The organism is Pannonibacter phragmitetus DSM 14782 (assembly GCF_000382365.1).
GTDB classification, from domain to species: domain Bacteria; phylum Pseudomonadota; class Alphaproteobacteria; order Rhizobiales; family Stappiaceae; genus Pannonibacter; species Pannonibacter phragmitetus.
The window spans coordinates 1-115,343 of record NZ_KB908219.1 but is presented as its reverse complement, the minus strand read 5'-3'; the positions used below and the strand labels follow the sequence as shown (position 1 = coordinate 115,343).

General features: G+C 63.0%; 100 protein-coding genes, 1 tRNA gene, 1 other RNA gene, 1 pseudogene and 1 riboswitch (1 of these 104 running past the window's edge). Of the genes and pseudogenes, 48 read left to right on the top strand and 55 right to left on the bottom strand.

Annotated elements, in window-relative coordinates; all coding sequences use genetic code 11:
- The 7 genes from H163_RS0110515 to H163_RS0110485 all read left to right on the top strand — a co-directional run.
- Positions 1-781, top strand: the 3' portion of a protein-coding gene (locus tag H163_RS0110515; RefSeq protein WP_019964541.1) for an AAA family ATPase. 65 nt of this gene lie to the left of the window's left edge; only the last 781 of its 846 coding nucleotides appear in the window; the start codon falls outside the window, past its left edge; it ends in the stop codon at positions 779-781.
- 1 nt (position 782) lies between these two features.
- Complete coding sequence (locus H163_RS22640; RefSeq protein WP_019964540.1) at positions 783-1,355, top strand: hypothetical protein; 573 nt, start codon at positions 783-785, stop codon at positions 1,353-1,355.
- 88 nt (positions 1,356-1,443) lie between these two features.
- Positions 1,444-1,962, top strand: a complete 519-nt coding sequence (locus tag H163_RS0110505; protein WP_019964539.1) for a SixA phosphatase family protein — start codon at positions 1,444-1,446, stop codon at positions 1,960-1,962.
- 69 nt (positions 1,963-2,031) lie between these two features.
- Positions 2,032-3,555, top strand: a complete 1,524-nt coding sequence (locus tag H163_RS0110500) for a YcjX family GTP-binding protein (protein ID WP_019964538.1) — start codon at positions 2,032-2,034, stop codon at positions 3,553-3,555.
- Entirely contained in the window at positions 3,552-4,589 is a 1,038-nt protein-coding gene (locus H163_RS0110495) for a YcjF family protein (protein WP_019964537.1), read from the top strand. Before H163_RS0110500 ends, H163_RS0110495 begins: the two co-directional genes overlap by 4 nt.
- Before the next feature lie 115 nt (positions 4,590-4,704).
- Positions 4,705-5,802, top strand: coding sequence for a polyphosphate kinase 2 (ppk2, locus tag H163_RS0110490; RefSeq protein WP_019964536.1), 1,098 nt, complete (start codon positions 4,705-4,707; stop codon positions 5,800-5,802).
- 53 nt (positions 5,803-5,855) lie between these two features.
- Positions 5,856-7,031 carry a vWA domain-containing protein gene (locus tag H163_RS0110485; protein WP_019964535.1) on the top strand — a complete coding sequence of 392 codons (1,176 nt, stop codon included), beginning with the start codon at positions 5,856-5,858 and terminating at the stop codon, positions 7,029-7,031.
- A 47-nt stretch (positions 7,032-7,078) separates the two neighbouring features.
- Here the strand turns inward: H163_RS0110485 and H163_RS0110480 are convergent, their stop codons facing one another.
- Complete coding sequence (locus H163_RS0110480) at positions 7,079-7,510, bottom strand: universal stress protein (RefSeq protein ID WP_019964534.1); 432 nt, start codon at positions 7,508-7,510, stop codon at positions 7,079-7,081.
- A gap of 272 nt (positions 7,511-7,782) precedes the next feature.
- On the opposite strand from H163_RS0110480, the gene H163_RS0110470 reads away from it, so the two are divergent.
- Positions 7,783-9,006 (top strand): MFS transporter, encoded by a 1,224-nt coding sequence (locus H163_RS0110470; protein WP_019964532.1) that lies wholly within the window; start codon positions 7,783-7,785, stop codon positions 9,004-9,006.
- Positions 9,007-9,358: 352 nt separating this feature from the next.
- Here H163_RS0110470 and H163_RS0110465 read toward each other — a convergent pair whose 3' ends face one another.
- Together H163_RS0110465 and H163_RS0110460 are read right to left on the bottom strand one after the other, a co-directional pair.
- Positions 9,359-9,679, bottom strand: a complete 321-nt coding sequence (locus H163_RS0110465; RefSeq protein ID WP_026355705.1) for a 2Fe-2S iron-sulfur cluster-binding protein — start codon at positions 9,677-9,679, stop codon at positions 9,359-9,361.
- Positions 9,680-9,776: 97 nt separating this feature from the next.
- A complete protein-coding gene (locus H163_RS0110460; RefSeq protein WP_197717685.1) occupies positions 9,777-10,139 on the bottom strand; it encodes an Hpt domain-containing protein in 363 nt (120 codons plus the stop codon).
- Positions 10,140-10,998: 859 nt separating this feature from the next.
- Between H163_RS0110460 and H163_RS0110455 the strand changes: the two genes are divergently transcribed.
- On the top strand, positions 10,999-16,689 hold the full coding sequence (locus H163_RS0110455) for an apolipoprotein A-IV repeat region-like domain-containing protein (protein ID WP_019964529.1): 5,691 nt from the start codon (positions 10,999-11,001) through the stop codon (positions 16,687-16,689).
- A 349-nt stretch (positions 16,690-17,038) separates the two neighbouring features.
- A complete protein-coding gene (locus H163_RS0110450) occupies positions 17,039-17,623 on the top strand; it encodes a hypothetical protein (protein WP_147290434.1) in 585 nt (194 codons plus the stop codon).
- Between the two features lie 225 nt (positions 17,624-17,848).
- Here H163_RS0110450 and H163_RS0110445 read toward each other — a convergent pair whose 3' ends face one another.
- The 5 genes from H163_RS0110445 to H163_RS0110425 all read right to left on the bottom strand — a co-directional run bounded on the left by H163_RS0110445 (position 17,849) and on the right by H163_RS0110425 (position 24,395).
- Positions 17,849-19,036 carry an IS256 family transposase gene (locus tag H163_RS0110445; RefSeq protein WP_115336596.1) on the bottom strand — a complete coding sequence of 396 codons (1,188 nt, stop codon included), beginning with the start codon at positions 19,034-19,036 and terminating at the stop codon, positions 17,849-17,851.
- Between the two features lie 1,008 nt (positions 19,037-20,044).
- On the bottom strand, positions 20,045-20,659 hold the full coding sequence (locus H163_RS0110440) for an ABC-type transport auxiliary lipoprotein family protein (protein ID WP_040678634.1): 615 nt from the start codon (positions 20,657-20,659) through the stop codon (positions 20,045-20,047).
- Positions 20,660-20,774: 115 nt separating this feature from the next.
- Positions 20,775-22,427 carry an MlaD family protein gene (locus tag H163_RS0110435; protein WP_019964525.1) on the bottom strand — a complete coding sequence of 551 codons (1,653 nt, stop codon included), beginning with the start codon at positions 22,425-22,427 and terminating at the stop codon, positions 20,775-20,777.
- Between the two features lie 10 nt (positions 22,428-22,437).
- On the bottom strand, positions 22,438-23,238 hold the full coding sequence (locus H163_RS0110430; protein ID WP_040678631.1) for an ABC transporter ATP-binding protein: 801 nt from the start codon (positions 23,236-23,238) through the stop codon (positions 22,438-22,440).
- A gap of 8 nt (positions 23,239-23,246) precedes the next feature.
- Entirely contained in the window at positions 23,247-24,395 is a 1,149-nt protein-coding gene (locus H163_RS0110425; protein ID WP_026355704.1) for an ABC transporter permease, read from the bottom strand.
- A 110-nt stretch (positions 24,396-24,505) separates the two neighbouring features.
- Here H163_RS0110425 and dgcN point away from each other — a divergent pair, with 110 nt between their 5' ends.
- Positions 24,506-25,519 (top strand): N-acetyltransferase DgcN, encoded by a 1,014-nt coding sequence (dgcN, locus tag H163_RS0110420; protein ID WP_019964522.1) that lies wholly within the window; start codon positions 24,506-24,508, stop codon positions 25,517-25,519.
- A 3-nt stretch (positions 25,520-25,522) separates the two neighbouring features.
- Positions 25,523-26,512, top strand: coding sequence for an N-acetyl-D-Glu racemase DgcA (gene dgcA, locus H163_RS0110415; protein WP_019964521.1), 990 nt, complete (start codon positions 25,523-25,525; stop codon positions 26,510-26,512).
- 124 nt (positions 26,513-26,636) lie between these two features.
- Here the strand turns inward: dgcA and H163_RS0110410 are convergent, their stop codons facing one another.
- Positions 26,637-27,809 carry an MFS transporter gene (locus tag H163_RS0110410; RefSeq protein ID WP_081626009.1) on the bottom strand — a complete coding sequence of 391 codons (1,173 nt, stop codon included), beginning with the start codon at positions 27,807-27,809 and terminating at the stop codon, positions 26,637-26,639.
- A 127-nt stretch (positions 27,810-27,936) separates the two neighbouring features.
- Between H163_RS0110410 and H163_RS0110405 the strand changes: the two genes are divergently transcribed.
- The gene (locus H163_RS0110405) at positions 27,937-29,091 is read left to right on the top strand and encodes a protein phosphatase CheZ (RefSeq protein WP_019964519.1); all 1,155 of its coding nucleotides are present in this window, start codon (positions 27,937-27,939) and stop codon (positions 29,089-29,091) included.
- 325 nt (positions 29,092-29,416) lie between these two features.
- Entirely contained in the window at positions 29,417-30,808 is a 1,392-nt protein-coding gene (locus H163_RS0110400; protein ID WP_019964518.1) for an NAD-dependent succinate-semialdehyde dehydrogenase, read from the top strand.
- Between the two features lie 76 nt (positions 30,809-30,884).
- Here the strand turns inward: H163_RS0110400 and H163_RS0110395 are convergent, their stop codons facing one another.
- From H163_RS0110395 to thiM, 7 genes are all read right to left on the bottom strand, one after another.
- A complete protein-coding gene (locus H163_RS0110395) occupies positions 30,885-31,862 on the bottom strand; it encodes a threonine ammonia-lyase (protein WP_019964517.1) in 978 nt (325 codons plus the stop codon).
- Between the two features lie 99 nt (positions 31,863-31,961).
- The gene (locus tag H163_RS0110390; RefSeq protein WP_019964516.1) at positions 31,962-33,002 is read right to left on the bottom strand and encodes a glycosyltransferase family 4 protein; all 1,041 of its coding nucleotides are present in this window, start codon (positions 33,000-33,002) and stop codon (positions 31,962-31,964) included.
- Positions 32,999-33,802 carry a UDP-2,3-diacylglucosamine diphosphatase gene (locus tag H163_RS0110385; protein ID WP_019964515.1) on the bottom strand — a complete coding sequence of 268 codons (804 nt, stop codon included), beginning with the start codon at positions 33,800-33,802 and terminating at the stop codon, positions 32,999-33,001. Before H163_RS0110385 ends, H163_RS0110390 begins: the two co-directional genes overlap by 4 nt.
- Before the next feature lie 237 nt (positions 33,803-34,039).
- Positions 34,040-35,284 carry an OmpP1/FadL family transporter gene (locus H163_RS0110380; protein WP_019964514.1) on the bottom strand — a complete coding sequence of 415 codons (1,245 nt, stop codon included), beginning with the start codon at positions 35,282-35,284 and terminating at the stop codon, positions 34,040-34,042.
- 532 nt (positions 35,285-35,816) lie between these two features.
- Positions 35,817-36,926 (bottom strand): TRAP transporter substrate-binding protein, encoded by a 1,110-nt coding sequence (locus H163_RS0110375; RefSeq protein ID WP_019964513.1) that lies wholly within the window; start codon positions 36,924-36,926, stop codon positions 35,817-35,819.
- Positions 36,916-37,734 carry a bifunctional hydroxymethylpyrimidine kinase/phosphomethylpyrimidine kinase gene (gene thiD, locus H163_RS0110370; protein WP_019964512.1) on the bottom strand — a complete coding sequence of 273 codons (819 nt, stop codon included), beginning with the start codon at positions 37,732-37,734 and terminating at the stop codon, positions 36,916-36,918. Before thiD ends, H163_RS0110375 begins: the two co-directional genes overlap by 11 nt.
- Positions 37,735-37,764: 30 nt before the next feature.
- Positions 37,765-38,568, bottom strand: a complete 804-nt coding sequence (gene thiM, locus H163_RS0110365) for a hydroxyethylthiazole kinase (RefSeq protein ID WP_081626008.1) — start codon at positions 38,566-38,568, stop codon at positions 37,765-37,767.
- Positions 38,560-38,669: riboswitch (TPP riboswitch) on the bottom strand. Its footprint overlaps the gene before it by 9 nt.
- A gap of 124 nt (positions 38,670-38,793) precedes the next feature.
- Between thiM and H163_RS0110360 the strand changes: the two genes are divergently transcribed.
- The gene (locus H163_RS0110360) at positions 38,794-39,030 is read left to right on the top strand and encodes an Lrp/AsnC ligand binding domain-containing protein (protein WP_019964510.1); all 237 of its coding nucleotides are present in this window, start codon (positions 38,794-38,796) and stop codon (positions 39,028-39,030) included.
- A gap of 51 nt (positions 39,031-39,081) precedes the next feature.
- On the opposite strand, the gene H163_RS0110355 is transcribed toward H163_RS0110360, so the two are convergent.
- From H163_RS0110355 to H163_RS0110345, 3 genes are all read right to left on the bottom strand, one after another.
- Positions 39,082-40,128, bottom strand: coding sequence for a DMT family transporter (locus H163_RS0110355; RefSeq protein ID WP_019964509.1), 1,047 nt, complete (start codon positions 40,126-40,128; stop codon positions 39,082-39,084).
- Between the two features lie 270 nt (positions 40,129-40,398).
- Positions 40,399-42,702: a xanthine dehydrogenase family protein molybdopterin-binding subunit gene (locus tag H163_RS0110350; protein WP_019964508.1), complete on the bottom strand. Its 2,304-nt coding sequence runs from the start codon at positions 42,700-42,702 to the stop codon at positions 40,399-40,401.
- A gap of 223 nt (positions 42,703-42,925) precedes the next feature.
- Positions 42,926-44,599, bottom strand: coding sequence for a long-chain-fatty-acid--CoA ligase (locus tag H163_RS0110345; protein ID WP_019964507.1), 1,674 nt, complete (start codon positions 44,597-44,599; stop codon positions 42,926-42,928).
- A 525-nt stretch (positions 44,600-45,124) separates the two neighbouring features.
- On the opposite strand from H163_RS0110345, the gene H163_RS0110340 reads away from it, so the two are divergent.
- From H163_RS0110340 to H163_RS0110305, 8 genes are all read left to right on the top strand, one after another.
- The gene (locus H163_RS0110340; RefSeq protein ID WP_019964506.1) at positions 45,125-46,396 is read left to right on the top strand and encodes an ROK family transcriptional regulator; all 1,272 of its coding nucleotides are present in this window, start codon (positions 45,125-45,127) and stop codon (positions 46,394-46,396) included.
- A gap of 73 nt (positions 46,397-46,469) precedes the next feature.
- Positions 46,470-47,489 (top strand): sugar ABC transporter substrate-binding protein, encoded by a 1,020-nt coding sequence (locus tag H163_RS0110335; RefSeq protein ID WP_019964505.1) that lies wholly within the window; start codon positions 46,470-46,472, stop codon positions 47,487-47,489.
- A 132-nt stretch (positions 47,490-47,621) separates the two neighbouring features.
- Complete coding sequence (locus H163_RS0110330; RefSeq protein ID WP_040678621.1) at positions 47,622-48,692, top strand: ABC transporter permease; 1,071 nt, start codon at positions 47,622-47,624, stop codon at positions 48,690-48,692.
- The gene (locus H163_RS0110325; RefSeq protein WP_019964503.1) at positions 48,689-49,465 is read left to right on the top strand and encodes an ATP-binding cassette domain-containing protein; all 777 of its coding nucleotides are present in this window, start codon (positions 48,689-48,691) and stop codon (positions 49,463-49,465) included. Before H163_RS0110330 ends, H163_RS0110325 begins: the two co-directional genes overlap by 4 nt.
- A 162-nt stretch (positions 49,466-49,627) precedes the next feature.
- Positions 49,628-51,100, top strand: coding sequence for a glucose-6-phosphate dehydrogenase (gene zwf, locus H163_RS0110320; RefSeq protein WP_019964502.1), 1,473 nt, complete (start codon positions 49,628-49,630; stop codon positions 51,098-51,100).
- Between the two features lie 192 nt (positions 51,101-51,292).
- Positions 51,293-53,113: a phosphogluconate dehydratase gene (gene edd, locus H163_RS0110315; RefSeq protein ID WP_019964501.1), complete on the top strand. Its 1,821-nt coding sequence runs from the start codon at positions 51,293-51,295 to the stop codon at positions 53,111-53,113.
- Between the two features lie 27 nt (positions 53,114-53,140).
- Complete coding sequence (locus H163_RS0110310; protein ID WP_019964500.1) at positions 53,141-53,779, top strand: 2-dehydro-3-deoxy-phosphogluconate aldolase; 639 nt, start codon at positions 53,141-53,143, stop codon at positions 53,777-53,779.
- 189 nt (positions 53,780-53,968) lie between these two features.
- Positions 53,969-54,919 (top strand): calcium/sodium antiporter, encoded by a 951-nt coding sequence (locus H163_RS0110305; protein WP_040678586.1) that lies wholly within the window; start codon positions 53,969-53,971, stop codon positions 54,917-54,919.
- A 33-nt stretch (positions 54,920-54,952) separates the two neighbouring features.
- Here H163_RS0110305 and H163_RS0110300 read toward each other — a convergent pair whose 3' ends face one another.
- On the bottom strand, positions 54,953-55,360 hold the full coding sequence (locus tag H163_RS0110300; protein ID WP_026355700.1) for a rhodanese-like domain-containing protein: 408 nt from the start codon (positions 55,358-55,360) through the stop codon (positions 54,953-54,955).
- Positions 55,361-55,566: 206 nt separating this feature from the next.
- On the opposite strand from H163_RS0110300, the gene pgi reads away from it, so the two are divergent.
- The 3 genes from pgi to H163_RS0110285 all read left to right on the top strand — a co-directional run bounded on the left by pgi (position 55,567) and on the right by H163_RS0110285 (position 57,995).
- Positions 55,567-57,192, top strand: a complete 1,626-nt coding sequence (gene pgi, locus H163_RS0110295) for a glucose-6-phosphate isomerase (RefSeq protein WP_019964497.1) — start codon at positions 55,567-55,569, stop codon at positions 57,190-57,192.
- A gap of 172 nt (positions 57,193-57,364) precedes the next feature.
- Entirely contained in the window at positions 57,365-57,634 is a 270-nt protein-coding gene (locus tag H163_RS0110290) for a glycine zipper domain-containing protein (RefSeq protein WP_019964496.1), read from the top strand.
- 76 nt (positions 57,635-57,710) lie between these two features.
- Positions 57,711-57,995, top strand: coding sequence for a hypothetical protein (locus H163_RS0110285; protein ID WP_019964495.1), 285 nt, complete (start codon positions 57,711-57,713; stop codon positions 57,993-57,995).
- 66 nt (positions 57,996-58,061) lie between these two features.
- Here the strand turns inward: H163_RS0110285 and ald are convergent, their stop codons facing one another.
- On the bottom strand, positions 58,062-59,180 hold the full coding sequence (gene ald / locus H163_RS0110280; protein WP_019964494.1) for an alanine dehydrogenase: 1,119 nt from the start codon (positions 59,178-59,180) through the stop codon (positions 58,062-58,064).
- Between the two features lie 144 nt (positions 59,181-59,324).
- Between ald and H163_RS0110275 the strand changes: the two genes are divergently transcribed.
- Both H163_RS0110275 and H163_RS0110270 read left to right on the top strand, forming a co-directional pair.
- Positions 59,325-59,807 (top strand): Lrp/AsnC family transcriptional regulator, encoded by a 483-nt coding sequence (locus tag H163_RS0110275; RefSeq protein WP_026355699.1) that lies wholly within the window; start codon positions 59,325-59,327, stop codon positions 59,805-59,807.
- A gap of 78 nt (positions 59,808-59,885) precedes the next feature.
- Positions 59,886-60,767: an SMP-30/gluconolactonase/LRE family protein gene (locus H163_RS0110270; protein ID WP_026355698.1), complete on the top strand. Its 882-nt coding sequence runs from the start codon at positions 59,886-59,888 to the stop codon at positions 60,765-60,767.
- 3 nt (positions 60,768-60,770) lie between these two features.
- On the opposite strand, the gene trhO is transcribed toward H163_RS0110270, so the two are convergent.
- The 13 genes from trhO to H163_RS0110205 form a co-directional block, all read right to left on the bottom strand.
- On the bottom strand, positions 60,771-61,559 hold the full coding sequence (trhO, locus tag H163_RS22635) for an oxygen-dependent tRNA uridine(34) hydroxylase TrhO (protein ID WP_019964491.1): 789 nt from the start codon (positions 61,557-61,559) through the stop codon (positions 60,771-60,773).
- A gap of 160 nt (positions 61,560-61,719) precedes the next feature.
- A complete protein-coding gene (locus H163_RS0110260) occupies positions 61,720-62,049 on the bottom strand; it encodes a RebB family R body protein (RefSeq protein ID WP_019964490.1) in 330 nt (109 codons plus the stop codon).
- A gap of 143 nt (positions 62,050-62,192) precedes the next feature.
- The gene (locus H163_RS23675) at positions 62,193-62,522 is read right to left on the bottom strand and encodes a RebB family R body protein (RefSeq protein ID WP_019964489.1); all 330 of its coding nucleotides are present in this window, start codon (positions 62,520-62,522) and stop codon (positions 62,193-62,195) included.
- Positions 62,523-62,688: 166 nt separating this feature from the next.
- Positions 62,689-63,021 (bottom strand): RebB family R body protein, encoded by a 333-nt coding sequence (locus H163_RS0110250; protein ID WP_019964488.1) that lies wholly within the window; start codon positions 63,019-63,021, stop codon positions 62,689-62,691.
- Positions 63,022-63,200: 179 nt separating this feature from the next.
- Positions 63,201-63,521, bottom strand: a complete 321-nt coding sequence (locus H163_RS0110245) for a RebB family R body protein (protein WP_026355697.1) — start codon at positions 63,519-63,521, stop codon at positions 63,201-63,203.
- 181 nt (positions 63,522-63,702) lie between these two features.
- Complete coding sequence (locus H163_RS0110240; RefSeq protein ID WP_019964486.1) at positions 63,703-64,608, bottom strand: hypothetical protein; 906 nt, start codon at positions 64,606-64,608, stop codon at positions 63,703-63,705.
- Entirely contained in the window at positions 64,577-65,005 is a 429-nt protein-coding gene (locus H163_RS0110235) for a hypothetical protein (RefSeq protein ID WP_019964485.1), read from the bottom strand. Before H163_RS0110235 ends, H163_RS0110240 begins: the two co-directional genes overlap by 32 nt.
- A gap of 89 nt (positions 65,006-65,094) precedes the next feature.
- Positions 65,095-66,057 (bottom strand): hypothetical protein, encoded by a 963-nt coding sequence (locus tag H163_RS23670; RefSeq protein ID WP_019964484.1) that lies wholly within the window; start codon positions 66,055-66,057, stop codon positions 65,095-65,097.
- Positions 66,058-66,142: 85 nt separating this feature from the next.
- Positions 66,143-66,370 (bottom strand): RebB family R body protein, encoded by a 228-nt coding sequence (locus tag H163_RS0110225; RefSeq protein ID WP_019964483.1) that lies wholly within the window; start codon positions 66,368-66,370, stop codon positions 66,143-66,145.
- Positions 66,371-66,418: 48 nt separating this feature from the next.
- On the bottom strand, positions 66,419-67,030 hold the full coding sequence (locus tag H163_RS22620; RefSeq protein WP_081626003.1) for an RNA polymerase sigma factor: 612 nt from the start codon (positions 67,028-67,030) through the stop codon (positions 66,419-66,421).
- Positions 67,031-67,475: 445 nt separating this feature from the next.
- Complete coding sequence (locus H163_RS0110215; RefSeq protein WP_019964481.1) at positions 67,476-68,459, bottom strand: hypothetical protein; 984 nt, start codon at positions 68,457-68,459, stop codon at positions 67,476-67,478.
- 138 nt (positions 68,460-68,597) lie between these two features.
- Positions 68,598-69,554 carry a hypothetical protein gene (locus tag H163_RS0110210; RefSeq protein ID WP_026355696.1) on the bottom strand — a complete coding sequence of 319 codons (957 nt, stop codon included), beginning with the start codon at positions 69,552-69,554 and terminating at the stop codon, positions 68,598-68,600.
- A 180-nt stretch (positions 69,555-69,734) separates the two neighbouring features.
- A tRNA-Lys gene (locus H163_RS0110205) sits at positions 69,735-69,810 on the bottom strand.
- Between the two features lie 559 nt (positions 69,811-70,369).
- On the opposite strand from H163_RS0110205, the gene H163_RS0110195 reads away from it, so the two are divergent.
- The 4 genes from H163_RS0110195 (at position 70,370) to H163_RS0110180 (ending at position 75,213) form a co-directional block, all read left to right on the top strand.
- Entirely contained in the window at positions 70,370-72,145 is a 1,776-nt protein-coding gene (locus H163_RS0110195; protein WP_019964479.1) for an acetolactate synthase 3 large subunit, read from the top strand.
- A 14-nt stretch (positions 72,146-72,159) separates the two neighbouring features.
- A complete protein-coding gene (ilvN, locus tag H163_RS0110190) occupies positions 72,160-72,732 on the top strand; it encodes an acetolactate synthase small subunit (RefSeq protein WP_019964478.1) in 573 nt (190 codons plus the stop codon).
- Between the two features lie 159 nt (positions 72,733-72,891).
- Positions 72,892-74,136 carry a phosphoglycerate dehydrogenase gene (gene serA, locus H163_RS0110185; RefSeq protein ID WP_019964477.1) on the top strand — a complete coding sequence of 415 codons (1,245 nt, stop codon included), beginning with the start codon at positions 72,892-72,894 and terminating at the stop codon, positions 74,134-74,136.
- A gap of 330 nt (positions 74,137-74,466) precedes the next feature.
- Complete coding sequence (locus H163_RS0110180) at positions 74,467-75,213, top strand: pyridoxine 5'-phosphate synthase (protein ID WP_019964476.1); 747 nt, start codon at positions 74,467-74,469, stop codon at positions 75,211-75,213.
- A gap of 58 nt (positions 75,214-75,271) precedes the next feature.
- Here the strand turns inward: H163_RS0110180 and H163_RS0110175 are convergent, their stop codons facing one another.
- The 3 genes from H163_RS0110175 to H163_RS0110165 all read right to left on the bottom strand — a co-directional run bounded on the left by H163_RS0110175 (position 75,272) and on the right by H163_RS0110165 (position 77,149).
- On the bottom strand, positions 75,272-76,012 hold the full coding sequence (locus tag H163_RS0110175; protein WP_019964475.1) for a carbonic anhydrase: 741 nt from the start codon (positions 76,010-76,012) through the stop codon (positions 75,272-75,274).
- A gap of 193 nt (positions 76,013-76,205) precedes the next feature.
- Positions 76,206-76,586, bottom strand: a complete 381-nt coding sequence (locus tag H163_RS0110170) for a DUF4087 domain-containing protein (protein WP_040678585.1) — start codon at positions 76,584-76,586, stop codon at positions 76,206-76,208.
- A gap of 125 nt (positions 76,587-76,711) precedes the next feature.
- A complete protein-coding gene (locus H163_RS0110165) occupies positions 76,712-77,149 on the bottom strand; it encodes a hypothetical protein (protein WP_019964473.1) in 438 nt (145 codons plus the stop codon).
- A gap of 201 nt (positions 77,150-77,350) precedes the next feature.
- On the opposite strand from H163_RS0110165, the gene H163_RS0110160 reads away from it, so the two are divergent.
- The 3 genes from H163_RS0110160 (at position 77,351) to ilvC (ending at position 81,146) form a co-directional block, all read left to right on the top strand.
- Complete coding sequence (locus H163_RS0110160; RefSeq protein ID WP_051105363.1) at positions 77,351-79,270, top strand: potassium transporter Kup; 1,920 nt, start codon at positions 77,351-77,353, stop codon at positions 79,268-79,270.
- 137 nt (positions 79,271-79,407) lie between these two features.
- Positions 79,408-80,049 (top strand): TetR/AcrR family transcriptional regulator, encoded by a 642-nt coding sequence (locus H163_RS0110155; protein WP_019964471.1) that lies wholly within the window; start codon positions 79,408-79,410, stop codon positions 80,047-80,049.
- A 77-nt stretch (positions 80,050-80,126) separates the two neighbouring features.
- Positions 80,127-81,146: a ketol-acid reductoisomerase gene (ilvC, locus tag H163_RS0110150; protein ID WP_019964470.1), complete on the top strand. Its 1,020-nt coding sequence runs from the start codon at positions 80,127-80,129 to the stop codon at positions 81,144-81,146.
- 353 nt (positions 81,147-81,499) lie between these two features.
- On the opposite strand, the gene H163_RS0110145 is transcribed toward ilvC, so the two are convergent.
- The 3 genes from H163_RS0110145 to H163_RS0110135 are packed head-to-tail and all read right to left on the bottom strand — an operon-like array spanning position 81,500 to position 84,171.
- On the bottom strand, positions 81,500-82,456 hold the full coding sequence (locus H163_RS0110145; RefSeq protein ID WP_244296137.1) for a D-alanyl-D-alanine carboxypeptidase family protein: 957 nt from the start codon (positions 82,454-82,456) through the stop codon (positions 81,500-81,502).
- 30 nt (positions 82,457-82,486) lie between these two features.
- Complete coding sequence (locus H163_RS0110140; RefSeq protein WP_019964468.1) at positions 82,487-83,248, bottom strand: ABC transporter permease; 762 nt, start codon at positions 83,246-83,248, stop codon at positions 82,487-82,489.
- Positions 83,245-84,171, bottom strand: a complete 927-nt coding sequence (locus H163_RS0110135; protein WP_019964467.1) for an ABC transporter ATP-binding protein — start codon at positions 84,169-84,171, stop codon at positions 83,245-83,247. Before H163_RS0110135 ends, H163_RS0110140 begins: the two co-directional genes overlap by 4 nt.
- Before the next feature lie 216 nt (positions 84,172-84,387).
- Between H163_RS0110135 and H163_RS0110130 the strand changes: the two genes are divergently transcribed.
- From H163_RS0110130 to H163_RS0110105, 5 genes are all read left to right on the top strand, one after another.
- Positions 84,388-85,293, top strand: a complete 906-nt coding sequence (locus H163_RS0110130) for a pirin family protein (protein ID WP_019964466.1) — start codon at positions 84,388-84,390, stop codon at positions 85,291-85,293.
- A 105-nt stretch (positions 85,294-85,398) separates the two neighbouring features.
- A complete protein-coding gene (locus H163_RS0110125) occupies positions 85,399-86,562 on the top strand; it encodes a GNAT family N-acetyltransferase (protein WP_019964465.1) in 1,164 nt (387 codons plus the stop codon).
- Between the two features lie 120 nt (positions 86,563-86,682).
- Positions 86,683-87,594 (top strand): PhzF family phenazine biosynthesis protein, encoded by a 912-nt coding sequence (locus H163_RS0110120; RefSeq protein ID WP_019964464.1) that lies wholly within the window; start codon positions 86,683-86,685, stop codon positions 87,592-87,594.
- A gap of 350 nt (positions 87,595-87,944) precedes the next feature.
- The gene (locus tag H163_RS0110110; protein ID WP_019964462.1) at positions 87,945-89,501 is read left to right on the top strand and encodes a 2-isopropylmalate synthase; all 1,557 of its coding nucleotides are present in this window, start codon (positions 87,945-87,947) and stop codon (positions 89,499-89,501) included.
- Positions 89,502-89,668: 167 nt separating this feature from the next.
- The gene (locus tag H163_RS0110105; protein ID WP_019964461.1) at positions 89,669-90,013 is read left to right on the top strand and encodes an antibiotic biosynthesis monooxygenase family protein; all 345 of its coding nucleotides are present in this window, start codon (positions 89,669-89,671) and stop codon (positions 90,011-90,013) included.
- Positions 90,014-90,017: 4 nt separating this feature from the next.
- Here H163_RS0110105 and H163_RS0110100 read toward each other — a convergent pair whose 3' ends face one another.
- Together H163_RS0110100 and miaA are read right to left on the bottom strand one after the other, a co-directional pair.
- A complete protein-coding gene (locus H163_RS0110100; RefSeq protein WP_026355692.1) occupies positions 90,018-90,566 on the bottom strand; it encodes a GNAT family N-acetyltransferase in 549 nt (182 codons plus the stop codon).
- Between the two features lie 114 nt (positions 90,567-90,680).
- Positions 90,681-91,619, bottom strand: a complete 939-nt coding sequence (gene miaA, locus H163_RS22615; protein WP_019964459.1) for a tRNA (adenosine(37)-N6)-dimethylallyltransferase MiaA — start codon at positions 91,617-91,619, stop codon at positions 90,681-90,683.
- A gap of 37 nt (positions 91,620-91,656) precedes the next feature.
- Between miaA and serB the strand changes: the two genes are divergently transcribed.
- Positions 91,657-92,550: a phosphoserine phosphatase SerB gene (gene serB / locus H163_RS0110090; protein ID WP_019964458.1), complete on the top strand. Its 894-nt coding sequence runs from the start codon at positions 91,657-91,659 to the stop codon at positions 92,548-92,550.
- 12 nt (positions 92,551-92,562) lie between these two features.
- Here serB and H163_RS23665 read toward each other — a convergent pair whose 3' ends face one another.
- The 9 genes from H163_RS23665 to H163_RS0110045 form a co-directional block, all read right to left on the bottom strand.
- Entirely contained in the window at positions 92,563-95,454 is a 2,892-nt protein-coding gene (locus H163_RS23665; RefSeq protein ID WP_160118267.1) for a putative bifunctional diguanylate cyclase/phosphodiesterase, read from the bottom strand.
- A 435-nt stretch (positions 95,455-95,889) separates the two neighbouring features.
- The gene (locus H163_RS0110080) at positions 95,890-97,401 is read right to left on the bottom strand and encodes a DegQ family serine endoprotease (RefSeq protein WP_019964456.1); all 1,512 of its coding nucleotides are present in this window, start codon (positions 97,399-97,401) and stop codon (positions 95,890-95,892) included.
- A 136-nt stretch (positions 97,402-97,537) separates the two neighbouring features.
- Entirely contained in the window at positions 97,538-97,723 is a 186-nt protein-coding gene (locus tag H163_RS0110075; RefSeq protein WP_019964455.1) for a DUF2065 domain-containing protein, read from the bottom strand.
- Positions 97,720-98,661, bottom strand: a complete 942-nt coding sequence (hflC, locus tag H163_RS0110070) for a protease modulator HflC (RefSeq protein WP_019964454.1) — start codon at positions 98,659-98,661, stop codon at positions 97,720-97,722. The genes H163_RS0110075 and hflC overlap by 4 nt, the downstream gene beginning before the upstream one ends.
- Positions 98,661-99,860, bottom strand: coding sequence for an FtsH protease activity modulator HflK (hflK, locus tag H163_RS0110065; RefSeq protein ID WP_019964453.1), 1,200 nt, complete (start codon positions 99,858-99,860; stop codon positions 98,661-98,663). The genes hflC and hflK overlap by 1 nt, the downstream gene beginning before the upstream one ends.
- A gap of 201 nt (positions 99,861-100,061) precedes the next feature.
- Positions 100,062-100,550, bottom strand: coding sequence for a GNAT family N-acetyltransferase (locus H163_RS0110060; protein WP_019964452.1), 489 nt, complete (start codon positions 100,548-100,550; stop codon positions 100,062-100,064).
- Positions 100,547-101,083: a dihydrofolate reductase gene (locus tag H163_RS0110055; RefSeq protein ID WP_019964451.1), complete on the bottom strand. Its 537-nt coding sequence runs from the start codon at positions 101,081-101,083 to the stop codon at positions 100,547-100,549. The genes H163_RS0110060 and H163_RS0110055 overlap by 4 nt, the downstream gene beginning before the upstream one ends.
- Before the next feature lie 4 nt (positions 101,084-101,087).
- Entirely contained in the window at positions 101,088-102,098 is a 1,011-nt protein-coding gene (glpQ, locus tag H163_RS0110050; protein WP_019964450.1) for a glycerophosphodiester phosphodiesterase, read from the bottom strand.
- A gap of 49 nt (positions 102,099-102,147) precedes the next feature.
- The gene (locus H163_RS0110045; RefSeq protein ID WP_019964449.1) at positions 102,148-102,942 is read right to left on the bottom strand and encodes a thymidylate synthase; all 795 of its coding nucleotides are present in this window, start codon (positions 102,940-102,942) and stop codon (positions 102,148-102,150) included.
- 123 nt (positions 102,943-103,065) lie between these two features.
- Here H163_RS0110045 and ssrA point away from each other — a divergent pair.
- The 4 genes from ssrA to H163_RS0110030 all read left to right on the top strand — a co-directional run bounded on the left by ssrA (position 103,066) and on the right by H163_RS0110030 (position 104,834).
- Positions 103,066-103,422: a transfer-messenger RNA gene (gene ssrA / locus H163_RS23970) on the top strand.
- A gap of 277 nt (positions 103,423-103,699) precedes the next feature.
- Positions 103,700-104,308 (top strand): SspB family protein, encoded by a 609-nt coding sequence (locus H163_RS0110040; RefSeq protein WP_019964448.1) that lies wholly within the window; start codon positions 103,700-103,702, stop codon positions 104,306-104,308.
- Positions 104,309-104,385: 77 nt separating this feature from the next.
- Positions 104,386-104,613: a DUF4169 family protein gene (locus H163_RS0110035; protein WP_019964447.1), complete on the top strand. Its 228-nt coding sequence runs from the start codon at positions 104,386-104,388 to the stop codon at positions 104,611-104,613.
- Complete coding sequence (locus H163_RS0110030; RefSeq protein ID WP_019964446.1) at positions 104,610-104,834, top strand: ribbon-helix-helix domain-containing protein; 225 nt, start codon at positions 104,610-104,612, stop codon at positions 104,832-104,834. The genes H163_RS0110035 and H163_RS0110030 overlap by 4 nt, the downstream gene beginning before the upstream one ends.
- 234 nt (positions 104,835-105,068) lie before the next feature.
- On the opposite strand, the gene H163_RS25000 is transcribed toward H163_RS0110030, so the two are convergent.
- From H163_RS25000 to H163_RS0110020, 3 genes and pseudogenes are all read right to left on the bottom strand, one after another.
- The gene (locus H163_RS25000) at positions 105,069-106,514 is read right to left on the bottom strand and encodes an AsmA family protein (protein ID WP_486644324.1); all 1,446 of its coding nucleotides are present in this window, start codon (positions 106,512-106,514) and stop codon (positions 105,069-105,071) included.
- Between the two features lie 1,839 nt (positions 106,515-108,353).
- Positions 108,354-109,016, bottom strand: a pseudogene (locus tag H163_RS24995) (AsmA family protein); the annotation flags it as partial.
- Positions 109,017-109,046: 30 nt separating this feature from the next.
- Positions 109,047-110,459 carry an FAD-binding oxidoreductase gene (locus H163_RS0110020; RefSeq protein ID WP_019964444.1) on the bottom strand — a complete coding sequence of 471 codons (1,413 nt, stop codon included), beginning with the start codon at positions 110,457-110,459 and terminating at the stop codon, positions 109,047-109,049.
- Positions 110,460-110,707: 248 nt separating this feature from the next.
- Between H163_RS0110020 and H163_RS0110015 the strand changes: the two genes are divergently transcribed.
- Positions 110,708-112,372: a chloride channel protein gene (locus H163_RS0110015; RefSeq protein WP_019964443.1), complete on the top strand. Its 1,665-nt coding sequence runs from the start codon at positions 110,708-110,710 to the stop codon at positions 112,370-112,372.
- Positions 112,373-112,653: 281 nt separating this feature from the next.
- Here H163_RS0110015 and H163_RS0110010 read toward each other — a convergent pair whose 3' ends face one another.
- Positions 112,654-114,468 carry an aminopeptidase P family protein gene (locus H163_RS0110010; RefSeq protein WP_019964442.1) on the bottom strand — a complete coding sequence of 605 codons (1,815 nt, stop codon included), beginning with the start codon at positions 114,466-114,468 and terminating at the stop codon, positions 112,654-112,656.
- A gap of 234 nt (positions 114,469-114,702) precedes the next feature.
- Here H163_RS0110010 and H163_RS0110005 point away from each other — a divergent pair, with 234 nt between their 5' ends.
- Both H163_RS0110005 and H163_RS24375 read left to right on the top strand, forming a co-directional pair.
- Positions 114,703-114,924: a hypothetical protein gene (locus H163_RS0110005; RefSeq protein ID WP_040678584.1), complete on the top strand. Its 222-nt coding sequence runs from the start codon at positions 114,703-114,705 to the stop codon at positions 114,922-114,924.
- 247 nt (positions 114,925-115,171) lie between these two features.
- Positions 115,172-115,343, top strand: a 172-nt coding sequence (locus H163_RS24375) for a transposase (protein WP_040678582.1), incomplete at its 3' end; no start/stop codon positions are given.

The following is a 115,343-nucleotide window of genomic DNA, read 5'->3' as shown; positions in this document are numbered from 1 at the left end:
CGTTGCGCTGGAACGCCCGCTTCTTGTGAAGGGGGAGCCGGGCACGGGCAAAACCGTGCTCGCCCATGAAGTGGCCAGGGCTCTTGGTGCGCCTCTTCTGGAATGGCACGTCAAGTCCACCACCAAGGCGCAGCAGGGCCTTTATGAATATGACGCCGTCTCCCGCCTGCGCGACAGCCAGCTGGGCGATGAGCGGGTGCGCGACATCCGCAACTACATCGGCAAGGGCAAGCTCTGGGAAGCCTTCGAAAGCCCGGTGAAGCCCGTGCTGCTGATCGACGAGATCGACAAGGCCGACATCGAGTTCCCCAATGACCTGTTGCAGGAACTCGACCGGATGGAGTTCTTCGTCTACGAGACCGGCGAAATGGTGAAGGCCCGCCAGCGGCCCGTGGTGATCATCACCTCCAACAACGAGAAGGATCTGCCGGACGCCTTCCTGCGCCGCTGTTTCTTCCACTACATCCGCTTCCCGGACCGGGAGACCATGGCGGAAATCGTTGCCGTGCATTTTCCCGGCCTCAAGGACAAGCTGCTGCGCGAGGCGCTGAACCTGTTCTATGACATCCGCGACGTGGCGGGCCTGAAGAAGAAGCCCTCAACCTCGGAGTTGATCGACTGGATCAAACTGCTGCTCAATGAGGATATCGACGCTGACGCGTTGCGCGAACGCGATCCGCGCAAGCTTGTCCCGCCGCTGCATGGCGCCCTACTCAAGAACGAGCAGGACGTGCATCTGTTCGAGCGGCTGGCCTTCATGGCCCGGCGGGAGCAACGCTGAGATGGCCTTCCGGGCGGCTTTTGCGGGCTGGCGCCGTGTTGCGGCAATTTCTGCCGCGCTGGTTTTTGCCTGCGCCGCCCTGCCTGCATCTGCCCAGACCGCGGCACCATCCGTGCAGAACGAATACGAGGCCGGGTGGATCAACGACGCGCAGGGCATGCGCCATTTCACCGGTTTCCGGTGCCCCAACGAAGTGGGCGGGCTGACCCGGTCGAAGGTGATGCCCACCGTCAACAACCGTGTCGCCAGCTGCATCTATGTTGACGAAACGGGCGGCATTCAGGTTGTGGTCAGCGCCTTTCAGCAAGGTATGGCGCGGCGGGAGGCAGGCAAGTTCAAGACCGGGTATCAGGCAGCAGGCTACAAGGAGCTTGCACTCTCCGGCATTGCCGCCAGCGGCATCACCTTCACCACGGGCGGCGGCGAGGGCCGGATGCTGTGCGAGACCCTGTGGCCCATGTCCGGCAAGAGTGCCGACTACACCGTCTGGATCCATTATTCCCTGCCCTTCCACGAACAAGCCGTCGAGCCAGCCTTCAACGCGGTGGTGGAGATGCTGAAGGCACAGAACTGATTTCCTACGTGGAACCACAGGGTTGCCTTGCCAGAGGACGCTGCACCCCTCAGGATGGCCGCGACAAACGCCAACCGGAGACACGCCCTTGCCGCGACTGCTGCTTCTGCGCCATGCCAAATCCGACTGGAACACGCCTGGGCTTCATGATCATGACCGCCCGCTCAATGCGCGGGGCGAGGATGCCGCACGGCGGATGGCGCGATGGATTGCGGAGGAAGGCCTCAAGCCGGATCTGATCCTCTGCTCCACCGCCCTGCGCACCCGCATGACGCTGGCCGCGCTCCTGCCCGTGTTGGGCGGAGAGACGGAGATCCGCCTGACGCGGCGCATCTATGAGGAAGGTGAAAGCGACTACATCAGCTTCCTGCGAGAGGAAGGCGGCGAGGCGCAAACCCTGATGCTGATCGCCCACAATCCGGCCACACATGACACGGCCTGCGAGCTGGCCATTCCCGGCTCCGGCGTTGGCTGGGCGGCGCTGGAAACCAAGTACCCGACCGGTGCCCTAGCGGTGCTGGAAAGCCCTGCCGCCTCCTGGTCTGGCCTGCTGCCGCTGAGTTGCACGCTGCAGCATTTCATCCAGCCGCGCCTTCTGCCGGAGTGACCCGCTCTCGGGCACATTTGCGCAAGGGCTCCGGCCTTCCCATATGAAGGCCGGAGACACAGGACAGACATGAAACTCTCTTCCCTTGCCGATGAGGCGCTTCTGGCGCTGGAGAACCTTGCCGAGAGCGCATCCGGTCTTGGCGTGCCCACCTTGCGGCTGGGCGTCACCGGCCTTGCGAGGGCCGGCAAGACCGTGTTCATCACCGCCCTCGTCCATAATCTGCTGCATGGCGGGCGCCTGCCGCTGTTCGATGCTGCTGCCGGGCGGCGCATCACCCGCGTGTCGCTGCAGCCGCAGCCGGACGATGCCGTGCCGCGCTTCGACTATGAGGCGCATGTGGACGCACTGGTGAAGGAGCGGATCTGGCCCCAGTCCACCCGGCAGGTGTCGGAGCTGCGCCTCACCATCGAATATGAATCAGCCTCCTTCCTCACCCGCAAGCTCGGGCGCGGCAAGCTGCATCTCGACATCATCGACTATCCCGGCGAATGGCTGCTGGACCTGCCGCTGCTGGCGAAGGACTACCGTCAGTTCAGTGCCGAAGCGATGACGCTGGCCCGCTCGCCCGCGCGTGCGTCCGTGGCAACGCCTTACCTCTGCGAGCTTGCCCGGCATGACCCGGCAGCCCCTGAAAGCGAAACCGATGCGCGGGCGCTGGCCAGGGCCTTTACCGCCTATCTCGCCGGCTGCAGGGCTGAGGAGCACGCTCTCTCCATGCTGCCGCCGGGCCGGTTCCTGATGCCGGGCGATCTTGACGGCTCGCCCGCCCTCACCTTCGCCCCGCTGGCCCTGCCGGAGAGCGGCGCAGCACCGGCAGGCTCGCTCTGGGCCATGATGGAACGCCGCTACGAGGCCTACCGCAAGCATGTGGTGCGGCCCTTCTTCCGCGAGCACTTCGCCCGGCTCGACCGGCAGATCGTGCTGGTGGATGCGCTGCAGGCACTTAATGCGGGGCCTGAGGCCCTGCGCGATCTGGAGACGGCACTGGGGCAGGTCCTCACCTCCTTCCGCCCCGGCAAGGCAAGCTGGCTGGCCTCGATCCTGACCCGCCGGATCGACCGCATCCTCTTTGCCGCCACCAAGGCCGACCACCTGCACCGGGACGATCACGACCGGCTGGAAGCCATCCTGAAACGGCTGGTGACGCGGGGCATCGAGCATGCCGAATTCAGCGGCGCCGGGGTGGATGTGCTGGCACTCGCCGCCGTCCGTGCCACCCGCGAGGCCACCGTGCGCCATGCAGGCGAAGAGCTTCCGGCCATCCTCGGCACCCCGCTTCCGGGCGAGCGCGTCAACGGTGACACCTTCGATGGAAAAACCGAAATCGCCATGTTTCCCGGTGACTTACCATCAGATCCGGAATCACTTTTCCAATCGCTTGAATCAAAATCTGCGCGAGTTCAGAGCCTTGAATCTGAATCAGAACGTGAAGCACATGCACGTCATGAATCTTCGCATGAAGACGGCCTGCGCTTTGTGCGCTTCCGCCCGCCGCATCTGGAGCGGACTGCCGAAGGGCTGACACTGTCCCTGCCCCACATCCGGCTCGACCGGGCGCTCAACTTCCTGATCGGAGACCGCATCGCATGAGCGAGGAGACCCGCAAGCCCCGCCGCCCCACGGCCTTCCGCCTTGATGACGAGCGGGTGCGCTTTGACGATGGCTCGCTCGGCGCGCCCTTGCGCAACGAGGCCCGCATCGTACCCAGCGGCAACCCGGAAGAAGACATCCTGCTGCCCGCCGAACCGCGCTCCGCCCCCTTGCGCTTTGGCCGCTGGCTGGCAGGCGGCCTCCTCGGCCTTGCCATGCTGGCCCTCGGCCTCTCGGTGGATGCCCTGATCCGTGATCTTTTTGCCCGCACCGACTGGCTGGGCTGGATGGGCCTTGCCCTTACCGCGCTGGCTGTTCTCGCTTTCCTCGGACTGGCGGTAAGGGAGGTCATCGGCCTGATGCGCCTGTCCCGCATCACCCACTTGCGGCAGGCGCTGGCCGATGCAGCAGAGGCCGATGACGCCAAGGCCGCCCGCGCCGCGCTGACGGATCTGATCGAACTCTACAAGGATAGGCCGGAGACAGCCCGTGGCCGCGCTGCGTTGAAGGCGCATATGGCCGAAGTCATCGACGGGCGCGATCTGGTGGTGCTGGCCGAACGGGAGATCCTTGCCCCGCTGGATGCCGCCGCCCGGCGCATCGTCAGCGACAGCGCCAAGCGCGTCTCCGTCATCACCGCAGTCAGCCCGCGTGCTGCGCTCGATCTCGTCGTGGTGCTGTCGGAAAACATCCGCATCATCCGCCGCCTCTCCGCGCTTTATGGCGGACGGCCCGGCACCGCCGGCTTCCTGCGCCTTGCCCGTCAGGTGGGCACGCATCTGGCCGTCACCGGCGGCATGGCGGCGGGCGACAGCCTCGTCTCGCAGGTGCTGGGCCATGGCCTTGCCGCCAAACTCTCGGCACGGCTGGGCGAAGGCGTCATCAACGGCCTGCTGACAGCCCGCATCGGCGTTGCGGCAACGGATGTTTGCCGCCCCGCCCCCTTCATCGGCCAGCGCGGCCCGCGCATTTCGGATTTCCTGTCCGAACTGACCCGCAGCAGCGCGGAGGTGAAGGACGGCAAGGCGGAATGACCGGTTTGGCATCCGGCTCCTCAACGGCCTTGCACTTTTGCCTTGATCCCGGTCAAGGCAGCACTTGATGTTTCTGTTAGCCTGCTTCGGTTGAAATGGCTGAGGAGGCAAGCCCATGGACGATCGCACTGTAACCCGCAAGCCGCGCGGCACCCGCACCGCGCCCGCTGCGGATGCAGTTCTCCCGGTGACGGCAGAGAGCACTGAGGCAGCACCTGTGCCCGTTGCAGAGTTGCCGGCAGAGACGCTTGCTGCACCGCAGCAGGAGACAGAACTTGCCGCAGCACCGGAAGCGGCCCCTGAACCAGCCGTTGCCCCGGTTCCCTCCAAGCCGCGCAAGACGCTGGCCGAACTGCGCCATGACCCGGCGGCGATCCACGAGCTGTTTGAAAGCGGCACCTACCCTTACGCCAGCCCCATGCGCCGGGAGCCCTATGAACAGCGCAAGGCAAAGCTTCAGGCCGAACTGCTGAAGGCGCAGCGCTGGATCAAGGAAACCGGCCAGCGTGTGGTCATCCTGTTTGAGGGCCGCGACGCTGCAGGCAAAGGCGGCACGATCAAGCGCTTCATGGAGCATCTAAACCCGCGCGGTGCCACCGTCGTTGCCCTGCAGAAGCCGACCGAGCAGGAGGCCTCGCAGTGGTATTTCCAGCGCTACATCAATCACCTGCCCTCCGGCGGTGAAATGGTTCTGTTCGACCGCTCCTGGTACAACCGGGCGGGCGTGGAACGCGTCATGGGCTTTTGCAGCGCCAGCCAGTATCTGGAATTCATGCGCCAGTGCCCGGAAATCGAGCGCATGATGGTGCGCGACGGCATCCACCTGTTCAAATACTGGTTCTCCGTCAGCCGCGAAGAGCAGCGCCGCCGCTTCATGGAGCGCCAGACCGACCCGCTGAAGCAGTGGAAGCTGTCGCCCATCGACATTGCCTCGCTGGACAAGTGGGACGACTACACCGAGGCGAAGGAGGCGATGTTCTTCTACACCGACACCGCCGATGCGCCCTGGACCATCGTCAAGTCCGACGACAAGAAGCGCGCCCGGCTGAACTGCATGGAGCACTTTCTCAATTCCCTGCCCTATCCGGACAAGGATACCCATCTCGTCGGCGAACCTGACCCGCTGATCGTCGGGGCGGCCCACCACGTCATCCGCCACGACACCCATGTGCTTGGCAAGACGCTGCATCCGGAAATGAAGCCTGGCGGATGACCGGTTCCAAAAGCAATCTCGACAGGCGTGATGGACGGGCCTAACGTCTGGCCATGTTCATCACGTTCTTCTCAGAGCTGAAAAGCGCCGGGGTGCCGGTTTCCTTGCGGGAATATCTCGACCTGATGCGCGCGCTGGAGCTGGATCTGGCCGGGCGGCGGGTCGAGGATTTCTATTATCTCGCCCGCGCCGCGCTGGTGAAGGACGAGAGCAACCTCGATCGCTTCGACCGGATCTTCTCGCAGGTTTTCAAGGGCCTCGATCTCCTCTCCGACGCCCCGCAGGCGGACATCCCCGAGGAGTGGCTGCGCAAGCTCGCCGAAAAGCACCTCACCGAAGAGGAAAAGGCGCTGATCGAAAGCCTCGGCGGCTTCGACAAGCTGATGGAGACGCTGAAGCAGCGGCTCGAAGAGCAGAAGGAGCGCCATCAGGGCGGCAGCAAGTGGATCGGCACGGCCGGCACCTCCCCTTTCGGCGCCTATGGCTACAACCCGGAAGGCATCCGCATCGGCCAGGCAGAAAGCCGCCACCGGCGGGCCGTCAAGGTCTGGGACAAGCGCGAATTCAAGGACCTCGACGATACGGTTGAACTGGGCACCCGCAACATCAAGGTGGCGCTAAAGCGCCTGCGCCGCTTCGCCCGCACGGGTGCAGCTGACGAGCTGGATCTCGACGGCACCGTCCGCGCTACCGCCCACAAGGGCCTGCTCGACGTGAAGATGCGGCCCGAACGGCGCAACGCGGTGAAGGTGCTGCTGTTCTTCGACATCGGCGGGTCTATGGACGACCACATCCGCATCTGCGAGGAGCTGTTTTCCGCAGCCCGGTCAGAATTCAAGGTGATGGAGCATTTCTACTTCCACAATTGCCTCTACGAGCATGTGTGGAAGGAGAACCGCCGCCGCCATTCCGAGCGCATGGCCACCATGGACGTGCTGCACAAGTACCCGGCGGACTACAAGGTGGTCTTCGTCGGCGATGCCTCGATGAGCCCCTATGAAATCGCTTACCCGGGCGGTTCAGTCGAGCACTGGAATGAGGAAGCGGGCGCTGTCTGGATGCAGCGGATCACCAGCCTCTACAGCCGTGCGGCATGGCTCAACCCGGTGCCGGAAGCACATTGGGACTACACCCATTCCATCCGCATGATGCGTGAGTTGATGGGCGGGCGCATGTATCCCATGACCCTCGAAGGCCTTACGGATGCCATGCGCGATCTGGCGCGGTAAGGGCGCTTTCCGGCAGACCCGGAAAACGCCCGATCACGGCTGAAACCTCACTTCTCCGGACGCAGCACCAGCACCGAGCAGGGGGCGTGCCGGACAACGTGGGCGGCGTTGGAGCCGATGAGATAGGTGGCAAGGCCCGGGCGGTGGGATTCCATCACGATGAGGCCTGCCTTGATGAAGCGCGCTTCTTCGATGATCTCATGATAGACGCTGCCGCTGCGCACCACGCCCGAGACGCGCCCGTCCGCCAGTCCCATGCCCTTTGCGAGGTCTTCCAGCATGGCACGGGTTTCGCCCATGGCCTTGCTTTCGAAATCTTCCGGCAGGTAGCTGGCGATGAACCCCTGCGTCTGCGCCAGAACCGCGACGAGACGGACCTTGCTGCCATAGTCATTGGCAAAGCGTGCCGCAGCCTCCAGGGCCGGGGCGGAAAACTTCGGTTCAGCCGGATCCACCGGGACCAGAATGGTGTCGAACATGGCACGTCTCCTCTTTGCATATCATTGAGCCAAGAGAAGCTTGCCTCCCGGCTCGACTTCCTGCGTTGAGAAAGATCAAGAATTTTTGCGGCTTTTCGATGAAATCCTGCCGGCTGGCGGCAAAACCGGGCAAGCGGGCTCATTTTGCCGAATACATGGTTCCAGCCTTTGCTGACCTTGCGCAGAAGCGCCGGATCTGTGCCTTGTAAGAACCACTGCCCCGCCGCTGAAGACGGGCGCAAGATATCCTTCCCCTTCTGGCATGACCGATCATGAGCTTCTTCACGAAAACCGCAGACCCGATGACCGCAACCGGCTGGCGCTCGCCGCTGCTGCTGCTGATGCTCATGGCCGGGGCGATGCAGCTGTCCTTTGCCGGATGGTGGAACCTAGTCAACAATTTCGCCGTGCACGAGCTGGAATTCACCGGCCGCGAGATCGGCATCCAGCAGTCGATCCGCGAGATCCCGGGTTTCCTGGCCTTCACCGCCGTCTATCTGCTGCTGGTGATGCGCGAACAGACGCTGGCCTATGTCTCCCTCGCCTTCCTCGGGCTCGGCGTCGCGGCCACCGGCTACTTCCCCTCAGCCATGGGATTCTACCTGACAACCTTCATCATGTCGGTGGGCTTTCATTATTATGAGACCATGGCCCAGTCCCTGTCGCTGCAATGGCTGCCCAAGGCGACGGCGGCAGCGGGCATGGGCAAGATCCTGGCTGTGGGCGCCTTCGCGCAGTTGATCGCCTATTCGCTGATCCTCGTGGGCTGGAAGGCGTTTGATCTCAGCTTCACCACCGTCTTTCTCATCTCAGGCCTCACCACCTTCGTGGCTCTGGCCGCACTGCTCATCATCTTCCCGCGTTTCCGCGAAGGTGTGCCGCAGCACAAGAAGCTGGTGCTGCGCAAGCGCTACTGGCTCTACTACGCCCTCACCTTCATGGCCGGTGCACGGCGGCAGATCTTCACCGTCTTTGCCGGTTTCCTGATGGTCGAGCGCTTCGGCTATGACGTGCATGAGGTGGCCGGTCTTTTCCTGATCAACGGCCTGATCAACATGCTGATTGCCCCGAAGATCGGATCGATGATCGTGCGCATCGGCGAGCGCCGGTCGCTGGCCATCGAATATTCCGGCCTGTTCTGCGTCTTCGTGGGCTATGCCTTCGTCACCAATGCCCATGCGGCTGCGGCGCTTTATGTGATCGACCACATGTTCTTCGCTATCGCCATTGCCATGCGCACCTATTTCCAGAAGATCGCCGACCCGGCCGACATCGCCCCCACTGCAGGCGTAGCCTTCACCATCAACCACATTGCCGCGGTTTTCATTCCGGTGGTCTTCGGCCTGCTCTGGCTGGTGTCTCCGGCGGCGGTGTTTCTGGCGGGCGCTGCCATGGCGCTCACCAGCCTCGCCCTCTCCCGCCTCATTCCGCTCAACCCGGATGCCGGCAACGAGGTCGACCTCCCCTGGCGTCGCACGCTCCGCCCGGCGGAGTGAGGGCTGCTTGAGGCTGGGAGTTGGTCAGGCAGCAGCACTTCGGGTACACGGCCAGCCAAACCCACCGCGCCGCCCCGGCCTTGAGCCGGGGCCCCAACTCGGCAAACTATCTGAACCGGCAGCGCTCTGCGTCCATCACAGGCCCCGGCACAAGGCCGGGGCGGCGCGGAGAATGACGCAGATCCATAAACAAAACGGCAGGCCTCAGGCCTGCCGCTGCATTTCACTCTCCGGGCAGGCCTCAGGCCTGCCGCTGCATTTCACTCTCCGGGCAGGCCTCAGGCCTGCCGCTGCATTTCACTCTCCGGGCAGGCCTCAGGCCTGCCGCTGCATTTCACTCTCCGGGCAGGCCTCAGGCCTGCCGCTCCGGCACATGCACCACAATGCCGTCCAGCTCATCGCTCATCTTGATCTGGCAGGACAGGCGCGAGTTGGGCTTCACGTCATAGGCGAAATCCAGCATGTCCTCTTCCATCGGGTCCGGGGAACCGGCGCGGGCGGACCACTCCTCGTCCACATAGACATGGCACGTGGCACAGGCGCAGGCGCCGCCGCATTCGGCCTCGATGCCGGGGACCATGTGCTTGATGGCACTTTCCATGACGGTGGCGCCGCTTGAGGCCTCCACATCATGGCGGGCACCGTCAGCGGTGATGAATGTGATTTTCGGCATGATGATCGCGTCCATCCTGCGGGGGGAAGATTGATCCACACGACATAAAGGTTCGGACGCAAAGGTCAAGAACCGCGCACGCGGCAAAAGAGCAGGATCAGCCCTCGATCAGTTCGCGGATGAAATCATTCGTCTCGCCCACGAGGCTGACGAGCGTCAGGAAGGCAGGGGAACTGCCCTCCCGCAGTTCCTCTTCCACCGTGTCGCAGACATCGGCAAGGCGCAGCGCCCCGATGCCGCGCGCCGAACCCTTGAGGCTGTGCACCAGATCGGCCTGGTGCTGGCGGTCATCGGCGGCGGAGAGTTCGCTGATCAGCGTCTTCGAGCGGGCAAGGAAAAGCTTGAGAACCTCCTGCTGGAGTTCCCGGTTGCCAAGGGTGTTCGTTGCAAGCTGCGCAAGATCGATCGGGGCATGCCCCCCGTGACGGACAAAGCGGTCCGTGCTGCCCTTGCTGGCCATATTCGCCATCCCAGCCACCCCGTTACTCATGAACACAGGCCGGGGCTCGACCCGGCTTCCTCAGGTTTTGTTACCCGAATGAATGCCCGCCTGTCCGCAAAGGTGAGGTTAAGATCCCCAGCTCAAACCGTTGCCAATCCGCCTCTCCGAGCAACAAAGTGAATCTTTGGTTAACGCGCATAAAGGAATTTTAGATATTCGCGCAGGCAAGCCTCTTCCACCCTGCCCTTCGCACACGCAGCTGACGCGAAATGGCAGGCGCTGCCGCCCTGCAGGGGCTATTTTCCGGAAGCGGCAAGGACGGCCTTGCGTCCCGCCTCCGTCAGGCGGCAGACGAGCCAGTCGGGCTTGATTGGGTTGGAAAACCAAGGCTCTGCCCAGCCTGCAGCCATGCAGGCGCGGATTGTGGCAGGGGGAATTGAGCGGCCCTCATCGTCAAAAAGTGGAAGTTTTCCACCGGCCTGCGCCAAGCCTCTGGCAAGCCACTTGAGCTGCGCCGCAGAGGGCTTTTTCGCACAAGCTGCCTCAGGTCCGGCACTGTCTGCAGGCCCGCCTGAGGACGATCTTACGTTGCGTTGACTCATGGCTTCACCACCTCCGGCAGGCTGACTCACAATGGCGTTTCTTGTTCCTTAACGCAGATTGTGCCATTACGTTGTCTGATGCGGCAAGATGGGGAAAAGGCCGCCTGACTCAGCGTCAGGCAGCCGATGCGGCGGCACCCTGTCCTGTCATGTCCAAGCGGCGGACGGTTTCTGCGTCAGAATCGAGGCGGAGGCAGACCCGGAACGGCGCGGGAAAAAGTGCTCGGTGGCTCAGGCCTCCGATTTGTAATGAGTTCGGATGTGAGGCGATCCAGATGGCAAATCCCCCGAAGGTGAAAGACCCGGCGGAAGCGGCACTGTCGGCAGTTGAAGAGGCGCTGAAGCTCGACTTCGGCGGCCCCGCAACGGCAGCGGGCAGCGAAGACGGGGCCCGTGCGGCCCTTGGCGAAGCGGCACGCGCGGAAAGACCGGGCAGCGGATCTGCCGATGCAGCAGACAGCACGGCGTCCAGCGAAGGGCGCCGGGGCCGGGGACGCGGCGGACGCCCGCCTGCGGCCAATGACGACCGCCGCACCATCGGCAACCTGATATTCGCCCTGCAGCGCCGGCCCTCGGCTGCCCCCTTCTGGGTGGCGCTGGTGCTGAGCGTGGTCTGGGGCGCCATCGGTTCGATCCTCACCATCTCCAGCTTCGGCACGCAGATCGAAGCCCTGTCCAGCGGCGCGGGCCTTTCCGCAGCCCCCGGCCTGGTGCTTGCCGGCGTTGCCATCGCCGTACCGGTCCTGTTCTTCTGGGTCATGGCCATGATGATCTGGCGTGCGCAGGAAATGCGCATCGTCGCCCGTGGCATGACGGAAGTGGCCCTGCGCCTCGCAGAGCCGGAAGACATGGCCAAGGAATCGGTTCTGTCCGTCGGTCAGGCCATCCGCCGCGAAGTCGCTGCGATGGGCGACGGCATCGAGCGGGCCATTGCCCGCGCCAGCGAGCTGGAAGTCCTCGTCCATAACGAAGTCTCCTCGCTCGAGCGCTCCTACAACGACAATGAGCTGAAGATCCGCGCCCTCATCGAGGAACTGGTCAGCCAGCGCGAGGCCATCCTCGCCAATGCCGACCGGGTGCGCGATTCCATTTCCGGCGCTCACGAGAGCTTTGCCGGCCAGCTGTCCGCCACATCGGAAGAAATCGCCCGCACCGTCGAGACGGCCACCTCCCGTCTGGTTGGTGCCGTGGAAGACCGCATCAATGAGCTGACCAGCTCCGTCGACAGCCGCATCGACGCGCTCAGCTCCTCGCTCAATGCCTCCGGTTCCGAACTGGTCGACGCCCTCACCGACCGCGCCGGCGACTATGTGGCCCGCCTCACTTCTTCTGGCAGCGAACTGGTCGACAACCTGTCGCGCACCGGCAACGACATGTGGGAAACGCTGACCACCCGCGGCAAGGAGGTCAACGACCGCTTCGCCGAGACGGCCAGCACCTTCGTCGAGACGCTGGATGTGCGCGGCGGCGAAATCACCACCACCCTCACCCTGCGCACGCAGGAATTCACCGAGGCGCTGGAGCGTACCGGCTCGTCCGTTGGCGAGACGATTGCCCTGCGTGGTGACGAGATCAACGCAACCCTGTCCCTCACCTCGGGCCGCCTGATCGACACCATCTCCGCCCGCACCGACGAGCTGATCACCACTGTCGACACCCGCGTGTCGCAGCTGGATGCTTCGCTCAGCGACACCGGCGAGCGCGTAGTCAGCAGCATCACCGAGCGTGGCCAGGCTGTTACCGACGCCATCTCCTTCAAGGGCGCCGAGATCGTCGAAACCCTCGCAGAGCGCAGCTCCGAGGTTGCCGAGATCCTGCGCGGCACCGGCGAGTCCATCGTTGTGGACCTGTCCCTGCGCGGCGGCGAAATCGCCTCCAAGCTGGATGCAACATCCTCCAGCCTCGCCGAGACCATCACCGGCCGCGGCGGCGATCTGGCGGACCGCCTGGGCTCCATAAGCGAGCGCATCGAGACGGCCATCACCGTGCATGGTGCCGAACTCGACACCCGTCTTGGCGCGCGCGGCACCGAAATGGCCCTGCTCATCGAGAGTCAGACCATCGGCTTCCGCGAGACGCTGCAGGCAGCATCCTCCGAAATCTCCAGCTCGCTCGGCCAGCGCACCACGGAGCTCGCCCAGAAGCTGGCCGAAACCGGCACCGAACTTGCCCGCCTCATCGGCACCCGTGGCGAGCGCGTCAGCGCCGACATCGGCTCCGTCGGCGACCGCATTGCCGAGACCATGGAACTGCGCGGCCAGGCCCTGCAGGAAGGTCTTGCGACCCACCTCACCGAGCTGGAAAAGATCGTCACCGAGCGCGGTTCGCAGCTGGTCGAAAGCTTCGACAGCCGTTCCACCGTGCTGGCCCAGACGCTCGACAGCCGTCTGGAAACCCTCGACCAGACCTTCGAGCACCGCGTTGGCGGGCTCGATCTGGCACTCGACAGCCGCATCAGCCGCATCGACCAGACCTTCGATGCACGCATCGGCGGGCTGGAGACAACGCTCAGCGACAACATCAACCGCTTTGACCAGACCTTCGAAGCCCGGGCCAGCAGCCTTGACGCTGCCCTCGACAGCCGCCTTGGCCGTCTGGACCAGACCTTCGACAGCCGCATCACCACGCTGGACACGGCGCTGGGTGACAGCATCACCCGTCTGGACCAGACCTTCGAAATCCGCGCCAGCGGCCTTGATGCCTCGCTCGACAGCCGCATCAACAGCCTGGATCTGACGCTGGAGCAGCGCACGGCTGCCTTCGAGGCGGCGCTGGAAACCCGCACAGTCATGCTGTCCGATGCGATCAGCACCCGCACGGAACTGCTCAGCGAAACGCTGGAACAGAAGTCGCGCACCATTGCCGACGTTCTGGCCGACCGCTCCGACGCAATCACCTTCGAGCTGGCACGGCGTGTGGAAACAGCCGGCGAATCCCTCGCCGACAAGGCCGACACCGTGGGCCGCCTCATCGGCGAGCGCGTGGATCAGGCCGCCGAATCCATCTCCGAGAAGGCCGAGCATCTTGCCCAGAGCATGATTGCCGGCACCGAGCGGATCGACCAGACCCTCGACAGCCGTGCCCGCCAGATCAGCGAAACCCTGATTGCCCGCACCCGCGAAATCGCCAAGGCCTTCGTCGATGGCCAGACCGAGATGGCGCAGGCACTCGACAGCCGTCTGGACGAGGCAGGCTCCGTCCTGGCCCGCCAGAGCGCGGAACTGACCGAGTCCCTCTCCGAGCGGATTGCGGAAATCAACGTGTCGCTGGGCGCCAAGGTCTTCGAAGTGGCCGAAACCCTCGACAGCCGCGCCAGCCAGCTGGAAACGGTGCTCACCGACCGCCTGTCCTCCATCACCGGCACCCTGTCGTCGGAGACCGAGCGCGCCCGTGTGGTTCTGACCGAAGCCATGCAGGATGCCACCTCGACGCTGAGCGGCGAGAGCACCCGTGTCCGCGAGATGGTGCTCGACGCCGTCACGCAGGCCGCTTCCGCCCTCTCCGAAGAGCGCAGCCGCACGGTCGAGACGGTCAGCACGACCTTCTCCGACGTCACCGGCAAGCTGTCCGGTGAAGGCGACCGCCTGCGCCAGCTGGTTCTGGGCGCCGTGGGCGAAGCACGCGGCGTGCTGGTGGGCGAAAGCCAGCGGGCCGCCGAAACCGTTACCAGCGCCATGGCACTGGCCACCGGTTCGCTGTCGGGCGAAGGCGAGCGCATCCGCGACATGGTTCTGACCGCAGTTGGCGAAGTGCGCGGCGTGCTGGAAGGCGAAAGCCAGAAGGCAGCCGAGAGCGTCACCGGCGCCATGACCGTTGCCACCGGCTCCCTCTCCGGCGAAGGCGAGCGCATCCGCAACATGGTGCTCAGCGCTGTTGCAGAAGCGGCCCGTTCCATGGCCGTGGAAAGCGAGAAGGCGCGCACGCTCTACGTCAGCACGCTGGCCGAGTTCTCAGGTTCGCTCACCGGCGAAAGCGACAAGGTGCGCGGCGATCTCGCCCGCACGATTGCGGAAATCTCCGGCAACCTCAACGCCGAGAGCGAGCATGCCCGCGTCACCCTCACCCGCACCGTGGAAGAGATGCGCAATCTCATCTCCGGCGAGGCGGATTCGGTGCGCAACCGCGTCAGCGGCGCCGTGCAGCAGGCCGCCGAACTGCTGTCGCAGCGCGGCCACGCCGTTGCACAGGAAATGCTCGAAAAGGCCGCAGCTCTCAACGAGGCCTTCTCCTCGCAGAGCGCCGAGTTCACCAAGCTGGTGGGCGAAGACGGCAACCAGCTGGTTGCTGCCATCGAAACCCGTGCCAATGAACTCACCGGCCGTGTGTCCGAGATCCACCGTGCCATCCTTGACGCCATCTCCGTCAAGGGCCGCGACGTCACCGAGAGCTTCGCACAGCGCGGCCTCGAGGCGACACGTTCGCTGGTGGAAGCAGGCGACCGCATCATCAACGGCCTCGACGAGCGTAGCAACCGTGCCGTCAACGTGCTGGAAGAGACCAAGCTGCGCCTGGAAGCCGACGTGTCGGCCATCCTGGACCGCCTGGACACCTCGAACAGCACGCTGCATCAGGTGATGACCGATGCCGGCCAGAACCTGTCGGATGTGGAAACGAACCTGGCCCGCCGGGCCAGCGAGTTCCGCTCCGCCGTGGACCGTGCCGTCGCAGAAACCAGCGCCTCCACCGGCCTCATCGATGGTCAGGTCGGCGCGCTGCGGGATATCTCGACCACGGTTCTGGCTGACATCAAGGCCCTGTCGACCCGCTTCGACCAGCAGAGCCAGGATCTCATCAGCGCGGCCCGTCACCTGGAGGAGACGAACCGTCTGGTCGAGGGCCGCGTGGCCGAGCGCAAGACCGCCATTGAACAGGTGGCCGACACGCTGCTGGCAAAGACCGAAACGGTCGACACGCTGATGCGCACCTTCACAAGCACGCTGACGGAAACACTGGACTCGGCCGATGACCGGGCCCGCGAAGCCGCCACCATGCTCTCGGCCGCTGCCGAAGCCGCCTCGCGTCAGGTGGCTGAGCAGTTCGAATCCATGCGCCTTACCGCAGGCATGGAAGGCCAGCGCGCCCGCGATGCCATCCGCGCCGTGCAGGACGAGATCATGAAGGAAATGAGCCGCACCGTGACGGAAGCGCAGGAGCGGTTCGGCGAAGCGGCAACCCGCATGCGGGACGTTGCCCGCGAGGTGCACCGCGAGCTGGAGGCCACCCGCAAGGAGCTGAAGCAGGGCGTTCTCAACCTGCCGGAAGAGGCAGAAGAATCCTCTGCTGCCCTGCGCAAGGTCGTCAACGAGCAGATCCGCGCGCTCAGCGAGCTGTCGGACATCGTTGCCCGCCAGTCCAATGCGCTGGACATCTCCCGCCCGCAGGAGCGTGCCGTTGCAGCCAGCGCAGCCCCGGCTGCCAGCTACAGCGCCCCGAGCCGTCCGGCTGCCCCTGCCCCGCGCAGCGAGCCGGAACCGCGGCCTGCCGCAACCCGCCGCCCGGCAGCAGCCCCTGCTCCCGAGCAGGCGCCGGAAGCCGGAAGCGGCAAGGGCTGGGTGAGCGATCTGCTGCGCCGCGCCTCGCGCGATGAAGACACCAGCGGCAAGGCAACCCGCACGCCGCTGCACATGGTCGAAAGCCTGAACTCGCTGTCCATGGACATCGCCCGGGCCATCGACCATGAGACCTTCATCGACCTGTGGGACCGCTACAAGCGCGGCGAGCGGCATGTGTTCACGCGCCGTCTCTACACGCTGCAGGGTCAGCAGACCTTCGACGAGATCCGCCAGAAATACGGCCGCGATCCGGAATTCCGCACCGCGGTTGACCGGTACATCGCCGATTTCGAGCAGCTTCTCACCCAGGTCTCGCGCAATGACCGTGACAACATGCTGGGTCAGACCTACCTGACCTCGGACACGGGCAAGGTCTACACCATGCTGGCCCACGCCAGCGGCCGTCTGGACTGAACCAGTCTGACGTGAAACAAGAAAAGCCCGCCGGAGCGATCTCCAGCCCCTAACCTAAGTGTGGTTGCAAGTAAGATGGCTCCGGCGTTTAGCGAAGCAGACCTTCGCGCCAGTTAGGCTCGTAAACTCTTCCCAGCTCAACGGGACGTTCAATCAGTCTGCGGCGAAGGTCTGCTTGGAGCCCAAGGTGTCAGATGCTGCGGCAAGAATGAACGTCGGCTTTCTTGAGTATGATCAGAATTCAGAGCTGCTCTGAAATTTCATTGTACGAAGAAATACGACGATGCAACTTGCTCACCTGCGTCGAGCCTTAGGTGACGGCCACATGGGCTCAGGGTAGAGTGAACTCATGAAATGCAATCAATGTGAACGGCCAGCGCTCTACAGATACGATAATGGGCTGCACCTGTGCCTGTCCTGCAATGCGATCCTGCAAGAAAACAACTACCGTAGCTTCCTGATGAACGCTGCCATGATGAATAACGCTATGGATCAAATGGACATGGTGACCGGCATTCCTCTAGGACGCGGTAGAATCCCAGTTAGCGCACTGGCCCAAGCAATGAGCCGCCCCATGACAAACAACCATATCACCATCTCAAATTCATCCGTAGGCGTCCTAAACACTGGCGATCTTGCGAAGATCAACGCTGTAATAACAATCACAGAAGGCAGTGATGCGGAAGAGCTGGGACATACCATCAAAGACTTCGCGCAAGCAGTGGTCGATTCCAATGAAATCACGAAAAAAGAAAAGCACGAAGTAGGCGAGCTGCTCGGAACCCTGTCCGAACAGATCGCCGGGAAGCGCTCGAAGCCCGTAATTGGAAGCGTTCTCAAAGGAATCGAGGAACGGGTGAAATCCGTAAATGTGCTGTGGAGCTTCGCTGAGAAAATCGGGAAGCTGCTAGCCGACCTTGGGATCGTAGTCTAACGCTCTGGCTCGCGGCCCCTGTCATGGAAGCCCCTTTAGGTGGCACTGAGACTTCTCCTTGCGCTCGGCCCACAATTCCCTCTCCTTGGCCCGTAAAAGGACTATCTCTATTTATTTCACCTCCAGCACTTTGTGGATGCTGACATTGGCACAACTGCGTCGAACTACTGCTCCGTACGCTTTACCGCGGTTCGGTAGTGTCAAATATCTTTCGCACTTTCGTTTTCAGGCGACGGCTCCGTGGGTTTGATGTTGCTCCTGGTAGAGCGGTGCCATGCTCATGTATTTGCGGGCGGACCATTTTCCGGCCGCGATATGCCTGAGCCTGGCCGCTGCCAGGTTCAGGCATGATTGGCCGTCTGGGAACGCCCCCACCACCCGGGTCCGCCGCCGGATTTCCTTCATGATCCGCTCCAGAGGATTGTTGGTCCTGATCTTGCGCCAATGGCTGTCCGGAAAGCCGTAATAGGTCAGCGTCTCTGCGATGCTGTCTTCAATGAGATCTGCCGCCCTGGTCAGGCGCTGCGCCCGCAGATCCGCGATCACCGCTTCAGCCTTTTCCTGAGCCGCCTTGCGGTTCTCCTGGGCATGGATCGCCTTCAGCATGTGGGTGACCTCCCGTATCTTGGTGGAGGGCACATGGCTGAACACATTGCGGTAGAAGTGAACCATGCAGCGCTGCCACTGCGCATCCGGCAGGTAATCGGCGATGCTCTCCACAAGCCCCCGGCAGGCGTCGGAGATGATCAGCTTCACGCCCTTCAAACCCCGGTCAACCAGGTGCCGCAGAAAGTTCGACCAGCCGGACTTGTCTTCCTTGGCGCCTTCGCAGATCCCCAGGATCTCCCGGTATCCTTCGGAATTCACTGCACTGGCCACAAGCAAAGAGACATTCCTCACTTCTCCGGCCCAGGTGCGCTTCATCACGATCCCGTCCAGATAAAGATAGGGATGCTCGCCCTCAATCGGCCGGTGCCGCCATTCCTCGATCTTGGCGTAGATCTTCTTGTTCAGGTTCGAGACCGTGCCGGGCGAAACCCGCGTGCCCCAAAGCGCCTCGGTGATGTCCTCCACCCGGCGGACCGAAACGCCGGCCAGATACATCTCAATCAGGGCTTCCTCGACGCTGCTTTCCCGGCGCTGGTAGCGCTCAATGATTGCCGTCTCGAACGTCTGGCGCCGCAGCTTCGGCATCTTCAGCTTCACTTCGCCCGCCTTGGTGTGAAGGGACCGCTCATAGCTGCCCGCACGCGTGTCCTGACGCCCCTCGCTGCGCTCGTAGCGGCCAGCTCCGCAAAGACGGTCTGCCTCCGCGTCCAGCATCGCGTTCAACGCCTCTTCGACAGTGCCGCGCACCATCTCTCCCAGATGGTCCTTGATCCGGGCTTCATCGATCCGGATAACGTTGCTCATCTCTTTGCCGTTGTCGTCATCAGTCATGCCATGCTCCCTTCAATCAGAATAAAGGGAACCGTCTCAACCTCAAAATGTGCGAAAGATTTTGTACGTTATCCGCGGTTCGTTCACGTCGCGACGAATTCCCAGTTCGCGTACAACGAGCGGCGGCTTTCAGGACAAGGTCGAGCACTGGTGAATGACCAATTTACGGGCGCGAAGCGTGCGATTTATGTTAATACCAGCGCAAGGTCGTAGAAGGCACAGATTCTTACTTGTTTCAGGTTTTTGCAGCATGTCTGAACCCCGAAAACCCCGCCGGACCAAGGGGATCGACTTAATTCCGTACTATACGCCCCCATTTAGGTTAGGGGCAGGAGAGCGATCCGGCAGGCTTTTTGGTGCTTGTGGCGGCTGGTCCCTGCCCTCCGCCATCCGGTTCATGGACACGCTTGTTACCCGTGTTTGTTTCGGGAAACCGACTCGAAGCATCCGGGATACTGCCAGAATCGCAAGGCCGGTGACCGGACCAACAGGCAGGAAATCCCTGACAGGTCCCGGCACAAGGCCGGGACGGCGCGGTGGGGATGTTCAGGCAGTGCCCGGTCACTTCGGGTAGAGTGGCCGGAATTTCCTGCGATAGGAGATAAGCTCTCTCCGCCGTCCCGGCCTTGTGCCGGGACCTGTGAGGCGGGCACTGCTTCCTGCTCTTGCCACAACCTTTGAGCCAAGGTCTACTCGTTCGCAGAGCGGTGAGGTTGAGGTACGGCGCAAAGGCTTGCTGCGGCCGGGAGCCTGCCGCCCGGCAACAGACAATTTCATCTTCTCTGCAAACGAGCAGGCCCGGCTCACGCTGCGCTTGGCCCGGGTGATTTCAGACCAAGGCTCTGAGATGCTTACGCATCACGCCTTGAAAATGCTCAAACGCCGCAAGGGCTTGACCAACTCCCGATGAGGCAAGCTCAGCGGGAGTTGGTATCAGTGCCGGTAACCAGTACCCTGCCCTGCATCGGGCCCAGGCGCAGGTCAGACCTTGGAAATGACCCAGGCCGCCAGCTCGGCGAAGACCTGCCCTGCGGCGGTGTTCATGGCGCGCACGGCCTGATCGGCAGACTGGCCGCCGGCGGCCACCTCGGCGCGGAACACCATGCTGTCCACCGTACGGCCGTTGCGGTCGTTCACGAGCCGGGCCGCGATTTCCACGACGCCGCGCGCACTGCCGGAGACGTTCAGTTCAAAGGAGCGGATTTCGGTCTGGAGCTGATAGTCGATCAGCAGGCCATCCCCCGGCATGCCAACGCCGCGCAAGCGGCGGGTGTTCTCCAGTGTCCGGACGATTCCGGTCTGAACCACATTGCCGAGCTGGTCGGCCCAGGCGGCCTGCGGGAAGTAAGTGTAGACCGGCCCCTGCTGCACCACCGCGATGTTGCTGCTGTCGAGCGCCTGCAGCGCCTTCGGCACGGCGACCAGAACCTGCACGGGCTTGCGTGCGCCCTCTGCAGCAGCAGCCGCAGGGGCCTGAATGCCATAAAGCGCATTGGGAGCTGTGGAAGCACAGGCAGACAGGCCTGCCGCGAGGGTTCCGAGCCCCAGAAGCGTCAATGCGCGGCGGCGGTTGATCAGCGTTGCAGCGTCGGTCATGCCCTTCGTCTTCCCGGCCTGTGCCATTCCTTGCCAAGCCGTAGCGCCTCAACGCCATGGCCCTGTTTCGTCAGTGCTTCATCCGCCGGACTGCCCGGCAGGGCAGCAACCGGTCTCAGCGCCGCTGCCCGCCGTTGAAACGCGGCACATCGTCCCCGCCAAAGATCACCCGGTTCGGCGCGCGGTCAAAGTTTTCGATCGCCCGCTGCAGCGTGATGAAGGTGCGGTTGACCTGCCCCAGCGTCGCGGCCAGATCAGCCGAGCCCTGCGAAGCAAACTTCGACAGGCCGTCGGCAATCCCTCCCGCACGGCTTTCAAAGGCCTCAGCCACCTTGCGAATGGCCGTCATCGCCTTCGTCGCCTCGGTGATCAGGCCTTCGCCATCGCCGTCCACCATGGTGTTCACCTTATCCATCAAGCCATTCAGCTTTTCGGACGACGTGTTGAGGTTGGCGGCAACCGTCTTTGCGTCGGTGATGATCTGGTTCACGTCATCCGTGCGGGCAGAAAGGTCAGCCGCCATGCGCTCCACATTGGTGGCCGTATTGCGCGCAGAGGCAATCGTCTCGGCAATGGCGTTGCCCTGCCCGGCAATGGCGCTGACCGTCCGGTCCACAGCATCGACAATAGAGGAGATGCGCGCAGGATCGATCGCGGCGACCACCTCGCCGGTGTCATCCACGGTCTTGATCAGACCGGCGAGCAGTTTTTGTGCATCCCCGATCAGCGTGACAATATCTTCCTCGCGGCTGCGGATCGTCTGCGCCACCTGATCCACATGCGCCATCGTGCTGGTCGTGCTGCGGATCAGTTCGTCAATGTCGGACGAGCGGTTAGACAGCACATCGCCAAGGCTCGCTGCCCCTGCCACGACACGCTGAACCTCTTCAGGATTCACCGCACTGACCACCGCCTCGACCTGACTCAGGGAGGAGTTCATGCGTTCGGTGAACTGCTGCACATTGGCCACGGCGGAGCTGGCATCACCCATGATCTGGCGGATTTCTGGCCCTGCGGCCTTCAGGGAATCCGAGAACTCGGTGATGTTGACCACAAGCTCCTCAACCTTGTCATCCGGCACGGCGGCCAGAATCCGCTCGCCCTGCATCACCAGCCCTTCCAGCTTACCGGACAGCGAGCTGAAGGCGACCGTGGCCTCGCCGATGGAGGCCATGAACTCTTTCACGCCATCGGAGTTCTGCGCCAGCGCTTCGGAGAATGTCTCGACATTGCGCATGGTGGAGGCGATGACCGGCTGGTTCTCGCGCAGCACATCGTTGATGGATTCAAGCGTCATGTCCGCCTTGCGCAGCACATCACGGCCATTTTCCAGAACGTCGTCAAAGAACGACCGGTCGGCATAGATCACCGGTTCCTTGCCTTCATTCAGAGCATCCAGAAGAAGACCGGTGCCAGTCGTGCCGCCCTTCAGGTCCACATAGGCGACGCCGGTGAGGCCCTGGAAGCCGAGCGTGGCCCGCACGTCCTTGCGCAAGGGGGCGTTAGGAGAGACACGGATTGTGGCAATCACGATGCGCGGATCGCGCGGATCAAAGTCGAGACCCGAGACATCACCGACCTTGATACCGTTGAACAGCACCTGACCGCCAACGGGTAAGCCGGTCACGGCGCCCGGAAAGACGACCTTCACATTGATGCTCTTACCGGAATCGGCGGCAGCCGCCAGCCAGTAGATGAACAGGAATGCTGCGACGAGAATGCCGAGAACGAAGCCGCCGATCATCACATAATTTGCACGGGTTTCCATCAGCTGCCTTTCAAACCCTGCGCAGGGCGCGCTCGCCCCGGAAGTAGGATTTCACCCAAGGGTGCTCGCTCTTCATCATGTCATCCACTGTGCCGGCCAGCAGAACCCGCTTCTCACCCAGAACCGCAATACGGTCGCAGATCGAATGCAGGCTATCAAGGTCATGTGTCACCATATAAACGGTCAGACCAAGGGTTTCACGCAACTTCGCAATCAGCCCGTCAAAGGCCGCCGCGCCAATCGGATCAAGACCGGAAGTCGGCTCGTCCAGAAACACCAGATCCGGGTCCAGTGACAAAGCACGGGCAAGGCTGGCACGCTTGACCATGCCGCCGGACAACTCGGAGGGATACTTGTCCGCCGCATCGCGCGGCAGGCCCACCAGTTCCAGCTTCAGAAAGGCGAATTCATCCATCAGCCGCTGCGAAAGCCCGAGATATTCGCGCATCGGCACCTGGATGTTCTGCTTCACGGTGAGGGACGAGAACAATGCGCCCTGCTGGAACAGAACGCCCCAGCGCCGCTCGATCCAGTTGCGCTCGTCCGGAGTGGCGCTGTCGAGATCCTGGCCGAAAACGGAAATCTGCCCGGCACGGCGGGGCGTCAGCCCAAGGATGGTGCGCATCAGCACCGACTTGCCGGTTCCAGACCCGCCGACAAATCCCAGCACCTCGCCCCGGTAGACATCAAGGTCCAGCCCTTCGAGAATGATCTTCTTGCCGAAACCGACCGTGACGCCACGTGCGGACAGCAGGACGTCCCGCTCTCCGGCAGGCCGAACCGTCTCATCAAGGGCATCTGCAGTGCTCATCATGGCCCTTATACGTTGATGGCTGCAAAGAAGATGGCAAAAAGACCATCAACGACGATGACGAGGAAGATCGCCTTCACCACGGACATGGTGGTGTGGCGGCCAAGGGAATCGGCCGAACCGCCGACCTTCAGGCCTTCCACGCAGGCAATCAGGCCGATGATCAGCGCCATGAACGGAGCCTTGACCATGCCGACGATGAAGGTCTGAACGGTGATCGCCTCTTCCAGACGGCTCAGATAGGCCGCTGGCGGAATCTCCAGATACCACCAGGTCACGAGCCCGGAGCCAGTCAGCGCAGCCAGATCGGACACGAAGGTCAGCACGGGCATAGCCGCCATCAGCGCCAGAAGACGCGGGAGGATGAGCACCTCCGTCACATTGAGGCCAATGACGTGCAGGGCGTCGATTTCCTCCTGCATTTTCATGGACCCAAGTTCTGCCGTAAAGGCGGAGCCCGAACGGCCGGCCACCATGATGGCGGTCAGCAGAACACCGATCTCGCGCAGAACCAGCACACCGGCCAGATCGACGACAAACAGATCTGCGCCAAATTGCCGCAAGTAGAACCCGCCCTGCTGAGCAATGATGGCACCAATCAGGAAGCTCATGAGCGCAACGATCGGCACGGCCCCGATGCAGGACTTGTCGAATTGGACGGCAATCGCAATGCCGCGCAGGCGCTTGGGCTGGAAAAGAACCGTGCCGACAACCGTGCTGAGCGAGCCCAGAATGTGCAGCATGGCGATGAAATCCTGCCATGCCTCGACCACCGACTTGCCGGTCGCCTCCATCAGATTGATCAGCATGCCCTGCCGCGGCTCATGGCTGGGCGGCGGCGGATGATGAGCATCGACTTCGTTCAGGAGGATCTTCTGCTCCGGCCGCAGCCCTTCAACGCGCACGCGTGTGCCGGAGAATTCGATGCGTCCGCGCAGCCTGTGAATCAGCCAGGCGCCCGCCGTGTCCAGAGCGCGCAGTCCGGACAGATCCAGCACAATCTCGACCTGCCCCTGTTCGCCGGCAAGGCCTTCCACGATCGCCTCGGCTTCCTGGGCGCTGCGGATAACCCAGTCTCCGGACAGGGCAACGGTCACGGCCTGTCCGTCATGACTGACCGTGCATCTGGGGGCGAGCAGTTGAACCTGTAATGTCATGCGTGCTGACGCAACCCCTTGCCGCTTCGGAGGACTACCCCCTATACCTGAGAGAAAGGCCAGCCGTCCAGACGCACGGCGGGTAACAACCAGTAGAGGCGGATCACATAATGGATATTGCAAACCCCTATCTGATGTTCCTGGGCGACGTTCCGGATGCGCTGGCGGCAAAGACGGCGCTCGGCGTGGTCGACTGGCGCAGGGACTGGTGCATCGGGCAGAATCGCCTGCCGGGCTGCCAGGCAGACGCAGGCCTGACCGATATGACGATCCCGGCCGCCGCGAAGGCTGGCGCCAAGACCATGATCGTAGGCGCCGTGAACGCAGGCGGGCGCCTCCCGGATCACTGGGTTGCCTCCATCGTGGAAGCGCTGGATGCCGGAATGGATGTTGCCAGCGGGCTGCATGTGCGCCTCGGTTCGATTCCGGCCATCAAGGAAGCGGCAGAGCGCAATGGCCGCCAGCTGTTCGACGTGCGCCATTCCGACATGACCTTTGCCACCGGAAAGGGCTCCAAGCGCAGCGGCAAGCGTATCCTCACCGTCGGCACCGATTGCTCGGTCGGCAAGAAGTACACAGCCCTCGCCATGGAGCGGGACATGCGCGCCCGCGGCTATGACTGCGACTTCCGAGCCACCGGCCAGACCGGTGTGTTCATTTCGGGCCGTGGTGTTGCCATCGACGCAGTGGTGGCCGACTTTATCTCCGGCGCCGTGGAATGGATCTCCCCGGCAGCGGACGAAAGCCACTGGGATGTGATCGAGGGCCAGGGCTCCCTGTTCCATCCGTCCTTCTCGGGCGTGACGCTTGGCCTCCTGCACGGCGCACAGCCCGACGCCTTCATCGTCTGCCATGAGCCGACCCGCCGCACCATGCGCGGTGTGCAGACGCCCCTGCCCTCCATTCAGGATGTCATTGACCTGACGATCCAGTGCGGCAAGCTGACGAACCCGGACATCCGCTGCATCGGCATTGCGGTGAATACGGCTGCCCTCGGCGATGCGGAAGCACAGGCCTATCTGGCGGAGCTTTCCACAAAGTACGGCCTGCCCGCGACCGACCCCGTGCGCTACGGTATGGCCCAGGTGGTGGACAAGGTGGCCGAAATCTACGGCGAAGCCTGAGCCATGACATCGCCTCTCACCATCGCGGCGGCGCATGAGCGCTTTGCCATCGAAGGCGGCTTCGCGATCTCGCGGGGCAGCCGGACCCATGCGGACGTGGTCACCGTCAGCATCAGCCGCGGCGGCCTCACCGGCCGCGGCGAATGCGTGCCCTACGCCCGCTATGGCGAGAGCATCGCCAGCGTGATGCAACAGATCGAGGAGGCGGCAGCGCGCTTCGGTCAGGACATCAGCCGCACGCAATTGCAGGCGCAAATGGAGGCAGGCGCGGCGCGCAACGCGCTCGACTGCGCCCTGTGGGATCTCGAAGCCAAGACGGCCGGAACCAGCGCCGCAGCGCTCGCCGGCCTTGCGGCCCTGAAACCACTCGTCACCGCCTATACGCTCAGCGTCGGCACGCCGGAGAGCATGGGCGCGGCAGCTGCCAAGGCGGCAGCCCGCCCGCTGCTGAAGGTGAAACTCGCCGGAGCGGGAGACGATGAACGGATCACCGCAGTCCGCGCCGCTGCGCCGGATGCAAGGCTGATCGTGGATGCGAACGAGGCTTGGGACGAAAGCTGCTTCGCGGTCAACATGGCGGCTTGCGTTGCCGCAGGCGTCGAACTGATCGAACAGCCTCTGCCGGCGGGCAATGACGCGCTTCTGGCAAGCGCAGAGCGGCCGATTGCCGTCTGTGCGGACGAAAGCCTGCACACCCGGCATGAGCTGGCGAGCCTGCGCCAGCTCTATGATGCGGTCAACATCAAGCTCGACAAGGCCGGTGGCCTGACCGAAGCGCTGGCGCTGGCTGCAGACGCCAGAGCCCTTGGCTACAAGATCATGACCGGTTGCATGCTGGGCACGTCCCTCGGCATGGCCCCGGCCCTGCTCGTGGCCCAGACGGCCGACTTCGTCGATCTGGACGGCCCGCTGCTGCTGACTGCAGACCGGGACGGCGGCCTCACCTACGAGGGAAGTCTCGTCTATCCGCCTCAGGCCAGCCTCTGGGGCTGAGGCCCCACGAACCGAAGCGTTTCATACCAAGGCTTTCGATGCTGACGCATCACGCCTTGAGAATGCTCAAGCGCCGCCCGGGCTTAACCAATGCTCGATGAGAAAAGCTCATCGAGTATTGGTATCAGTCCGCCGCCCGTGCCTGACAGCCAGGGTGGCGGGCTAGGAACAGGAGCCCGGTCAGGGCCGCCGCCGCCATCGCCGACATGGCGTAGAAGGCAAAAGCAGGCGCTGCCGCATAAAGCGGCCCACTGAACCATGTGGCTGTCGCCGTCAGGAAGCCGGTGGACGTTGCCATCAGGCTCTGCCCTGTCGCAGACCAGCGCATGGGCACGGCCTGCGCAATCAGCGCAACGCCTCCCAGATGCACCGCGCCAAAGGAGAGACCATGCAGGGTCTGCATCGGCACGATGAAGGCCGGGTCCTGCACATGGGTAAACAGCGCCCAGCGAAGCACCGAGCCTGCGGTTCCGATGATGATCAGGCGCATGGGCGTCAGCCAGGCCGGAAGCCTTGCCGCAAACAGGAAGAGCAGGATCTCCGCCGTCACGCCGACGGACCACAGCGGCCCCATCCAATGCTCCGGAACACCTGTCTTGGTCCAGTAAATCGTTGAAAAGGCGTAATAAGCCGAGTGCGCCGCCTGCGAGAGGCCGATGAGCGTGACCAGCGCCAGAAACCAGCGCTCGCGGAAAACGGCGGGCTTTTTGTCTGCCGCATGGACAGCCTCGGAGGCTTCACGCTCGGGATTGCGCATGGGGGGCAGCGTCCCGGCGACCAGCACGGTTGCCACCATCGAGCCGAGGATACCGGCAAGATAGGGCATCTCCGTGTGCGGCATCATCAGCCATCCGGCAAGAACAGTGCCCGCCACGAAAGCCGCAGAACCCCAAAGGCGCATGCGCCCATAAGGGGCGCCGGTCTGGCGCACGACATCCAGCGCATATCCATCTGCCAGCGGCACAATCGGCGCCCAGCAGACCATCAGCCCCATCACTGCAACCACCGCCAGAAGATAACTTGACGTAAAGGCAAATAGCGCAAGAAAAGCCATACCCATCAAAGAGTAAAAGCAGATCGAAAGACGGCGCAGGCCAGTCTTGTCGGAGAGCCCTGTCAGAAACGGAGAAGCTGCAATCTTTGCGTAGGTGCCAATTGCGAGAGCAAATGAGACTTCTGTGACTGAGTATGATCTATTTGCAAGAATGATCGGAAAAAATGGGAGAAATAACCCCGTACCGACAAAATTGACACCATAGAGAGCACTCACCCTGGGGGCGAGCCCAACTTGGAACATCTTCATGGAGGATCAAACCTTGACGGCCTAAAGGGATGTTAACTTCTTGGGCCTACTATACCGCATGAGTTGGAGGAACATTCGAATCGAATGTCCGCTGCAGCGAATAGGACGCCGAGACGATACGATGGCAGAAACCGAACCGCCAGTCCTGATACCGGATCACGAGTATCACACACTGGAGCAGACCCTTTCGGAATCGGATCGCGGCCGCCGCTTTCTGTCCGAATATCTGCGCCGCCACCGCAGCTCCGAAACAAATTCCATTCTTGATGCCATTGCCCGGCTTGAGAAGATGATGCGCCGGGAACGCAGCGTTCCCGATCTCAACCGCATCCGTCTCGACATTGCCGACATGCATGAGGCGATCGAGCGCACCAAGCGCGAGATTTCCAACATCAAGAAGGAAGACGAGGAGAGCAACCGTTTCACGGATGCCTCGCACGAGCTGGATGCGATCATCACGCAGACGGAAGGCGCGACGCAGGACATCCTGAACGCTGCGGAAAAGATTCAGGAATATGCCTGGACCCTGCGCGAAAACGGCGCGGACGAAGCGGTGTGCGACGATATCGACGCCAAGGCCACCGAAATCTTCATGGCCTGCTCCTTCCAGGATCTCACCGGCCAGCGCACCCAGAAGGTGGTGCATGTGCTGCGCTACCTCGAGAGCCGCATCAACCTGATGATCGGCATCTGGGGTATCGAGGATGTGGAAGCTGACGATGCCGAGGGACCGGTCGATACCCGCCCGGATGCACATCTTCTCAATGGCCCCCAGCTTGCCGGCAAGGGCGTCAGCCAGTCCTTCGTTGACGACATGATGGGCGATGCTGCATCGGCCCAGAACAGCAGCTTCTTCAGCGTCGAGTTTGGTGGCGAAGCCACTGCGCCGGCAGCCGCTGCGCCGGCGCCGCAGCCCGCAGCAAAGCCCGCTGCGGCTCCGGCCAAGGCGGCGGCTCCGGCCAAGGCGGCGGCCCCTGCCCCTGCACCGGTTGCAGCCAGTGATGACCAGGACATGGATCAGCTGGATGCAGCCACCATCGACGCCATCTTCGAACAGACGGACGAGGCGTTTGCCGGAGAAGCGGGCTTTGATGATCCGGAACAGGAAATGGGCGAAGACGATATCGCCAAGCTGTTCGACATGGGCGGCGGCGATGAAGCCCCGGCAGAAGAGACCCAGGCAGATGCCGAGTGGGAAGCTGCCGAGGAATTCTCCGAGGACGAAGATCCGCTTGCCATGCTGACCGAAAGTGAGCGTCAGGCCCTGTTCAGCTGAAACAGAAACCCTGACGGACAGAACAAGGCGCGCTGCAGCCTCTCGAGCCCCCGGTCCCAAACCCGGGGGCTCTTTCGTTTCAAGCACCTCCGCACAAATGCTTAATTGATCCGCATCAAGGCCCGCTGCCCCTGTATTCCCTTAGCTTTTTCTCAAGCGCAACATTCAGGCAGCCATGTGCAGCATGTTCCTCCCAAATATGCTGCAAGCAGGGTTCAAAAAATAACGTTCAGACAATCAACAAGGTACATGAACACCTGACAGCTGCCTCCAGACGAAAATTGCGCCCCAGAAATTCGAATTCCTTTTTTCTTGGAGAGACGGCATGGCCTACAAGACGCAAAACCCTTACACGGGTGAAGTGTTGCAGACATTCCCCGAGGCAACGGATGCAGAGGTTTCGGTTGCCATCACCAGGGCGCACGAAGCCTTTCTTGGCTGGCGCACACTCTCCTTCCCGGAGCGCGGCAAGATCCTGCAAAAGGCAGCGGATCTTCTGCGCGCCAGCGTTGATGACTATGCACGGCTGCTGACGCTTGAAATGGGCAAGCTCTTCACCGAAGCCAAGGCAGAGGTCGAGCTTTCGGCAAAGATCTTCGAATATTACGTCCAGAATGCGGAACGCCTGCTGCAGCCGGAGAAACTGGAGGTGGCCGATCCGGCCGAAGGCGAGGCGATGCTCGTCTGCGAGCCCCTTGGCGTGCTGCTGGCAATCGAGCCCTGGAACTTCCCCTATTACCAGATCGCCCGTATCATCGCGCCGCAGCTGTCCGCCGGAAACACCATCCTGCTGAAGCATGCGTCCAACGTGCCCCAGAGCGCAGCTGCCTTTGAGCGCCTGATGCGTGAGGCAGGCCTGCCGGACGGCGCCTTCACCAATCTCTATGCCACCCGCTCGCAGGTGGAGATGATCATCAACGACCCGCGCGTCCATGGCGTCGCCCTGACAGGCTCGGAAGGCGCTGGCGCGATTGTGGCCGCACAGGCCGGCAAGGCCCTGAAGAAATCCACGATGGAACTGGGCGGCGCCGATGCCTTTATCGTGCTGGCCGATGCCGACCTTGAAAAAACCGTCCGCTGGGCCGTCTTCGGACGCCACTGGAATGGTGGCCAGGTCTGCGTGTCGTCGAAACGCATGATCGTCGTGGACGAGATCTACGACGAATTCCTGTCCCGCTACCGCGAAGGTGTTGCGGCGCTGAAAGCAGGCGACCCTTTCGATGCGCAGACAACGCTGGCCCCTCTGTCCTCGCAAGGTGCTGCTGATGAAATCAGGGAGAAGGTCAAGGAAGCCATTTCCCATGGCGCCAAGGCGGAAGAGGTTGGCCCGCCGGTTCCCAATCAGGGTGCCTTCGTGCAGCCGGTGATCCTGACGGAAATCGGCGAGGACAACCCGGCCCGCTATTGGGAATTCTTTGGCCCTGTCTCCATGATCTTCCGCGCCCGGGATGAGGCTGACGCGATCCGCATCGCAAATGACTCGCCCTTCGGCCTCGGCGGCTCGGTCTTCACCAGCGACACTGCCCATGGCGTGGAAGTGGCCCGGCAGATTGCCACCGGCATGGTCTATATCAACCACCCGACCAAGGTGGAGGCAGACCTGCCCTTTGGCGGCATCGGCCGCTCCGGCTATGGCCGCGAGCTTCTGGGCCTTGGCCTCAAGGAATTCGTGAACCACAAGCTGATTGGCGTCGTGGACATCGACGCGCGCTTCTGAGGTCCTAACCACAGAAAGCCCCGGCAGATGCGGCTGCCGGGGCTTTTGCTTGCGAGTGAATTTCAAGCAGCCAGATTCAGATCGCCAGCGCCCTTGCAAGCGTTTCCGGATCGATGTTGCCTCCGGACAGGATGGCCACCGCCGGGCCGTTTCCGGCCGGCATCTTGCCGAAGAGAACGGATGCAAGCGCCACGGCACCGCCCGGCTCCACCACCAGCTTGAGCTCGCGGAAGGCAAAGGCAACGGCGGCCAGCGCCTCGTCATCGCTCACCACCAGCCCGCGCGCCTTGCGCCGGGTCAGAACCTCGAAGGAGAGTTCGCCCGGGCTTTCGGTGAGGATCGCGTCGCAGACCGAGCCGGAGCCGCTGGCATTCACCTCGCGCCGCCCGCTGGCAAGCGAGCGGGCATAGTCATCAAAGCCTGCCGGTTCGCAGGTATAGACCACCGCCTCCGGCAGGTCCGCCTCCAGCCCCAGCGCCACGCCGCTGGTGAGCCCGCCGCCGCCGGTGCAGGCCGCGACAGCTTCGACAGCAAGGCCAAGCTCACCCGCCTGACGGACGATCTCAAGGCCAATCGTTCCCTGACCGGCAATGACGCCCCTGTCATCATAAGGGTGAACAAAGGTGGCGCCGTTTTCCTCGCAGATCGCCTTGGCGATGGCGATCCGGTCTTCGATGCCGCGCTTGTAGGTCACGACACGCGCCCCCATCTCCGCCGTCCGCTTCAGCTTGATGGACGGTGCATCCTCCGGCATGACGATGACGGCAGGCATGCCGAGAATGCGCGCCGCCTCTGCCACCCCTTGCGCGTGATTGCCGGAAGAGCAAGCGACGACGCCCGCAGGCCGCTCGCCTTCCGGGATCTGCGACAGGCGGTTGAAGGCACCGCGGAACTTGAAGGAGCCGGTACGCTGCAGGTTTTCCGGCTTCAGGAAGATCTTCCGCCCGGCAGCCTCATCGAGCACGCGGAAAGACAGCAGCGGCGTTTCAAACGCCTGTCCCTGCAGCCGCAGGGCTGCGGCTTTGACATCATCAAGCGAGAGGGTGCCATGCATGGCCAGTCTCCGGAATATTGGCTTTCCCAAGACCTACCAACGCCTTGCCTGCCCGGCAACGAAAGGCTTGTCACCGTGGCAATTCACGCTGGGACAGGCTCAGGCGGCCTGCGGCTGCGGCTCTGCAGGCAGCCCATAGGCGGCGATGGCATTGTCGAGAAACTGGCGGGAACTGGCCTCCCAGCTGAAGCCGAGAGCCATCTGGCGGCAATAGCTGCGGGGAATGTCGAGTGCGGCCAGCGCCGCTGCCCGCAGATCCTCATCCAGCACCCCTGCCCCGCTGTCACCGATCACATCAAGTGGCCCCATCACCGGATAGGCCGCCACAGGAACCCCGCAGGCCAGCGCCTCCAGCAGCACGTTGCCGAAGGTATCGGTCAGCGAGGGAAACACGAACACATCCGCCGAAGCATAGGTCCGCGCCAGATCTTCTCCCGTCTTCGGCCCCGTAAAGAGCACATCGGGATAGGCCTTGCGCATGGATTCGAGCTGAGGGCCACCGCCCACAACCACCTTGCTGCCGGGCAGGTCCAGCTCAAGAAAGGCTTCGATGTTCTTCTCCACCGCCACCCGGCCCACATTCATGAAGATGGGGCGCGGCAGATCCGGAGGCAGGACGGAGCCCTCATAGGGGCGGAAAAGATCGGCATCCACGCCGCGCGACCAGCGCATCAGATGGGTGAAGCCACGCCCGGCCAGATCCCTTTCAAGGCTGCCGGTCGCCACCATGCAGCCCTGCCCGGCATTGTGGAAGCGCCGCAGCCACCTGTAGGTGACAGACACGGGCACCGGCAGGCGCGCCGCCAGATATTCCGGAAAGCGCGTGTGATAGCTCGTTGTGAAGACCTGGCCCTGCTTCAGCGCTACCGATCGCGCCATCAGCCCCAAGGGGCCTTCTGTGGCAATGTGCAAATGGTCACAGGCAAACCGGTCCATAATCGCCGCCACGCGTGCGCGGGTGGTCAGCGACAGACGGATTTCCGGATAGGTCGGGCATGGCAGGGTGCGGAAGAGTTGGGGCGTCAGAAATTCAACGCGCAGACCCATGCGCATCAACTGGTTGGCTGTCAGTTCCAGAGAACGGACCACACCATTGATCTGCGGATGCCAGGCGTCTGTGACGATGAGAATGGATGTCATGCCGCGACGGACCGCTCCCCCATCCCCTCCTCCGCTTGCTGTTCGGCCGGACGCTGCACCCATCTGATAACCTCGAACGTTCCGTCGTGATGCTCGGCAACCGCCGTGCAGCTTTCGACCCAGTCACCGGTGTTGATGTAGTGGATGCCGTCGATATCATGGCTGGCGGCATGGTGGATGTGGCCACAGATGACCCCGTGAACGCCCTTCCGGCGGGCTTCATCGGACAGCGCATCCTCGAAGCGGCCAATGAAGTTCACCGCATTCTTGACCTTGAGCTTGGCCCAGGCGGAGAGCGACCAGTAAGTCAGGCCAAGACGGCGGCGCATGAGATTGAAGCCGGTGTTGAGCGCCAGCGCCGTGACATAGGCCTTGTCACCGAAGAAGGCGAGCCACTTGGCATGACGGATGACCACGTCGAACTGGTCACCATGGATGACCAGATACTCGCGCCCGTCAGCTGCCGTATGCACGACACTGTCCGCCACTTCCACACCACCGAAATGGGTGCCCAGGAAGTCGCGCAGGAATTCGTCATGGTTGCCGGGAATGTAGAAGATGCGCGCGCCCTTGCGTGCCTTGCGCAGGATCTTCTGGATCACGTCGTTATGCGCCTGCGGCCAGTACCAGCTACGCTTCAGCCGCCAGCCGTCAACAATGTCGCCGACCAGATACACGGTCTCGGCATCATTGTACTTCAGGAAGTCGAGCAGAAGATCTGCCTGGCATCCGCGCGTTCCAAGATGAACATCTGAAATGAACAAGGCCCGGTAATGCCGGCCTTCCTGCAGAGCTGTCATGTCTGGCGCTCCCGATTACCTTTGCCACCCTTAGACGCGATTCAGGTATCAGGATTATGACAGCAAAGTTTTTCACAAGCAGTCCGCAGGATTTACGTTGAATTTTAGTATTCAGGAAAAGGTATTTACGCACAAATACGACAGTTCGGTGAATGACCGGGACAGGCATTCGTGTCACAAACGGAAACGGCCGGCACCCTGGGGCACCGGCCGCAAACCTTGCACCTGAGGAACCCCTCAGAAGCGGTAGCGCATGGCTGCGCTGACGATGTTGACCGAAGCATCAACCTTGCCGGACAGAACCACACCTGCGTAGTCCTGATGTCCCGGCACCATCGCGAGCTTGGTGTCCCGGCCAATGATATGCGTGTAGCCCAGATCAAAGGACAGGTTTTCCAGCACCTTGTAGCTGGCACCGGCACTCAGCCAGATCCGGTCATTGTCAGGCAGACGGGCCGTGCGGATCTTGTCGTCAATCGGCGACCATTCGTAGGCAGCACCCGCGCGAACGGTCAGGTTCTGATTGATGTCATATTCGCCGCCGAGAGCCGCGTACCAGCCATCGTTATAGTTGAACTTCAGTGTTGTGATGGTGGCGCCATTGGCCTGCGCAGTCACCTTCGGTGCCTTCAGGCGGCTCCAGTTGGACCACTCGACGGTGCCCAGGACGCGGAAGGCGTCCGTTACGCGCTGCTTGGCGGAGAAAGTCACCGTATCGGGCGTAACGAGCGAAGCGTTGATCGGCACAGCAGACGCCATCGTCAGAGTGCCATCAAGGCGGTGAGCCACGCCGGATCTGTACCCAAGCCCCAGTTCGGTGCCCGCAAAAGGCTTGTAGATGACACCGGCGGTCACACCCAGCCCGATATTGTCGCCTTCGAGTGTCAGCAACGCGGGGCGCCGTGAAGCGTCCATTGCACTGCGCAGACGGACGCTGAAGTACTGCACCTGCACACCGGCACCAAAGGCGAGCTGGTCATTCACCTTGTAGCCGACCATCGGGTTGGCGTTGATCGAGAAGACCTTGGACGAAGCATTGTAGATCTGGCCTGCCCAGGGCACGCCGCCATCCGGCTTGGTCGAAAGACCGAAAGGCGCATTCACGGCAAGGCCGAAGAACACCTGATCATTGACGTTGTAAGCCGTGTAGCTGGAGCCGATCCAGGCATCGGACGCGATGTCGCCGCCGTTGCCATAGGCGCGCAACGTCGAGGTCGAATCGAGATTGATCTCTGCCTTGGGCGCAATCAGCGCATGGTGGGACTCGGTGGTAATGCCCAGGCCTGCGCCCGTGATGGCCGCCGGGTTCCAGAACATGGACGAGATCGACGGGCCGGTCGTTGCATTACCGGCGAAGGACATACCCTGATAGTAGGCGCTCTGTTCACGCAGCGCGAAGCCGCCCGCATAAGCCTGACCAGCAACAGAGATCATCCCGATGGCGGTGGTGCACAGAGCCAGCGTTCTGCTGATACGAATCATGTTGCTCAAACCCTCCCAAGCATTTCTCAAAGCCCTGCCAGCTTTGCTCCTCAGGAAAGACGATCTTTCAATTTCGTAGATCTTTCAATCCGGAAACATGCCGGGAAGAAATGACGGTCACACATACTGCAGCGCACCAAATATACTGTCCACCCCACATTCCCCTAGGGAATGCGGGGCATGACCGTCGAAAATATGTCATATTCCGGCCGAATTGACACAGGCCAGAAACAGCAGGAGAGATATGCTTAAAAAATAGGCATTTATCACACAATTTCACGCTGGCCAGTTTTCGCGACCTGCGTTGCAGGAAAGTCACATTTCTCTCCGTCCACCCGGGCAGAAAATGGCTGAATCCGTCCGATGCGAGCCACTTCCTGCCCGGAACAGGCTCTCTTGCGCGCAGGATCCGGATGAGGAAGGTGCCCCTCATACCAATGCTCGATGAGCCTGACTCATCGAGCATTGGTTAAGCCCGTGCGGCGCTTGAGCCTTTTGAAGGCGTGATGCGTCAGCATCGAAAGGCTTGGTATCAGACCTTGTCAGCATCGCGCGCGGCAAGGAACCGCTGTACGGAGACCCTGCTCCAGGGCGCCAGCCGCGCCAGCGCCTTGCTGTAGCTGGCGTGGATGCGCGCAGTAAGCTCGTCCTTGGCCGCAAGCTCTCCCAGCACCACCGCTGTTTCGCGGCGCAGCGCTTCCAGCACATCTTCGGGGTAGAAGCGCAGCTGCACCCCCTCGTCCTTCTGCAGGCTCTCAAGGCTGCCCGCATTCATCCATTCGCTTTCGGCCAGAGAGCGCCCGTTCTCGGCCTTGCAGGCCTCCAGAACGATGGTTCTGAGATCCTCCGGCAGCCCTTCCAGCGCAGTCCGGTTGAACAGCGCCTCGCCGGTGCCGTTCGGCTCGTGGAAGCCGGGGGCGTAGTAGAACTTGGCCACCTTCTGGAAGCCCATGGCCTGATCGCTCCAGGGCCCCAGAAACTCGGTGGCGTCAATGAGGCCGGACTGCAGCGCCGGGAAGATTTCACCCGGCGGCAGAGCGACCGGCGTTGCTCCCAGCCGGCGCATGACCTCGCCGCCCAATCCAGGCATGCGGATCTTCAGGCCGGCAAGATCATCGAGTGTATTGATTTCCTTGCGGAACCAGCCGCCCATCTGCACGCCGGTGTTGCCCGCCATCACCGGCTTGATGCCGAACGGGGCGTAAAGTTCGTCCCACAGCGCCTGCCCGCCGCCCTGCTCGATCCAGGTGATGTGCTCAAGCGGCAGAAGACCGAAGGGAATCGCCGTGAACCAGACGGCGGCCGGCATCTTGCCCTGCCAGAAGAAGGAGGCCGTGTGCGCCACCTGTGCCGTACCGGCTGACACGGCATCGAACACACCGAGCGGCGGCACCAGCTCGCCGGCCGCAAACAGCCGCACCCGCATCCGCCCACCCGACATTTTCTCGATCCGGTCGCAGATCGTCTGGGCGGTCGTGCCCGGGCCCGGCAGGTTCTTCTGCCAGGAGGTCACCATCTTCCATTCGATAACGGCATCGCCGGTGTTGGCAATCGCGGGTGATGCCAGCAAGGATGCCACGCTCGCGGCCCCCAGCTTGAGGGCCTGACGGCGCGAGGCGGAGGGCTTGATCTCAGCTGACATGACTTGTCTCCCAGAGCGCGTGGAAATGATGCACCGGCCCATGGCCTTCACCGATCTTGAGGTCATCGGCCGCGCGGATGGCATGGGTCACATAGAGCTTCGCTCCGGCAACCGCATCCGGCAGCGAAAGCCCTTTGGCAAGGCCCGCCGCGATGGCGGAGGACAGGGTGCAGCCGGTGCCGTGGCTGTTGCGCGTGGCGTGGCGGGGGGCGGTGAACCACTGTTCGCGTCCGTCGCGGGTCAGCAGCAGGTCCTCGCTCTCCGGCCCCTCCCCGTGGCCGCCCTTCAGCAGCACGGCCCTGGCGCCCAGATCCAGCAGCGCCTGCGCCTGAGCGCGCATGGCCTCCCGCCCCTGTGCGATTTCCGTATTCAGCATGCGGGCAGCTTCCGGCAGGTTCGGCGTGATCAGCTGCGCGCGCGGCAGCAGCTCCGCAATCAGCACGGAGACCGCTTCCGGCACCAGCAGCGGATCCCCGGAGGCTGCGACCATTACCGGGTCCAGCACCACATTGGACGCCTCATGCGCATCCAGCCCTTCGGCAACAGTGCGAATTACATCCGGGCGCGACAGCATGCCGATCTTGATGGCATTGACCTTGAGATCGGACAGCACCGCATCCAACTGCGCCCGCACGAAGGCAGGGGGAATGTCATGAATGGCGCTGACGCCAAGGGTGTTCTGTGCCGTCAGTGCGCTCAGCACGCTGGCGCCATAGACACCGAGCGCCGAGAAGGTCTTGAGATCGGCCTGGATACCGGCTCCACCGCCGGAATCCGAGCCTGCGATGGTCAGGGCAATGGCAGTCATGGTTCCTCCTGAAATCAGGCTGGCAGCAGCTCAGGCGAGCCGCAGGTGCGCGCCAATCTGCGGCGCATCAAGCCCGTAAAGGGCATCAAGGAATGCCGGGACGAAGCTGCCCGGGCCGGCGGCCCCTACGGCAGCCCTTTCTCCGGCAATCGCCATGATGGACAGCGCCGCAGCCGCAGCCACCACCGGGTCCGGCTCCACGGCAAGCGCAGCCGCAGCCACCGCCCCGGCAGCACATCCGGTCGCCGTCACCTTGCCCATCAGCGGATGGCCATTGGCAAGGTGCAGGCTCTGCGTGCCACTGCTGATGTCATCCACGGCACCGGTCATTGCAACGGGAAGCCCCAGCTGGCGGGAAAGTTCCAGAACGGACGCCCCGCCGCCAAGAGCTGCAAGCTCCCCGGCGTTGATCTTCAGCAAGGAAGGCTTCAGCGCCAGCAGGCGCCGGGCCTCGGTCAGGCGCGGCGGAGAACGGTCGGCAAAGACGGGATCCAGCACCCAGGGCTTGCCCTCGCCTGCGGCAATGCTGATGGCGCGGTTTGCAGCCTCCTTGCGCGCTTCGTCCAGCGTGCCGAGGTTGACGAGCAACGCCTGCGCAGAAGCCGTGAAGAAGTGCACCTCTTCCGGCGAAATCGTCATGGACGGAATGGCGCCCAGCGCCAGCAGCACATTGGCAGTGAAGGCCTGCGCCACCGCATTCGTCAGGCAATGCACACGGGGCGCGGACGCGCGGATCTTCTCCAGCACCTCCGCCGTGCGCAAAGCCAGCTGATCTGCAGTGATGTGAGAACTGGCAGCAGCATCCGCTGCGCCGCGTGCCGTTTGACCGCTCATCATCCCAAATCCCTCCGCCGGTACAAGCCGGATCAGGTTCAAGGAGTTGGCACCATCGCCTCTCAGCCCGGCGCATCCGGCGGGCACCCCCATGAGACGGCAAAGAGCTACCAAGCCCGGTCCGGCTTGGCAAGCATGCTCTGGCGGCGGCAAGAGAGCGCAGCGATTGACTGACGGCGGCGGATCGGCCATGTCCTTTGACAGGACAGCCCTCAGGAGCACGCCATGAAGCCCTTCTTCATCATGATCAAATGCCACCTCGGCGAGACCTACAAGGTCGCCAATGCCATTGCGGATGCCGAGATCGCGTCGGAAATCTACTCCACGAGCGGCGACTATGACCTGCTGGTGAAGGTCTATATCGAGGATGGCGAGGACATCGGCCACTTCGTCAACGAGAAGCTGCATTGCCTCGAAGGCATCCGCGACACCCGCACCATCATCACCTTCAAGGCATTCTGAGACACTATTCAGCCTGCGCCGGGCGATGAAAGCCGGGGCGCAGGCTTTGGGTCAGGGCCGCAGCGGCGAGGAGGCCTTGCGCGCCCGGCTGTCGTCCTTGCCCAGCGCCCGTTCGCGGTAGATGACGAAGAGGCCTGCCGCAACCACGATCAGCGCACCGGCAACGACCTGCCACACCGGAATGTCGCCAAAGATCGCCCAGCTGAGCAGCACCGCCCACAGCAGGTTGGCATAGTCGAAGGGCGCGATGGTGGAGGCATCCGCATAACGGTAGCTCTCGGTCATGACGATCTGGCCGACGCCACCCGCAAGCCCGACGAAGACGAGCAAGGCTGCCGTTTTCGCATCCGGAATGACCCAGGCGAAATCGGTAAAGATCCAGCCGAACGGAATGGTTGCCAGCGAGATCAGCGAGGCGCAGCCGGAGAACCAGATGACAATGGTGCTGGTGCGCTCGGTCTCGCAGAGCTTGCGCACGAAGATCATCGCCATGGCCGTGCAGAAGGCGCCTGCCGCCGCAGCTGCCGCGCCGAACCAGGCATCCCCGCTCATTTCCGTGCCGCCCATATGCGGGGACAGGATGACAACGATGCCGAGGAACCCGATGATGACCGCCGTCCAGCGGTAGATACGCACCGTCTCGCCAAGGAAGAAAAAGGCGAGAACAACCGTAAACAGCGGCGCGGCAAAGCCGATGGCGGTCGAGTCGGCGATCGGCAGATACTTCAGCGAGGTGAAGGCAAACAGCATGGCCGCAATGCCTGCGATGGCACGGCCGACATGGCCCATGGGCTGGCGGGTGTGAAGGGAACTGGTCAGCTCACCGCGCAGCGCCACGAGCAGCAGCACCGGAAACATGCCGAAGAAATTGCGGGCAAAGACGATCTCGCCGATCGGCACGCTTTCTGTGGTGATCTTCAGGGCCACCGCCATGCAGGCGAAGGTGAAGGTGGAGCACAGCTTCAGCGCAATGCCCAGGACGGGCCTTTGTGACGTCAGCACTGCGGCTTGCGGCGGAACGGAAGCCCCCTCTCCGGAAGCCAATATGCGGCTCTCCGCCTCGCCCTCGTCAGGAGCGTTCGAATCCCTCATGGCCATATGATCGTCCAAAGGTCCGGCGCCGGGGCGGGCATGAAGAGGCAGGGCGCCGGTCCCGAGCCTCATCTCAAATCTGCGGGTGCCGTGGCAACTTCGCCGTGCGCACCATGCATGTTACTGTATACAAGGGTAGCAAACCGGTCTCGAAATTCCAGACCATATTGCCGCAGCTTACAGAATTTTACGCTGCCGGGCGGGAGAGGCAACCGGCGATGGTCCCGATGAGGGGACAGCGCAGTCACCTGCGCTGCCCGGTTTCGAATTGTGCTCTCAGGCGCGGGCGGCCTGAATGGCCTGCCAGACCCGGTGCGGGGTGGCGGGCATGTCGATATGCTCCACCCCTGCCACATCGCGCAGCGCCATCTGCAGGGCATTCATCACGGCCGCGCAGCCGCCGATGGTGCCCGCCTCGCCAGCGCCCTTGATGCCCAGCGCGTTGGTGGTGGAGGGCACGTTCTTCGTCTCGAAATGGATATCCGGCAGATCGGATGCCCGGATCAGGCGGTAATCGAGCAGCGAGGCGGTCAGCAGCTGGCCGTCCGCATCGAACACCGTTTCCTCGCACAGGGCCTGACTGATCGCCTGCACCGTGCCGCCGATGACCTGACCGGCGAGCAGCACCGGGTTCACCGTGACGCCGAAATCGTCAACGATGGTGTAGTTCAGCAGCTCCACATCGCCCGTTTCCGGGTCCACTTCCAGCTCGCAGACATGCGTGCCGTTGGGATAGGTGGCTTCGGCCTGCTTCACCTCTTCCTGACCGGCCAGCTTTTCACCCGCTGCAGCGGCGACGGCGGCCAGCGAAACGGAACGGTCGGTGCCGACGACCCGGACCTCTCCATCCACCAGTTCCAGATCATCAATGCCGGTTTCCAGCTGATCGGCCGCCTTTTCCTTGATCTTGCGGACAAGGCTCTTCGAGGCTTCAAGCACCGACGGCAGGCCGAGCGGAATGGAGCGGGAGCCACCCGTGCCGCCGCCCTTGCGCACCCGGTCCGTATCACCCTGGATCACCTCGATCTGCCCGATATCAAGCCCAAGCTGTTCCGCGATCACCTGCGAATAGGCGGTGGCATGGCCCTGGCCGTTGGTCTGGGTGCCTATCAGCAGCGTCACTGTGCCATTGCCGTTGAGTTCCACGGTCGCCTCTTCCCCGCCGGGGAAGGCGCAGGCCTCGATGTAGCTGCAAAGACCGATGCCACGGTACTTGCCACGCGCCGCGCTCGCGGCCTGACGGGCGGCAAAACCGTTCCAGTCCGCCACCTCAAGCGCCTTTTCCATGTGCCCGGCGAAGTCGCCGGTGTCATACATCCGGCCCGTCGCCGTGGTGTAGGGCAGCGCGCTGGAAGGCACGAAATTGCGGCGGCGGATTTCCGCCGTACCAAGTCCTGTTTCAAGCCCCGCCTTCTCGATCAGCCGTTCGATCAGATAGGCCGCTTCCGGACGCCCCGCGCCGCGATAGGCATCGGTCGGCACTGTGTGGGTGTAGACGCCCGTCGCCGTCACGAACAGCGCCGGCACATCATAGAGCCCCGTGGACATGGAGGTGCCGACAAAGGGGATGAACGGGCCATACTGGTGCAGATAGGCGCCCATGGCCGCCAGCACATGGATGCGCAGGCCAAGGATGCGGCCATCGGCATCCAGCGCCAGATCTGCGGTGGTGATGTTGTCACGGCCGTGCGCGTCGGTGACGAAGTGGTCCATGCGGTCGCCGGTCCATTTCACCGGACGGCGCAGCTTTTCTGCGGCAAACAGGCACAGCGGATATTCCCGGTAGACGAACATCTTGGTGCCGAAGCCGCCGCCCACTTCCGGTGTGATGATACGCAGCCGTGCCGGATCGATGCCGAGGATATCCTTGGCGATGATGTCCCGCTGGCCATGGCCGCCCTGCGTGCCCGCAGTCAGCGTGTAGCGGCCTGTATCTGCATCATATTCGGCAAGGCAGGCACGCGGCTCCATGTAATTGGCCACGAGCCGGTTGTTGACGAGACGGATGGAGGTGACATGCGAAGCCTTGCGGAAGGCCTCTTCGGTCTTTGCCTCGTCACCATGGCCGAGGCGGAACGCCTTGTTGGTGCCATGCTCCGGCCAGACGAGCGTTGCCCCGTCCTGAGCGGCTTCCTCGATATCGACGATCACATCGAGCGGCTCATAGTCCACCTCGATCAGTTCCGCCGCAGACTTTGCCGCATTGACGCTGTCAGCCACCACAAAGGCAATGGCATCGCCCACGTGGCGGACTGTATCCGTGCAGAGCACTGGCCGCACCGGGCACCAGTGCATGGTGCCGTCCAGCTGCTTCATCACCGCCTTCACCGGCATCGGCTTCATGCCGTCAAGGTCAGCCCCGGTCAGCACCATCGCCACGCCCGGATGGGCGCGGGCCTCATCAAGACCAGAGACGGAAATCCGGGCATGCGCCATGGCGGAGCGCAGCACATAGGCATGCAGCGTGCCTTCGGGGGCGAAGTCATCCGTGTAGCGGCCTGTGCCGGTGATCAGGGCAGGATCTTCCTTGCGGCGGACCGGGGCACCGATCCCGAATTTCTTCGGCGTCATCTGGTTCATCTGGAAACGGCCTCGATTGTTATGGGCTGATGCAGCCATGCGGCGCGTGGGGATTGGCCTGAAGGGGCTGCGAAGCTTGTTTTGTCAGACAAGAATGTTGTGCCGGACCGTGAAACGTCAACCCCGAATTAGAGGCAAGACGCCCGATCCTCATATCCGCAGGAATGACAAGGGGCCCGCCGGTGGTATCCGGCGGGCCCCTTGTCGGGATCAGGGTCAGGCGTCAGGCGGCCGGCTGATTGGCAGCAGCCGCAGCCCGCTTGGCAGCTTCTTCCTCGACCAGTTCCTTCTTGGACAGCTTGCCCACCATGGTCTTGGGCAGCGCATCGCGGAACTCGATCTCGCGCGGCAGCTCAATGGCAGAGAGGTGATCCTTGAGGAAAGCGCGCATTTCTTCCTGCGTGACCGTGGCACCGGCCCGCAGCTTGACGAAAGCCTTGGGCGCCTGCCCCCGGTACTCATCGGGAACCGCGATCACGATGGCCTCTTCAACACCTGCGTGCTGATACAGGGCTTCCTCGATCACGCGCGGATAGACGTTGTACCCCGAGCAGAGGATGAGGTCCTTGATCCGGTCCACCAGATAGATGAAGCCGTCCTTATCCACATAGCCGACATCACCGGTATGGAGGAAGCCATCCTCTATCGTGCGCGCGGTTTCCTCGGGCCGCTTCCAGTAGCCCTTCATCACCTGCGGCCCCTTGATCACCAGTTCGCCCTTTTCACCCTGCGGCACCGTGCGGCTTGGGTCATCCAATGCACGGAATTCAGCGATGGTGCCCGGCGCCAGCTGACCGATGGAACCGGCACGGCGGCGCTCGTCCAGCGGATTGACCGAAGCAACCGGCGAGGTTTCCGTCAGGCCGTAGCCTTCCACGAGAATGCAGCCGGTGATCGTCTCGAACTTCTCCTTCACTTCGACCGGCAGCGGCGCGCCGCCGGAGATGCACAGCTTCACGCTGGTCAGGTCATAGGAGACGGTGAGCGGCGAATTGTTGATTGCCGTGTAGATCGTCGGGACGCCCGGGAACAGCGTCGGGCGCGTGCGCTTGATAGTATCCAGCAGCAGCTTCATGTCGAAGCGCGGCATCAGAACCATCTGCGCGGCCAGCACGACGGCAAGGTTCTGCGCCACGGTCATGGCAAAGACATGGAAGAACGGAATGACACAGAGCATCCGCTCCTTGCCCTTTTCCGCCGCGTGGAAGATGTCCTTCATCTGCTCGATGTTGGCGGAGAGGTTCGCATGCGTCAGCATCGCGCCCTTGGGCACGCCGGTGGTGCCGCCGGTGTATTGCAGGACTGCGACATCCTCCACCGGATCAATGGCGACCGGCACCGGGCTGGCACCGCGGTTGAGGAGCGCTGCATAGGGCACATGACCCGTGTCAGCCTTCCACGGGGCCCGGTCCTTGCCCTTGAACAGGGTGAAGAGCGCCCGCTTCACCGCAGGCAGGATATCCGCCATCGGGCAGACGATGATCCTGTCCAGAATACCGTCGCGGCGCACCGCCTCAACCTTGTCATAGATGACCTTGAGGTCGAGCGTGACCATGATGCGCACTTCCGCATCGCGCGCCTGAAAGGCGATCTCGCGCTCCACATAAAGCGGATTGAAGTTCACGACCGTGGCACCGGCCTTCATCAGCGCGAAGTAGAAGATGGTGTAGTAAGGCGTGTTGGGCAGGCACAGGCCAACCTTCGTCCCCTTGCTGACCCCCAGTGCCTGCAAACCTGCGGCAACACGGTTCACCAATGCGCCAAGTTCGCCATAGGTCCAGGTCTTTCCAAGGAAGTCTGCAGCCACGGTCTTGCCGTAGGATGCAACGGTCTCCTCCAGATATTCATGCAGCGGGCGGGGCCTGAAAGCCGCAACCCATTCCTCCACTTTCGCCATGGCGGTCTCCAATCGAGATTCTGCGCCACCTGGAAGACCTAGGCCCGGGAGCTTCACTCCCGGCTTGCGCTCGCCAGCGCAACCTCCCTGCCTGCGGCATTCCAGGTTGATACCCCTGCCTGGGGCGTCTTCCTACAGATTTGACGTTCCTTCCGTTTACGTCAACCGGCGACGTAACGGCACCTGCGACTTTTTTTTCTCAGACATCGCAGGGACTGAGCAATTTCAAGGCGTGATACGTCAGCATCTCAGATGCCCAGGTATTAGTAGACAAACAATACAGTGATTTCAGATTTCCGGTTGCATTTCCGCAAGGCGGGAAAAATTATTGAAGCGCATTACCCATAGTTGAAATTGCCATCTCCTCAAAACAACTAGGGGAATCTAATATTCCAGAATCTGCACTTTGACGCAGTGCAACAACGAAAATGGTTGACTGCAGGGCGCGAGCACCAAATAATTAAATCAACAAAAATTATTCGGTGCTGGCGGCAGTTTCATATCAGCCACCAGGGAGGACGCTGAATGGCAGGAAACGTCACAAGCGGGAGAGGCAGCAATTCGGCACAACTGCGCCGTTACAACGAGCGTATCGTGCTGCAGATCCTGCGCCGCGCCGGGGAAGCCTCCAAGGCGGAGCTCGCCCGGTCTGCCAATCTGACCAATGCGGCGATTGGCGCCATCATCCAGGAACTGGCTCAGGATGGCCTGATCGAGGAAGTCGGCAAGCGCCACGATGGCGGACGCGGCCAGCCGGCCACGATCCTGCGCCTTGCCACGCGCGGCGCCTTTGGTTTCGGCGTACGCCTCGGCCGCGCCGGCATCGAGACGGTGCTGGTCGATTTCGGCGGCCGCATCATCGGGCGCAGCTATCACGACATGATCCTGCCGCTGCCATCTGTTGCGGTGGACATGATCCGGCAGGATATCGAGAAACTGCAGGACCTTCTGTCTCCGGCCGAGCGCCGACGCCTGACCGGCATCGGCCTTGCCCAGCCCTTCAATCTGGGCGCATGGCTGCAGCAGCTTGGCCTTCCTGCAGAGAACTTCAAGCCGTGGGACGAGGTGGATTTCGCCGCCAGTCTTGAGGCAGCCAGCGGCCTTCCGGTCTTCGCCGAGAATGACGGCACGGCTGCGGCAGTTGCAGAACTGTTTTACGGGCTTGGCCGTAAGGAAGACAATTTCCTCTACCTTTTCATCGGCCCTGCCATCGGCGGCGGGCTGATCATGAACGGCGATGTGGTGCGCGGAACCACCGGCAATGCGGCGGACGTGGCCGTGATGCCGGTGACGCCAAGCAAGCTTGCCAGCGCCCCGCGCCCGAAAGGCAGCTGGGACATCCTGCTGACCCGCGCCTCACTCGGCGCGCTGGCACGGCATCTGACGCAAGGCTCCGGCCTGCGCCCGTCACGCGCCGAGCTGGAGCAGGCGGTCATCGCCGGGCGGCCCGAAGTGGGGGAATGGCTGGAGGATTGCGTGGATGCGCTATTGCCTTCTGTGCGTGCCAGCCACGCCCTGCTCGACATTCCCCTGATCGTGATCGACTGCGACATCGACAGCGGCATGCTGAGTGCACTGATCGGAAAACTGCACCGGGCGCTCGTCGAAGAAGCGCCGGAAGCGCGCGATGCGCCGCGTGTAGAGCATGGCAGTTTCGGGCAGGACGCGGGCGCCCTCGGCGCTGCCAGCCTGCCCATGTTCTTCAATTTTTCGCCCCGGGCAGAAATCCTGACCGGCGGCCTCAAGGGATCGGCGGGGGTGGGAGCCCTCCGTCTGGAAGCCCCCTCGACAGCTTGAGGGGCAGCCGTTCTGGCCTGAACCGGCCGGGGCCAGAACGGGAGGAGACAAACGGTCAGGGAGGATGACGACAATGATCCGCAAGATGCTTCTCGCAGGTTCCGTATTCGCAGCCATGGGCGCCGTTGCCCCGGCACAGGCCGACACGGTCAACGCCTGCCTCATCACCAAGACGGACACCAACCCGTTCTTCGTGAAGATGCGCGAGGGCGCTGCCGCCAAGGCCAAGGAGCTTGGCATTCAGCTGAATGCCTATGCCGGCAAGGTCGATGGTGACAACGACACCCAGGTCGCGGCCATCGAAACCTGCATCGCCAACGGCGCCAAGGGCATCCTGCTGACCGCCTCCGACACCTCCGCCATCGTTCCGGCCGTGAAGCAGGCCCGCGATGCCGGCATCCTCGTCATCGCCCTCGACACACCGCTGAATCCGCTGGACTCAGCTGACATGACCTTCGCCACCGACAACTTCCTTGCCGGTGAACTGATCGGCCAGTGGGCCGCAAAGACGCTTGGGGACAAGACCGCAGACGCGAAGATCGCCATGCTCGACCTTGACGTGTCCCAGCCGACCGTGGACGTGCTGCGCAATCAGGGTTTCCTGAAGGGCTTCGGCATCGAACTGGGCGACCCGAACAAGTGGGGCGATGAGACCGATCCGCGCATCGTCGGCAATGACGTGACCCAGGGCAACGAGGAAGGCGGCCGCAAGGCCATGGAAAGCCTGCTCGCCAAGGACCCTTCGGTCAATGTGGTCTACACCATCAACGAGCCCGCAGCCGCTGGCGCCTATGAGGCCCTGAAGGCCATCGGGCGCGAGAAGGACGTTCTGATCGTCTCCGTCGATGGCGGCTGCCCGGGCGTTGCCAATGTGGAAGCCGGCGTCATCGGCGCCACCTCCCAGCAGTACCCGCTGCTGATGGCCGCCAAGGGCATCGAGGCCATCGCCGCCTGGGCCAAGGACGGCACCAAGCCGCAGGCCACCGGCGGCAAGGACTTCTTCGACACGGGCGTGTCGCTCGTCACCGGCAAGCCGGTGGATGGCGTCCAGTCCATCTCGGTCGAGGAAGGCAAGAAGCTCTGCTGGGGCTGAGACCTCGCGCATGCGGATCGGGCGGCTGGCCCGCCTGATCCCTGACGTCACAAGAACCAGAAAACATGCCGGAGAAGCTCCGGGCGCCCCGCGGCGCCCGGCGTCTCTCTCACAGCGGGAGGAGGCTTGGCCGTGAGCAAGACCGACAACTTCGAGGATGCGGTAAAAACGCGCCGGGAAGAGAATTTCGCCGAGTTTCAGGATCATAAGAAAGGCGTCCTGCAGCAGTTCCACCATGCGCTGCACACCAACACGGCGCTCGTGCCGCTGCTCGTTCTCATTGCAGCCATCCTGCTTTTCGGCGCTTATCTGGGAGAGAAGTTCTTTTCGCCCTTCGCCATGACGCTGATCCTGCAGCAGGTGCAGATCGTCGGCGTGCTGGCGGCAGCCCAGAGCCTGATCATCCTCACCGCCGGCATCGACCTCAGCGTCGGCGCCATCGCAGTGCTGACGTCCGTCATCATGGGCCAGTTCACCTTCCGCTATGGCATTCCGCCCGCAATTTCGGTGATGATCGGCCTTGCCTGCGGCACGATGATCGGCGCCGTCAACGGCTGGCTGGTGTCCCGCGTCAAGCTGCCGCCCTTCATCGTCACGCTCGGCATGTGGCAGATCGTTCTGGCGGCCAATTATCTTTACTCTGCCAATGAAACCATCCGTGCGCAGGACATCGAGACGCAGGCGCCCTTCCTTCAGTTCCTTGGCACCACGCTGAAGGTTGGCGGTGCGAGCCTCACCTACGGCGTCATCCTGATGATCCTTGTGGTGGCAGTACTCGCCTATGCGCTGCGCTCCACCGCCTGGGGGCGGCATGTCTATGCCGTCGGCGACGACCCGGAGGCGGCAAAGCTTGCGGGCGTCAACGTGCACCGCACGCTCATGTCGGTCTACATGCTCGTCGGCTTCATCTGCGGCCTTGCCGCCTGGGTCATGATCGGCCGCTTCGGCTCCGTCTCGCCCTCGGCCACAACCGGTGTCATCGGCAACATCCAGGCCATCACCGCTGTGGTGATTGGCGGCATCTCGCTCTTCGGCGGGCGCGGCTCCATCGTCGGCGCCTTCTTCGGCGCGCTGATCGTCGGCGTGTTCGAGCTGGGCCTGCGCATGGCTGGTGCCGATCCGCAGTGGACCTATCTCCTCATCGGCGTGCTGATCATTGCCGCCGTCACCATCGACCAGTGGATCAGAAAGGTAACGGCATGACCGAGGCAGTTCTGAAGGCCCGTGGCCTCGTCAAGCGCTATGGCCCCGTTACCGCCATGGATCATTGCGACTTCGACCTGATGCCGGGCGAGATCCTCGCCGTCATCGGCGACAATGGTGCAGGCAAGTCCACGCTCATCAAGGCACTGTCCGGCGCCGTGACGCCGGACAGCGGCAGCATCCATCTGGATGGCGAGGAGATCCGCTTCACCTCCCCCAATGATGCGCGCATGGCCGGGATCGAGACCGTCTACCAGACGCTCGCCATGTCCCCTGCCCTGTCGATCACCGACAACATGTTCATGGGCCGGGAAATCCGCAAACCCGGCCTGATGGGCAAGGTGTTCCGCACGCTGGACCGCAGGGCGATGGAGGACTTCGCCCGCAAGAAACTGGCGGAACTCGGCCTGATGACCATCCAGAACATCAACCAGGCGGTGGAGACGCTTTCCGGCGGCCAGCGTCAGGGTGTTGCGGTGGCCCGCGCTGCGGCCTTCGGCTCCAAGGTGATCATCATGGACGAGCCGACGGCAGCGCTTGGCGTGAAGGAAAGCCGCCGCGTGCTGGACCTCATCAAGGACGTGAACTCACGCGGCCTGCCGATCATCCTGATCAGCCACAACATGCCGCATGTGTTTGAAGTGGCAGACCGCATCCACATCCACCGCCTTGGCAAGCGCGCCACGATCATCAAGCCCTCCGATTTCTCCATGTCGGATGCTGTGGCCATCATGACCGGCGCCATGGAACCTCCGGTCGAGCTAGCAGCTTGATTCTGCTGAACTTCGTTCTCCGCCCCGAAAAAACTGAAACGGGGCGGAGACGTTCCGGAGAATGCGTGTTAGCATTGCGGCCCAACCCATTTTCCTTTATTTAACTCATCGAAATAAATCAGACGGCCGTTGGGGCCGCACTCCAAAAGGGAGACGAGGAGCATGGCCGTTCGCGTGATCGCAGTGGATGATTTCGATCTGGTCGTATTCGGCGGCACCGGTGACCTCGCGCACCGCAAGCTGCTCCCGGCCCTCTATTTCCGCGATCTCGACGGCCAGATCCCCGATGCAGCCCGCATTATCGTCACATCGCGGCGCGAGTTTTCTTCCGGTGAATACCGCGCCTGGGCGGAAGCTGCCCTGCGCGAGCACCTCAAGGATCTGGACGGTGAAGCCCTCACCCGCTTTCTCGGCCGCCTGACCTATGTGGCCATCGATGTGGCGGCAGACGCTGGCTGGGCAGAGCTGGGCCAGATCCTGAACGAGCGCCCGGATGTGGTCCGTGCCTTCTACCTCGCAGTGTCGCCGGATATCTTCGGAACCATCTGCGCCGGGATCGGCAAGGCTGGCCTTGTCAATGACAACACCCGCGTCGTCATCGAAAAGCCGATCGGCAAGGACGGCGAGTCGGCCAAGGCGCTGAACGAGACCATCGGCAAGGTGTTCCAGGAACACCAGATCTTCCGTATCGACCACTATCTCGGCAAGGAGACAGTGCAGAACCTGATGGCGCTGCGCTTTGCCAACGCCCTGTTCGAGCCGCTGTGGAATGCCGCCCACATCGACCATGTGCAGATCACCGTGGCCGAGTCGCTCGGCGTCGGCGGGCGTGCCGGTTACTACGACACGGCAGGTGCCCTGCGTGACATGGTGCAGAACCACATTCTCCAGCTTCTCTGCCTTGTCGCCATGGAACCGCCCGCCTCGATGGATGCGGACAGTGTGCGCGACGAAAAGCTCAAGGTTCTGAAGGCGCTCGCGCCTTTCACCCCGGAGCTGGTGGAAAAGCACATCGTGCGCGGCCAATACAAGGCTGGCGCCTCCTCCGGTGGTGCCGTGCCGGGCTATCTGGAAGAGCTGGGCCGGGACGACAGCCTCACGGAAACCTTCGTCGCCATCAAGGCAGAGATTGCCAACTGGCGCTGGTCCGGCGTGCCCTTCTACCTGCGCACGGGCAAGCGCCTTGCCACCCGCGTGTCGGAAATCGTCGTGCAGTTCCGCCCGATTCCCCACTCCATCTTCGGCGCGGAAGCCGGCGTCATCACCGACAACCGCCTGGTCATCCGCCTGCAGCCGGATGAGGGCGTGAAGATGGAAATCATGATCAAGGACCCGGGCCCCGGCGGCATGCGCCTGCGCCGTGTGCCGCTGGACATGAGCTTTGCCGACGCCTTCAAGGTGCGCAATCCGGATGCCTATGAGCGGCTGATCATGGACGTAATACGCGGCAACCAGACCCTGTTCATGCGCCGCGACGAAGTGGATGCAGCCTGGCGGTGGATCGATCCGATCCTCGAATCCTGGTCAACCGCCAAGGATCAGCCCAAGGGCTACACCGCCGGCACATGGGGCCCGTCCGCCTCGATCGCCCTGATCGAGCGCGATGGCCGCACCTGGTCGGAAGAAAACGCCTGATCCAGCCCGAGCCTGGGCAATCGTGCCGCCCGCATTCTGCTGGCGGCACGATTATACGGATCGCAAATGACATGCCGGAAGCAGTTGCCGCTTCGGCTTAAATCGATTAAATCCGCAGGGCGGCGGGATTGTGATCTGCTCTGGACGCCTCATGCGCCCTTCCCGCCCCGGAACTGAGGGAGAGAAAGTTCCATGACCGTGCATGCCCGCATCGCAGAGGTGACCGAGCGCATCGTCAAGCGCAGCCACGACAACCGTTCCCGCTATCTCGACCGCATCCGGGCTGATGGCGAGAAGGGGCCGCGCCGCTCCACTCTGGCCTGCGGCAACCTCGCCCACGGCTTTGCCGCCTGCACCGTTTCCGACAAGGCCGCGCTCGCAGGCGATGTGGTGCCGAACCTCGGCATCATCACCGCCTATAACGACATGCTGTCGGCCCATCAGCCCTACGAGACCTATCCGGAGTTGATCCGGCAGGCCGCCCGTGATGCCGGTGCCGTTGCCCAGGTGGCAGGCGGCGTTCCGGCCATGTGCGATGGCGTGACGCAGGGCCAGTCGGGCATGGAACTGTCGCTGTTCTCCCGCGACATCATCGCCATGTCCACGGCCATCGGCCTGTCGCACGCCATGTTCGATGCCGCCGTCTATCTCGGCATCTGCGACAAGATCGTTCCGGGCCTCGTCATCGGCGCCCTCTCCTTCGGCCATCTGCCTGCGGTCTTCATCCCGGCAGGTCCGATGACTTCCGGCATCACCAATGACGAGAAGGCCAAGACGCGCCAGCTCTATGCCGAAGGCAAGGTGGGACGGGCGGAACTGCTGGAGTCGGAATCGAAGTCCTATCACGGCCCCGGCACCTGCACCTTCTACGGCACCGCCAACTCCAACCAGATGCTGATGGAGATCATGGGCCTGCATATGCCCGGTGCCTCCTTCATCAATCCGGGCACGCCGCTGCGTGAGGCTCTAACCCGCGAAGCGGCCAAGCGGGCGCTGGCGATCAGCGCCCTCGGCAACGAATACACCCCCATCGGGGAGGTAATCGACGAGCGCGCCATCGTCAACGGCGTCGCCGGCCTGCATGCCACGGGCGGCTCCACCAACCACACCATGCACCTTGTCGCCATGGCCAATGCGGCCGGCATCAAGCTGACCTGGGATGACATTTCCGAGCTGTCCGACGTGGTGCCGCTGCTCGCCCGCGTCTATCCGAACGGCAAGGCCGACGTGAACCACTTCCAGGCCGCCGGCGGCATGGGCTTCCTCATCCGCGAGCTTCTGTCCGCCGGGCTGCTGCACAAGGACGTACGCACCGTCAACGGCACCGGCCTTGATGGCTACACGGTCGAAGCCAAGCTGAACGATGATGGCACCGTCCGCCGTGATGCCGCGCCTGCCGTTTCGGGCGATGAGAAGGTGCTGGCGCCGATGCCGAAGGCCTTCCAGGCCAACGGCGGGCTGAAAGTGCTGGACGGCAACATGGGCCGCGCCGTCATCAAGATTTCCGCCGTGGGTCCGGAGCGTCACATCATCGAGGCCCCCGCACGCGTCTTCAACTCGCAGGACGACCTGCAGGCCGCCTTCAAGCGCGGCGAGCTGACCGGCGACGTGGTGGCCGTGGTGCGCTTCCAGGGCCCCAAGGCCTGCGGCATGCCGGAACTGCACAAGCTGACACCCGCCCTCGGCATCCTGCAGGACAAGGGCCTGAAGGTGGCGCTGGTTACCGATGGCCGCATGTCGGGTGCCTCCGGCAAGGTGCCTGCGGCCATTCACGTGACGCCCGAGGCTTGCGACGGCGGCCCCATCGCCCGTATTCAGGATGGCGACGTGATCCGCGTCGATGCCGTCAAGGGCACACTCGAAGTGCTGGTGGATGCGGCAGAGTTCAACGCCCGCCCGCTCGCCACCTATGATCTCTCGGCCAACCAGACCGGCACGGGCCGTGATCTCTTTGCCCCCTTCCGTGCCCTCGTCGGCACGGCAGACACGGGCGCGCATGTTTTCGGCAGCTGATGCTGCCTCTACCGGAAGGACCAAGGAATGCCGCAGGATACCGCCCGTATTGAAGCTGTCATGACCGCTGCGCCGGTCATCCCCGTTCTCATCGTCGAGGACCCTGCGGCAGCCGTTCCGATGGCACAGGCGCTGGTGCGCGGCGGCCTGCCGGCCATCGAGATCACCCTGCGCACCCCGCGCGCGCTGGAAGCCATCAAGGCCGTTGCCGACAACGTGGAAGGCGCCATTCCGGGTGCAGGCACCGTGCTGGATGCCGCCCAGTATGAAGCCGCCGTCAAGGCGGGCGCCAAGTTCATAGTCTCCCCCGGCGCGACGCCGAAACTGCTGGACGCGGCGGAAAACTTCGACGTGCCGCTGCTGCCGGGCGCTGCCACCTCCTCGGAAGTGATGGCCCTGATCGAGCGCGGCTATCTGCGCCTCAAGTTCTTCCCCGCAGAACAGGCGGGTGGCGCATCCTACCTCAAGTCGCTGTCCTCGCCTCTGGCACAGGTGAAGTTCTGCCCAACCGGCGGCATCACCCTGGAGAAGGCCCCTGGCTACCTTTCCCTGCCGAACGTGCTGTGCGTCGGCGGCTCGTGGATCGCCGATGCCAAGGCCATTGCCTCGGGTGACTGGGCCGGGATCGAGGCCCGCGCCCGCGAAGCGGCAGCCATCAAAGGCTGATACACACAAATATTCTGTATTTTACGGACGTAACGAACCGGCGGGCTTGAAAAACCCGCCGGTTCTTCTTAAGTGCGCCGGGATTTTCCGGACTGTTTTCCAGACAGTTGTGACTTTGGTTCCGCTCGTCTCTTGCGGCAGAGCGAACATGGCCGGCCGATCCGGCGCCTGACAGAAGGAAGTGGTTTTATGGCATTGGATCTGACGTATCTTGCAGCCGGTCTCGTCCTTCTGTTTATTGGCGGTGAGGCGCTGGTGAGAGGCGCGGTCTCCATCGCAGCGCGATTTGGCATGCCGCCGCTGCTCATCGGCCTGACAATCGTCGGCTTCGGCACCTCCATGCCGGAACTGCTTGTGTCGCTGAAGGCGGCCTTTGACGGCGCTCCCGACATCGCCGTCGGCAATGTGGTCGGCTCCAACACAGCCAATATCCTTCTCATCCTCGGCGTTGCTGCCGTGATCTGCCCGATCCCGACCGCCATTTCCGGCATCCGCCGTGACCTCGCCATGGTCACGCTTGTTGCCGCCTTCACGCTGGTGCTGGGCTATCTCGGCCATGTTTCCCGCCTGATGGGCGCGGCGATGTTCGTAACCCTCTGCGCCTATCTTTTCTATGCCGCCGTCTACGGCAAGAAGGAGGATGCGGTGGAGGAGGAGGATGAGCACGCCCCCGTGCCGATGCCGCTGTGGATGCAGCTCGCCTATATCGCCGGCGGCCTTGCGGGCCTTGTCCTTGGCGCAGACCTGCTGGTACGCGGCGCAACGTCCATCGCCCGCGGCTACGGCATTTCCGAAGCGGTGATCGGCCTCACCATCGTTGCGGTCGGCACCAGCTTGCCGGAACTGGCAACCTCCGCCATCGCCGCCTTCCGCCGCCACTCGGAAATCGCCATCGGCAACGTGCTCGGCTCCAACATCTTCAACATCATCGGCATTCTGGGCGCGACCGCCGTCTTTCATCCGGTCGCAATCGCCCCCAGCATCGCCAGCTTCGACATTCCGCTGATGCTGGGCGTCACCGTGCTGCTGGCCCTGATGCTGCTGGGCCTGAAGTCGATCAACCGGCTGGCCGGCGCTGCATTCCTGCTGCTTTACATGGGCTACTGCGGCTATCTCTTCACCCAGATGCCAGGCGTCTGAGGTTCCGGCACATCGCTGCAGGACGCGCCCGGTTCAGGCGCGTCTTGCCATTTGCTCGACCGCACCGCCTGCCGCCACCCAGGCCGCAAAACCTCCATCGAGATGCACCACGGGCTCAAGCCCCATCTCGATGGCTGTCCGCGCTGCAAGCGCAGAGCGCCAGCCCGCCGCACAGAAGAACACAAAAGTCGCCTCACTGGCGAAAACAGGCTTGTGGTAAGGGCTTGCCGGATCGATCCAGAACTCCAGCATGCCGCGCGGGCAGGAAAAGGCGCCGGGAATGGCCCCTTCCTTCTGGAGCTCGCGTATGTCACGCAAGTCGACGAAGACATAGCCATCACGGCCAAGCAGCAGCCTCGCCTCTTCGGCGGAAATCACGCTGACCAGCTCTGCCGCCTCTGCCAGAAGCACATCGATACCGCGCGATATTCTGTGAGCCATGCCAAAGCCTCCCGAGAAACCGGACGAGCCAATCATGCCACTGTCCGCCGCAGAAGGCGACCCATCAATGGCACAAGAAGATTTCACGCCGTCATTCTGCTGCCCGGAAACTGGGGCATGGCACTGTCATGCCCGCGTGCTATACCATTGCCATGATTTGCAGTATGCCTGCGCAGGCAGGATTTTAAATCGATTAAGGAGCTTTCATGTTCACTCCGGACCACTGGCAGTCGCTGAAGTCTCACGCCATTGACCTGAAGGCCACCAGCCTGCGCAACCTGTTCGCGGCAGACCCCAAGCGGTTCGACAAGCTGAGCGTGCGCGACGGTGACCTGCTGATCGATTTCTCCAAATCGCAGCTCACGGCGGAGACCATCTCCCTGCTCTGCCGTTTTGCCCGCGAAGCCGGGCTTGAGACACAGCGTACCGCCATGTTTGCGGGCGAAAAGATCAACGGCACGGAAAAGCGCGCCGTGCTGCACACCGCCCTGCGCAACCAGTCGGACGAGCCGGTGCTGGTGGATGGCGTCGATGTGATGCCGGATGTGCGCGGCGTTCTCGCAGACATGGGTGACTTTGCCGAGGGCATCCGCTCGGGCGACATCGCCAGCGCCTCCGGCGTGCCTTTTACCGATGTGATCAACATCGGCATCGGCGGCTCGGACCTTGGCCCTGTGATGACGACGCTGGCGCTCGCCCCTTATCACGATGGCCCGCGCCTGCACTACGTGTCCAACGTGGACGGCGCCCATATCGCCGACACGCTGAAGGATCTGGACCCCGCCACAACGCTGGTGATCGTCGCCTCCAAGACCTTCACCACCATCGAAACCATGACCAACGCCCGCACGGCCCGTGCCTGGATTGCCGAAGCGCTGGGAGAGGCTGCCGTTGGCGCGCATTTCTGCGCCGTCTCCACGGCGCAGGACAAGGTGTCCGCCTTTGGCATTGAGGAAGATCGCGTGTTCGGCTTCTGGGACTGGGTTGGCGGGCGCTATTCCGTCTGGTCCGCCATCGGCCTGCCGTTGATGATTGCCATCGGCCCGGATGCCTTTGCAGAGTTCCTCGAAGGCGCCCATGCCATGGACGAGCATTTCCGCACCGCACCGCTGGAACAGAACCTGCCGGTGCTGCTGGGCCTCACCGGCGTGTGGAACCGCAATGCCATGGGCTATGCCGCCCGTGCCGTCCTGCCTTACGACCAGCGCCTGTCGCGCCTGCCGGCCTATCTGCAGCAGCTTGACATGGAATCAAACGGCAAACGCGTGACACTGGATGGCACCACGGTGGAGACGGAGACCGGCCCGCTGGTCTGGGGTGAGCCCGGCACCAATGGCCAGCACGCCTTCTATCAGCTGCTGCATCAGGGCACGACGGTGATCCCGTGCGAGTTCATCGTCGCTGCAAAAGGCCATGAACCGGAGCTGGCGCATCATCACGAGATGCTGGTGGCCAACTGCCTCGCCCAGTCCGAAGCCCTGATGCTGGGCAAGACGCTGGATGAAGCCAAGGCGCAGCTGAAAGCCGCTGGCATGGCGGCAGACGAAGTGGAGCGGCTGGCTCCGCACAAGGTGTTCCCCGGCAACCGGCCGTCCATCACCATTGTCCATGACCAGCTGACGCCCTTTGCGCTCGGCCGCCTGATTGCGCTCTACGAGCACCGGGTGTTTGTCGAAGGCGTCATCTGGGGCATCAACTCCTTCGACCAGTGGGGCGTGGAACTTGGCAAGGAGCTGGCAACGGCCCTGCTGCCGATGGTCAAGGGCGAGGCTCCGGCCGATGGCAAGGACGCATCCACACGCGGTTTGCTGGCCGCATTACGTAGCGCTTGACGGAACTTGGCTGCGAAGTCACCTTGTCAGGCGGACGGTGCGATTTATTGGAACCAAATCAGCGCTGATGGGTTACAAAAGTGACATGGATCACCGCAATCTCGTCACTTTGGACTAATATCGGTTGCGGTCTTGGTTGCGGAATCATATCCGCAATTTCGGGAGAAATCAGATGAAGAGATTCGTTGTTCTTGCTGCGGCCGGTCTGCTGCTCGCAGCCTGCCAGTCCGACAGCCAGCGTGACCGCGCCCTGGTCGGCGGTGGTCTTGGTGCTGCAACCGGTGCCGTGATTGGTGCTGCGGCGACGGGCGACGTCGGCGGTGCCCTCGTGGGCGGCGTCATCGGCGGTGCCGGTGGTGCGATCGTCGGTTCGGCAACCACGCCGAAAAACTGCGTGGCCTATGACCGTTACGGCCGTCCGTACCGGGTTGTCTGCCCGTAAGCTTCAGGCTTGACTTGACAGGCAAGGCCTTCCCCATCCATCGGTGGGGGAGGCCTTCTTGTTTTGTGAGAGATCCGTGCCGCAGTTCCCCTTCACCGCCGCAGCGCTGCTGCTTGCATCCGGGCTTGCACTTGCCGCCTGCAATTCGGCAAGCCAGACCGAGCGGGCCGTTGCGGGGGCAGCTGTTGGCGGGGCAGCAGGCACAGGCGCAGGCTGGCTGCTTGGCGGCAATCCGGGCGCAGCCGTTGCCGGCGGCGTGGTGGGCGCGGCGGGCGGCGGCCTGATTGGCGCCCTCACTCCCGGCAAATGCGTCAAGCGCGGGCCGGACGGCATCTATTACCGCATCCCCTGCCCCGAATGAATAAACCATGACAAAACCCCGGCGCCTTGCGGCACCGGGGCTGAGCGCTTTCGACAATTCGACAGTTCAGGCCTTCAGCGCGGCTTCCGGCGCGACATAGTCATAGCCCAGAGCCTCGGCCACGGCCTGACAGGTCACCTTGCCCTTGTAGACATTGAGACCCGGCAGGAAGGCCGGATTGGCCAGCAGCGCAGCCTTGGCGCCCTGATCGGCCAGCGCCAGCGTATAGGGCAGCGTCACGTTGTTGAGGGCGAAGGTCGAGGTGCGCGGCACGGCGCCCGGCATGTTGGCGACGCAATAGTGCACCACGCCATCAACGATGTAGGTCGGCTCGGCATGGGTGGTTGCGCGGGAGGTTTCGAAGCAGCCGCCCTGGTCGATGGCAACGTCCACGACGACAGAGCCATGCTTCATGCGGCGGATCATGTCGGCGGTGACCAGCTTCGGCGCGGCAGCACCGGCCACCAGCACGGCGCCCACGACGATATCCGCGTCCAGCACATACTGCTCAAGCGCAGCCTTTGTGGAATAGACGGTCCGTAAGCCCGATCCGAAAGTGCGCGACAGCCCGGCCAGCACATCGACGTTCCGGTCCAGCACGGTCACATCGGCGCCGAGGCCCAGCGCCATGGTGATGGCATGCGCACCGACGACACCGCCGCCGATGACAACGACCTTGGCAGGTGCCACGCCCGGCACACCGCCGACGAGGATGCCGGAACCGCCAGCAGCCTTCTGCAGCGCATTGGCGCCAGCGGTGATCGACAGACGGCCGGCAACCTGAGACATAGGCGCCAGCAGCGGCAGGCCGCCACGGCCATCGGTCACGGTTTCATAGGCAATGCAGGTGGCGCCGGACTTGACGAGGTCTGCGGTCTGCTCCGGATCCGGAGCCAGGTGCAGGTAGGTGAAAAGCGTGTGATCGGGGCGCAGCATGGCACGCTCAACGGCCTGCGGCTCCTTCACCTTGACGATCATCTCGGCGACATCGAAGACTTCCTTCGCCGTTGCGCAGATCTTGGCACCGGCCGCCACGTAGGCTGCATCTGCAGCGCCAATACCAGCACCTGCATTCGTCTCGACATAAACTTCATGGCCATGAGCCACAACTTCCATGACGCTGTCCGGCGTCAGACCAACACGGTATTCATGGTTCTTTATTTCTTTTGGCACACCAATGCGCATCGTTTATTCCTCTCTGGTAAGGATTTATGCGATGACACTAGAGGAGATGTGATCGAATAGGCTTGCGTTCTTTGCAGCGTAAGCGGCATTTTTGCATTACAATGCGAATTTGGGCGGTATATTCCGCATGTTCTGCGAGGCGCGATGAAATTAGACCGGATCGACAAGCGTATTCTCACCCTGCTTCAGCAGGACGGGAGGATGCCAAACGCCGATCTGGCACAAAAAATCGGCCTCTCACAATCTGCCTGCCTGCGCCGTGTGCGGGCGCTTGAGGAGTGCGGCATCATCAGCCGCTATGCCGCCCTGCTTGATCAGCGCAAGCTTGGGCGGCGCATGGATGTTTTCGTCGAAATCTCCCTTACGGGCCAGTCCAATGAGGTCCTTCTCGCCTTCGAGCAGGCCGTGGGGCAGTCCCCCGAGATCATGGAATGCTACCTCATGGCCGGCGATGCGGACTATCTGCTCCGGCTTGCGGCGGAGGACCCCAACGACTTCGAGCGGCTGCACCGCGAAACCCTGGCACGGCTGCCCGGCGTTTCGCGGATGAAATCCTCCTTCGCCATCCGGCCGATCGTCCGCAAGACCGCCTTTCCACTGGACAGTACCCACCGAAGCACCGGCTGACCACTGCAAGGTCGACGCCAACAGCTCCTTCCGCCTATAGTGCGCGCAAACGACGCATCCATGGATCCGGAGCCTTTCTTGACTGCCGAAATCACCTGTCTGCTCGATGGCCGCTTCGCGCTGGCCGAATGCCCCACCTGGGATGAGCGCCGCCAGAAGCTTTTCTTCACCGATATCAAGGGCAAGGCCATTCACGCTCTCGACTGGAAGAACCGTGAACTGGAAACCTGGACCTTCGCCAAGGAAGTTGGCTCTTTTGCGCTGTGTGAGGATGGGCGGCTGATTGTGGCCGTCTGGGATCAGGTGGTCCTGTTCGATCCGCAATCCGGCGCGCAACAAGCCATCGCCAGCATCGAGGCGGACAATCCGCATACCCGCCTCAATGATGGCAAGGCAGGGCCGGACGGAGCCTTCTGGGTCGGCACCATGGACAACCGTTCGCCGCGCCAGCCGGTTGCGGGGCTCTACAGAGTGGCACCAGATGGCAAGGTGACGCAGATCCTCGACGGTGTGCATGTCTCCAACGGCCTCGCCTGGTCTCCGGACGGCAGGGCCATGTATCACGCCGACAGTTCCCCCGGCTGGGTGGACCGCTGGCGCTTTGATCCGGCGGCCGGCGCCGTGTCGGAGCGCACCCGCTTTGCCCAGCTCACCAACGAGACGGGCCGCCCGGATGGTGCCACAGTCGATTCTTCGGGGAATTACTGGAGTGCAGGCGTTTCGGCCGGCGTGCTGAACTGCTTCTCGCCGTCAGGCGCGCTTCTGGCGAAATTCACCCTGCCCGTGCCGCGCCCGACCATGCCCTGCTTCTGCGGGCCGGAGCTGGCCGATCTCGTCATCACCAGCCTGCGCCCGGATGATGCCGCCAGCATCGAAGCCGCGCCCCAGTCCGGCAGCCTCTTCCACCTGCGCCCCGGCCTGACAGGCCTGCCGTCTTACCGGTTTGGCGCGAAGGGCTGAAACTCAGCCCTCCGCAGGCAGATCCTCCACGTCCGGCTTGCGGACGAAGTCTTTGGCCTCTTCGGGGATGTTGCGCCCCCAGGTGGCCTTGAGGCTGTGGTCGACGGCGATGCGCTCGTCAAAGACGAAGCATTCGCCGGACCACAGGCTCTTCTCTTCCGGCATCTTTTCCAGATAGTTCAGGATGCCGCCATCGAGGTGGAAGACGTCCTCGAAGCCCATGTCCAGCAGCAGCGAAGTGGCCTTTTCGCAGCGGATGCCGCCGGTGCAGAACATGGCGACCTTCGGCTTGCCCTCCAGCGCCTGCTGCGCCTTCAGCCACTGCGGAAACTCGCGGAAGGAGCGGGTCTTGGGGTTGAGCGCGCCCTCGAATGTGCCGAAGGCGAACTCGTAATCATTGCGGGTGTCGATCACGAGCACGTGCGGGCTGGAAATGAGGGCGTTCCAGTCCTCCGGCGCCACATAGGAGCCGACACGCTTGCGCGGATCGACGGTCTCGACGCCCAGCGTGACGATCTCCTTCTTCAGCCGCACCTTCATGCGCTGGAAGGGTTTGCGCTCGGCCCAGGATTCCTTGTGGTTGAGATCGGCCAGGCGCGGGTCCTGACGGATGACGCCAAGCACATGACGCAGGTTCTCTTCCGTGCCCGCGATTGTTCCGTTTATGCCTTCGGCCGCCAGCAGCAGGCTGCCGCAGATCTCATGTTTTTCGCACAGCTCCAGCAACTGGCCGCGCAGATCGCGGAAATCTTCCAGAGGAACGAACTTGTAAAGGGCGGCGACGAGATACATGCGGCAAACCTGGCTGATCCGGCGCGCAACTGCCGCCGTCGTGTTTTCTGAAGCGCCTTATAAACCCGCCCGGTGCCAAAACGCAAAAGGGAGCGCAGCCCTTCCCGCAAGAGAAGGACAGCGCTCCAGTGATCCCGGCTCCTCAGGTCCGGGAAAGGGATCAGCGGCCGCCGCTGAAAGCGTTCAGAACGGTCAGCAGGCTGGTCAGGTTGTCGGAAACGCCGGTCTGGGCAACCTTCTCGGTCGCACCGGCCGCTGCCGTCGTGTCCAGCGTGTAGATCTGCATGATGCCCTGGTTCGCGGCGGCCTGCGCCAGCGAGTTCTGCTGCTGCTGGGCGGCAACGGCGTTCTCGAACAGGATGCCGGTCGAATGCACCATCGACTGATAGAGGGTGCTGATGGCGACAGCCGGAGCTTCGCCGACAACCTTCACGTTCGACTGCGTGACGGCATCGGTGATCATCGGATTCACGGTGGTAGGATCAGCCATGTAATTCACTCCTTCAAGCAGGCCTTTGAAGCTTCAGGCCCGTTACACCCCTTAGGACGCCATCCCGCCGTCTGTGTGAGGTAGATCGGACATCTTTCAATCCCTGACTGTGGATGACGTGAGCAATTTGCTCCGCTCCCCTCTCAGGGCCGGCTTTTGAATGCGTTCAATACAGTAAGCAGGCTGAGCATATTGTCCGGCACATCGCTCTGCGGCGCGATCAGAGCAGGGCTGAAGCCGATAGGCACCTGATAGGGGCTTCCAGGAGCATCTGTTCCCGATCTGGCAGCCCGTTCCAGAGCCTTCAAGTTTTCTTGCGCGCTGCGGGCGTTCTCAAAAAGCAAGCCCGTCGAGTGATGGGTGGATACATGGAGCAGATTGCGCAGGGATGCAGGATGCTCGGGCACGGGCTGGGCGGTGTTGCCTGCCTCCCAGGCGGAAATGTCAGGCCCATCCGCTTCAGCACCTTCCATCTGCCTCTCCCCGATAACCTCATGGCCAACAGAGGTTCAGAGTATCCCTGCTCCACCGCCTTTCAAGCGACGGCTGCGTGCAGCCGGGATGCAAAGCAAGGGCCGGCATGACGCCGGCCCCAGTTCTGGCAGACGCCGGCAACAGCGCCAGCGGGAGGCTGCCCCGTCAGCGGCCGCTGCCGCCCAGCGCGCCGAGAATGGTCAGCAGGCTGGTCAGATTGTCGGATACGCCCGTCTGCGCCACCTTTTCGGAAGCGCCGGCTGCAGCCGTGGTGTTGACGGAATAGATCTGCATGATGCCCTGGTTCGCTGCAGCCTGGGACAGGGTGTACTGCTGCTGCTGGGCAGCGACAGCATTCTCGAACAGGATGCCGAGCGAATGGGCCTGCGACTGGTACAGCGTGCTGAGCGCAACGGCAGGCGCATCGCCAACGACCTGGACATTGGACTGGGTCACGGCATCGGTGATCATCGGGCTCACGGTGGTAGGATCGGCCATCTCTTTTTACTCCTTGAGGCGGGCCAGCACCGCATGCGGCCCTCTACACCTCATAGGACGTCAATCCCAGGCGCCTGTGAGAGAGCGCCCCGGCATTTCTCAGGACTTCACATGACAAAAGGGCCGGCATGAAGCCGGCCCCAATCTGGTCTGGTCTGTGCGTCCCCGGCGGACTGTGGTCAGCTGAAGGACTGCAGCACCGTCAGAAGGCTGGTCAGATTGTCGGACACGCCCGTCTGGGCAACCTTCTCGGTCGCACCGGCAGCTGCCGTCGTGTCGACGGAATAGATCTGCATGATGCCCTGGTTGGTCGCGGCCTGGGCCAGCGAGTTCTGCTGCTGCTGGGCGGCAACAGCGTTCTGGAACATGATGCCGGTCGAGTGGGACATGGACTGATAGAGCGTGCTCAGCGCGATTGCCGGCGACTCGGCAACAACCTTCACGTTGGACTGGGTCACGGCATCAGTGATCATCGGGCTCACGGTAGTGGGTGCGGCCATATTCATCTCCTTGATCTGCGGCGTGGCCGGGTTCAGCCAATCACCTGCACAAGAAAAGACGCCAACTAGCAGTTCGCGTGACAGGTTCCGTGCAAATTAAATCCCAGAACACAAATACAAATCAAAACGCCCCTGCGATTTAATCGCAAGGGCGCAAGTGTTTCACGGTATCAAGATCTAATCAGCGAGGATTTCCTGCCAGATGCTGCTTCATCTGCTCGATCTGATACTGAAGACCCTGCCGCACGGCCGGGTTCGACAGTCCGGCCTTCTGGGTCGCCAGATTGTGACCGATCTGCTCCATCACGCTCAGGGCCTTCACCGCATCCGGCGGCAGCTTCACCAGTTCCTCGTTGTTGGCCAGCAGCTTGGCCAGCGTCTCCTGTTCGCCCTGAATGGAGCTTGAGAGGTTTTTCGCCGCATCACGGGCACTGGTCAGCACCTTGACCGCAACCGCCAGCCCCTCTTCATAGGCCAGATCCGCAGCCTTCTTGCGCTGCCCTGCCTCGATCCCGGCCGCCAGAACCTTCGGCAGTGCCTGGGTGACCTGAGCATAGCCGGACTGCAGGGCAGCGACCTTCAGATGCTCGATGAGCAGCTGGCGCAGCAGCTGCGCCCCTGTTGCAGCACCGCCGGAGCCTGCGTCCTTGCCATCCGCACCACTACCGGCCAAATCTCGGACGAACTCGCCGGTGGCAGCCCCTGCCGCCTGGCCGGAGGCTCCGGCTGCAGCGGCCTCATCCCCGCCGCGCCCCGCACCACGGCCTTCACTCCGCCCGGCGTCGCGCCCGTCTCCGCGGCCACTGTCTGCATCAGCCCCGGAGGCAGGGCCGGCAGGCGGGGTCATCACAGGCACTTTGACCCCGGGAATGGGCACCTCAGGCGGGGTCACCTTGATCACGTCCACCTGAGGTGCCGGAACTCCCGGAATCTGCCCCGCATTCTCGGTGGCAGACTGCACAGCAGCCTGTGCAGGCGGCTGTGCGGAGGGCTGCGCCCCTGATTGACTGCCGGACTGGCTGTCCGGCTGCGTGGATGCCGTTTCAGCCTTGGGCTCAACTCCGGCACCGGTCTCTACGTCCGTCATTTTCGCTCTCCTTTCGGGTCTTGGCCGAACGGCCGGTGCTGCGCATGGACTGGCTGATGAAGGCAAGCGCATCGCGCATCAGGCTGTCGGAATTGCAGGATGCCTCCCTGGCTCCGCGTTCGGCCCCGGTTGCGTCCCCCGCTTCAAACACGGCTGTCATCTCGCAGGTGGTGACCGCCGTCACCTCGCCGCTACCGGCAAGGCTCATCAACTGGCCCGCCTGTCCCAGCGCCGTACGCGCCCAGGACAGTTGCGTGATGACCTGAGGATAGACATTGAAGAGGGTTTCCTCTCCCGGCACATCGCAGGTCTGGCCAATCTCCTCGGCCCAGTTTTCAAGGAAGCACTGGATCAGCACCTCCAGATCGCGGCACAAGCCATCCGTACTCAGTTCCATGACACACCTTCCCAACGGCCGGGCATGATCCGGCCTCTGTGGCACGCTCGCCGTGCCTGTTCTTCAGGATTTCAGCGGCTCGCAGGCCCTCAGGACACGGCCGTCTTCAGGTCGCCGATCACCGTGGAGGCCGAGGTTCCGGCGGTGGTGCTGACACTGCCGTAGACGGCGACGGCCGCCTGCACCATGGCCTGGATTTCCGCCATCAGCGGCACGGCGATCAACTCGCCCGCAGGCCCCTGCGCCGCCTTCTTGATGGCCACCGCCTGCCCGGCCACCGCAATCTGCATGATGGCGTTCATGTAGCTCTCGGCATCCTGCACCGCGATGGCGGTCGTCTGACCGACGCTCATCTCCGGCGGCGTGATGACCATGGCGGGCGCATTCGCCAGATTCTGATAGTTGGTGAAGTTCACCGCCTGCACGATCTGCTTGTTCAGCGCCGAAGTGTCAGGCGGTGTCGCGCCCACCGGGGCATTCGGATCTCCAGGCATTCTTTTCTCCTTTGACAGGTCTTTCTCAAGCTGCGGGGCAAAGGCCGCCTCAAGGTTCACCGGCCTGCCGTTGACGGGGCGCCCCTTCACCGGACGCAAGGTCTGGGACGAGGGCTGGGTCGAAGTCTGGGACGTAAGACCCGCCCGACCGGACGGGCTCGTGTTAACGTTAACGGAGCCCGGCGAACCTTCGCCGGCATTTCCGGGCACCCGCCCCCCCGCCGGAGCAGACCGCGAAACAGCAGCATCTCCGGGATCAGGCGCCCTTGCGGACAGGCGGGAAGCCGGCTTCGCCGTGGCCGGAGCTGTGGCGGGCGCATGTCCGGCCACCGGCGGCTTCGCCTCCACGGGCACCGTCAAAGCCCCTCCGGTTTCGCCTTGCGGGCTGACCTCCGGCGTATCCGGCTGAGTCTGCCCGTCTGCCGCCGGCTTTCCGCCGTGGATCCAGTCGGAAAGCCAGCCGTCCCGCCAGGCTCTTTGCTTGCCTTTCCCCTCCGCTCCGCTCACGGCGGCGGAGGCAGACTGGCGCAGGCGGTCCAGAAACGTTTTCGTGGCCATGGCACAGCTCCCTCATCGCGCCCCGGCCAGACCGGAGCACCTGTGAGCACCTAAGGACGGACTGGAAAAAACCGCCGCCCTGATGTTACTGGCCCACTTCCATGATCAGCTGCACCGCCTTGGAGACGACCGCCGTCATGACCTGGTTCAAAGCCTGCTGGCTGTGAACCGCATTCTGGATCGACAGGCCCGTCGCATGGCTGCTGACCTGATAGAGGCTCGCGATGGCCTGGGACGGCGCTTCGGCGACCACCTTCACGTTGGTCTGGGTGACCGCATCGGTGATCTGGGAATTTACAAGCTGATCGGCCATTTCCTGTTCCTGTTCGGTTTGCGATGACCCGACATAAATCTGGACGCGTCAGGCTTTCGTCCGTGAGGGCCGCGAGGGGGCGGTTTTTGACACCCGTTCCTGCGGCTGGTTCCAGTGCTCCTGCCCGGTTTCACCAAGGGCTGCCCTCAGCGTCTGGCGCAGGGTCTGCACCCGCTTGCGCGCCAGCGCTTCCGAGATACCCAGCACATCGGCGATGTCCCGGTAGCTCTGCTCCTCGCAGAAGCGCAGCTCGAAAATCCGCCGGTGTTCGGCAGACAGGGAATTCATGACGGTCATCACCCGGCGCAGGATTTCCTGCTGCCAGAGCAGGTGCTCCTGGGAGGGGCGCACATCCGCAAAACCCGTGTCGTTGTCCTCGTAGATGTCAGCCGAGAAATCCCGCACCTGACGCTCCGAGTTCTTGCGGCGCAACCTGCTGATGTACTCGTTCTTGAGCGCAAAGAGCAGGAAGGCACGCGGTTCACGGATATGGGTCTCTGCACGCTCAACGTGTGAGATCGCCTTGATCAGGGTGGAGGACAGCAGGTCCTCCGCCTCTTCCCTGTCCCCCTTCGTCAGGCGCAACGCCCGGCGCCGCAGCACAGGCGCGTCATCAATCCAGCTGGTCCATAATCCGTTTGCAGGCAAAACACTCGTCATTGCGCGATTCCCGGTTTCAACCACGAAAGTCTTCGACGCAGACCCTCTCACCCTCTGGGCTTGTCTGGATAGACGCAGAAGAAATTCCTTCGTGACAACCTTAGCGGGATTTTTTATAGCCACAAATTAATAATTTAATACTTTGTTAAGCATGATATTCTCGCGTATTCAGTTTCAAAACCTGAAATCAGAAGAACATTTGCCGGTGGGCAGCCATCAGGAATCGGCTGCACGCCACCACACGCATAAGAAGAAAATGAAAAACACACCACCCGCACAACCCTGAATACGCGAAGCTGCGGAGGGCGGAAGGGCATGTACCGCCCGCCAGATCTTTGCAACCAGGTACAACCAAGGATTTAATTCACACTACCGGACAAAAATTACGCCCGGACAGGCGGGCCTGACCGGGCGCAAGAAAAATCATTGATCAGACTGCGCAGGCTTACCAGCGGCTCTCGCAGACGCAGGAAGGCACGTCATCATGGCGCACGGTGATCTTCACGCCATCCAGATGGGGCAGCAGGGCCTCAAGGGTCACCGGCCCCAGCGCGGCCAGAGGCGCGAAATCCAGTGTCGAAATCCCCTTCACCGAGCTGACATTCACATGCATCAGACCGGCGGGATGAGGAACGGATGCAATGATGGAGGCCAATGCCTTGCGGCTGTCCTGATCCACCAGCGGATCCGGGAGCTTTTCAACCCGCTCCGTCAGCAGCTGCTTCGCGGCCTCGACGGCAGTTTCAGGGCTTCCCCCGAAAGCCGGATAGAGGAAAGCAATCCAGACCGCCGACATCGATTCAAAGAAGCCGCCATTCTCAAGCTTGAGGTCAAGCTCATGCAGCCGGATCTGCGCCACCTTGTCCATCTGCGCCGGCTCGGCCAGCAGCGCCGGAAGATCAAACGCCTCAAGCCGCGCCGCCGTTCGCATCCGGGTGCCGCTGCCCATATCGATCTCAAGCCGGTTCAGCGCCAGCTGCTTGCGCTCCGGGTCCAGCTCATAGTCGAGATGAACACTGCCGCGGTTCCTCTCCCCAATCAGCCGCATCTGATAGATCGACTCAGGCATGCCCTCGAACATCGGGATGTTGCGCGCGCCGGTCATCTCCAGCACGAGCTTCTGTGGCGCGATCTCCCGGCCGTCCTCCCCCCATTGCGCGTTCCAGGCCACCTCGTCCGCCTCGATGGTGTAGGTGACCATCCCTTCGGTCAAAGGCAGGGAAACATCCCGCAGAATGCAGCGGCCATTCTCCTCCACCGGCGTCATCGCGGAAAGCGCCGCACCGGCGCGCTCAGTCGCCGCCTTTTCGAGAACGGAAGCGGCATAGGCCACATCGGCAGCGCAGCCAATTTCCGCAGCCTGCGCACTGCCGGCAGCAGAAACGCAGCCCGCAAGGATCAGGGCGCCAGTGGCGAACAGCGATTTCATGGGAACTCCACATGCATGTCATCAGAACCAGAATGCCGGAAAGCTCCGGCCTGTCCTGACAATGCACACCCCCGCCCTGCAGATCCGTGATCTGCATCGCATTTTTTACGGATGGCGAGGACGAAGACCGGCGGCCGGTCAGGGAAGAACGGGTTCATGCCTTGCGGAGATCGTGATGCCCGCGCGCTGCAATCTCTCCACCAAGGGCTCCTCCCCGCCCTCCTCAAGAGCTTCGATGTCGTTGAGGAAGAGACCAGTTTCGGAGTTTATTTTAAAATGCATGATGCCATGAGGGTGCGGTAGCATTTTGACCATGGCCAGAAGCGCTGAACGACTATGCTGATCCACCAGCCCTTCGGGCAATTGCCTTACCCCATCAGATAGCAATAGTTTGACAAAAAAATCGGAGCTTTTCTCCGGCCATTGCAATTTTTGCTGCATGCGCTTGAATGTAGAAAGGGCCGTTATTTCTAGATATCCCTCATCCTGCACCTTAAGCTCCAAACTCTTGATGCCAAGATCTTTCTCTTGATGCGCCTGATTTGGCTCCAGGGGCAGCGTATCTTCGACGAGCTGAAGCCGTCCGGATATCTGGACGGCATCACCGGTTGGACCAGTGAAGCCGAAACGGTTCAGCTCCAGCCAGTCCCAATCCGGCCCTATCGCATAGTCAAAATGAAGGCTCCAGGAACTGGACTCCAAACTCTCGATCAACTCCACCATTTCAGCATCCAGGCCCGCCACAAGCGGTGTGCGCTGGCTGTTCTTGATGTCCAGCACAAGCTTCTGTGGTATCGATACGCGCCCGGGCTCGCCCCACGTCACGGCCCATACCACCTCATCCATTTCGATCTGATAAGGCAGCCCCTTTCCGAAAAAGGAAAAGCCCCCCTTGCGCAGCACGCAACGCCCGTTTTCCTCGACTGGAACCATGTCGGGGCGCGGCTCAATCCTGCGCCAGATCTGCAGTTCGTCGAGCAGTGTCACAGCATAGGCGAGATCGGCCGCACAATCCGGCTTTTCGGCCAGCGTGTCAGCGGCAGCAGGCAGGCTGCCCAGAGCGATCAGAGCAGCGGCTGCAAGAGAGGATTTCATAGGGACTCCGCGCGAAACCATGGCCGGAACGAGCGCGATAGTTACAAGCAGGAAGATGCAAGCACACGCTCCGGCGATCCATTCAAGGCTGCATCAAAGAGGCCATGCAACCCTTAAGTCATGGCCTTATAAGTGCCGACGCTTGCGCGGAGCTTACTTCAGATTTTCAAGGGAAGAAGATGGTGGGTGCACAAGGATTCGAACCTTGGACCGTCTGATTAAGAGTCAGATGCTCTACCAACTGAGCTATACACCCATCTCGTCGCGGCGGCGTCAGCGCCTGTCCGCTTCGGATGAGCGGTGTATACCCACCACCTTCCGGACATGCAAGAGGGTTCGATGAAGTTTTTGTGGCGCCTGTGTAAAACTTTTCAAGGCGCTCAAAAATCCGCAGAAATCCGCCACATTTGAAAGCCCACCCTGCCCTTCCGCAACTTTCGGCAACGCAAAAGGCCATCCGTTGAAATAATCAGAATTTCCGCTTGACCAACCCTCGGCACCAATACTAGTGTGCAGCGCAACTGCAGCACCTGCCGGAGGGTGGGCTGCGGGATGAGAACTTGTCATGACCGGCCTTTACAGCAAGACCGGCAGTCAGGAAGCGGGACGCCCCATGGCGATGCAGATTTTCGCAGCTTCACAGCTGCTTCTGGTAGTAGGAACGCGCGCGGCCTGAACGGTATACCGTTCGGAACAGGCTGGCGCGCAGCAAGGGCTCCTCGGGAGCCCTTTTTCGTTCCAGCCCTCCGGACACACTTCAAACACGGCAAGATCAAGAGATTTCGGATCAAGAAGCCAAGGCAAGGAAGCAGACGATGACACGGGAGATGACCGGAGCCGGCATGGTGCTCCAGGCGCTTAAAGACCAGGGTGTGAAACATATCTTCGGCTATCCCGGCGGCGCGGTACTGCCGATCTATGACGAGATCATCCAGCAGGACGACATCGAGCACATCCTTGTGCGGCACGAGCAGGGCGCAGGCCACGCGGCAGAGGGCTATGCCCGCTCCACCGGCCGCCCCGGCGTCGTTCTGGTCACCTCCGGCCCCGGCGCGACCAATATGGTCACGGCGCTGACCGATGCGATGCTCGATTCCATCCCGCTGGTCTGCATCACCGGCCAGGTTCCGACCCATCTCATCGGCACCGACGCCTTCCAGGAATGTGACACGGTCGGCATCACCCGCAACTGCACCAAGCACAACTGGCTGGTCCGCGATGTCAACGACCTGCCGCGCATCATCCATGAAGCCTTCTATGTCGCCACCTCCGGCCGTCCCGGCCCGGTCGTGATCGACGTTCCGAAGGATGTGCAGTTCGCTACCGGCACCTATCAGGGCCCGACCGCCAACCCGGCAGCGGCGCACAAGAGCTACCGCCCGCAGATCAAGGGCGACCTCAACGCCGTGCGCCAGGCCATCGAGCTGATGGCGAGCGCGAAGAAGCCGGTCTTCTATACGGGCGGCGGTGTCATCAACTCCGGCCCGCACGCCAGCCAGCTGCTGCGCGAGCTGATCCAGCTTACCGGCTTCCCGGTCACCTCCACGCTCATGGGCCTTGGCGCCTATCCGGCGTCGGGCGCAAACTGGCTCGGCATGCTGGGCATGCACGGCACCTATGAAGCCAACATGACGATGCATGACTGCGATGTCATGATCTGCATCGGCGCGCGCTTCGATGACCGCATCACCGGCCGCATCGATGCCTTCGCCCCCAATGCCCGCAAGATCCACATCGACATCGACCCCTCCTCCATCAACAAGGTGGTCAAGGTGGACGTGCCGGTCATCGGCGATGTCGGCCACGTGCTGGAAGACATGGTCCGCCTGTGGCGCTCTTCCGGTGCCAAGGCCGATCCGGCCGCGCTCAAGGCCTGGTGGGCACAGATCGATCAGTGGCGCGCGCGCAACTGCCTTGCCTACACGCCCAACAGCGACATCATCATGCCGCAGTATGCGCTGCAGCGCCTGGCCGAACTGACCAAGGGCCGCGAGACCTATGTCTCCACCGAAGTCGGGCAGCACCAGATGTGGGCGGCGCAGTACATCGGCTTTGAATCGCCCAACCACTGGCTCACCTCCGGCGGCCTCGGCACCATGGGCTATGGCCTGCCGGCCTGCATCGGCGCGCAGGTTGCCCACCGCGATGCGCTCAGCATCTGCGTGGCGGGCGATGCCTCCGTGCTGATGAACATGCAGGAAATGTCCACGGCGGTGCAGTTCAACCTGCCGGTCAAGATCTTCATCCTCAACAACCAGTACATGGGCATGGTGCGCCAGTGGCAGCAGCTGCTGCATGGCAACCGCATGTCCCATTCCTACATGGAAAGCATGCCGGACTTCGTGAAGCTGGCCGAAGCCTATGGCGGCGTCGGCTTCCGCGTCGAAAAGCCGGGCGAGCTGGATGATGCCATCCGCGAGATGATCGCCGTCGACAGGCCGGTGCTCTTCGATTGCCGCGTGGCGAACCTCGCCAACTGCTTCCCGATGATCCCCTCGGGCAAGGCCCACAACGAAATGCTGCTTCCCGATGAAGCCAATGACGAAGCGGTGGCCAATGCCATCGGTTCGGCAGGCAAGGCACTGGTCTGAGGCAAGGAACCGTCATGAACGCACAGAACGTCAACGCCCCTTCCGCCTATTTCATGGCCGAAGTCAGCGACAAGATCGAATCCCACACCCTATCGATCCTGGTGGACAATGAGCCGGGTGTGCTGGCCCGCGTCATCGGCCTGTTCTCGGGCCGCGGCTACAACATCGACAGCCTCACCGTTTCGGAAACCGAGCATGAGGCGCATCTGTCGCGCATCACCATCGTCACCACCGGCACGCCGATGGTGATCGAGCAGATCCGCCACCAGCTGGACCGGCTGGTGCCGGTGCACCGGGTCACCGACCTCACCGTGCAGGCGCGCCTTGGCAGCAACGACAAGCCGCTGGAACGGGAACTGGCGCTGGTGAAGGTGGCAGGCCATGGCGAGAAGCGTCTGGAGGCCCTGCGCCTTGCCGATGCCTTCCGCGCCACGGTGATCGACGCAACGACGGATCATTTCGTCTTCGAGATCACCGGCCGCACCTCGAAGATCGAGCAGTTCATCCAGATCATGAAGCCGCTGGGGCTCGTTGAGGTCTCCCGCACCGGCGTCGCCGCCGTCCAGCGCGGCGCCGAAGGGCTGTAAGCTTCTCCCGAAAGGCCCTGTCAAACCCTGCAAGGCCATAGACGCACGCGCCGCAACGCAATATACGGTCACCGGCTCCAGCCGGTGACCGTTTTCCGTTCCGGCCCGCCCCTCTCGGATTGCTGACCGCAAGGTCCCACAAGGAAGGCTTAGAAGCCCATGAGCAACGGTTTGTCCCGGCCGAAGAATCAGATCCGCTGGCTGCTGCTGGAGGGCATTTCCCCCACGGCGAAGGCTGTGCTGGACGCCAGCGGCTATCACAATGTCGAAATGCTGCCGAAGGCGCTCGACAAGGAGGCGCTGATCGAGGCGCTCAAGGGTGTGCATGTGGTGGGCATCCGCTCGCGCACGCAGCTGACCCGTGAAGTCATCGAGGCGGCCGGAACGCTGGTCGCCATCGGCTGCTTCTCGGTGGGCACCAACCAGGTGGATCTGGCCGCCGCCCGCGAGCGCGGCATCCCGGTGTTCAACGCACCCTTCTCCAACACCCGCTCCGTTGCCGAGCTGACCATTGCCGAAATCGTCATGCTGATGCGCGGCGTCTTCGAGAAGTCCACCGCAGCCCACGCCGGGCGCTGGATGAAGACGGCCACCGGCTCGCGCGAAGTGCGCGGCAAGACGCTGGGCATCGTCGGCTACGGCAACATCGGCACCCAGCTGGCCACGCTGGCCGAAGCCATGGGCCTCACGGTCATCTACTATGACAAGGTGGACAAGCTGCGCCACGGCAACGTGATGCCGGTGGACACGCTGGACGAGCTGCTGTCGCGCTCCGACATCGTGTCGCTGCATGTGCCGGACACGGCCGAGACGCGGAACATGATCCGCGCCGAAGAGCTGGCGAAGATGAAGCCCGGCAGCTTCCTCATCAACAATGCCCGCGGCAAGGTGGTGGACATCGACGCCCTCGCCGCCGCACTGAAGAGCGGCCATATCGCCGGTGCGGCCATCGACGTGTTCCCCTCCGAGCCCAAGTCGAACAACGACGAGTTCGTCAGCCCTCTGCGCGGCTTTGCCAACGTGATCATGACCCCGCATGTGGGCGGCTCGACGGAAGAGGCGCAGGAGCGCATCGGCGAGGAAGTCTCCCGCCGTCTCGTCGAGTATTCGGACGTGGGCTCCACCGTGGGCGCGGTCAATTTCCCGCAGGTGCAGCTGCCGCGCGGCACGGATGCCACCCGCTTCATCCAGGTGCACCGCAACGTGCCGGGCGCCATGCGTGCGCTGAACGACCTGTTCGCCCGCAACAACCTCAACATCCATGCCCAGTACATGCAGACGGTGCAGGAAACCGGCTATGTGGTGCTGGATGTGGACGGCAAGGTGGAGAACTCGGTCGATATCCTCGAGGAAATCCGCGCCCTCCCCGGCACCATCCGCGCCCGCCTGCTGAACCGGGTGTGATGGATCAGATCTGATGAGACACGAACGGCGCAGGGCATGGCCTCGCGCCGTTTGTTTTTTTGGGGGGAGAGCTCCGTCCCTCCGTTGTCATCCCCTCGCAGGTGGGGATCCAGTATCCCGGGCACCGGCTATCTCCTGAACCGGGTGTACTAGATCCCGGTCTTGCCGCTTTGCGCCAAACCGGGATGACAGTGGAGAGGCTTTGCCCCTTCAGCAGCCGCAATAAATTCTTGTCACCGCAGCAATATCCGGTTTGACAGGACCGCCGTTCCGGCCGATTTTCGGCACTCTGCGGCACCAGCCGCCTCATTCCATTGCCGGACGCCCGCCATGACTGCCTCCCGCCTTTCCGTGAATGTCAACGCCATCGCCATGCTGCGCAACCGGCGCGATCTGCCCTGGCCGAGCGTCACCGGCATGGCGGCGATCGCGATGGAGGCAGGCGCCAAGGGCATCACCGTGCACCCGCGCCCGGACGAGCGGCACATCCGCAAGAGCGATGTGTTCGATCTGGCGGAGTTGATCGAGGACCGGTTCCCCAACAAGGAACTGTGCCTTGAGGGCTATCCGACGCCGGACTTTCTCGATCTGGTGGAAAAGGCCCGGCCCGATCAGGTGCTGTTCGTGCCCGACGCGCCGGACCAGACCACCTCGGACCACGGCTGGCAGTTTGGCGCGGACAAGGCGCTGCTGAAGGAAGCCATTACGGCAGCACGCGAATGGGCGGTCACCGTCTCCCTGTTCCTCGACCCGGACCCGGCGCTGGCAACTGAGGCTGCCGCCATCGGGGCGGAGCGTATCGAGATCTACACAGGCCCCTATGGCGCCTGCTACGACAGCCCGGAGCGGGCGAAGCTGGAGCTGGACAAGGTGGCAGCCACGGCAGAAGCGGCCCGCGCCGCTGGCCTCGGCGTCAATGCGGGGCATGACCTGACGGTGGAAAACATCCCGGCGCTGATCAAGCGTGCCCCCTTCATCCGCGAAATGTCCATCGGCCACGGCTTCACCGCCGACGCCCTGATCCACGGCTTCGCCGGCAGCGTTCAGCGCTTCCGCAAGGCGATGGGGGAAGTGTGACCATCCCCCCGACGCCTGAACCGGCCTCAAACAGCCGGTCCAGGCGAGGATCACCGGATCACTTTTCCAGAATGAACCTGCGGCCGATCGGCTGCAGCGGGCGGGCGTTGGCGGCGTAGATGGCTTCGAATTCCTTGATCGAGGCTTCGGACACCTTGATCGGCTCCTTCATCACCGTCCAGACCACGGTTTCCGAACAGGGCGGTGTCGTGAGGGAGCCTTCGTAGCGGAAGAAGTGCCGCGTGCCGGGCAGCATCGTTGCCGCATCCGCTGCGCCAACCTTCACTTCTTCACCGGCTTTGGCAGGCGCCTTGTCCATCACGGCCTTGAACAGGTCATTCTCCCCGCCCGGCTCGATCAGCGCGCCGACAACGGCCAGCGTGCCGTCTTCGGCCTGATGCACGAAGTGGGCTTCCATCGGTGCCTTCTTGCCGTCGATGGCATGTTCGGACGGCGTGTGGAAGTGGAACTGGCGCAGCACGTAGGACTTGCCATCCAGATCAATGGTGCCGCCATCCTCCGTGTTTGCCTGAATGGTGTGGCCATTGTTGACCACGGTCCAATGGGCATCCTTGTTCCAGTGGAACATGATATCCGCAGGCTCGGCCTTGACCGCATGGGTCAGATCGACGGGGGACTGCTCGTGCCCCGCTTCGCAGACCTCGAAATTCTTCGCAAGATCCGCCCAGTGGGCAGGCCCTTCGGCGCCCTCGTAGGTCCAGTGCGGCGAACTGGCAGCAAATGCTGATGTTGAAATGAGGGTTGCAGCAGCAACTGCAATCAGAAAACGGCTTTTCATCCTGGTCTCCTTGACCACCTCTCAGTCAGCGCTGAGGTGACACTGGAGTAAACCCGAAGAGGAGCCGCGCAAAGTTACGGATAGGTCATGACAAAGATGTAATCCGCCGCCAATCAGAGCGCGCAGAGAGAGGCAAATGCTCCGCATGGGGCTTGCCGAACACCCTATAAAGCAAGCCCATCGGGTGCTGGTTTCACTCCACCTTTGGCAGGGATTTGTCCTTGTCGCATTGGGCCAGTTTGAGCTGGCGGAAGGAATAAACGGCCGTGATGTACTGCGTGCCGTCTTCCTTTTCGGTCTCCACCTTCATGCAGCCGCAGGCATAGCCATAGTTGCCGTTCACGGCGCGGTAATCGCCGGCGGAGATATCGCCGATATTCTCCATGCCCAGCGCTTCCCGGTCCGAGCCCTGCGTGGCCAGAATCCAGTCTCCGTCCCGGTCGGTCAGCCACCAGTTGCCCGGTGTAGGGTTGACCACCCAGCCGCAGCGGTTCTCAGGTGCGGCAGAAGCGGGAGCCGCTAGCAGAGAGGCTGCAACGGCGCAAACACATGCATGCAAGGGAGCGATACGCATTGCCTGTCTCCTCATACCAAGGCTTTCGATGCCGATGCATTACGCCTTGAAAATGCTCCAGCATCGCAAGGACTTAATCACTGCTCGATGTGTCAAGCTCATCGGGCAGCGGTGTAAACCGGGAATCAATTGTTGATCGAGACGATGGCCCAGTAGCTCTTCACGCAGGCGTTGTCCTCGCACACCGGGCTGAGCCAGACGGCCCCATCGCCAATGGCGACGCCTTCGTCGGTCACAAGCAGATCCTCATAGGCGGCTTCCGCGACGATGCTTTTCGTCTCCTCAGTCACCAGCCGGGGGTATGCGGCGATGAATTCATCTGCCGTTTCAACGGAGTGGAAGGTGCCGTTGTTGTTGACCGGCAGGGGGAAGGCAGCAAGCGCGGCCACTTCTTCTCCCGTGCCCGTCACCAGCGCACGCCGAACGTCTTCCAGAAACGGATCGAGGCCCTTGGCATCGCCGAGGATGGTCTCGACCTGCTGATAGACATCCTCCGCGCTGGCCGCTGCGGCAGGCATGGCGGGCAGAAAGGCAAGAAACAGGGCAAGGACAGGCGTCTTCATCAGCAACTCCAGAGAACAACCGGACTGAAGAATACCCGTTTCCGGACCTGTGCGCCTGACAAACTTTGGGCTAAATAATGGCCCCGACCGGAACCGGACGCGCTTTCCCGCATTTCCTGTTCCGCAATGTCCGCTCTGCCGCTCATCCTGACGGCTCGACACCAGCCGGTGGCGGACAAAACAGCAGGGGTAGTGTCAGCAATGACCCCAAGCGGCGGCCCTCCAGAGGGCGGGACAAGTCTTCCTCACGATCATCTTCCCAAATCCAGCCACGGCATGCTCATGCTGGGCGCGGCCGGGGTGGTCTATGGCGACATCGGCACCAGCCCGATCTATGCCCTGCGCGAGACGCTGCGGGCGGCGGCGAATGGCGGCACCGTACCGCCCACAAGCACGGAAATCATCGGCTCCCTGTCGATCATCGTCTGGGCGCTGACGGTCATCGTCACCTTGAAATATGCGCTCATCGTGCTGCGCGCCGGCAACAAGGGCGAAGGTGGCACCCTGTCGCTCGCCATTCTCGCCCAGTCCGCCGCCGGACGGATGCGCCTTGCCGTTGTCTCGCTCGGTGTCATCGGCGCAGCGCTGTTCTTCGGCGATGCGGTGATCACCCCGGCGATTTCGGTTCTCTCCGCCGTCGAAGGCTTTGAACTCACGCTGCCTGCAGTCGAAGACTACATCATTCCGATCACGGCCGGCATCCTGATTGCCCTCTTTGCCGTGCAGCGTTACGGCACCGGCCGGGTGTCCATCATCTTCGGGCCGGTGATGCTGATCTGGTTCGCCTGCCTCGCCGCCGCTGGCGCGGGGCATGTCATGGATGATCCGGCCATCCTGCGCGCCCTCAACCCGCTGGAAGCCATTGCCTTTGCGCAGGCGCACAAGGGTGTCGCCCTAGCGGTGGCCGGTGCAGCCTTTCTGGCCGTGACGGGCGCCGAAGCGCTCTATGTTGATCTCGGCCACTTTGGCCGCAAGCCGATCATCCACACCTGGTTCGTGCTGGTGTTTCCCGCCCTTGTGATCAACTATCTGGGTCAGGGCGCCTATCTGCTCAAGACCGGCGGCTCCATCAGCCAGCCGCTGTTTGAGATGATGCCCGCCTGGGGCCAGACGCCGCTTGTGGTGCTGGCGACCGTGGCAACGGTCATCGCCAGCCAGGCGGTGATCTCGGGCGCCTTCTCCATGGCGCGGCAGGCCGCGCAACTGCATCTGCTGCCGCGCCTGACGGTGATCCACACGTCCGAGACCCAGTCGGGTCAAATCTACCTGCCGCAGGTCAACTGGCTGCTGCTCGCCGGTGTTCTGGCGCTGGTGCTGGGCTTTGGCTCGTCGGATGCCATTGCGGCGGCCTATGGCATCTCCATCTCAGGCCAGATGCTGGTCACCACCCTGCTGCTGGCGCTGGTCATGCGCGGCGTCTGGGGCTGGCCGCTGCCGGCGGTCCTGCTGGTCACGCTGATGTTCGCGGCCATCGACGCCACGTTCCTCACCGCCAACATGCTGAAGTTCCTGGATGGCGGCTGGGTGTCGGTGTTCATGGCGGCAGTGCTTCTCGCCGTGATGACCATCTGGACACGGGGCAGCCGGAAGCTCTTCGAGAAGACGCGCCGGATGGAAATCCCGCTGGCGGACCTTGCTGCCTCGCTGCAAAAAAGCCCGCCGCACCGGGTGCCCGGCACCGCCATCTTCATGACGGGCGACCAGGAGAGTGCGCCGACCTCGCTGCTGCACAGCCTCAAGCATTATAAGGTGCTGCATCAGCAGAACCTGATCATGACGGTGAAAACGCAGCCCGTGCCGCATGTGGAGGAAGACGACCGGGTGGAGATCACACCGCTGAATGATGACTTCAAGCTGCTCACAGTCAACTTCGGCTATATGGAAGACCCCAACATTCCCAGGGCCCTCAAGGCCTGCCGGAAGCAGGGCATCAAGTTCGACATCATGTCGACCTCCTTCTTCCTTTCGCGGCGCACGCTCATTCCCGCCGCCGCCCCGCCCCTCACCAGCCTGACAAAGCGGGTCTTCATCCAGCTGGCCCGCAACGCTGCCGGCACCACCAGCTTCTTCCGCCTGCCCACGGGCCGCGTGGTGGAGATCGGCACGCAAGTCGTCATCTGACCCTGAAGACGAGGCGGGCCAGAAATGGCACGCCTCACTTTCCGCCCCCATCCCCTTCTTCGCCTCTTGACGGCACATTTCCACTCGCCTAGAACCATGAACCGTACGGTACGGTACAGAAATTCCGGAGTAGTTCCTTGGCCAGTGCAGACCTTCACGACAGCTTGCCGGAAGAGGCAGCCGCCTTTTCCCCGCGCCAGCAGGCCGTGCTGGAATGCGCGCTGAAGCTGCTGGTCGAGGGCGGCGAGAAGGCCCTGACGACCGCAGGCCTTGCCCGCAGTGCCAATTGCTCCAAGGAAAGCCTCTACAAGTGGTTCGGTGACCGGGACGGCCTGCTTGCGGCCGTTGTCGCCTATCAGGCCAGCAAGGTGCACTTTGCTTCCGAAGCCGCCGCCACCGACGCCACCACCTTCAAGGCCCATCTCACCGGTTTCGTGCGCGAACTGCTGGAGGTTCTCTCCGGCGAGACATCGCTGGCGCTGAACCGGCTGGCCATCGGTCAGTCCAACCGGGATGATTCCCGGCTCGGCCGCCTTTTGCTGCTCAAGGGCAAATACACCATTTCCGCCCGGGCCCGCAGCCTGCTGGAAGCAGGCCGGTTCCGCGGCTTCGTCAAGTTCGATGATGCCGAGGAGGCCTATCAGGTGCTCTACGGCCTTGCGCTGCGCGACCAGCATATCCGCCAGATGCTGGGCGATACGCCGCGCCCGCGCGAGAAGGACATCGAAGCACAGGCCGCTTTGGCCGTGGACAGGTTCTACCGGCTGTTCGGCGCCTGACGCTGAAAGCCGGAGAAAGCAAAACGCCGCAGCCGGCAACGGCCTGCGGCAGGGATAAACGGGAGAAAGGAAGACCCATGCGTGTTTATTACGATCGCGATGCCGATCTGAACCTCATCAAGTCCAAGAAGGTCGCCATCATCGGTTACGGCTCGCAGGGCCGCGCCCATGCGCTGAACCTGAAGGACAGCGGCTGCAAGGACATCGTCGTCGCCCTGCGCCCCGGCTCCACCACCGCCAAGAAGGTCGAGGCTGACGGCCTCAAGGTCATGAGCGTGGCTGAAGCTGCCGCCTGGGCAGACCTGATGATGATGGCAACGCCGGACGAGCTGCAGGCCGACATCTACAAGGACCACATCGAAGCCAACATCCGTGACGGCGCCGCCATTGCCTTCGCTCATGGCCTCAACGTCCACTTCGGCCTGATCGAGCCGAAGTCCACCGTTGACGTGCTGATGGTCGCTCCGAAGGGCCCCGGCCACACCGTGCGCGGCGAATACGAGAAGGGCGGCGGCGTGCCGTGCCTCGTGGCCGTTCACCAGAACGCTTCGGGCAACGCGCTTGACCTCGGCCTGTCCTACGCCTGCGGCGTTGGCGGTGGCCGTTCGGGCATCATCGAGACCACCTTCAAGGAAGAGTGCGAGACCGACCTGTTCGGCGAGCAGGCTGTTCTGTGCGGCGGCCTCGTCGAGCTGATCCGCGCCGGTTTCGAGACCCTGGTGGAAGCCGGCTACGCTCCGGAAATGGCCTATTTCGAGTGCCTGCACGAAGTGAAGCTCATCGTCGACCTCATCTATGAGGGCGGCATTGCCAACATGAACTACTCCATCTCCAACACCGCCGAGTGGGGCGAGTATGTCACCGGCCCGCGCATCGTGACCGCCGAGACCAAGGCCGAGATGAAGCGCGTCCTCACCGACATCCAGACCGGCAAGTTCACCTCCGACTGGATGCAGGAGTACCGCGCAGGCGCCGCCAAGTTCAAGGCAACCCGCCGCCTGAACGACTCCCACCAGATCGAGGAAGTCGGCACCAAGCTGCGCGGCATGATGCCGTGGATCGGCAAGAACAAGCTGGTCGACAAGACCCGCAACTGATCCGGGCTTGCCGGTCCACGTTTCAAAACTGGTGCGGGCATAGCCCGCACCGGTGATCGGCAAGAACAAGCTGGTCGACAAGACCCGCAACTGATCCTGCAGTCAGGACGTAACGAACAAAATGATGGGCCCGTCACCGACGGGCCCATTTCAGACTGCTGACAAACCTTCGACCTCTCCATCGTCATCCTCGGCCTTGTGCCGAGGATCTAACCAAATCAATGGCTTGCAGATGGTCGGGACAAGCCCGACCATGACGAAAAAGGAGAAGCTCTGGCTTTGTCAACGACCTCTAATGGGCCCGTCATTGACGGGCCCATTTGCTTTGCAGGCGTCAAGGCCAGCAGCTGGGATCAGTTCATCAGGCTTGCACTGGCAGATGCGAAATACCGCTCGAACAGGGCGGTCACTTCCCTGTCGCGGGCTGCTTCCGTAGCCCCGCCAAGGACGACCACCATAAGCTGGCGGCCGTTGCGGCTGCCGGTGGCGACAAGATTGTATCCGGCCATGTCGATGTGCCCGGTCTTCAGGCCATCAACGCCCGGCACCTTGCCCAGCAGCTTGTTGGTTGCTTCGATGGTGCGGCCCCGGAACTGGAACGAGGGCTCGCTGAAATAATGCATGTGCTGCGGGAAACGGCGGCGCAGCGCCAGCCCCAGCGTTGCCATGTCGCGCGCCGTAGTCACCTGCCGGGTGTCCGGCAGGCCGGAAGCATTGACGAAGCGGGTACGGCTCATGCCAAGCTGCAAGGCCTTGCGGGTCATTTCGGCAGCAAAGGCGTCCTCGCTGCCCGCCAGCTGTTCGGCAACCGCCACCGCCATGTCATTGGCTGAGCGGATGGCCAGCGCCTGCACCGCATCTTCCACCCGCAACGAGGTTCCTGCAGCCACGCCCAGCTTGGCAGGCGGGCGGGAGGCGGCACGGGCGGACACGGCAAGCTGACTGTCGAGGGAGATTTCGCCCCGGTCGATCGCCTCGAACAAGAGATACAGCGTCATCATCTTCGTCAGCGAGGCCGGATAACGCGGTGCGTCGGCATTGAAGCTGTCCAGATCCTGCCCCGTCGCCATATCGAGCACCAGCACTGACTTGCCGCGCACTTCCGCCTTGGCAGGCGCCAGTGACACCGCGAGCGGCGCAGGAGCTGCCGTGGCCTGCACTGCGGGCACCGCAGCAACAGCGGCCATGGCGGGCGGGCGCGAGGCCTGCTGCGCGCTCTGGCAGGCGGCCAGCGTCAGGATGGCAAGACCGGCCAGCCCGGCGCGCAAAACGCGCAAGGGGGCCGTCGAACGGAAAACGGATGCAGTCACGCCGGGCACTCTCTCACCTTGTCAGCCGGATCATGACTTGAGGCGATAGCCGGTCCTGAAGATCCACGCAATCACCCCGAGGCAAAGCGCAAGGAACAAAAGCGTCATTGCCAGCGACAGTTCCACACCCACATCCGCCTGACCGTAGAAGCTCCAGCGGAAGCCGGATATGAGGTAGACGACCGGATTGAACATGGTCACCGTCTGCCAGAACTCGGGAAGCATACGGATCGAATAGAAGCTGCCGCCCAGGAACGCGAGCGGTGTGACGATCAGCAACGGCACGAACTGCAGCTGCTCGAAATTGCGCGCCCAGATGCCGATGATGAAACCGAGCAGCGCGAAGGTGACCGACGTCAGCACGAAGAACAGCGCCATCCAGAAGGGATGCTGGATGTGCATGTCGACGAAAAGGCTGGCCGTGATGAGGATGATCGCCCCCACCAGCATGGCCTTGGTCGCCGCCGCCCCCACATAGCCGATGACAATCTCCAGATAGGAGACCGGTGCCGACAGCACCTCGAACACCGTGCCGGTGAAGCGCGGGAAGAAGATGCCGAAGGAAGCGTTGGAAATGCTCTGCGTCAGCAGCGACAGCATCGTCAGCCCCGGCACGATGAAGGCGCCGTAGCTGATGCCGTCCACCTCCTGAATGCGCGAGCCGATGGCAGCGCCGAAGACGACGAAATAGAGCGAGGTGGAGATCACCGGTGAGACGATGCTCTGGAAGAGTGTCCGCAGGGTGCGGGCCATCTCGAACATGTAGATGGCCTGAATGGCACGAAAATTCATTGGGACTGCCTCACCAGATTGACGAAGATCTTTTCAAGCGAATCCTGCCGGGTCTGCAGGTCGCGGAAGGCGATGCCGGCCTCCCGCAGGTCATTCATCAGGCTGGTGATGCCGGTCCGCTCCCCCTGGGTGTCATAGGTATAGACCAGCTCCCTGCCCTCATCCTCCAGCGCCAGATCATGGGCAGACAGACTTTCCGGGACCGCTGCCAGCGGCTCGTTCAGCTGCAGGCGCAGCTGCTTCTTGCCAAGCTTGCTCATCAGGGCGTTCTTCTCTTCGACGAGAATGATCTCGCCCTTGCTGATCACACCCACCCGGTCGGCCATTTCCTCGGCCTCCTCGATGTAGTGGGTGGTCAGAATGATGGTGACGCCGGAGTCCTTCAGCCGCCGCACCACCTGCCACATGTCGCGGCGCAGCTCCACGTCAACGCCCGCCGTCGGCTCGTCAAGGAACAGCACCTGCGGCTCATGTGCCAGCGCCTTGGCAATCAGCACGCGCCGCTTCATCCCGCCCGAAAGGGTCATGATGCGGGAATCTTTCTTGTCCCACAGGGACAGGTCTTTCAGGATCTTCTCAATATGGCCCGGGTTCTTCGGCAGGCCGAAGAGCCCCCGGCTGAAGCTGACCGTCGCCCAGACCGTTTCGAAGGACTCGGTCGTCAGTTCCTGCGGCACCAGCCCGACCAGACGGCGGGCGGCACGGAAGTCGGTCACCGTGTCATGGCCATTGACCAGCACGCGCCCGGATGACGCCCGCACAAGGCCGCAGACGATGGAGATGAGCGTTGTCTTGCCGGCCCCATTGGGCCCGAGCAGGGCAAAAAGCTCCCCCTTTCCGATGGAAAGATCGACTGACTTCAGCGCCTGAAAGCCGCTGTCATAAATCTTGGAAAGGGCTTCGATGGAAATGGCCGGTTGCATGGCGGGGTCCGTGCAGGAGGGAATGGCTGTGGCAGGATGACGCAGGATATGTGCACTTTGCACTCCTGTTTAAACCCCTTTGCCGCAATTTGCAGCACTTCACCGTTCACCGCGCCGTTCACCCAGACTGAACACTGTGTATGGATACGCGCCCTTGGCCCCTGCCCCGGCGCGGCCTATCTTCAGGACAACTTCACAAGATATCCGGAGGCTGCCATGTCCATCCGTCCCGTCCGCCAGATTTCTGGCACCACCCCTGCGCTGGAAGGCGCAGGCGTTCATCTGCACCGAGTGTTCGGCTTTCAGGACCCGGAGCTGACCGATCCGTTCCTGATGATGGACGACTTCCGCAATGAAAACCCGCGCGATTATCTCGCCGGTTTTCCCTGGCATCCGCACCGCGGCATCGAAACCATCACCTATGTTCTGGCCGGCACCGTTGACCATGGCGACAGCCTCGGCAACACTGGCACGCTCGGGGCGGGCGATGTGCAGTGGATGACCGCCGGGCGCGGCATCATGCATCAGGAAATGCCGGAGGGTGATGCCAAGGGCCGCATGCACGGCTTCCAGCTTTGGGCCAACCTGCCGTCGAACCTGAAGATGACCGCGCCGCGCTATCAGGACGTCGAATCCAAGGACATCCCCGTCATTCAGGATGATGACGGCACCATCGTGCGCGTCGTCTGCGGCGAGTTCTGGGGCCGCCGCGGGCCGGTGGACGGCATTGCCGCCGACCCGCAGTATCTCGACATCACCATTCCGCCGGGCCGCGCCAAGCGGCTGCCGGTCGACACCCGCCGTCAGGCCTTCGCCTATATCTTCGAGGGCGCAGGCCGCTTCGCCGATGCCTCCAAGCCCTTCGGCGTGCTGACGGAGAAGGAACTCGACAACGAGGAAATCTACATCCGCGACGAAACCGGCAACCGCACGCTGGTGATCTTCGGGGCGGGTGACGAGGTGGTGGTGCAGGCCGGCGAGGAAGGCATGCGCTTCCTGCTCGTCTCCGGCGCTCCGATCCGCGAGCCGATCGCCTGGCACGGCCCCATCGTCATGAACACCCGCGAGGAACTGATCCAGGCGGTAACGGAACTGCGCAACGGCACATTCATCAAGCCGTAACGGCAGGCATCAGACATGAGAGACTGGGTCCTGCACTTGCAGGACACGAGAGGGCACGCTAGCCATAGTGTGCCCTTTTGTTCTTTTCATCCGTGGATTTCCCCAGTGTTTCCAAGCCTCAGCCTGCGCCGCGCCCGTTTGTCCGATGCTCCGGAACTGACGCAGATCCTGCACCGGGCCAAGGCCTCCTGGGGCTATCCGGCGGCAGTAATGGAAGCCTTCCGCGCCGAGCAGCGCATCTCCCCTGCCACCATCACCTCGCAGCTTCTGATCGTTGCAGAACGCGAGGGGCGCATGGCTGCCTTTGCGGGCGGAGAAATGCGGCAGGACCATTTCTATCTCGGCTTCCTTTTCGTTGCACCGGAGCATCAGGGCCAGGGCCTTGGCCGCCTGCTGCTGTCGGCCATCGAGGATCTGGCGCGCGATCAGGAAATCTACCGCATCCTGCTGGAGAGCGACCCGCATGCCGCGCCCTTCTACCATCATCTGGGCTACCGGACCTTGAGCGAGCGCCCCTCCACCATGGCCCCGGACCAGCCCATTCCGATGATGGAGCGCACTTTCGAGCCGCAGTTCCTGCCGCTGACCAGCATCGCCATGCGCCTGTCGCGCTCTCAAGGCTGGGCATTCGAGGCGCGCGAGGCCAAAGCCATCGCTGCCCACTGGCAAGGCCTTACCAGTGTCAACCCCAGCCTGTGGAACGGGCGCAAGCTGCATACGCTGCAGGTGCAGCATGACAGGGGCCACCTCACCGCCCGCTGCGCAGAGGTGAACTACGCCTCCTTTCTGGCCTGGCGCGACTGGGGTGCTCCGGACCGGGCGGCCTACAACCTGTTCGGCTCGGCCATCGTGCGCAGCAGCGACGGCGCGCTCCTCTATGGCATCATGGGGCCGAAGACCGCCAACCACGGGTCCTGCTATCCGCCGGCCGGCAATCTCGATCTGAATGACTTGAGGTCTGACGGCAGCGTCGATGTGGAGGGCTCCATCGCCCGCGAACTGCTGGAGGAGGCAGGCCTCGACATCGATGCCGCCCGGAAGGGCACCCTCTTTGCCCTGTTCGACGGCCAGCGCATCTGCATCGGGCAGGAACTGACCTTTGACGCCACGGCTGAAGAACTGCGCGCCCAGATGCTGGCCCATGCGGCAACCGACCCGGAAGAGGAACTCGAGGACATCGTCATCCTGCGTCAGGCTGACGACCTGAAGGGACGCCGGTCGCCGGGCTATGCACGGGCGATTGCCCGTAGCCTTCTGCCCAAATCGTGAATCACCCGTTCACCAAAGATGAAAAAGCCGGGCTGGCGAAGCTGCGGAAACCATGCAAAAGTCCGGCCTCATCTTGAACCGGCCTCTGCCCGCCGGGGGAACTTGCAGGAGACATTGCTGATGGGACGCCGTTACGCTGTGCTTGATGTGTTCACGAACAAGGCGCTGGCCGGAAATCCGCTGGCCGTGGTTCTGGACTCCGAAGGCCTCGAAACCGCGCAGATGCAGGTGATTGCCCGCGAGTTCAACCTGTCCGAAACCGTCTTCGTCTTCCCGCCGGAAAATCCCGGCCAGTCCGCCTCCATCCGCATCTTCACGCCCGAATCCGAACTGCCCTTCGCCGGGCATCCGACAGTCGGCACGGCTGTGCTTCTCGCCATCGAGCGCTTCGGCGAGGTGAAGGGCGAGCAGGATGCCGTGGTGGTGCTGAAGGAAAAGATCGGGCCGGTGCGCTGCGCCGTCATCCTGCGCGAAAACGCGGCCGCCTTTGCCGAATTTGACGTGCCGAAGCTGCCGGAACCGGCCGGACCGACCGTCAATCCGGAGCTGATCGCCGCCGCCCTGTCGCTGGACGTATCCGAGATCGGTTTCGAGAATCACACGCCCAGCCGCTTCAAGGTGGGCCCTGCCTACACCTATGTGCCGGTGCGGGATCTGGAAGCCCTCGCCCGTGCGAAGCCGGATCAGAGCCGCTGGGCCGCCGCCTTCGGCCATGACGACCACAACAACGCTTATGTCTATTGCCGCGAAACCCGCTCCAACGAGAGTGGCTTCCATGCCCGCATGTTTGCGCCGGGCATGGGCGTGCCGGAAGATCCGGCAACGGGTTCGGCGGCGGCGGCCTTTGCCGGTGTCGTGCAATTCTACGACGCGCTTCCCAACGGCACCCACTTCATCCGCATCGAGCAGGGCTTCTTCATGGGCCGCCCGTCGCTGATCGATCTGGAGATCGACATTGCCGCGCGCAAGCTCCATGCCGTGCGCATCGGCGGGCAGGCCGTTCTGGTTGCAAGGGGCGAGCTTTTCGTTTGAGGGGAACTCCCCTCTTGCGTGAGGCGGCCCCATCCGCTACACAATTTCGCAATTAACGCATGTCCGGCGCCCTGCCGGCACGGGAAAGGCCCTGAATTTCATGATCGCCGCTTGCGACATGACTGGCTCCAAGACCACCGCGCTTCTGCGTGGCGGCCTTTCCGCGCGCGCCCTTCTGCTTGGCAAGCTGCTTCTGCTTAGATGCCCCTGAGCGTCGGCTGCCCCATGCGCGGGCGGGCTCTCAGGGGATAGCGAACTCACCCGATTACGTCTGATCGCTCCCGTCCGAGACCCCGCTACCAAGGGTATGACATCAGGGCTGGCGGGAGACACCAAGGGAAGGAACACCCATGACCACCACCGGCTCCAAGGACCAGGTCCTCATCTTCGATACCACCTTGCGCGATGGCGAGCAGTCGCCCGGCGCGTCCATGACGCTGGAAGAAAAGCTCCAGGTGGCAGAACTGCTCGACGACATGGGCGTCGACATCATCGAAGCCGGTTTCCCGATTGCCTCCAACGGTGACTTCGAGTCCGTGCGCGAGATTGCCAAGCGCTCCAAGCGCTCCGTCATTGCCGGTCTCGCCCGCGCCATCCACGCCGACATCGACCGCTGCGGCGAGGCTGTGCGCTTTGCCGGGCGCGGCCGCATCCACACATTCGTCTCCACCTCGCCGATCCATCTGAAATACCAGATGAACAAGACCGAGGACGAGGTGCTGGCCATCATCACCGACACGGTGACCCGCGCCCGCAACCTCATCGACGATGTGGAATGGTCGGCCATGGACGCCACCCGCACGCCGATCGAATATCTCTGCCGCACGGTGGAAGCCGCCATCAAGGCCGGTGCCACCACCATCAACCTGCCCGATACGGTGGGTTACGCGACGCCGGACGAATACCGCGACATGTTCGCCCAGATCCGCGCCCGCGTGCCGAATGCGGACAAGGCCATTTTCTCGGTGCATTGCCACAATGACCTCGGCCTCGCTGTTGCCAACTCGCTGGCCGGTGTGGCTGGCGGCGCGCGCCAGATCGAGTGCACCATCAACGGCCTCGGCGAACGTGCCGGCAATGCGGCGCTGGAAGAGATCGTCATGGCGATCCGCACCCGCTCCGACATCTATCCCTATGGCTGCAACGTCGAGCCGAAGTTCCTCACCCGCGCTTCCAAGCTGGTGTCGGCCGTGTCGAACTTCCCCGTGCAGTACAACAAGGCCATCGTCGGCAAGAACGCCTTCGCGCATGAGAGCGGCATCCATCAGGACGGCATGCTCAAGAATGCCGAGACCTACGAGATCATGCGCCCCGAGGACGTCGGCGTGAAGGCCACCTCGCTCGTCATGGGCAAGCATTCGGGCCGCCATGCCTTCAAGGACAAGCTGAAGGAACTTGGCTACGAGCTCGGCGACAACGCCCTGCAGGAGGCCTTCCGCCGCTTCAAGGACCTCGCCGACCGCAAGAAGAATGTCTACGACGAGGACATCGAGGCGCTGGTCGAAGATGAAATCTCCACCTCCGGCGAAGGCGCAAAGGTGATTGCGCTCACCGTGATTGCCGGCACCGGCGGTCCGCAGAAGGCCATCCTCACCATGGATATCAACGGCCGCCACGAAACGAAGGAAGCCACGGGCGATGGTCCGGTGGACGCGACCTTCAAGGCGATCCGCGCCATCTGCCCGCACAACGCCACCCTGTCACTCTATCAGGTGCATGCGGTGACCGAGGGCACCGATGCGCAGGCGGAAGTCTCCGTGCGCCTCGAAGCCAATGGACGCATCGCCACCGGCAAGGGGGCCGACACCGACACGCTGGTGGCCTCTGCCCGCGCCTATGTGGCGGCCATGAACCGCCTCAGCCTGCGCCAGCAGTCCACCAACCCGGGCGCGCTCAAGGCCAGCTGAGAGAGCGTCTGAACGGCATCTTAAAGACCCGGCGCCGCATATGCGGTGCCGGGTTTTCCGTTTCTTGCTCTCCCGCAGGGAAAAACTGCTGTGCCCGTTCCGCTCTTGATCCGGGCGCAAACCGTGCCATTCTCCAGGTCCAATCTGCCAGCCGGGAGGAGCCAGCCATGATTGCCGTGATCTTTGAAGTCGAACCGCATGCAGAGCATGTCTCCGCCTACTTTGATCTTGCGGGCGCCCTGAAAAGCGAATTGTCAAAGATCGACGGCTTCATCTCGGTGGAGCGCTTTGAAAGCGTGACCACACCGGGCAAGTTCGTCTCCCTGTCCTTCTGGCGCGATGAGGAGGCCCTTGCCGAATGGCGCAGCCTGGCCCGGCACAGGGCGGCGCAGACGGCAGGGCGGACCCGCATGTTCGCGGGCTACCGGCTGCGCGTTGCCGCCGTCATCCGCGATTATGGCCTCGAAGACCGCACAGAAGCCCCGGAAGACAGCCGCGCGCTGCACGGCTGATGTCTCACCCGTTCGCCACCAGACGCCGCAGCGACGGGTTTAGGATCTGATAGGCGTCGCAGAGCCGGCCGGCGGACCAGCGGGTTTCCCTCCAGCAGAGGCCTGCCCGGTGCAGCACCTTGCGAGCCGCCGCATTGCCACGGGCGGCGAGGCAGATCAGATGGCTGTAATAGGTGTTGAGGAAGAACCAGTTAACCAGCGCCGGAGCCAGCTCGCTGGCAAGCCCCTGCCCCCAGTGCGGACGGCCGATGACGACCTCCATGCTGATTTCAGAGGTCGGCTCATGCGGCTCGAACCCGGCCCGGCCGATGAAGCTGCCGTCCTTGGCCAGCACCTTCCACATGCCGAAGCCCTGCAGCGCATGGCTGGTCACATAATCGACGAGACGGCTTGCCAGCCAGATATCGTCGGGTACCCGCCTGGAAAAGCGGTGGTTGATGCCGGGATGAGCGTTCACTTCCGGATCCGCATGAAGCGCTTTCAGCTCATCCAGATCGTCCGGCGTGAAGGGCACGAGGCGTAAACGGCGTGTTGCCAGTACGGTATCCTGCATAGCGCATTCCCCCTTCGTCCTCATCGTTATTTTTGACGGGACGAGGAGATAGAGAGCGATTGTGCGCTTTAAAGGGCTGTTTGGCGACAATCCGGCGACAGTTGCCTGACAGTTTTATAGCACACAGAAATCATTGATGATTTCGCGGACCAACGCCGCCATGCCCTGCGCCTGCGGGTCCCGTCTTGGCCAATCGGCCAGTTGCCCGCGGAAGAAGGTCTCCTGCCGCTTGGCATACTGGCGGGTGGCCACCGTCAGGGCGAAATGCGCCTCGTCCCGGCTGCAGTCCCCGCGCAGCAGCGCACCAATTTCGGCGATGCCGATGGCCCGCATGGCCGGCAGCGTATCCGGCAGCCCCAGCGCCAGCAGCCCCTCCACCTCGGCAAAGCCTTCCGGTGTCAGCATCATCTGCGCCCGCTGCGCAATGCGCGCATGCAGCCAGGGGCGCGGCGGAGCGAGAACCACCTTCACCAGCCCTTCCGGGCCCAGCACCGGCGTCCCATGCGCCTCGGCCTGCCAGTCTGCCAGCGTCCGGCCGGTGCCCCGCACCACCTCCAGCGCCCTTGTCAGGCGCTGGAGGTCCATCAGCCGCTCTGCGGCTTCCGGATCCAGCGGGGCAAGCTCTGACCGCACGGCTGAAATGCCGCCTTCAGCCGCCAGCGTCCGGCACTGCTCCCGGATACCGGCGGGAATCGGCGGCACTTCGGCAAAGCCCTGTGTCAGCGCCCGGAAATAGAGCCCCGTGCCACCCACCAGCACCGGCAGCTTGCCCGCTGCCCGGACTGCCTCAATCTCACCGCGCACCAGATCGAGATAGGCACCGGTGGAAAAGGCCTCGCTGGCAGGCAGGCAGCCGTAAAGCCGGTGCGGCACCTGTGCCTCGTCTTCGGCGGAGGGACGCGCCGTTACCAGCCGCAGTTCACGGAAAAGCTGCATGGAATCGGCATTGATTACCACGCCATTGGCGGCACGGGCCAGTTCAATGGCCAATGCCGACTTGCCGCTGGCCGTCGGCCCGGCTATCAGGATCGCAGTTTTTGCTGTTCCGGCCATGTTGCTCCGGCCTTCTGCCCGTTCAAGAGGTTCCCCGATGCCGTCTCTGGTTGCCACGCTCGTTTCCAATCCGGCTTCACCGGCCCTTGATGACACATTTCTGGCCGAAGCAGCCCGCCTGCTGAACAGTGCAGCTGCCCCTGCCCTTCTCTCTCCCGGCGTTGCCGCCGATCTCTCCGTGGGGCTGGACCTGCCCGCCCGGGACGTGGAAGCCCGCCTGCGCGCACTGGCCGGCCCCCGCACGGTTGACGTCTTTGTGCAGCCTGTGGAAGGCCGGCGCAAGCGGCTGCTGATCGCCGACATGGATTCCACCATGATCGGACAGGAGTGCATCGACGAACTGGCCGCAGAACTTGGCCTGAAGGACCATATCGCCGCCATCACCGAACGGGCGATGCGCGGCGAAATCGAATTCGAGCCTGCCCTGCGCGAGCGTGTCGGCCTGCTCAAGGGCCTGCCGGTCGCGGCGGTGAGCGATGTCCTGGACAAGCGCATCACCCTGATGCCCGGTGCTGTTGCGCTGGTGCGCACGATGAAGGCCAATGGCGCCTATTGCGCGCTGGTCTCAGGCGGCTTCACCCTGTTCACCGGCCCGGTGGCAGAGCGCATCGGATTTGACGAGAACCGCGCCAACATTCTGGAGCATGCGGACGGCCAGCTGTCCGGCACGGTGCGCGAGCCGATCCTTGGCCGCGAAGCCAAGCGTGAGCGGCTTGAGGAGCTGGTCGCGGAAAAGGGCCTCGCCTTTGAAGAGACCATGGCCGTGGGGGATGGCGCCAACGACCTTGCCATGATTGCGCGCGCCGGTGTGGGCGTTGCCTATCACGCCAAGCCGAAGGTGGCGGCAGAAGCGGACATGCGCGTCGATCATGGTGACCTGACGGCGCTTCTGTTCATTCAGGGCTACTGGCAGCAGGACTTCGCCGCCTGAGGCAACTCTTGCTCAGGCCGGAATACGCAGCGGCATGCCGCTGGCCTGCTGTTGTGGCGCGTCACCCGCATTCAGAAGGTCCATGACATCAGCAGCGGGCATGGGGCGGCCAATGAAGAAGCCCTGTGCCTGCGAGCAGCCCTCCCGGCGCAAGGCGTCGAGCTGAGCCGCCGTCTCCACACCTTCTGCAGTCGTTTCAATTCCGAGACTGGTGCAAAGGCTGGTGACGGCGCGCACAACGGCCCGCTTGTCATCCCCCTCATGAATGTCCTGTACAAAGGCCCGGTCGATCTTCACCTTGTCGAAGCGGAACTTCTGGAGATAGCTCAGACTGGAGTAGCCGGTGCCAAAGTCATCCATGACGATGCGCACGCCAAGGCTCCGCAATTCTTCGAGGATCATGAGCGTCGCTTCCGTATCCTGCAGCAGCACGCCCTCCGTGATCTCGATTTCCAGCCGGCTCGCCGGAAGGCCCGATGTGCCAAGGGCCGCCAGAACGTCCAGAACCAGCGTCCGCGTGCGGAACTGCACCGGCGAGATATTGACGGCGACCCGCACATCTGATGGCCAGCGGGACGCCTCACGGCACGCCTGTTTCAAAACCCAGGCGCCGATTGTGCTGATGAGCCCGGTTTCCTCGGCGACGGGAATGAACTCGCCAGGGGGAATGTTGCCACGCTCGGGATGCGTCCAGCGGATCAAAGCTTCGAAACACGCCACCTGACCGTGGCTGAGGCCATACAGCGGCTGATAATGCAGCTGGAACTGGCCTGCCGCGAGAGCCGAGCGCAAATCCAGCTCAAGCTCCCTGCGCTGCTGGATCTGTGCATCCATCGCCACCTCGAAGAAGCGGTGAATGTTGCGCCCGTCCTGCTTGGCCCGGTACAGCGCCATATCCGCATGCATCAGAAGCGTGTCCGCGTCTTCTCCATCCTGCGGGGAAATGGCAATGCCGATGGAGACGCCGACGAAGATGCACTGCCCGCCGATATCAAATGACTGGCCTATGGCACCGATGATCCGGTCCGCCATTTCTGCTGCCTGCGCAGGGCTGCGGCGCCCGTGCAGCACGATGGCGAACTCATCCCCCCCCAGGCGGGCGATAAGGTCTTCTTCGCCGATTGCCTGCCGCAACCGCGCAGCAACTTCAACAAGCAGCTTGTCTCCCACAGGATGGCCAAGCGTATCGTTGACCGTCTTGAACTGGTCCAGATCAAGATAAAGCAGCGCCGTCGGCTGGCCGGTCGCAAGGCTGCGGGCGACATATTCCTCGGCCTTTTCCCGGAAGAGAATGCGATTGGCAAGGCCTGTCAGGGCGTCATGATGGGCAAGGTGGGCAATCCGCTGCTCCTGCCGCTGGCGCTCCGTCACGTCTTCATAGACAGCGACAGAGCCGCCCTCTTCCGTCCTGGCGATGGTGACGACAATGGTCCGTTCGTCCCGCACCTGAACGATACGCTTGCGGGTCACCTGCAGCCCGGCTGCGAGCCTCTGATCCTGCGGGCCTTCATCGGCAATCACCTGTGCCCCACGGCCGATGCAGGCCGCAACGACCCCGGCACGCGCGGTGCCCGGCAGGACAGCCTCCTCCGGCAGATCAAACAGCGCACGGAAGTTGCCATTGGCCAGGATCACCCGGTCATCCGGCCCGCACATCAGAATTCCTTGCGGAATGCTCTCCACCGCAGAAGACAGCCGGTCAAACTGCTGTTTCACCTCCTGGCGGGACGAGGCCAGCAGATCCTGCCGCGCAGCCTCTACAGATTGAATCAGTCCGTCAAACGCCGCACCCAATTCTCCGATTTCGTCCGGGCGCCTGATCAGATCCTCCGGAACAGGGTGAATGACATCGCCCGCGTCCTTCAGAGCCCTGGCGTGGTTCGTCAGGCGTTCCACCGGCCTTGCAACAGCGGCGCCGAAGGCAAACACGGCGCCAATACAGGCGAAACAGGCAAAGGCAGCCACGGCGAGGATCGTGAACATCCCGGCATCAATGCGCCGGGTGATCATCGCCGTGGTTTCCTCATTCTGTTCACGTGCCCAGATGGCCAGTTTTTGCACCGACTTCGTCAGCCGGTACTCAGATAGGCGCAGCAGGCGCATCACATCGGTCCGGGCCCGGTCAATCGTCATGGCCTGCTGAAGCACGGCCTCAAGTGGACCACCGGTATCCACCTCATTGGAGACAGCGCGGATTGCATCCCGCAAGGACCGCGTCCGGGAGAAAGAAGACTGGGCCTCCAGCCAGGGCATCAGCTGGCGGGAAATCGCTCCAATGCCCTGCGCTGCAAGACTCTGGTTCTGGAGCGCTTCGCCAAGATTGCGTGTGCCTGCAGCATACCAATCCCCCAGCAGGCTATCGTCGAACCGTTCCACTTCCTTGCGCAGGTCATAGGCAAGACGAATAACCGGCCAGTTCTCCACCATGGCGGACCCGAGCCGCACCCTCTCCGCCTCAAGACCATCGGCTCTGCCGATCATCTCCCGCATGCTGCGCTCATCAAGCGCGACAGCGCCGTCCACCTGTTCCAGCAGCCTGTCCAGCGTTGCATTCACGCGCTTGAAATTGAAGCGGAGCCGCTCCTCGACGCGCCTGCGCTCCTGAGAGTTCAGAATATGCTGGTCGCAGACGGCAAGAACCTCGCCCTGAATTTTCTTGAAGTCATCCCGCGCCCGGATTGCATCCCGGCCCAGCGTCTCGAGATTGCGCTGCCGGATCGACACCTCAAGCGCATCAAGCTCTGAATAATCAACGGCCCGCAGATTGAAGGCTGCGAGCGCCGGATCTCCCCCCGTGCGGAAAAAACACTCGTCAATCAATGTCCGCGAAAGCCCGGCAATTTGCTGGACACTGGCCGTTGCGCGAAGGGCATCCACATAGAGCGGACCTGTAGCCTGGCTCATCAGATTCATGCCGCCGGAGACCGCCTGCATCTGCCGGATGCTGACCAGTCCAAGGCTCAGGATAAGGAGAACAAGAACGCCGCCAAATCCGGCGACGGCAATGCGCAGGCGCTGAAACCGCAGGAGGACAGGCAATGAAGACCATAAGCGCATCCAGAACCCACCCCATCTGGAATTCCTGCCTCAGACAAACGCCACTCCAAACATCCCCTGCGCCAATTCAGTGTGGCGCAGCCGGTAAAGCGAACCCTTGACAAGGGGAACACTCGTATAAATTGCTATACGTTTCGTAAAAAATATCCTTCAAACGAAAAATAACGCAGCGTCAATAATGACAATTACGCAACCCTGCAACACCCATGGGTTGCAGACATAAAACGAAGGGCGCGGAACAGGTCCGCGCCCTTTGCCGGCAAAAATGCCAAGAGCTTGATTCTACTTCTGTTCGTCAATCCTCACCGGAATGAAGCGCAGCTCTCCTGCCGGGTTGGCCAGAAGCAAAAGGGCGGACTTCCGGCCATCCTGTTTCAGCTTCTCGACCTGGGCAGCCACTTCCTCGGGCGTCTTGACCGGTTCCTGGGCAACTTCCTTGATGGTGTCGCCGGCCTGGATACGCTTTTCCTCAGCAGAACTGCCAGCAATCACCTCGGTCACGACAACGCCCTGGACCTCCGCATTGATCTGGAATTTTTCGCGCGAGGCATCGTCGAGCACCGCCAGCTTCATGCCCAGCACTTCGCTGGTCTTCTGCTCTTCCTCAGCCGGCTTCTTCTCTTCCTCGGCCACACCCGATGCATCTGCCTCTTCAAGGCGGCCAAGCGTCACCTTCAGGGTCACCCGCTCGCCCTTGCGCAGCACGACAACATCCACTTCCTTGCCGATGGCCGTGTCGGCCACCATGCGCGGCAGGTCACGCATCGCCGGAACCGGCCTGCCGTCGAACTCGACGACCACATCGCCAGGCAGGATCTTGGCAGCTGCTGCAGGGCCGTCATCAGAGACACCGGCAACCAGCGCGCCCATGGCCTTGTCCATGCCCAGGCTTTCCGCAATCTCGTCGGTCACTTCCTGAATGCGCACGCCCAGCCAGCCGCGGCGGGTCTCGCCGAACTCGCGCAGCTGCGCAATCACGGCGGTGGCCGTGTTGGAGGGAATGGCAAAGCCGATGCCGATCGAGCCGCCCGACGGGGAAATGATGGCCGTGTTGATGCCGATGACCTTGCCATTCATGTCGAACAGCGGGCCACCCGAGTTGCCACGGTTGATGGCAGCGTCCGTCTGGATGAAGTTGTCATAGGGCCCGGCATTGATATCGCGCTTGCGGGCGGAGACGATGCCGACGGTGACCGTGCCGCCGAGGCCAAAGGGATTGCCGATGGCCATCACCCAGTCACCGACGCGGATCACCTCGCTGTCGCCAAACTCGACCGCCTTCAGCGGCTTCACCGGCGTCACCTTCAGCACGGCAATATCGGTCTTCTCGTCAACGCCGATGACTTCCGCCTTCAGCTTGGAGCCGTCATTGAAATTGGCGGTAATCTCGTCCGCATCCTCAATCACGTGATTGTTCGTGATGATGATGCCTTCGGTGCCATCAATGACAAAGCCGGAACCCAGCGACTGAACACGGCGCGGCGAACCGCCGCCTTCGCCCTCCTCACCGCCTTCACCGTTGTTCTGGCGGTTGAAGAATTCGTCGAAGAACTCCTGGAAGGGAGAGCCTTCCGGCAGCTTCGGCATCGGGATCGACCGGCGGGCCTGAACGGTCTGCTCGGTCGAGATGTTCACCACTGCATCGGCGAGGCCTTCCGCGAGGTCGGCAACGGAGGCTGGCCCCTGTGCCAGCGCGACGTGGCCCGGAGACACAGCGATAAAGGCCGCCATCATCGCCGCTGCGGCCACACGGGCGCCGCGCGAGAGGTGTTGAGCTTTGAAAATACGGGCCATCGGCCGCTTTCCTCCATACCATCGGGCGGGCAGATGCCCGGGTCACGAAATCACTCTAACGATATATGCAAACATGGCGCCAGTTCGACAGCAATCGGACTGGCGCCATGACATTTCCGAGAGGCAAAGAAGCCTTTCAACCGCGAACCAGCCAGATGACGAACACACCGGCAGCCAGGGCCGCAAGGCCAACGCCGCGCAACACGCTGTCATCCATATCGAGCACGCTGCGCAACATCGCTTTCATGCGCCCTGGCGCCAGCGCATAGAGGGTTCCCTCAAGCGCCAGCGCCAAAGCAATGGCTGTTATCAGATCGCTCATTGCCCCGCAGGTGCAGCACCCGCAGCCGGCGCCTGGACCGGCATCTGTACAGGTGCAGCCGCTGCTGCCGCAGCCCCTGCCGGATCATTGAAGTACCGGAAGAAGCTGGAGTCGGGCGACAGCACGAAGCTCGTCTGACCGGCCTTCAGGCCTGCTTCATACGCCTGCATGGAGCGGTAGAAGGTGAAGAAGGATGGATCTTCGCTGAAGGCTTCGGCAAAGATACGGCCACGTTCCGCGTCACCATCACCGCGCAGGATTTCCGCATCACGGCGGGCCTCGGCAATCAGCACCGTTACATCACGGTCGGCACGCGAACGGATGCGGCGGCCCTGCTCTTCACCCTGGGCGCGGATTTCAGTCGCTTCACGCTCACGCTCGGTCTGCATGCGCGAGAACACGGCCTGGCTGTTCGCCTCCGGCAGATCGGCGCGCCGGATCTTCACATCCACCACCTCAATGCCCAGATCGCTCGTTGCCGTTGTCACCAGCGTGCGGATGCGGGTCATGATCTGGGAACGGTTGTCACGGACCACGGCGGTGAAGGTCGAACGGCCCAGTTCGTCACGCAGCGCGCCCTGCAGCAGCGTCGAAAGGCGCTGGTTGGCGGCATTGATGTTGTTGACGCGCTGATAGAACAGCACCGGATCAGAGATGCGGTAACGGGCAAAGGCATCAACCACCAGACGCTTCTTGTCCGAGGCGATGGCTTCCAGCGGCGGCATGTTGAAGTCCAGAATTCGCCGGTCGATGTAGACCACGTTCTGGACCAGCGGAATCTTGAAATGCAGACCCGGCTGCTGGGTGGCGGAAATCACCTTGCCGAACTGCAGGACAAGCGCCTGCTGCGCCGGATTGACGATGTAGATCGACAGGTACAGAACCGTCAGTGCCAGGGCAATGATAACCCCGAGAAAACCGAGAACACCGTTCTTCATTACTGCTGTCCCCCGCCATTACGCACTGCCGGCTGCTGCGGCTGGCTGGTTCCGCGGCCAAAGAGATCGTTGAGCGGCAGATAAGGCACCATGCCCTCGCCCGCCTTCTGGTCGATAACGATCTTGGCATTGCTGCCAAGCACCCGCTCCATCGTTTCCAGATAGAGGCGTTCACGCGTCACATCCGGCGCCTTGCGGTACTCTTCATAGATCTTGGTAAAACGCTGCGCCTGACCATTGGCCTCGGCAATCACCTGATCACGGTAGCCGTTAGCCGCTTCGATGACCCGTGCCGCCTCACCGCGTGCTTCCGGCACAATGCGGTTCGCATAGGTCTGCGCTTCGTTCTGGATACGCTCCTGGTCCGCACGGGCGGCCTGCACGTCACGGAAGGCATCAATGACCTGCTGCGGCGGGTCAACCTTCTGCATCTGCACGCTGACGATGTCGATACCGGCCTGATACTGGTCGAGCGTTGTCTGCATCAAGTTCTGAACGGCAACCTGGATCGGCGCGCGGTTCTCCGTGAGGATCGCGTCGATATCCGAGCTGCCCACCACTTCGCGCATGGCACTCTCGGCCACCGCCTTCACGGTGCCTTCCGGATCCTGGATGTTGAACAGATAGTTGGCGACGCCTTCGGTCGTTGTCTTGATGCGCCACTGAACCTTGAAGTCGGCATCGACGATGTTTTCATCGCCCGTCAGCATCAGGCTTTCTTCCGGCACATCCACGGAACGCACCGTGCCGCCGGAGACGCGCTCCTGCATGCCAACCGTCATTTCCTGCAGGCGCAGAACTTCGGGCTTGTAGACTTCACCGACCGGGTAAGGCCAGTTGTAGTTCAGGCCCGGCTGGGTCTGGCCGGTCACCTTGCCCAGCACCAGTTCCACGCCCACCTGATCCGGAGCCACGCTGTAGAAGCCGGTCAGCATCCAGCCGCCGGCGAGCACGACGCCTGCCAGCAGAATGCCCTTCACACCGAAGTTGCCGCCGCCACCCGGCAGAACCGTCTTCATGCGGTCCTGCGTCCGGCGCAGCAGCTCTTCTAGATCGGGGGGATTGCCGCCACCGTTGCGATTGGGGCCGGAACCCCACGGCCCGCCATTATTGCCGCCACCGCCGCCGCCCCAGGGACCGCCGTTTCCGCCGCCCCCCTTCCAGCCGCCACCGCCACCGCTCTGGTTGCTCCAAGGCATCAAGACATCCTTCTTCGGGGGGCAGGTCTGCCTGTCCCCTGGTTGAACTTGCTGTATCTGACCTGCTTGGGGTTATAGGAAGGTTAGCGGCCGCTGACAACGCGCAGCCTCCGGAGCCTCCCAAACTCAGCCGGATTCAGGTTTATCACCCGTGACATGGGTTCCAGGACCCGGATTTTCAAGGCTTTGCGACGCCTAAGGTTACACCGCAGGCGCGGCAGGGCGACGCATATCCACGTGCGGAATTCCATCCTCCAGATAGATTTCGCCGATGGGCTCAAACCCGTGACTGCCGTAGAAGCGCTGCAGATGCGCCTGGGCCGAAAGCTCCACGTCCGCCTGCGGATGCTCAGCAGCAGCCCAGGCAAGCCCTGCCGACATCAGATGATCCCCCAGCCGCAGCCCCCTTGCATGCGGGGCAACGACAATGCGCCCCAGCCGCACGAAGGGCTCTTCGGCAGAAGGCGCAAAGGCGCGCAGATAAGCAGCAAGGCGTCCCTCACCGTCCTTCAAAAGATAGTGAAGTGCCTCGGGGTCGCGGCCGTCGATTTCCGGATAGGGGCAGTTCTGCTCCACCACGAACACGTCAACGCGCAGCTTCAGCGCCTCGTAGAGGTCCATAAGCGGCATGTCCTTGAAGGCGAACCAGCGGCAGGGCCAGCCTTCTGGCAACTCCCGTGCCGCCGTCATGCTGCAGTCCGCCGCCGGTAAGTCTGGAAGGTCACATCCGCGCTGTCCTTGCCGCCGCGCTCTGCGGCCCGCTCTGCCACCAGTTCCCACTGGCCGGAGCTGAATGCCGGGAACACCGTATCCCCCTCCGGCGTGGCATGAACGCGCGTCAGCTCCAGCCTGTCCGCATAGGCCATGGCTTGCGCATAGATCTGGCCGCCGCCGATGATCATCACTTCTTCCGCTTCGCCCTCGGCCGCCAGCTTGCCGGCAAGTTCCAGCGCGGCTTCAAGGCTCTGCACCAGATGCACGCCTTCCGGCAGATCAATCGCCTGCCGCGAGATCACCACATGCGGGCGTCCCGGCAGCGGCTTGCCGAGGCTTTCAAAGGTCTTTCGGCCCATCACCACCGGCTTGCCAAGCGTCAGCGCCTTGAAGTGCTTCAGATCAGACGGCAGCCGCCAGGGCATGGCATTGTCCGCGCCGATCACGCCGTTCTCCGCCACCGCCGAGACAATCACCGTTTCCAGCATTTTTCCGCCTGCGCTGATCATGGCTTCACCGCCCCAGTGCCTTCAGGCCGAGATCCGGCTGATCGGTGAAGAACCCATCCGCCCCGGCCTCCGTCACTGTCAGCCGCACCAACTCCCCAAAGCTCGGCGCAAAGGGCGGCAGGCGGTCGGCGCGCAAGGTATAGGGATGAACTGCAAGGCCAAAGGCCTTGGCATCGCGCACCAGCGGCGTCACCTCGGCCACGCCGTCCTTGTTCTCATCCGTCAGAACCTGCGTCAGCGACGGGCCAAGCCCGTCCGCTACTTCGGCAATCGCAGCCAGCCCTTCCGGCGTCTTCAGCCAGTCGTAATCCGTGCCCGGCGCCATGTTCCAGCTGTTTTCCCCCAGCAGCTGCACCAGCTTGCCCTTGTAGCCAAGCTCCTGCCTGACGCGGCGGATCTCGTTGAAATCAAAGGACTGCAGATAGACCTTGGCATCGGCCCCGGCGAGGTCATGCGCCTCCAGCACGGCAATCACCGCCTTGGCGAGATCCTGGCCTTCGTCCCGGTGGAAGGCAGGAGACTTCAGCTCCGGATAAAGGCCGAACTCCCGGCCGCTCGTTTGCCCAAGGCCCTTCAGGAAGATGATCTCCTCCTCCAGAGTTGGCACCGTCAGGCCCATTTTCACCCGGGGAAACCGGCCCGGAAAGGCAAGGCCGCCGGTGCGCCCGGCCCGCTCCAGCACCTGCAGCCGGCGGATTTCCTCAAGGGTGAAGTCGATGGCATAATGCAGGCCGTCAGCCCGCGCCCGGCCCGCAAACACCTCCGCCACATCCGTCGTCGCATCCAGCGTGATGTCATGCAGTACGATGGGCACGCCATCCTTCGTCAGCACCACATCCTGTTCGATGTAATCCGCGCCCATGCCCACGGCCAGCGCCTTGGCGGCCAGCGTGTGTTCCGGCAGATAGCCGGAGGCGCCGCGATGGGCGATGACAAGCGGTTCTGCCATGGCAGTGCCCGCCATCAGGACGAGGCCGAGCAGGGAGGCAGGCAGAAACTGGCAAGGACGGCGCATGGCGTCTCCTTTTGTGTGGCTGGCAGAACGTGGGCGAACCGCCGTCCGGTCAGACGGCAATCGGTGCCTTGATCGCGGGATGCGGATCATAGCCCGACAGCTGGAAATCCTCATAGCGGAAGGCGAAGAGATCGGTCACGGCCGGATTGAGTGTCATCACCGGCAAGGGCCGCAGCTCACGGCTCAGCTGCTCGCGCGCCTGATCAAAGTGATTGGCGTAAAGATGCGCATCCCCCAGCGTGTGGACGAAATCGCCCGGCTTCAGCCCGCAAACCTGCGCCACCATCATGGTCAGCAGCGCATAGGAGGCGATGTTGAAGGGCACGCCGAGGAACACATCCGCCGAGCGCTGGTAAAGCTGGCAGGACAGACGCCCGCCCGCCACATAGAACTGGAACATGGTGTGGCACGGCGGCAGGGCCATCTCGTCCACCAGCGCCGGATTCCAGGCGGAGACGATCAGGCGGCGCGATTCCGGGTTCTTGCGGATCATCGCCAGCACATTGGCAATCTGATCGATGGACCGGCCATCGGGCGCAGGCCAGGAGCGCCACTGCGCGCCATAGACAGGCCCCAGGTCGCCGTTTTCATCGGCCCATTCATCCCAGATGCTGACGCCATTGGCCTTCAGATAGCCGATGTTGGTGTCACCGGCGAGGAACCACAGAAGCTCATGGATGATCGACTTCAGATGCAGCTTCTTCGTCGTGACGACCGGGAAGCCCTCTTCAAGATTGAAGCGCATCTGGTGGCCGAAGACCGAGCGCGTTCCGGTGCCCGTCCGGTCGCCCCGGTCGATGCCCTCATCCAGAATGCGCCGCATCAGATCATGATATTGCTGCACGTGGTTACCCGTCCGCTGTCCTGTTCCGGCTGTCTGCCTGTTCTGGCCCGCTGAGGGCTTGGGCGCAAGGATTCATTGCCGGTGCGCGCCTCCTGACAGCCACTCCATCCACAGGCGCCCTGCCCCCTTCCAATCGGCAAGCGAAATGCCTATATTCCAATTGCCGGTTGACCGGCTACGGCGATAAATTGACTGTGTAATAAGCCTATCGGACCCGGGGGCGGTACCCGGCGCCTCCACCCAAGCCCACCTCAACGGTGGGTTTCGGCGGGGGCGAAATAGGATCGACGAGGGTGTAAAGACTGCTCTTTCGCTCGGCATGGTACCACCGATATCGGACCAAATCTGTAGTTGCAAACGACAACTATGCTCAGGACGTCGCTCTCGCCGCGTAATGCGGTGCGGGTTGTCCACCTAAAGCCCTGACGGGTAGCACTGTCAGGCGGGGTTCGGAGGCACCTGGCAACAGAAGCCTCCACTTAAACTCCCAAAGCGATCCAGAGATTTCCGCTGTTTTTCAGCGCTTCCAAGGCATTGCCCCTGCGTCATGCTCTTGCCACAGCGCCGCAGCATGCCCATTATTTCCCGCATGCGCCCTTTCCGGCATCCGGAGCGGAAGCGGCGTGGAGGACAGGTCTGCGAAAAGCCGGGATTACGAGCCTTTCAACAGGGCGATATGTGACGCGAGGGGCTTTTCTTTTGACCGGCAAAGGGTCAAGGTGCCCGAAATTGATTTGATTCCGGCGGACAATAAAGAATGGCAGAAGACCTGCTCCGTTATGACATCATCGTGCAGGACGCCCTGCGGGCGGCGGTGAAGAAGATCCTTGCCGAAGTTGCCCGGACGGGCCTTCCCGGCGAGCACCATTTCTACATCGCCTTCGACACCAATGCTCCCGGCGTGCGGATTTCCTCGCGCCTGAAGGAGCGGTATCCGACCGAGATGACCATCGTTCTCCAGCACCAGTTCTGGGATCTGGCCATCGGCGAGCACGCCTTTGAAGTGGGCCTGTCCTTCGGCGGCATTCCGGAGAAGCTGCTGATCCCCTTCAGCGCCATCAAGGGCTTCTTCGACCCCTCCGTCCAGTTCGCGCTGGAGTTCGAGCCAGGCAAGACCGCAGAACCCATTCCGGACGATCTGGTGGAAGCCGTCGGCGAACTCGCCAATCTGGAAGCTGCCGCTGCCAAGTCCCTCGAGGACAAGAACGTCAAGCCGGCCACGCGCAAGACGGCGGCAAGCGCCGGCAAAGCCGAGAAGGCTGAAAAGGCTGCCAAGGCGGACGCAGCAGAAGAGGGCTCCAAGGACGACAAGCCGGCCGAAGGCGGCGAAGTCGTCTCGCTGGATGCCTTCCGCAAGAAGCCGTAAGATTCAGATCTGCGGAGGACCCGGTCGCAGCGTCCGGGCCTCCCTGTTGGATCAGGTATCAGGGTGGAGGCTGAGGCATGGGCGCCGACATCATCAACCTGCGGCAGGCGCGCAAGGCCCGCGACCTGAAGGCGCGGGAGAGCGAGGCCGAAACCAACCGCCGCCTCCACGGCCGCACCAAGGCGGAACGCAAGCTCAAGGACGCGCTCGACAGCAAGGCGCAGCAGACGCTGGATGCCCATCAGCTGGAGCGCAAGGCCTCTTCTGATAAAACCGAAGATACGGACCGGGATGGCCAGGCGTGACCTTCGTCAAGCGCTCCCTCAGCCTCAAGGGGCACCGCACCAGCCTGGCGCTTGAGCCCGATTTCTGGGCCGAACTTGACCGCATCGCCGCAGAGCGCTCCCTCTCCCTCGCCGCCCTCATCGGCATGATCGACGCCGAACGCGCACCAGATCAGCCTCTGTCCTCTGCCGCCAGAGTGTTCGTGCTGAGAGCGCTCAAGGCTGTGCCGGAGCAAGGGTGACGGAACGCCGCAAGCCTGGGTGCCGATTGAGAAACCCTTCTTGCGCCGCCATTCCTCCGTCATGCCATGACCTGATCATGGCATCCATGCCGTTCCAGATCACATCCGAAGCAGGAGGTCCGGAAATTTGCGCCCGTTTCCGCAACGACAGCCACGGAATGGATGCCATGGTCGAGCCATGGCATGACGAAACGGCTGAGGTCTCTCGAGATGCGGGGCTCTTACCCGGAGGGATCAGTTGGCAGGTGCCGGATAGGTGACCACGAGGCCACTGGGCATGGTGACCTGCACCGGTTGAGCAGCTCTGGCTTGAGTGCGCCCGGCTGGCCTTCCTGCCCCTGCATCAGAACGCTGCCCCTGAACACGCGGCGCAGCGGGAATTTCCTTCGCGGGCTCCAGCGGCGGCAAGGGGGCGACGCTGCCGGTCGCCTCCGGATCACGGTCTGCGGCACCGCTGCGTCCGGCGTTTCCAATGGCAGACTGGATCTTTTCCTCGAAGGTCAGAAGATCGCCGATAGCATCCCCATTGGCGGGCTCCGGCTCCGTCTGAGCGCGCTCGCTGCGGGATGGCGCGGTGCTCTGCGCATTTCCGCGCTGGTCGGGCGCGGGAGCGGGTTCGGGGGCTTTTTCCGGCTCACGGCCTGACGCGCTCCCGGCCGCGGCTTTTTCTGCGGCAGCCTTTTCCGCAGCCGCCTTCTCGGCTGCGGCCTTTTCGGCCGTCCGATGCTGATCTTCCGCCTCGCGGAAATATTTCATCTCGCGGGCCAGCCGGTCACGGTCGAGGATATCGGCCTGCAGGCGCTCCACCCGCTCCACTTCCTTCTCGAAGGCGCGCAGGGTGAGGAAGGCCATCAGCGGGCCGGTGTCGATCCGCCGTTCCGGGTTGCCCAGAGGGCCGGAGAAGATCACGCCTGCCTGCGGTTCGGCGCCGGCAACCGCGTCCTCGCCTGCATCGGCTTTCAGCGAAAGATCGGCCTGCACAGTCCAGTCATTGAGATTGATCTGGCCGGAACCAAGCAGAGCCGCTGCGGTTCCCTCAGCACTGAGATTGCGCAGGCTGACGCGGCCGGCCGCCATCGACAAAGAGCCTTCGATGGAAGTAAAAGGCAGCGTGCCTGCATCCAGCTGGCTGGCAAACAGGCTGCGGATCTTGTCTTCCTCCAGCTGCAGGCCGGAGTCGGCTGCGCGGATGATGAGGCCGAAAGCTTCCGGGTTCAGCGCCCGCAGCTCACCGTCCTTCAGAGCCACCGTGCCGCCGCCACTGAGCCCGGCGGCCATGGCTGCGATGGACCGGCCACTCGTTTCAAACTGCACATTCACATCCAGCGTGCCGGTTGCCACGGCCCGGCCAGAGCGCTGCCAGACAAGGTTCTCGGCCTGCGCGCCGGTCAGTTGCAGCGTACCGGAGAAGCCCGCCTCGCCCGCATTGCGGGTCAGCGCCACCTGCCCGCTCAAGCTGCCGCCGCCATAGCGGGTCTCAAGTCCTTCAAGCCGCAGGCTGTCCGGCACGATCCGCAGCTTCGCGGAAACCGTCTCGACGGCCGTCAGGTCATCCAGCCACAGTTTTCCGGCCTTGAGATCGAGACCCAGATCCATGTGCCCGGCAAAGGGCGTTCCAAGCGCCTGCCCCGGCCAGACGCCGTTCCCCTCGGCAAGCGCCCATTGATCGGCGCCCAGCATGACTTCCGACAACAGGCGGGCGTCGAGGGCCGAAAGGTCCAGCGCGCCGGAAATCCGGTAAAGGCCCGATCCTGCGGCTGGTGTCAGATCCCCCGTCAGGCGCCCGGCCACGGTCACACCGGCCATGGCGCCCTTGATGTCGCTCAAGCTGAGCTTGCCGCCTTCACCCAGCAGATCAAACCGCAGGTCCGCCGTCAGATCCCCCGCCAGTGCGGGCAGGACCTGACCGGTCATCAGCACCGCAGGAGAAAGGTCCTGCGATTTCAACGTCACCCCGGCGGTGTAGCGCAGCGGCACGCCATCGCGCGGCAGTTCCATGTCGCCAACGGCTTCCAGACGGCTCGTTCCCGCCTTCGCATCGAGGCTGAGGGCAAGGCTGTCGCCCGGCTGTCCGTTCAGTTTCAGCGCCAGTTCCGCCGCACCAAGCCCCTCTTCCGAGGCAACGTCAAAGCCGAGCTGGCGCAGCAAAAGCGCGCCTTCCGGCCCGGACATGTTCAGCGTCAAGGCCGCATCACCATCGCGCCAGGCATCCATCCGCCCGGCGAAGCGGCTGTCGAAGCCAATCTTGTTGCCGTTGACCTCGCCCGACAGCACCAGCCGCATCTCGCTGCCCTGGCCGGAGGGCTTGGCCTCAATGCGCCCGTCCAGCTTGGCCGGCACCAGATAGTCACCGCCGATCTGCAAGCGCCGGGTCAATTCACTGTCCGGAGCCGCATTCTCGATCAGAGCGTAAAGCCCGGCCAGAGAGCTTGCCTCCAGCGTTGCGTTGAGCGAGCCCGAGGGAACGGTAGTCAGATCCCGGATGGTGCCGATGGCATCGATGCGCGCACCGGCCAGATCATTGGCGGAAAGTTTCGAGATCTTCAGCTGCTCGCCGTCATATCCGGCTTCCACCGTCAGGGCCTTGCCCTTGATGCCCCGGATCGACACTTCACGGGCGTGAAGCTTCACGTCAATCTCTGCCCCGGCAAGCATCCCGCCCAGCGCATCAGCGCCAAAGGCCGGAGCCAGGCCGGACACAAGATCCAGATCCAGCTTTTCCGCCTCAAGGCCGAGCGCGAACACGGATTTGCCGTTGCGCTCATGGGTGTAGGCGATGGACCCGGAGGCCTTCGCCCCGTCAATATCGAGGCGCGAGACGGCAAAGCTCACCCCGCCGCTGCCCGCATCCAGCTTGCCTTCAAGCGCAACCGGCAGACCGGTGAAGACAAGCCCGTTGTGCCCCTGCAGCCAGCCCGTCAGCAGACCCGGCTGCGCAGAATTGAGCACCAGCGTGCCGCTGTAGGACGGCGCGCCTTGCAGGGACAGGTCCCCTTGCGTGGTCACCTGTGTGCGGCCCGGCAGGCGGCTTGCGAGCCGCAGCACTTTCCAGCCGCCAGCTGCCGTTTCAAGGTCCAGTCGCGTGCCCTGAATGACCTCGCCGCCAGCCACAATGGCCGGAAGGTCAAGCGAGACCTCGCCCTTGAGCGTGTCCGGTGCCAGCGCTGCAAGACCGGAAAGAAGGCTTTGCCCTGCCGTGCGGATGGCCACAGGCTGCTGCGGGCCCTGCCCCAGCATCCGGTCCAGATCCAGCTGCCGCGCACCGGCCTTGATGAGGAACCGGCGCGAATCCGCCAGATCGAGATTAGCCTCACCCGTCAGCGTCACATGCCGCTCGTCCGGGCCATAGCGAAGTTCAAAGGAAGGCACGGTGATTGCAGCCGGGCCGGCCTTCACGTCACCCTGGACCCGCCACTCCTGCATGGAGGGATCATCGGAGGCAACGGAGGCGAGCGTGAACCGGCCGTCAAGCTCCGGCGCACCGGCCTTGTCGCTCAAAAGCGCGTCAACGCTCAGCTGGGCGGGCGTCAGTGCCGGGGTCAGGTCTGCCTTGATGCGGATGCCGCCGCCGGGCTGGCGCTCACCCGTGGCAAGGCGCAGAGACATGGGCTCGCCGTCGCTGGAGAGACTGCCGTCCACCTTGAACGGGCCGTTGAGCGAGCGGGCGCTCACCACCACATTCACGTTCTCGATCTTGCGCGACCCGCCATCGCGGGCATCGGAGAGCGTCACACTGCCGTTGTTCACCTCGATCTGGTCAAAGGCGACGTTCTTCGGGTCCACCCGGGCAAGGCCCGCCTCGCTGCGCTCCATCAGCCAGTCAAGGCGGCCATCCTCATCGAGCGCAAGGTTCACCTGCGGCCGGTCCAGCCGCATTTCCACGACGCGGATTTCGCCCTTCAGCAGGGACGGCAGTTCGACGCGCATCTGAAAACGGGAAACGGACAGCAGCGGGTTTTCCGCATCTCCCACCCGCACATCGGTGAAGGTGAGCGCCGGGGCGGGCAGAAGGCTCATGTCGGCCTTGCCCAGCACCGTCACCTTGTGGCCCAGCGCCTCGCCGGCATAGCGCTCGAAGGTCGAACGGTACGCTGTCCAGTCGACAAAGAGAGGCCCGACCAGCGCCGCCAGCAGCGCCAGGATGATAGCCACACCCGCCGTGATATAGACCGAATTCAGCGTCGTTCTCCTGTTGCGTGCGGCAAGCTGCCGTTACACGAGCACGATCTTGCCCGGGTTCATGATGTTATCCGGATCAAGGGCAATTTTAAGGGTACGCATCACATCCAGTGCGTCTCCATGCTCTTTTTTCAGATATTTCATCTTGCCCTGCCCCACGCCATGCTCGCCGGTGCAGGTGCCGCCCATTTCGATGGCGCGCCAGTTCATCTGCTCGATGAAGGCTTCACTCTCCGCCAACTCCTTCGGATCATTGACATCCACCAGCACCAGCGTGTGGAAATTGCCGTCGCCCACATGGCCAACGATGGGCGCCAGCAGCCCGCGCCGCTCGATGTCGGCCACCGTCTCAGCCACGCATTCGGCAAGGCGGGAGATGGGCACGCAGACATCCGTTGACACCGCCTTGGAGCCGGGGCGCAGGCCCTGCGCCGCGAAATAGGCGTTGTGGCGCGCCGTCCAGAGCTTGGTGCGCTCCTCCGCCTGCAATGACCAGCGGAAGGTGCCGCCGCCGCAATCCGCCGCAATCGCCTCGAACAGTTCTGCCTGCTCCTTCACGCCCGAGGCCGTGCCGTGGAATTCGAGGAACAGCGTCGGCGTCTCCTCAAGATCCAGCTTGGAATAGGCGTTGCAGGCGCGCACCTGCATCTTGTCCAGAAGCTCGATCCGCGCCACCGGAATGCCGGACTGGATGGTCATGATCACGGCGTTGCAGGCCGAATCCACATCCGGGAAGGGGCAGACGCCGCCGGATATGGCTTCCGGCTGGCCGAAGAGCCGGAGCGTCACTTCCGTGATCACGCCCAGCGTGCCTTCCGAACCGACGAACAGCCGGGTCAGGTCATAACCGGCAGAGGATTTGCGCGCCCGGCCGCCCGTGCGGATGATGCGGCCATCCGCCGTCACCACGGTCAGCCCCAGCACCACATCCTTCATGGTGCCGTAGCGCACCGCATTGGTGCCCGAAGCGCGGGTTGCCGCCATGCCGCCGATGCTGGCATCCGCGCCCGGATCAATGGGGAAGAACAGGCCCGTGTCACGGATAAAGGCATTCAGCTGCGAGCGCGTCACACCGGCCTGCACCACGCAGTCGAGATCTTCCGCATTCACTTCCAGAATGCTGTTCATGCGGCTGAGATCGATGGAGACGCCGCCGCCGGGGGCATTCACGTGGCCTTCCAGCGAGGAACCGGTGCCGAAGGGGATGACCGGCACCTTGTGCAGAGCACAGAGCCGGACAATCTCCGCCACCTCTTCCGTCGTCTGCGCAAAGACCACAACGTCCGGCGCCTGATTCGGCAGCCAGGTCGTGGTGTGGCCATGCTGCTCGCAAACGGCTGCGGAGGTGAAGCACCGCTCGCCAAAACGGGCAGACAATGCGGCCTTCACGGCGGCGATGCCGTCCTCGTTGCGTTTCACCTGCACCTGCATGGCCGCCAGAGACATGGCGCATCTCCTCATCCTGTCGTGAGAACCTTGGTTTCCGGCCCTCTTGTGTTGGCGCACACTATCAAAGATGCCCCGCCACCCAAAGCTGTCTTGTGGGGCAAATCCCGGTTCTGTTGTCTCACCTGTTTCCTCCCGGCAAAAAGCCGTTGAATCGGGTCCAGTTCTGACCGGGATTGCGGTAAGAAGGAACACGCGTGGCCAGCGGCCGCAGCATCTGCGTTCCCGGATGTGGAGAGCATCACGCCATGGCCAAAGGCCCCGCCCCACTGTTTTCCCTCAAGCTTCCCCTGAAAGCAGGGATCACGGCCATCGCCGCCGAGTTGCGGCTGAATGTCCGGCACTTCCGCCACAGCAAGGCGCCGCTTATCTGGGTGCTCGCCCTGTTCATCGGCGCCATTGTCTCCTGGGCGGCCATTTTCTTCCGCGAACTGATCGGCCTCGTCCAGATGCTCTGGCTCGGCACGTCCAGCGAGGCGGTGGTGACGGCCGTTGCACAGGTACCCTGGTATGTGGTGATGCTGGCCCCTGCAGCCGGCGGGCTGGTGGTGGGGCTGCTGCTGCATTTCGTCCAGCCCATGCAGCGGGCCTCCAGCGTGGCCGATGTGATCGAGGCCCGTGCCAGCGCCGGGCGCAGCCTGCGCTTCTGGCCGGGCATGTCCTCCGCACTGATTGCCGCCCTGTCGCTCGGCTCGGGCGCCAGCGCCGGGCGCGAGGGGCCGATGGTGCATCTGGGCGCGACCATCGCCACCAGCCTGGGCCGCCTGTTCAGCCTGCCGGACTCATCGCGCCGCATGCTGCTGGCCTGCGGTGTCGCCAGCGCGGTTTCCGCCTCCTTCAATGCCCCCATCGCGGGCGTGCTCTTTGCCCATGAGGTGATCCTCGGGCATTACGCCCTATCCGCCCTGCCCCCTGTCGCCATCGCCGCCGTCACCGGCACCGTCTTCTCCCGGCTGTGGTTCGGTGATGTGGCGGCCTTCATCATTCCTGCCTATCAGATCACCTCCTACTGGGAGTTCCCCGCCTTCGCGCTTCTGGGACTTGCCTGCGCCATCGTCTCCATCCTGTTCCAGTTCGCCTTGACCGGCACGGACTGGGTGGCGCGCAACATTCCCCTGCCGCTGTGGCTGCGCCCGGTCACGGGCGGGCTGGCAGTGGGGGCCATAGCACTGATGTTCCCCCATGTGCTCGGCGTTGGCTACGAGGCGACCGATGAAGCGCTGAAGAGCCAGCTGCCCCTGACGCTGCTGCTGGCCCTGCTGGTGGCCAAAACGGCGGCAACTGCCATCACCCTTGCCTCCCGCTTTGGTGGCGGCGTGTTCTCGCCTGCGCTCTATCTGGGCGCCATGACGGGCGGGGCCTTCGGCATCATCGCCGCCGCCGCCGTGCCGGACATGGCCTCCAGCGGCGGGCTCTATGCCATTCTCGGCATGGGCGCGGTCGCGGCTTCCGTGCTGGGTGCCCCCGTCTCGACCACCATGATCGTCTTCGAGCTGACCGGCGGTTATGGGCTTTCCATGGCGCTGCTGCTGTGTGTTTCCATCGCCACTGGCATCACCCAGGCGGTACATGGACGCTCCTTCTTCCAGTGGCAGCTGGAAATGCGGGGCGTGCCGCTCAAGGACGGGCTGCACCGCATGCTGGTGCGGGAGGTGCGGGTGGATGACTTCATGACGCCACTGGCCCCCGGAGACACCGGAGAGACCGGCCCGCTGACGCCGGAGATGCCCGTGCTCTTCACAGACGAAACGCTCGACAAGGCCTTGAGGCGGTTCGATGAAACCGGTCAGACGCGGCTTCCCGTGGTGCGCCGCTCAGCCCCGCTGATGCCCGTCGCCACGGCCTTCCACGTGCACGCGCTGGCGCATTACAATGCGGTCCTGATTAAAGCGGCGGAAGAAGAACACCGGTAAAGTCCATATTTCTCAGTGCGTTGATGAATGCACCGGAATCATCTTTCCAAGCCGGCTGAGCACCATCTCAGCGGCTTGAATCAATGTGTGAGGAGTGGGCGCGGACGTGCTCCGGGCGGCCAATAAACCCTCCCGTGTCATCCCGGTTTGGCGCGAAGCGGCAAGACCGGGATCTAGTATCCCCTGCGGCCAGAATGCCAAGACAGGGGATACTGGTTTCCCGCCTTCGCGGGAATGACACTGAGCAAGCCGTCAGTTCCTCACCAAACTCCAAAACCGGATCAAACCGGCTCCGTTGCCTGCTCCAGCCAGATGCGCGTCTTGCCGTCGAGGTGCGGGCCGACTTCGTGGCGGACGCGGGCGTGGTAGGCGTTGAGCCAGTTGCGCTCGGCCACCGTCAGCAGGTCCACATCCACCAGCCGCCGGTCGATGGGCGCCAGTGTCAGCGGCTCGAAGCCCAGCATGGGCCGCTCGCCACCGGGAATGTCCCGCGCCTCTGTCACCAGTTCCAGATTCTCGATGCGGATGCCGTATTCCCCGGCCGGATAATAGCCCGGCTCGTTGGAGAGGATCATGCCCGGCTTCAGCGGCTGGCTGCCCGTCTTGGCAATGCGCTGCGGCCCTTCGTGGACCGAAAGATAGGCCCCGACGCCGTGGCCGGTGCCGTGGTCATAATCAAGCCCGGCTTGCCAGAGCGCAATGCGGGCCAGCGTGTCGAGCTGCGCGCCGGTCGTTCCTTCAGGGAAGCGGGCCGTGGCGATGGCGATATGCCCCTTCAGCACCAGCGTGAAGTGGCGCTTCATCTCCGCCGTCATTTCCCCCACCGCGATGGTGCGGGTGATATCGGTGGTGCCGTCCTCATACTGGCCACCGGAATCGATCAGGAACGGGCGGTTCAGCGGGACCGGCAGATTGCTCTCCCGGTTCACCCGGTAATGGCAGATCGCCCCATTCGGCCCGGCGCCGGAGATGGTGTCAAAGGAGATATCCTTCAGCACGCCCGTCGCAGCACGGAAGGCTTCCAGCTTTTCCGCCGCGCCAATCTCATCCAGCGTGCCCTTGGGCGCTTCTTCGTCCAGCCAGCACAGGAAGCGGCAATAGGCCGCCGCATCGCGCAGATGCGCCGCTTTGGCCCCTGCAATCTCGGCCGCATTCTTGATGGCCTTGGGCAGCAGCACCGGATCGGCGGCCTCCACCAGCTTGCCGCCGGCCCCGGTGATCTTCGTGGCGATGGCTTCACCGGCAAGGTCCGGGTCCACCATCACCGTCAGCCCCTCCTTGCCGAGGCTTTCCAGCGCGGACAGGAACTGATGCGGCTCGGCAATATCGGCATAGGCCGAAAGCTCGCTGCGGACCTCGTTGGAGAGCTTGCGCCCATCAATGAAGAGCACGGATGGCTGCGCGGCCTTCAGCACGGCAAAGGACAGCGGCAGCGGCGTGTGGGACACATCAGACCCACGGATGTTGAAAAGCCAGGCAATCGAATCGGGCTGGGTGATCACCACCGCATCCGCGCCGCGCTCCACGACGGAGGCCATGATGCGGGCGGCTTTGTCCGCAACGGCCTCTCCCGCAAACTTGAGCGGATAGAGCGAAACAGCACCCAGCGGCGCCTCGGGACGGTCTTCCCAGACCGCATCAACCGGATTCGTCTCGACTGCCACCAGTTCAGCCCCTGCCTTGGCGCATACTTCGCGCAGGCGGCGGGTTGCGTTGAGTGTATGCAGCATCGGGTCAAAACCCAGCTTCATGCCCTTGGAAAGATTCGCCTCGATCCATTTGACCGGCGGCTCGTTGATGAGATGCAGCGGGGTGAAAACCTCGCAATCCACCTGTTCGCGCACCTGCAGCGTGTAGCGGCCGTCCACGAAGATCGCAGCCTTGCCGCCCAGCACGGCGGCCACGCCTGCCGAGCCGCCGAAGCCGGTCAGCCATTGCAGGCGGCAATCGCAAGGCGGCACATACTCGCCCTGGTGCGCGTCGGCGCGGGGGATGAGGAAACCGTCGAGGCCACGGCGGGCAAGCTCTGCCTGAAGGGCCTGAAGCCGCGGACGGCCAACGGAAGGATCGGTGGGGGTGTCAAAAGTCTGGAACATGGAGTGGAGCCTAAACCCGCCGCAGCGGCCAGACAATCTCAAAGGCACCACCCGTCCACATGCAGCAAGGTTAAAAAGCCGTTTCCTTTCGCACTGCGGCATAGTCTTTTCGCACATGCAATAAACGCAAGGCAGTCATGCGGTTCCATGTCTTTTCGGAATGGCCGGATGAGGCCATATTCAACCCGTGACGAGGGAGGAACCTAGCCACACTGAATTGATGGAGAAATCCAAATGGCACTTTCGACTGTTACCTCCACGATGATCGCCGCTGATCGCCGTTCGTCCCGCAGCATCATCCGCCGCGCTTTCGACCACATGGTCGCTGCGCGCGAAAAGCAGGCCCTGCGTTATGTCAACGGCTACCTGCTGTCGCTGGACGATGCCACGCTGGCAGCTTACGGCTACGATCGCGAAGAACTGCGCCGCCAGGGCTCGCTCACCAGCGCGATCTGAGACGGAAACCATATCGCAGCCGCGGCGGAGTGATCCGCCGCCCGGACTGCGGGATGACAAGGCTCCTTCGGGGGCCTTTTTCCGTTTTGGGGCAATGGCTTGTGGCGCATGGCGGAATCAGAGGGGCAGCTGGTTGAACGCGCCATACGGGTAGTGTGCTGAGAGTTCTGCAAATTCGCTGAGAGATGGCGGTCATGGCAGACTGGTGTTGTTCAAGTTCACCGTTTCCCGTGGAAGGAACGCCGCCATGACCAAGACCGAAGTTAAGACCGCCAGCGCCAGCGTCAAAGAGATTCTGCTTTCGCACCCAGACGGCCTGCGCGATGTGATCCGCGCCGTCATGCAGGAGGTTCTGGAAGCAGAGATGGACGAGGCGCTGGGAGCGGCGAAGAGCGAGCGGACGCCGGAGCGTCTGGGCT

Bases quoted from the DNA above. Each gene is read 5' to 3' on its own strand.
- H163_RS0110360 (WP_019964510.1), top strand. From the start codon at position 38,794: ATGAAGCCCTTCTTCATCATGATCAAATGCCACCTCGGCGAGACCTAC.
- H163_RS0110260 (WP_019964490.1), bottom strand. From the start codon at position 62,049: ATGGCTGATCCTACCACCGTGAATCCGATGATCACCGATGCCGTCACG.
- H163_RS0110340 (WP_019964506.1), top strand. From the start codon at position 45,125: ATGGCAGGAAACGTCACAAGCGGGAGAGGCAGCAATTCGGCACAACTG.
- H163_RS0110460 (WP_197717685.1), bottom strand. From the start codon at position 10,139: ATGGCCAGCAAGGGCAGCACGGACCGCTTTGTCCGTCACGGGGGGCAT.
- H163_RS0110455 (WP_019964529.1), top strand. From the start codon at position 10,999: ATGGCAAATCCCCCGAAGGTGAAAGACCCGGCGGAAGCGGCACTGTCG.
- thiM (WP_081626008.1), bottom strand. From the start codon at position 38,568: ATGAGCGGTCAAACGGCACGCGGCGCAGCGGATGCTGCTGCCAGTTCT.
- ppk2 (WP_019964536.1), top strand. From the start codon at position 4,705: ATGGACGATCGCACTGTAACCCGCAAGCCGCGCGGCACCCGCACCGCG.
- H163_RS0110300 (WP_026355700.1), bottom strand. From the start codon at position 55,360: ATGGCTCACAGAATATCGCGCGGTATCGATGTGCTTCTGGCAGAGGCG.
- H163_RS0110335 (WP_019964505.1), top strand. From the start codon at position 46,470: ATGATCCGCAAGATGCTTCTCGCAGGTTCCGTATTCGCAGCCATGGGC.
- H163_RS25000 (WP_486644324.1), bottom strand. From the start codon at position 106,514: ATGCTGGGCGCCGATCAATGGGCGCTTGCCGAGGGGAACGGCGTCTGG.
- H163_RS0110040 (WP_019964448.1), top strand. From the start codon at position 103,700: ATGGCAGAAGACCTGCTCCGTTATGACATCATCGTGCAGGACGCCCTG.
- H163_RS0110225 (WP_019964483.1), bottom strand. From the start codon at position 66,370: ATGGCCGATCAGCTTGTAAATTCCCAGATCACCGATGCGGTCACCCAG.
- H163_RS0110060 (WP_019964452.1), bottom strand. From the start codon at position 100,550: ATGACGGCGGCACGGGAGTTGCCAGAAGGCTGGCCCTGCCGCTGGTTC.
- H163_RS0110290 (WP_019964496.1), top strand. From the start codon at position 57,365: ATGAAGAGATTCGTTGTTCTTGCTGCGGCCGGTCTGCTGCTCGCAGCC.
- H163_RS0110480 (WP_019964534.1), bottom strand. From the start codon at position 7,510: ATGTTCGACACCATTCTGGTCCCGGTGGATCCGGCTGAACCGAAGTTT.
- zwf (WP_019964502.1), top strand. From the start codon at position 49,628: ATGGCCGTTCGCGTGATCGCAGTGGATGATTTCGATCTGGTCGTATTC.
- H163_RS0110345 (WP_019964507.1), bottom strand. From the start codon at position 44,599: ATGGCGAAAGTGGAGGAATGGGTTGCGGCTTTCAGGCCCCGCCCGCTG.
- H163_RS0110410 (WP_081626009.1), bottom strand. From the start codon at position 27,809: ATGTTCCAAGTTGGGCTCGCCCCCAGGGTGAGTGCTCTCTATGGTGTC.
- H163_RS0110485 (WP_019964535.1), top strand. From the start codon at position 5,856: ATGTTCATCACGTTCTTCTCAGAGCTGAAAAGCGCCGGGGTGCCGGTT.
- pgi (WP_019964497.1), top strand. From the start codon at position 55,567: ATGTTCACTCCGGACCACTGGCAGTCGCTGAAGTCTCACGCCATTGAC.
- H163_RS0110175 (WP_019964475.1), bottom strand. From the start codon at position 76,012: ATGAAAAGCCGTTTTCTGATTGCAGTTGCTGCTGCAACCCTCATTTCA.
- H163_RS0110310 (WP_019964500.1), top strand. From the start codon at position 53,141: ATGCCGCAGGATACCGCCCGTATTGAAGCTGTCATGACCGCTGCGCCG.
- H163_RS0110020 (WP_019964444.1), bottom strand. From the start codon at position 110,459: ATGTCTCTGGCGGCCATGCAGGTGCAGGTGAAACGCAACGAGGACGGC.
- miaA (WP_019964459.1), bottom strand. From the start codon at position 91,619: ATGGCCGGAACAGCAAAAACTGCGATCCTGATAGCCGGGCCGACGGCC.
- H163_RS0110405 (WP_019964519.1), top strand. From the start codon at position 27,937: ATGGCAGAAACCGAACCGCCAGTCCTGATACCGGATCACGAGTATCAC.
- H163_RS0110210 (WP_026355696.1), bottom strand. From the start codon at position 69,554: ATGAAATCCTCTCTTGCAGCCGCTGCTCTGATCGCTCTGGGCAGCCTG.
- H163_RS23665 (WP_160118267.1), bottom strand. From the start codon at position 95,454: ATGAGCCAGGCTACAGGTCCGCTCTATGTGGATGCCCTTCGCGCAACG.
- H163_RS0110215 (WP_019964481.1), bottom strand. From the start codon at position 68,459: ATGAAATCGCTGTTCGCCACTGGCGCCCTGATCCTTGCGGGCTGCGTT.
- H163_RS0110380 (WP_019964514.1), bottom strand. From the start codon at position 35,284: ATGATTCGTATCAGCAGAACGCTGGCTCTGTGCACCACCGCCATCGGG.
- H163_RS0110130 (WP_019964466.1), top strand. From the start codon at position 84,388: ATGTCCATCCGTCCCGTCCGCCAGATTTCTGGCACCACCCCTGCGCTG.
- H163_RS0110195 (WP_019964479.1), top strand. From the start codon at position 70,370: ATGACACGGGAGATGACCGGAGCCGGCATGGTGCTCCAGGCGCTTAAA.
- H163_RS0110325 (WP_019964503.1), top strand. From the start codon at position 48,689: ATGACCGAGGCAGTTCTGAAGGCCCGTGGCCTCGTCAAGCGCTATGGC.
- H163_RS0110305 (WP_040678586.1), top strand. From the start codon at position 53,969: ATGGCATTGGATCTGACGTATCTTGCAGCCGGTCTCGTCCTTCTGTTT.
- serB (WP_019964458.1), top strand. From the start codon at position 91,657: ATGCCGTCTCTGGTTGCCACGCTCGTTTCCAATCCGGCTTCACCGGCC.
- H163_RS0110140 (WP_019964468.1), bottom strand. From the start codon at position 83,248: ATGAATTTTCGTGCCATTCAGGCCATCTACATGTTCGAGATGGCCCGC.
- H163_RS0110245 (WP_026355697.1), bottom strand. From the start codon at position 63,521: ATGGCCGCACCCACTACCGTGAGCCCGATGATCACTGATGCCGTGACC.
- dgcA (WP_019964521.1), top strand. From the start codon at position 25,523: ATGACATCGCCTCTCACCATCGCGGCGGCGCATGAGCGCTTTGCCATC.
- H163_RS0110395 (WP_019964517.1), bottom strand. From the start codon at position 31,862: ATGCATGGCACCCTCTCGCTTGATGATGTCAAAGCCGCAGCCCTGCGG.
- H163_RS0110080 (WP_019964456.1), bottom strand. From the start codon at position 97,401: ATGGCCCGTATTTTCAAAGCTCAACACCTCTCGCGCGGCGCCCGTGTG.
- H163_RS0110005 (WP_040678584.1), top strand. From the start codon at position 114,703: ATGGCACTTTCGACTGTTACCTCCACGATGATCGCCGCTGATCGCCGT.
- H163_RS0110235 (WP_019964485.1), bottom strand. From the start codon at position 65,005: ATGGAACTGAGTACGGATGGCTTGTGCCGCGATCTGGAGGTGCTGATC.
- serA (WP_019964477.1), top strand. From the start codon at position 72,892: ATGAGCAACGGTTTGTCCCGGCCGAAGAATCAGATCCGCTGGCTGCTG.
- H163_RS0110075 (WP_019964455.1), bottom strand. From the start codon at position 97,723: ATGAGCGATCTGATAACAGCCATTGCTTTGGCGCTGGCGCTTGAGGGA.
- H163_RS0110165 (WP_019964473.1), bottom strand. From the start codon at position 77,149: ATGAAGACGCCTGTCCTTGCCCTGTTTCTTGCCTTTCTGCCCGCCATG.
- ilvC (WP_019964470.1), top strand. From the start codon at position 80,127: ATGCGTGTTTATTACGATCGCGATGCCGATCTGAACCTCATCAAGTCC.
- H163_RS0110435 (WP_019964525.1), bottom strand. From the start codon at position 22,427: ATGGAAACCCGTGCAAATTATGTGATGATCGGCGGCTTCGTTCTCGGC.
- ald (WP_019964494.1), bottom strand. From the start codon at position 59,180: ATGCGCATTGGTGTGCCAAAAGAAATAAAGAACCATGAATACCGTGTT.
- H163_RS0110100 (WP_026355692.1), bottom strand. From the start codon at position 90,566: ATGCAGGATACCGTACTGGCAACACGCCGTTTACGCCTCGTGCCCTTC.
- H163_RS0110055 (WP_019964451.1), bottom strand. From the start codon at position 101,083: ATGATCAGCGCAGGCGGAAAAATGCTGGAAACGGTGATTGTCTCGGCG.
- H163_RS0110385 (WP_019964515.1), bottom strand. From the start codon at position 33,802: ATGACAGCTCTGCAGGAAGGCCGGCATTACCGGGCCTTGTTCATTTCA.
- H163_RS22620 (WP_081626003.1), bottom strand. From the start codon at position 67,030: ATGACGAGTGTTTTGCCTGCAAACGGATTATGGACCAGCTGGATTGAT.
- edd (WP_019964501.1), top strand. From the start codon at position 51,293: ATGACCGTGCATGCCCGCATCGCAGAGGTGACCGAGCGCATCGTCAAG.
- H163_RS0110120 (WP_019964464.1), top strand. From the start codon at position 86,683: ATGGGACGCCGTTACGCTGTGCTTGATGTGTTCACGAACAAGGCGCTG.
- H163_RS0110110 (WP_019964462.1), top strand. From the start codon at position 87,945: ATGACCACCACCGGCTCCAAGGACCAGGTCCTCATCTTCGATACCACC.
- H163_RS0110170 (WP_040678585.1), bottom strand. From the start codon at position 76,586: ATGCGTATCGCTCCCTTGCATGCATGTGTTTGCGCCGTTGCAGCCTCT.
- H163_RS23675 (WP_019964489.1), bottom strand. From the start codon at position 62,522: ATGGAAGGTGCTGAAGCGGATGGGCCTGACATTTCCGCCTGGGAGGCA.
- H163_RS0110445 (WP_115336596.1), bottom strand. From the start codon at position 19,036: ATGAGCAACGTTATCCGGATCGATGAAGCCCGGATCAAGGACCATCTG.
- trhO (WP_019964491.1), bottom strand. From the start codon at position 61,559: ATGTATCTCGTCGCCGCCCTTTACAAGTTCGTTCCTCTGGAAGATTTC.
- H163_RS0110135 (WP_019964467.1), bottom strand. From the start codon at position 84,171: ATGCAACCGGCCATTTCCATCGAAGCCCTTTCCAAGATTTATGACAGC.
- H163_RS0110240 (WP_019964486.1), bottom strand. From the start codon at position 64,608: ATGACGGACGTAGAGACCGGTGCCGGAGTTGAGCCCAAGGCTGAAACG.
- H163_RS22640 (WP_019964540.1), top strand. From the start codon at position 783: ATGGCCTTCCGGGCGGCTTTTGCGGGCTGGCGCCGTGTTGCGGCAATT.
- H163_RS0110250 (WP_019964488.1), bottom strand. From the start codon at position 63,021: ATGGCCGATCCTACCACCGTGAGCCCGATGATCACCGATGCCGTGACC.
- hflC (WP_019964454.1), bottom strand. From the start codon at position 98,661: ATGAAGAACGGTGTTCTCGGTTTTCTCGGGGTTATCATTGCCCTGGCA.
- H163_RS0110425 (WP_026355704.1), bottom strand. From the start codon at position 24,395: ATGACATTACAGGTTCAACTGCTCGCCCCCAGATGCACGGTCAGTCAT.
- H163_RS0110015 (WP_019964443.1), top strand. From the start codon at position 110,708: ATGGCCAAAGGCCCCGCCCCACTGTTTTCCCTCAAGCTTCCCCTGAAA.
- dgcN (WP_019964522.1), top strand. From the start codon at position 24,506: ATGGATATTGCAAACCCCTATCTGATGTTCCTGGGCGACGTTCCGGAT.
- H163_RS0110470 (WP_019964532.1), top strand. From the start codon at position 7,783: ATGAGCTTCTTCACGAAAACCGCAGACCCGATGACCGCAACCGGCTGG.
- H163_RS0110390 (WP_019964516.1), bottom strand. From the start codon at position 33,002: ATGACATCCATTCTCATCGTCACAGACGCCTGGCATCCGCAGATCAAT.
- H163_RS0110465 (WP_026355705.1), bottom strand. From the start codon at position 9,679: ATGCCGAAAATCACATTCATCACCGCTGACGGTGCCCGCCATGATGTG.
- H163_RS0110355 (WP_019964509.1), bottom strand. From the start codon at position 40,128: ATGGCCATGAGGGATTCGAACGCTCCTGACGAGGGCGAGGCGGAGAGC.
- H163_RS0110375 (WP_019964513.1), bottom strand. From the start codon at position 36,926: ATGTCAGCTGAGATCAAGCCCTCCGCCTCGCGCCGTCAGGCCCTCAAG.
- H163_RS0110035 (WP_019964447.1), top strand. From the start codon at position 104,386: ATGGGCGCCGACATCATCAACCTGCGGCAGGCGCGCAAGGCCCGCGAC.
- hflK (WP_019964453.1), bottom strand. From the start codon at position 99,860: ATGCCTTGGAGCAACCAGAGCGGTGGCGGTGGCGGCTGGAAGGGGGGC.
- H163_RS0110450 (WP_147290434.1), top strand. From the start codon at position 17,039: ATGAAATGCAATCAATGTGAACGGCCAGCGCTCTACAGATACGATAAT.
- ilvN (WP_019964478.1), top strand. From the start codon at position 72,160: ATGAACGCACAGAACGTCAACGCCCCTTCCGCCTATTTCATGGCCGAA.
- H163_RS0110010 (WP_019964442.1), bottom strand. From the start codon at position 114,468: ATGTTCCAGACTTTTGACACCCCCACCGATCCTTCCGTTGGCCGTCCG.
- H163_RS0110495 (WP_019964537.1), top strand. From the start codon at position 3,552: ATGAGCGAGGAGACCCGCAAGCCCCGCCGCCCCACGGCCTTCCGCCTT.
- H163_RS0110180 (WP_019964476.1), top strand. From the start codon at position 74,467: ATGACTGCCTCCCGCCTTTCCGTGAATGTCAACGCCATCGCCATGCTG.
- H163_RS23670 (WP_019964484.1), bottom strand. From the start codon at position 66,057: ATGGCCACGAAAACGTTTCTGGACCGCCTGCGCCAGTCTGCCTCCGCC.
- H163_RS0110400 (WP_019964518.1), top strand. From the start codon at position 29,417: ATGGCCTACAAGACGCAAAACCCTTACACGGGTGAAGTGTTGCAGACA.
- H163_RS0110105 (WP_019964461.1), top strand. From the start codon at position 89,669: ATGATTGCCGTGATCTTTGAAGTCGAACCGCATGCAGAGCATGTCTCC.
- H163_RS0110275 (WP_026355699.1), top strand. From the start codon at position 59,325: ATGAAATTAGACCGGATCGACAAGCGTATTCTCACCCTGCTTCAGCAG.
- H163_RS0110160 (WP_051105363.1), top strand. From the start codon at position 77,351: ATGACCCCAAGCGGCGGCCCTCCAGAGGGCGGGACAAGTCTTCCTCAC.
- glpQ (WP_019964450.1), bottom strand. From the start codon at position 102,098: ATGCGCCGTCCTTGCCAGTTTCTGCCTGCCTCCCTGCTCGGCCTCGTC.
- H163_RS0110440 (WP_040678634.1), bottom strand. From the start codon at position 20,659: ATGACCGACGCTGCAACGCTGATCAACCGCCGCCGCGCATTGACGCTT.
- H163_RS0110430 (WP_040678631.1), bottom strand. From the start codon at position 23,238: ATGAGCACTGCAGATGCCCTTGATGAGACGGTTCGGCCTGCCGGAGAG.
- H163_RS0110350 (WP_019964508.1), bottom strand. From the start codon at position 42,702: ATGAACCAGATGACGCCGAAGAAATTCGGGATCGGTGCCCCGGTCCGC.
- H163_RS0110500 (WP_019964538.1), top strand. From the start codon at position 2,032: ATGAAACTCTCTTCCCTTGCCGATGAGGCGCTTCTGGCGCTGGAGAAC.
- thiD (WP_019964512.1), bottom strand. From the start codon at position 37,734: ATGACTGCCATTGCCCTGACCATCGCAGGCTCGGATTCCGGCGGTGGA.